This window comes from Pedosphaera parvula Ellin514, from assembly GCF_000172555.1.
GTDB lineage: Bacteria > Verrucomicrobiota > Verrucomicrobiia > Limisphaerales > Pedosphaeraceae > Pedosphaera.
Genome location: NZ_ABOX02000007.1, coordinates 1 through 115,343, shown reverse-complemented (window position 1 = coordinate 115,343; position 115,343 = coordinate 1). Strand labels below are relative to the sequence as shown.

The window sequence follows — 115,343 nt, the reverse complement described above, 5'->3', positions numbered from 1 at the left end:
TGGAACATCTGGTAAAGGCCACCTATTATGTTTCGGACAGCGAAGCGAGCGCAAAACTGAATGATATTCGTCCAGAATTTTATAATCCATTGCGTCCGCCGGCTGCGTCAAAGGCCATGGTCAAAGGGGTTGGTAGTACAGGCAATACCATCACAGTAGACATGATCGCCGTGGCGAAGTAGTGGCTACAGGTCGAAATCCCGGTAATTCTCCAGTCTCAAAGTCCGTAGCATTCCTCGAACTGCTTTGAGCATCTCGATCTGGCTTTCCAGATGCCCCATTTCTGCTTCGACATTAATATACGGAATATTTTTGTGCGCGAAGTAAACCGAAAGTGAGCCGTCATCCGGGACCTGGTCGTTGTCCTGTAAAACGACATTAAAGTCGCGTTCCTTCAAATAGGTGTGAAATCTTTTGTCTGTCACAAAAAAGAAATCAAATTTACTGTGGGAAGGATTTATATGTATTTCAGCAATGCCTGCACAGAGCCATCCTCCTGCAGCGAAGGATTCGATTGAAAAGGTTTTGTCGGAAACATTATGCAGTGCGATAATCACTGGTTCCTGGTCAAGGCGGAATCGGTTCAAGTATTGATTTGCAAACGCTGCAATCTCCTTATGCGCCTCCTCGGAGTAGCTGCCGTGCCTTTTTAACGTGGCAATAATGCCCGGATCAGAAAAAATACGATTCGGATCAAAGGTGTAATTCGTTTCGCCCAAGGTGAAAGTGATGAGTCGCTTGCCTGAATGGACCAGTTCGATAATTCGTCCACCATCATCAATCAGGCTCACCTTGCCTGCCTCCACCGCGGTGTTTTCATCATCGTGGACATTGAGCATCGTTGGTTGGTCGACGTGCTTGCGATGGACGATGGCGTGGATGGTTGTGTCCCCGATCTTAAAGTCTTCTTTCATTTGCATTAAACCAACTACTGATTTCATGACTTGTTGCCGATACCGATTCACCACACGGTTCCTGCGGGGTAATTAATAAAATTGGAGTGCAGAAATGAAGTTGGCTCAAGTGAGTTCGGATTGTGAACGTCTGAATTACTTTCCATCGATACCCTTCAAATAAGCAAAAATCAGTTCGGGCAAGTCGTCACTGTAACCGCCTTCCAAAATGCTGAAAAAGGGGATTCCCAGCTTGCGAAAAGATTCCCCCAACCAGAAGTAATCTTCCGCTTCAAGCGTCCCGTTCGCCAAAGGATCGCGCGCATAAGCATCAAAACCTGCTGATACGGCAATGATGTCGGGCTCGAACCTCTTTAGACCTTCGAGCGCTTCGGTTAAAATGCGGCGATATTCCATTCGAGGAGTGCCAGGAGCCACGGGGAAGTTGAAGCAATTGTTGCCAACGTTCTTGCTGCCAGTTCCCGGATAACAGGGGAACTGATGAATCGAAAAGAATGCAGCGCCAGGTGTATCCTTCAGAATGGCTTCCGTTCCATTTCCATGGTGAACGTCAAAGTCGTAAACCGCCACTCGTTTCGCGCCGGTGGCATGCGCTTCCAGCGTGGCAATGGCGATGGAATTCAAATAGCAGAACCCCATCGCCTGATTGCGGGTGGCATGATGACCAGGAGGGCGCATAAGACTAAAAGCTGGTTCACCGGCACGCGCCGATTTCAGCGCCTCCAAAGCACCACCGACCGAACGCCGGGCATGTGCGGCAATCTCCAGATAATAAGGCGTATCGGCATCAAAGTCATAAGGCTTATCCAAAGAAGCAAGTAATTCAGGTGAGTGCGCACGAAGAATGGGAGCATCTTTTGCTTCTGTTGGTTCAGCCCAGGACAGGGCCATTTCGGATTGTGAGCGAAGCCTGGCCAGTGTGCCACTTATGCGGCTGGGGCGTTCCGGATGACCGGGCCGTGAGTAACTGGTGCAACGTTCATCAGTGATAATTTTCATTATTTTATTGGAGTTGCCCGGCTGTAATGCTGAAGAGTCTGTTCACCATCCAATTTAATGGTCCAAAACGCTTTCATCCAGAATTTTCACCATTCCTGAACCGTATAATTCCACTTTTGTTTTGTTTGACCACTGATACAGTGGTCGGAATAAAAATTGAGTCATGAAAAAGCTTTTCCTCCTGGCATTCGGAACAATCCTCTCTTTAGCTCTTTGTCCAACTTCAAGCCTGGCTTGGGATTACGAAGGACATCGATTGGTGAATCAACTGGCACTCACCTCACTTCCAACCAATTTTCCATCGTTTCTGATGATTCCTGCCGCCAGGGAGAGAATTGCCTTTCTGGCGGGAGAACCGGACCGTTGGAGAAACACCACCGAAGTCGCACTGAAGCATTGTAATGGTCCTGATCATTATATTGACATGGAGGAACTGGATGAACCTTATGGGATCGACGTGCATTCCCTGACTCCGTTCCGCTATGATTTTACTGCGCAACTTGCTCTTGCCCGTGCCGCACACCCAGACAAGTTTCCGGCGATCGATGCGGCCAAGAATGCAGACCATTCCCGACAACTTGTAGGCTTTCTTCCATGGGCGATCATCGAGAATTTTAGCAAGTTAAAGTCGGAGTTTTCTTATCTGAAAACCTTCCAGGAATTCGGTGGCACTCCGGAAGAGATTGCCAACGCTCAAGAAAATATCATCTACACCATGGGAGTAATGGGGCATTACGTCGGTGATGGCTCACAGCCGCTGCATGCGACCAAGCACCATCATGGCTGGGTGGGTGAGAACCCGCATGGATACAGCACCGAATCCGGTATTCATTCCTTAATCGATGGCGGGTATATCCGAAAGGTGGGGGGGATCAAATTGAGCAATGTCCAGAGCTTTGTTCATCCGGCGCAACTGGTATCCATTTCCTATCCGAAAGAGAAAGCCGGCGATACTTTTGGAATCATTTTGGAATACATTTTGGAGCAGGAAAAGCTGGTGGAACCGCTTTACCAGATGGAAAAAGCCGGAAAGTTTTCTGGCGAAGGTGACGTTGGTTTGCAAGGGAAGGAGTTTATCACCGGTCAGTTGGTAAAGGGTGGGCAAATGCTCGGAAACCTCTGGTACACTGCCTGGCAACAAGCGCCCACTGATACCTTTCTCCGTTCGGAACTTACCAAACGTAAGTTGGCAAGTTCTGAAAAGGGCAAGTAAACGGGAATTGTTTAGGAATCGATCCTCGTATCAAGAACTTCGTATTGGATCGAAGTTCGATGGTGAAGGTCGGTTAAACTGTGGAATGGCCATGCCTGGAGCCGCAGACGCTTTGGTTTTAATTTTCATTTCCAGTTCGCCGGGAAGGCGGACCACTCTCTGGCTATGCGCGGGAAAAGAACGCCTACAGCTCCAATTGTTTCAAAACCCGAAAATAGATCCAATGACCGAAATCGTTGGGATGATTGATGTTGTTACCCAATAGATCCTCCGGTTTCTTGTTTGTAGCGATTGAAACCCAGCGATGGTAAACATTAGCGTAAGCGCAATTTTCTTCTCGTGCCACTTCCTGGGTGGCTTGCGCGTATTTATCCATTTGGTGTGAGCCAAAATGCCATTGTGGATTCGGTGGAAAAGCAGACAGAAGAATCACGTCCGCTTTCGTTGTAGAGCGGATCCGGTTGATCATCTTGCGAAGATTCTCCTTAAATTGGTCGAGAGGAACGCCGAATGGCTGAATGTTTTGATCGTTCATGCCGAAGCCGATCAGGACCAAATCTGGTTGCTCATTTATCACCTTGGTTTGTAACCGTTCGAGTCCATTCCGGGTGGTATCGCCACCTGTAGCGCCGTTAATGGCTTCGATTTTGGCTCTGGGGTATTTGTTTTGTAGAGCATCCGCCCAGCGTTGCCAGTAGATGAGATTGGTTTGAGACGCCTCGCCTCCAGCGGTAATGCTGTCCCCGAAAGCAACAATCTTTAATTTGTCACCGTTCTTTAGCTTTTTGACAGTTTCAGCCAAAAGGCCTTTCTGTGGTGTTTGAGTGGACCAATCTACCTTCTGTTTGTGTGCGTAGTCGATATAAACAATGAACGGTTTGTTGCCGTAACCCGGAAACTTGGAGTGGTCGAAGTCAACCTTTCCATAAAGGAGATTCGTTGAAAAATCGGGAATGCGCGAGCCAGCGGTTCGTTGAATGGTCGCAGCTTGATAATCGAGCAGGTAATCCTGTCCTTCCTGGTAGACGATTGTTCCAGGAGTTTTCTCCAGATAGGTGCTACGTACCGTGACGTGGGGAGAATGCGACGGCTGAAAAACGAGATTTGCAGGATGTTCGCCGGCGAGCACAGCCGACTCTCCGGTCTGGAAATGAGCGGTATCCTTTTCGGAATTGTCTGGATGTGTGCTGGAACAAGCCGGAAGCAAGCCCAGTCCAATTACTGCCATCACCAAAACAGAGGAGCGCAATTGCAGAGACCGCAGAAGGCGGTTTAGCAGTCTTGACGAGGAGCAGGGTGGTTGAGGCATGAGGTGATTTTATAGGTTGTGGATGCCTGAAATCAATTCGGTAAGTCGCCTGCCGTGATTTATTATATTGAAGAACCGGTCGGTTCCTTCCAAAACAGTTGTATGCGACTGAATCTGCAGTCATACGGGACCGGGTTCCCATTAATTATCTTGCACGGCCTGTTCGGTTCCCTGGACAACTGGCAGACAATATCCCGCAAGCTGGCGGAGCATTTTCAAATCTTCGCGATCGATCAGCGCAACCACGGAGGTTCACCTCACAGTGATGATTTTAATTACCAGGTCATGGCTGAGGATCTTTTCGAAGTCATGGAATCGAATGGTCTCACTAAAGCCCATTTACTTGGACATTCGATGGGTGGAAAGACCGCGATGCAATTTGCTCTGTCTTACCCTGGAAAAGTGGAAAAGCTAATCGTGGCGGATATTGCACCCAAGGCCTACCCGCCTTGGCACATACCTATTTTTGAGGCGTTACTATCCTTGGAGCTCACCCAGTACCGCAGTCGCAAACAAATTGACGATGCCCTGGCGGTCTCGATACCAGAAACTGCGCTCCGCCAGTTTCTTCTTAAGAACCTTGCTACGAACCCCGATGGTACCTATCGCTGGAAAATCGACCTTCAATCCATTTACAGGAACTACAGTCGTTTGAACGCGCCAGTGTCTGGAGTTGGAACTTTTACTGGACCAGTCCTTTTCATCAAAGGGGAGCAATCAGACTATATATTGGACAGTGATGCCAACTTGATAAGACACTGTTTCCCCAAAGCGCAGTTTCGTACCATCCCTAATGCGGCTCATTGGTTACACGCGGAAAAGCCAATAGAATTCATCAAAATCGTGGAAGAGTTCCTGCTGTAACGCTAACGCTCCCTGTTTATTTTCATCTTCTTGTGCGTTTCCGGGTTGAATAACTCATGATCTGGCGCTTTCCCTTCCGACTTGGCGACTCACTGCGATTTGGCCAATTCATGCTGAGCATCCTCTTCTAATCCTCATTTTGGATGAGGCACAGGAATTGCGTCCCAAAACATTAGGTAAGCTTAAAAGCTGACTTTCTTACGTCGTGCGGGCAGACATCATCCATCTAACGATTGTGAATATTGAAGCCATGATAAATAGAAATGCGCCAAATGCGCGGTTGGAGCCACTTGATATTATCAGGTGGAATTCACGCTATCTGCAAGTCCTTTGGAGAATTGGCCAGGCCCGAATCACATTTTTAGGTAGTATCGCAGCGCTCGTTTCCAAACTAAAAACTGTACATCGGAGGAGGGACAATTGAATAATATAATGAAATCCAGAGGTGCAAAACACTGCAGCCAACCTAAAGCATTTACGCTTATCGAACTCCTGGTCGTGATTGCTATCATAGTGATCCTGGCGGGACTGTTACTGCCTGCGCTGGCGAAGGCCAAGGAAAAAGCTTACAAAATCAATTGCATGAGCAATTTAAAGCAGTTTTCCTACGCCAACCAAATGTACACCGATGATAATGCAGGCCGATTGGCAGGTGCCGCTTTTCAAGGGGTTTACGGACAATATGATAGTGTCACGGCTTTAAAGGCTGGCTTGTTGTGCCCGTTGGCTACTTATTTGGGACAGCCTGTTCCATCCGCAACCGTGCGTACTGCATTGGTAGCGACATGTCCTGCTTCAGTTATTCAAAGTATAAGAACCACTACTCCCAATCCTCTTTTTTATGGTGTAAGTTATCGTCTGTCAGTCAAGATAATCAATTCCCCCACAGAAACTATCTCAAATCCGTTTGGATATCCATGGACCAGCGGTAATGTGAATAGCCAACCGGACGATCCGCCTCATAAGCTTCAAGAGATTGCCAACCCCGCAACCGAGTGGGCGATGGCGGATGTGGATGCTATGAATTCGGTTGGCGGTTTGTATGCACCGGCGCTTCCTCCGAAGGAGGTTCACGGAGCTGGCAGAAATAAGGTGTTCTTTGATTGGCACGTTGAATTCGTTAAAGAACAATAGGCTTCTTTGATTCTTTTTAGCACACGGCGCGCGTCATATTCGCAAGTTCAATTTCAGCCGACTGCTTGTCAGCCGGCTGTCTGCTATATTGAGAGTCGTGCCGTATGTATTTCATTGTGATCGCATCTAAGCTTGAGTTTTAGGGCTTTTCTTCTAATTTGCGTTCACTTTGCAAATGAAAGCTAGCATTGATGTCGGCAGGCGTTTCATCTTAACCAGCCTGTTCGTATTGGTTTCGATCCATGCCAGAGCGGAATTGACTCCGATTTTTTCCTCACTTGTGCCCGGTTTGGACTACGCCCACATCACTGAAACCAATCACCCATGGTCGATTCACGTTGCGCGACTCGAGCGTTCGCACAAGGAGCTGGACCTTGTTTCAACTTTGGCGCAGGGAAAGATTGTGGGCTTGAGCAGCGTGGCGAACCAGGTCAAGACGTTTCCCGCAGGGAGCGGCAAGCCGCTGGTGGCAGTGAACGGTGACTTTTTTGTCATTGCGAAAGGGCCTTACCAGGGTGATCCCTTGGGGTTGCAAATTCTTAATGGTGAATTGGTCAGTGCTCCCAATGGCGCCAGCTTCTGGAAGGATGCTGAAGGGAATCTTTTCCTGGATAATGTTCAATCGAAGTTTTCAATCTTGCTTCCAAAAGGTGAAAAGATTCCGTTCGGGTTAAATGAGCAACGGCAGACCAGCAAGGCGGTGCTTTTTACACCTGCTTTCGGTCCTTCGACCAGGACCACTAACGGGTGGGAATTTATCCTGGAGAAAGTTGAAGGAAAAGCATGGCTGCCGCTGCACGCAGATAGAAGCTATGAAGCCAGGGTTCAGGAGGTGAGGACGACGGGTGATTCTCCCTTGGCAGAAGACAAGATGATCATTTCAATCGATCCCAAGCTCGCAAGCCGTTTTGCTGGTATTCAGCCAGGGACGATTTTGCATTTTTCCACGGGTACCAGCAGAGACATTGCCAAGGCAGATACAGCGGTCGGGGGCAGACCATTGCTTCTTGTCCATGGAAAGGAACTCGAAACTTCAAAGCAAAAGGGTAATAATGCTGCCACAATCGTACGACATCCGCGTACGGCCTTGGGTTGGAATGCCCGGTATTTTTTCCTGGTGGTGGTGGATGGCCGTCAGAAGGAGTTATCGATGGGTATGAGTTCGCAGGAGTTGGCTCATTTTATGAGCACGCTCGGCTGTACCGAGGCCATGAATTTGGATGGCGGTGGCTCCACCACTTTCTGGCTGGACGGTAAAGTTGTGAACTCTCCGTCCGACAGGCACGAGCGTTCAGTGGCGAATGCATTGATCATTATGCAACACAGGTCTGATCCAGGCGCGCAAAATCCTCTCCAAAAAGCCGCGAATTAACCCGTTCGGGAGCCGGTATGTTTCTAAGAAAATCCTTAAAGTAACCTATTGTGTCTCACCGCCAGCCCTTTTTCCGCGATACGCGCTCAGGAAGTAAATCATTACTCCACCCACCGCTGTCGACAGACCGCCCCAAAAGAGCGTCCACTGCACACCATTGGATTGCGTGCAGGCATTAAGCCACCAGCCAGTTCCCAGATAGCCAATCAAGTTACCCACGCCACTTGTCATCAAGGACATGAGCGCTTGCGCGCGTGCACGCCATGCGACTTCCACCCGCTCGTCGAGGTAGATTTGTGCGGTAATGAAATACAGGGCGTAGCAAAGTCCATGCAGGAGGATGCCCGCTAACAGCCCCGCCCGGTTATTCAACGCACAGAGAGCGAAACGCACCACACCAAACCCCAGTGCCGTGAGGAAAATCCATTTCAATCGCCAGCGCAGCAAGACACGACCCAAGGCTAGCAAGGTAAGAATTTCCATGATCTGGCCCAAGGTCATCCAGGCGGAAAGACGGTGAAAGCCGAGTTGCTGCAGGTGTGGCGGCGTGAAGGCATAAAAGGCCGCCAAAGGAATGCTGTACAAAGCAGCTGTGATAAATACCACGCGATGATCGGGATTTCTGAGAAGCGTGAGCGCGTCCCAGCCCAGGCGCTGCTTCCAGCTCAACCGATGTGTGGGCATGGGTGGGTTCACGCTCGGCAAGAGGAGAGTGAACGCCGCCATCGTCAGCCAAACTGCTGCCCCGATGTATTGGGCGAGAGTGGAGGCATCGGCATGCAATGCGCTGATCAACCAGCAGCCGCACATCCAGCCAAAGGTAGCTCCCGCCCGGACTGGCCCATATTCGCTACGGGAGTTTCCCAGCCGGGAGAAAATAATGGCTGTGCTGATGCTGGCCGTAGGTGCGGAACAAAGCGCGTAGAGTTGAATCAACAGCAAGACTAATCCCCCTGGCCAACCGTTCTGAATGCTCCAGGCAACGATCAGCATGGCGGCGGCGCTGGCGACAGATAACCAACGCAAAACTTTCACAGGCGAGGCGTGGTGATCGGCCATGGCGCCAAAAATCAGAGGCGAAACGAAGGCGGCCACAGCAGAAGTTGCAAAGGCATAAGGGCGAATGTCTTGAAGTTGGTGTGCATAAAGCACCGCACTTAACGGCACGACCCAAATGCCCAAGGCCATGAATTGCAGGCCGAAGAGCGCCGCCAATTCAGTGTATTCCGACCGACGAATTGCTTTCTGCACGCGGATAGGACACACGAGGCGGAAAAAAACGCAAGTCTTCCTTAAAGCTCGAATTACGGCTTTGCCACCATGGTGTTCAGACTGGGTCTCTTTTCTTCGTGACTGCTCCCAAATCCATCGTGCAAAGGCAGTTAGCATCGAGGGATTCTGAGGGGCCGAAACGGTTTAACATTTTCTCGTGTAATGGAGGTTCCCTCTTGCGTCTGGATGTGGCTGGCGGATGCACCTTGGATAAAACCGTTTTGACTTGTGACAAGGAATGGAGTTCATACATTGTAAGGCTGAACATGAATGCTTGGTCTGTTGTTGCAAGAATCTGCTGTAGTTTGGCTCTTTCAATACGGACTTTTTGCTTTGGTAATTCGGCGCTGCCTGTTGTCGGTTCGAGCTGTCCGGCGGTGACAATCTTTGGCCGAATCGCGGCGGTGGTATTAGCGATGCAGCTTGGCGTTGCAGCGCAGGATTTTCAGGTGCGAAACTGGTACGTCGAGAATGGCTTGCCGGATAGCACAGTCACCTCACCGGCGCAAACTCCCGACGGCTATTTGTGGGTGGGAACGCGCAAAGGTCTGGCCCGGTTTGACGGCGAAAGTTTCAAGAGGATTGAGACGGGAGGCGGTAATCCACTGCATGATTCCAGCGTGTGGGGTTGCTGACGGATCGTCGAGGTGGTCTCTGGATTGCCAGTGAATCCGGGTTGATTTCCCGGTTGTTCGAGGGTGAGTTCCGCACACGATATCTGCCGGAAAGGGTGGCTTCGGGTGGAGGCACGCCAGTCGCCAAGCTGGCCACCAATCAAGCGTGGCAGAATCTTAGTTCGACCTTCGCGTTGGACAACACCGGGGCCGTATGGGCCAGGACCATTACAGGAGAAGTGTTTCGATTCCCCAACTTTGGCGCAGCGTCAGCGGTGCCGCTGGTGAACCTCCCTCCGACCGCCCAAGTTTTCGCTGCGGGAAAACCCAACGGCTGGATGCGCGCTCAGCTACAGGACAATGGCATGAAGCTGGAACTGCGCTGGCAGGGTTTTAATGATTGAAAGCGCATTGGGCTACGACGTGACCGTGGCTAATGCCTCTGGAGCCGAGCTGACGCCAGCTAACCGGATACTTACCCGCACTGGCGCAGATGTGACAATAACGGGCAGCGGTCCAATCGTTTTACGGTTTCATTACAAAGGCTCTGCGTTGCGCTGGATTTACGATGGAAGCAATTAACCCGCCTTTAGAGGGTGGGAGGATTTGACCATCTTCCCGCCTCGCCCAAAATCAAAGCGGCTGTAATCAATACCTATTGGATTTTTTCCACGTAAACATGGACCGAACACAAATTAACAGCATCTTCATGAAAAGAAACTTCAGCCACAGAATAGGAGCCTTTTTGCAATTTTAAGGAGTCGCCCTTTCTTGGTAACGCTGGAACGGAATATTCTCCTGGTGCTAGCTCAACTGATTTGGTTGGAAAGTGTACTAGAATCTTTATCATAACCAAATGGTGTCATCCTATCTTATGTTGGCAATCAAAAAGACCGGCCCCATTTCTGGAACTGGCCATTCAGGAAATCAACCCCGCTCAGGGCTAATCTCGCGCACAATTTTACCGAATGCCTTGCTTATGTTCGCCATCGCTTCCCACCAGTAGATGCCGGGCTTGATGTTGGGGTCTAACAATTTTCCCACTTACCCATTTCCATCCACCAGGAATGCACGTTGTGATCAGTGAGGAAATTGCAGGGAGTAGCAGGACAAGCAGAACTTTATCCCTAAACCAGTGGTCGGGGGCATTGGGTTGCTTACTCATTTGCGAAAGTGTGCCTGTTTGAACGGGGATGAACAATAGTGCGTTTATCCACTTTCTACATACAATTTGGTATATTTTACAGGTGGAAAAGTGACAAAACCTTTGATTCTATTGGTTGTAATGAAGGTGGTGCCGGTGGTCGGACTCGAACCGACACGACTGTTTAAGGTCCCAGGATTTTAAGTCCTGTGCGTCTGCCATTTCGCCACACCGGCAACCGTTAATTCATTGGGGTTTAGCAGATTTTTCAAACCCAACTTGGCTTTGCGACACTAATTGCGACAATGCTATGGTATGCAAGCCAATACAACCAATAGTAACATTTAAGCCGCTGCTCATGTTCGCAAGTCTCATTCGCGGTATAAGTATAAGAAGGTTTTGGATGGGCGCAAGCAGGCAATTCGTCGTCTCTGGGAACGCAATGGCATTTTATCGCCCGTCTCAACGTTGAGGATCAGGACGTAATCAAAAGAACTCGCTGGGTGCCTTGGTGAAGGTTGAGACGATGTCCCAAGCTCAGGAGGCACCAAAGACATTACAGATGGGCAGAACTCGAAATGATCTTCCTGTGCTGAAGCGCACACCTCAGTTTATCAACTACGCAGACTGTTACCTTGCCTAATTCGATAACGTGAAGGATGCGGCCAGAAATGATCCAGAAAGAGCGGGGTGTAATGAATCTTTCCGCCGAACATATCAGCTATCCCAACCAGGTGAACTGGAAGGGGGCGAAATTTCACTTTGCGCGAGAAGATATTCCGTTTCTCAACTTTCTGAATTTCTCAACTGAAACACATCGAGCAACCGCCCAGGACTTCCCACGACAAAACGCCCTTGGATTTTCGCCAAACTTGATTGGAACAGTGCTAAGTTGGAGCCTTCGAGCTTCGGCTCCTGGTTCTCGCCGTCTTTTGTCAACCAAGATGCTCCATGCCTCAGGTCGTTAGAACAATTTTCCCATAGCTTTTGCGGCTGGCCAGAAGCGTGTGGGCTTCACGGAGAGAAGCCAATGGCAGGGTGTGTCCAACTTGAATCCTTATTTTTCCTGCGCCAATCCAATTCATCAGTTCTTCCAACGATCTGCGGATTAACTCGCGTTGAGTCAGCAATGCACTCAGGTGAATACCGGAGACCGACTTGGAGCGGAACAATAATGATGCCGCGTCAATTTTTGGTGTTTCATTGCTGGAAATACTCATCACCACTAAACGGCCAAGCGGAGGCAGGAGTGCGAGACTGCGGCGAAAGATATCACCACCAATGGAGTCGAGGATAAGTGCCGGGCCGTTCCCGCCTGTCAGATCGCGGCATGCGGATTCGAAGTCTGAGTAATCGACCGCTAAGTCGGCACCGAGTTCGACTACACGTCTGCGTTTTTCAGGAGTGGAGGCAGTGGCGAGGATTTTGAGCCCTAATATCCGGGCGATCTGGACAGCTGCCGTACCCAAGCCACCCGCAGCAGCGTGGATTACAACAGTTTCTCCCGGTTTGGCATGAGCCACGGTAGTGAGCGCATGATAGGCTGTCAGATAGTGAACAGGAAACGCAGCCCCTTCGACGAAGGTCAACGTTTCCGGCAATGGAATGCAGCTATCAGCTTTGACCGTTGCGAACTCGGCGTGCGCTCCACCGCTGGTCAGAAAGGTGACTGCTGTTCCAATTGGTGGCCCATTTACGCCGCTGCCATGCATCTCCACGATGCCAGCCGCCTCTGATCCCGGAAAGAAGGGGGGCTTCGGTCCGCCAGGATAAATTCCTTCACGCTGCAAAATGTCGGAACCATTGAGACCACATGCTTTGATACGGATCAGCACCTCACCTATGCCCGGCTTGGGAGCGGGCACATCAATGATTTGAATTCGGTCCACTCCCCCAAAGCCGATTACCTGAGCCGTTTTCATGGTTGATCCTTCATGATGCGTTTGGCCACGTATTCAGAATCGCGTGCGGTCCCACGCAGATAGTGCGAGGCAAAAGTTCTTCCACGGGGAAGCCCCAAAAGGTAAAGGCGTCGCGTGCGGGTGCTTTCACAAGCGCGCGCAATGGGTTGTCCCAATGCATTGTAATCAACGAGGTCGCCCAAGTGGCTGGATGAGTAACTAAAGCCGGTGGCAAATACCACCAGGTCGGGTTCTAATTGAGTGGCATCTTTCATGATTACTCCGCTGCCCTCATAGCGTAGAACGGCTGCTACACGGCTGATCCGGCCGCGGTTGATGGCGCGCGGAATCTCACGGCCAAGCATTGGTTCCCGAACCGTAATGGATCGATTTCCAAGAAACCGGGTTGGAAAGTGTTCCGGCAGCCAGCCGAAGTAATGCACATCGATGCCAAAGACCCGGTGCGGCAGGGCAACCAGTGGGGAGCGCAAGGAAAGCCAGGTGCGATCTTCATCACGTCTTACTTCGAGCCAGTTGTTCAGCACCTCAGCCGCTGATGGACCCCCGCCAACGACGAGGAGACGACGGGAAGATTTGAGATGCGAGATGCGGGTTTCCAAACTGTGCAGCCAGCGAAAGGAACATTCTGCGGGATTAAAGTTTTCAGGGAGTTGTGGGGCACTGATGATTCCCGTGGCGTTAATAACATGGCTACCAAGGATGCTTTCGGTGATGCCGGCCGAGCTTCTGAGTTGCACCGAAAAACCTTCGGAACCATGCCGGATTGAAACGACCTCGGAATCTGTGCGAACTGAAAGATTGTTTTGCTGGACGTAGCATTGCAGTTCACTCAGCAGATCACTGAATCTTAGATAGGTTGGAGTTCCCTTTTCCAATTCCATACCAGGCAAGCGGGAAAGTCGGGCAGGGGAGAGAAGAGTCATCGCCGGATCTACCTGTCGGAGTCCAGTGAGGATGGCGGGACCGCGTTCCAGCAGTGTAAATGGGATATCCTTCCGGGCGAGACAAGCGGCAACTCCGAGCCCCGCCGGGCCGGCGCCAATGATGATGACATGCGACTGACGCTTAGTTTGCATCCTGGTGTGTCAGTGCCATGGGTGAGCGCATGAGTTCGGCCTGTAGCAAGTCGGCGAGTTTGTCGGCATCTTCAGCAGAAAGTGCGCTCAGCCGATACGTGATGGAGAATAGCAGCGAATTATTTGTGGATACCACTACGAGGGCGGTTCCCATATGCAGGCAGACCGGTGTGTAGATACGACGATTTGTGATTTGCAGGCGGCCATGGGACCATTCCGATACATTGGAGGAGCGATCGTTTTCATTTTCGTGCCATGTAAAGTGGCTGGTGGCCGCGCCGGTGGCGAGGGGTGTCATGACCAGGCGACGAAACAATGTCCAAGGCAAAAAGCGCAACGGACACATAAGCTGCGGCAACGCCAGATGCTGACGTTGACGAATCGCGCCGATGAACTGCCGCTTAAGCGCGTTGGCAAGCGTGCCCACGCATTGGGTCGCATCGCCAGACAGAATCAACGGGGAAACCAGATTTCCGAGAAGTTCACGGGAAGCCTTGTGGCGGCGCAAGCTCACTGGAAACTCCAAAGAAATGATTGGATTGGATCCTTTGTTGGAGGCTCGATTCCAACCATTGAGCGATCGCATCCAGGCTGCGGCGCAGAGCCAGAGTGGTTGGGTTCGGTTGATCGCAGCCAACTCTGACAGCATTTTGAGACCCTCTCCCTCCAACAACCGCTCGCAGGTGGCAGTCGGTCCGGGAGCGTAGCTGCGTACGGCAAGGCGAGCTGAGACATTAGCTTTTGCTTGCCTGGACATGCGTCGGAGGTGATCCCACGCTTCTGAAGAACAAAGCGGAGCGAGTAACTCGACCGCGCTCATCGGTTTTGCAGGTAGTACTGCCACTGGGGGAAGCAAGGACTGTCCCCCCACTGAACGAGACAAAAATCTCATCATTTCCAAATATACTGTCAACATTGCTTCACCATCCATCACGGCATGGTGGGCGCGCACCACCAGTCGATGTGTTTGGCTGTTAGCGAACCATAGAAGTTGAAAGGGCGGTTCACAAAATGGGTCCAACGGCAGATTGCGCCATTCTTTCAGCAGCGCCTCATCCGATGCCACATTCAACATTTCTTCCACATGACAAGCGCCATCCCAGACAAGTCCCAGACCTTGATGGCGAACTTTCTGTCCTAATTGTGGCCAGCGGCCAACCAGATGTAGAAGCATGCCTTCCAGGTCCGTTCGTCTTATCGCGCCCTCAAGTTCCAGTTCAAAGCCGAGTTGCATGAGGATTCCCGAGCCTTGCTGATAGGCCACAAAAAAGGCATCTGCAGGTGAAAGGGGATGTTGGATTGGTTTTGTGCCGGTCATGAGGCAGCTTTCCATTTCGCCAAGCGATTGTTGCGTGCCGTGATTGCTTCGTCCCAGGCTGAAGAAGTTTCAATCATCATCATGACCAATTCGCCCCGCAGAATCAGCTCGGAATTTTGTTCCGCCGTAACATCAAGCAGGACATTCGAGGCCTCATGGCGGAGGACTGCTACGGAAATTGAAAGTTGGGAAGGCAAGCTGGACGGACCGAGGAATTTTAGATTCCGAATCATTCCGGGAATGGCCCAACGATCAAAGCCATGATGAAGCTTGACCACCTCTTCTGCCAGCGGGCCGGCAATCTGCGAAGCCAACTCCACGAGAAATGAACCCGGCAGGATCGGCATGCCGGGAAAATGATCGGCCAACAACGGATGATCGGCAGGCACGGACGCCTTGCCGGAGGCTCTGCCTGCTTCAGCTTGGACGGAGATGGATTGAATCAACTCGAACATCTGACTTGTTCTTTGATTGTAATTTGATGTTCCACCAGTCGGACCATGGCCCCGACGGTGCAATATCGGGGAAAAGTTTTCACATGGATGCGCTCTGGAAAAATCTCCCGAGGCGAATCGTGCAAAAGACTCATCAAACGTTCCCGGCCCGTTGTTGTCAGCACTCCTTCATTGGCAAACTCATTTTCTGCGAGATCACCTTTTGCCAATCCATATAAGGTTTCTTCAGGAATCATGATTTTGAAATGTTCCTCCATCCGGAACATCAAATCGAGCATGTCCATGGAGGTGAAGGCAAAGTCATAAAAGAGCAGTTGGTCAGGTCGGACCGGTTCGTTATCTCTGAGGCCGAGTGTGGTGCGAACCGATGCCGAAACGACATCCAAAATGTTTTGGTCTTTCATATCCATTCAACTCGATACATTCGCAAGTATAAGCGCTGCATTCTGCCCGCCCATCCCAAAGGAAACCGACAAAACAGTTTGGGCTGCGGCACTGATGGGTTTGCCGATCACATGGTGAAGTTCGCAGCCTTCGCCCGGTTCAGTTAGATTAACCGTGGGAGGAATGATGCCCGTGGTGCAAGTCTTAAGTGCCACAATGGCCTCCAACGCACCGGCCGCGGCCATGGTATGACCGATGGCTCCCTTAACGCTGGAAACCGGGACACGGTTATTGCCAAAGAGACTTCGCAAGGCAGCAGCTTCGGCAAGATCGCCGGCAAAGGTTCCGGTGCCATGCGCATTGATGGCTCCGATGTCGGCAGGGCGAAGACAGGCATCCTCCAGGGCGCGTCGCATGCTGAGTTCAGCCCCGGCACCATTTTCAGGAGGGCGGTTCAAATCAAAGGCGTCCTGGCTGGTGCCGAATCCGGTGATTTCAGCCAGCAAAGTCGCGCCGCGTTTTCGGGCTGAAGCGAGAGTCTCCAGAACCAGCGCTCCTGCTCCATCTCCCAGAGCAAATCCTCGGCGCCGCTTGTCGAAAGGGCGACAGGCAGTAACCGGATCTTCTCCTGGTTGATCCACAGCGATTGCCTGCAGACCAGCGAAGCCAATCAAATAGAACGGGGTGAGCATGACGCTTGAGCCGCCAGCGACAATGGCGTCGCAGTGTCCGCGTCGTAAAATTTGGAATGCTTCACCAATGGCCTGGGTGCCCGACGCACATGCGGTAGCAATCATGCGTCGAGGTGCGCAGAACCTCCGGGCAAGAGCATTGAAACAAGCTCCTGCAGAACGAAGAGCGAGCCCCTCCGAGCCGATTTGAAAGGTATCCAGGCCGGTTGCCCATACGAATCCGACTGAATCAGATTGCAAACCGGCAACTGAGAGAGCCTCATCGATAACAAGGCCCGCGATGACTTCATCACGGTTAATCTGATCATGGGACGCTGCATCCACTTCACCGCCGGTTGTCATGGGCAGCCCGGCGACAACAAATCGAGGAAGACTTCGCACACCGCTGCGACTCGAGAGAAGCCCGTTCCACAACGCGTCGGTGCTCGTTCCCAATGCAGAGATAGCGCCTGTGCCGGTGATGAAAACGCGGTTCGCAATCATGATCGTGAGAACTCCATCTCGACAGTTATCAAGTCCATGCCGTTGCCGTGATTCGAAGGAACGGTGTAGGAGAGCCGGCCGGTTTTGTGGTTGCCAATAACAGCAACAAGAGAAATCAGGCCTGCCGCAGCATGGGGTTCCAGTGCGGCTGGTGTGTCCAGGCGAACCCGTTGCACCGCGACCAGCTTTACCAAACGTCCGAGTGGAACATAAGGTTTTGGACTTTTGGAGAAGAGCAGGGCAATACCCGAGCCGGTTGTGCCCTGGTCATCTGCCTGATCTCCGGCGATCAAAAATGCTTCGGTTTCGTTTCCATCCCTGAGGCGCTCGTGCAAGGCTTCCAGTCCGCACCAGGCCTGGCCTGCAGCACCGCCCAATCCAAGGCAGTGTTCATGATTGCGATGCATGATGGCGAAAGCGGATAGAGCCAGATTATCTACGGCATGGAGGGTGTGGGTTGGATTGACCCGGAGATGGCCGATATGCCCGTCCTGCCCGGCAGTTGCCGCGAGGCGCGTCCAGCGATGCAAATCCAGGGAGCCAGATTGGCATGGAGCCAACGAGAACAAGGCAGCGCTCGCTGGATTTTCAGCGGTCTTCGCGGTTTCATGAGCGGCAGTCAAAGCCAACTGGACTGGCAGATTATATCGACGAATCTGACGCCAAAGCTCCGGATCGCTTTCCTGCACTGGGGCGATGCTTTCAACTATTGTTGAGGCGACGAGATAGCACATCCTATTGCCTGGATATATTGAGAGGTTTCGAGAGCACGGTTTAGAACCCGAAGTAGACTGGATGAATGCCACGTTTTACTTTTGACCAGTAGTAAAGATTTGTAGCAAGATTGACCAAAAGATTATTTGGAGTCCGACGCATGATGATGCGCTTGAAGATGGAACGGAGGGAATAGAATTGTTCCAAGGCGCCCCACCAGCCTTCCTTGAGCTGGTCTGGTGTCAGCACGTCGGGTTTAAAGACCACGTAGGGCTCGCGAAGATGACTGAGTTCCTGATCAAAAACATTTCCCGTTCGATGAATCCGATCTCCCATCGGCGTGCCGGGATAAGGGGTGAGAATAAAAATTTGAGCAACCGGCACTTTAAGATTTTCCAGGTAATCGACCGTTTTCTTAAAAGTATCGGGCTTATCGTCTGGCAGTCCGAAAATGATAAGCGCATGAGGGCTGATGCCGGCATCCATGATGCGGCGGAATCCTTCGGCATATTTGTCGACGGCGTGAAAGGTCTTGTTTACGTCCTCGAGGTTCTTTACGGAAAATGTTTCCACGCCGAGCGCCATGAGGGTGCAGCCAGACGCCCGTGCTTTTTGCAGCAATCCGGGATGCCGGGCGACATTGATGGTGGTTTGCGTTCCCCAGCGGACTGGGCTTCCGGCCATGGCAGTGAAAAGTCGGTCAGCAAAGCGGATGTCTTCACATAGGTTATCGTCGCAGATGTTGATGTTGCGGCTACCGGTGGCGTCGATGTCACGGAGGATCTGCTCGACGGGACGTTTACGATGCGCCCCCTGATGCACGGCGGCAATGGAGCAGTAGTTACAGGTAAACGGGCAGCCGCGCGTGGCTTGAACCGGATAAACCACCAAACGATCTTTCTTGATCAAGTCATAGCGGGGGATTGGCAGGTTGCTGATATCGACCGATCGAGTGGATTGATAGCGTTTCTTCAGTTTTCCCTGTTCGATGTCATTCAAGATTTCCGGCCAGATTTCGTCGCCTTCTCCCAGGACAATGGCATCGAAAAACCCTTCCACTCGATCCGGCAGCATTGAAGGAAGATATCCACCGAGCACGGTCTTTTTTCCACGAGCGCGGAATTTTGCAGAGATATCCTTGCAGCGATCAAACTGCATGATCTGACCGGAAAGGGCCACCACATCCGCATCGCTTTCAAAATCTATGTCCTCGAGATATTCCTCCGTCAGTCGGACTTCATGACGGTCTGGGGTCAATGCGGCCAACAACGGCGGACCCAAATGAGGAAGGTAAGCACCCAGACGGTCGATCCAGCCCTTGGCTTGAACCACTGTGCCATCGTCGCGGTAATGAGCTGGATGGATGATATCAATTTTCATCCGATGTTGCTTTAAGTTCTCTGACCATCGTGGCTAGTTTGTTCAGTGTTGCTCCACCGGCAAGCGCATCCACGAAGGCTTTGCGGGTCACTTTGACCTCATAACGATCCTCGACGGCGATGATGAGTCCCAGAACGATAACGGAGGAGAAAGGAATCAATGTATCCAAAGGCTCATCTGCGCCGCAGGATTCAACAGCAGCAGCTTGGTTTGGATCCGGCGCCGAGCGGAGGATTAATTCCCTCAATTCGTTCGTTAAATCTGATGTGTTCAAGGATCAGCTTCCTTAACTTTTATCCGGCGTTGAGATGGAATTACCGTTGACGCGGATTGGCTCCGGCACAACCGGCGAGGCAAGCGGAAAGAAACGCTTGTCCTTGTGCCGGTAAAGATTGTTGTAAGAGCAACCGGGCATGATCCTGCCATCGGGCAGGACATAGCTGGTGCAACATTTCTTCAAACGCGTCACGTCGAGGTCCCACGCATCCATAAACGCATGGATGAAGATGGCCTTGCACCTCGCTTCAGCAATTCTTTCGATCTGATCGTGGGCGAGGGGATTGCGGGAATTGAAAGTTTCCTTCAGGAAGCTTTTCAATGAGTCGAGAATGATCTGCGATTCATCACCGACCTTGCTCGTGGACCAGAGATTGGTAATGGAATCGAACAGCATTTTTTCCAAAGCACTATCAGTGCGCAGGACGGTGCGGTTGGCCATGGCATCCAGGTATTGACGGATGTTGACGAATTCAGGGAGCGGCACGAACCGCCCATCATTCATGCGAAAAAGATAGGTGGCGGTGTAACAGCTTGGGTGCGAGCAGGGGACTGGATGAAAGTATTTGCGCTTGAACCAGCCGGTTTGTTCTTCAATGAGTTGATGTACTTCGGGCATGGTGAGCCGATGACCTGCGGGATTCTTGTGATAGAAATCACCACCATTACCCGTATGCGCCATCGGTTGGATGACTATGCTTGAAACCTGATTCATTGCCAGGCCGAACTCCAGCAAAGCACCGAGTTCATCACTATTGTCTCCCTTCGAAATCGTAGGCACTAATACGGTCAGAATATCCAGTTCCTTGATGACCTCGATGCATTTCATCTTCATGTCGAAAAGTTCAACGCCACGGATCTTTGGATATACGCCCGTCTTCAACGAATCAAATTGCAGCGAAGCGTACATGCCGCCAGCCTTGAAACGCTCCGCGAATTCACGATTGTTGGCGAGCTTGCGGCCATGAGTGGAGATCAATAGACGCTTGATCTTTCCGGCATGCGGTCCCCGTAGAACATAGTCGCAAAATTCGAAGAACTGTTTGTGCAAGGTGGGTTCTCCGCCGGAGAGCAGTAAGATAGGCAACTCACCTTCGGCGGCAACGATGGCGTCCACGGCAGCCTTAAATTCATCGAAGGTCATTGCATAGCGCTGTTGGTTGCGCACGATGCAAACCGGGCAGGTGAGGTCGCACACGTCATTGATCTCGATGATGGGCGAACAGGTATGCTGCTGGTGATCCTGGCAGAGCCCGCAATCGGAAGGACAACCATGTTCCACCTTTGTGGCGAATTGCAACGGCATGGTTCCTGGTTTTGTGTAAGTGAGTGAATTGATGTAGTAATCGGCGTCGCTGGAGGTTTCGACTTCGAAGAAACCATGTTGCGGACATCGCTTTTGCATGAGGATTTTATCACCACGCAAGACGATGTGAGCATCAATATTGCGTTTGCACTCCGGGCAGATCGAGCGCGTGTAAGAAAGGAATGAGGCGTCGCGATCTTGCTTCGTGAGAGGTGGCAGGGAGAAATTCATGTTTGTTTATGATCTGTTTTGGAAAGCATTACGCGAGCGTGCCTCCCTCAAGAAAGAGGACGTTGCCATTCATGTAAGTATTACGGTCCGAAAGCAGCCAGGCGACCAGTTCACCGCACTCGGTTGGTTGTCCGATGCGGGAGAGCGAACACGCATCCACGTAACGCTTCTGATGGTGCTCAGGGATCGTGGAGCGAAGTCCGCCTTCAAAGATTCCAGCTGCCACCGCATTCACCAACACGCCGTAAGGGCCTACCTCGTGTGCGAGACTACGGGTCAATCCTTCAAGGGCTCCTTTACTCGCGGCATAATGAACCGGACCTGGAATCGTCCTGGTGCCCGCGATTGAACTGATGTTGACGATGCGGCCGTTCTTTTGGCGGATCATTCTGCGGAGGGCGGCTTTGCACAGGCGAAATGTCGCAAAGAAATTTAACTCCATCAGGTCAGCGATATCTGTATCCTCGATGAGCACGAAGGGGATTGCTTCGCTGACAGCAGCATTATTCACAAGGCCATCGATCCCACCCCATTTGTCTTCGACTGCTTTAACGACACGTTCTGCAGCCGCACCTTCACGCAAATCCTCCTGCAAGCTCAGGCATTCGTTTCCTTGTTGAAGGATCAGCGACTCAGTCGCCGCCGCGTTTGTGGAATTACCATTCCATGTGAACGCCACCTGAGCCCCTTCGCGGGCAAGGACTTCACAAATACCTTTGCCAATTCCACCGGAACCGCCGGTGACCAAAATCCTTTTCCCGGTCAGTAAACCTTTAAATCTATTTTCAGATATTCCAATGGACATGACGTTTTTCTCCGCTCCCACGAATTTCCACCAAGCAAACCATGAGACCTGAAGCGCGACAAGCCTGTATCATTTCATTTGCAGCCGTCTCGGTGTCTTCGTCACCAACAACACAGATCGCAGCTCCCAGGAATCCCCAGCAGCGCGCGATTAGTTGGGGAATAAATCCCGGTGTAATTTCAAGGATGGCACTTGGAAGAAGTCTGCCTCCAATCTGTGCCGTTTTCAGTGGGAGAATGGGCCTTTCCAGTCTCACCAAAAGAAGGTCTGGGGGCTGCAGAGGGCGATGCTGCGCTGCTTTCTCAGCAATCTGTCGCAGGATTGGATTTATCAGAGGCGTTCTTGTGCTCAAGGTTGCCCAGTTCTTCCCATTCGGGTTGTTGGCTGTCGTGGTCAGAGCTGCGCCTCCAACTCGCGCTGCGGCACAAGCACCACTCAAAGCACGGCAGATAACCATGGTGTCGCGCGAGGCGGCGTGATTTGCGAGCGATCTTCCATCGCTGGCAGTCGGATGTTCCATGGAGAGTACCGGAAGCCTGGTTGAGGTTTTATGCATTAATGCTGCAAGGGCGATCGAGAGCAATCCCGAGGCACCGTTGGTATGCCCAAAATGCAAGAGGGGGGTGGTTAAAGGCACCTGCATATTCACGTGGCATTTAACCTCATTCAATTCAAAATTGTCGGTTAGTGCCGGACCACTTCCCTGGCCGATTATCAATTCTGGCGTGGGGGTAGAGACTGCTCCGAGAGTGCTGGATAAACCTTCCTCCTGGCCAAGTGCAGGACCAGAGAGCAGGGCCGTGTTACCCGAATATTTTGTAAGCTGCAAAGCCACCGCGGCTTCACCTGGAATGAAACCGGCATTGGTGGATTGCCAGGGTGTTGGTTGCGAGTGAAGTACGCGCAATGCTTCAAAATTTTCATGATTTGCCCGTGACAGAATATCTGTCGCAAGTACGAACACCTGCTCGTGGCCACTTTCAAGTAAACGGCTGGCTATGCACAGTGCTTGTAATCCCGAGGCGCAGGAGCCACTGATCATCGGCAAGCGCTGACCTTCCCATGGCGTATCCTGGAACAGACCGTTTGTTACAAAAGAATTATTCCAGATTGTGTCTTCAAGTTTATCGGCTGCACCATTGCTTGACGCCACAATGAGAGGAGTTCCAGATACCACCGAGTTCCCGTTGAGACAATCCCGCAGAGCGAGCCTGGCAAGTCTTTGCCAACGCGCTTTGCCCGAGAGCGAGGCATCGATGTCGCGAGCAGGACGGCAGAGTCGGCAAGTGGTCCATGGACCTGACTCCCAGGGCAAATTGCTGGCCTTGTTGAGCGAAGCCGATTGCAAAATATCCGCCACGCTGCCCTGTGCACTGGCCAGTCCAACGGAAGATATTCCAATGTTCATCATTTGTTGTTGGAATTCATCTCACATTATTTTGATGCGTCCACATTGGAGAGAGCCTCGATGTGTGCTCCAGGAAAGACGTTCTGCCAGCCCGATAGAGAACTGAGGATCACGGGTTTAATATCGCCCAGCCGCGCACCGGGCGCTGCCAGTCGCTCGACATAAAGCTCGTATCCGTTTTTGTTAATAATGAATGCACGAAGGGACAGAAGTTGCCCCAAGTCACGGCAGTAAGCATAATGAGGATTTTGGCGCAACAGATGCTCGAGTTTTTCTACCTGGTTGGTTTGGATTACACCTTCCACGTAAATCGTATATCGGCAGCCATGAGCGTCCTCCTCTGGAGCAAGCAGGACAAATCGTGGTAATGTGTGCTCATCAAAGCATTCATGAATAGCCTGTGCGACGAAAGCTTCTGAAAGTTTTTCTCCAAAGCGATCTGAGATATTTCCTGACCGACCGAGGAAACGTAGCGATGGAGTTTTTCCGACGAATCCAGAAACCTGCACGCGATCTCCCAGGCGATAGCGCCAAAGTCCTCCCGCCGTTGTCACGACAACCTCGTAAGTTTCCCCCTCCTTTAAAGTGTCCACGAGAAGGATTCGGCCATCTGCATCGATGAACTCAAAGAAATGAGAGTGGATTGCCAATGGTTGGTACGAGCCGAAAGGTAGCGTGACGAAAGCTTCCGAAGCAATCAAGCCTTTCGGCTGCAACAGCAAGCCTGGGAAACGTTTTCCGAGTTCCTTTGCGGCTAATTCAGATGCTCCGTTGGCCCAGCAACTGATTACACACAGCTTTGGCCAGATTTCCCTGGGGCATAGTGGATTCGTGCGGCGTAAGTCTCGCGCATGTTTGGGAAGGGGATGTGAAAAACAAGCGCGCCGCATTTCTGGTGGCAAAGCCTCGGCGTATTTACAGGTTCCTTGTTCCAGATCGGTGAGTAAAGTTTCCCACTGGCTCGGAAGACCATCCAGTAACAATGAAAGAAATGAAGGGTGCCAAATGGAAATAAGTCGCAACTCGGGGCAACGGAGCAAGGCGAGCAGCGTAATGTAGCGGAAGGCTTCAATTGAATCGGCATGCTGCACCCACGAGCCGACAGCCATCACGGCATCCACCAGTTTCTTCCTAATTCCGCCAAGATAGGCGGTATCGGCTTCAAAACCGATCGGAACAACAGAAGTTTCAGCCTGTTTGGGACGGATCGCAGGTGTTATGGACCAGTAAGCGGGGCCGCCGAGCAGTCCTGGAGCCTGGGATTGCAGGTCGATGAGCCAGGGGCCGATCGCCGCATTAAATTCGCGTTGTAATCCTTTCGTGAATGGAATGAGCTTCCGCGCACCCGTGGTTCCGCTGGTGGGTACAAGGTGAGTAACTGGTTCGTTCGTCAGTACGCATTGTTCGCCCTGGCGGATGCGGTCAATCCACGGAAGCAGCGCATCATAGTCCGTGAGCGGCACCTTCTCCGCAAAGTCGGTATAACTCTGTATATCCTGGAAACCATGAGCTTTGCCGAAAGCTGTGTGCATACTTCGGCGCAGATAAAAATTTAAACGTTTTTGCTGCACTGCTCCCGGATGGTAGAGCGCCTCGCGAAACCGCCAATATGACGGAATATTGGTAACGCTCCAGATTGAATTTGCTATTGTGGCTATGGGATGCACAAAAGTTTCGAATCAACCATGCGGTGCCCTGCTGCGGTTAGATTTGCTGAAGCAAGTTCAGTCAGGCACACCAATTCATCTCCACGCCCGTAGCCGGTATTGCGATGCGAGAAGAATACGACATGTGGATCTGTCATTCTGGCTTTGGGTATTTGATTCATTTCGCCCCGCAGTTGTTGCGGATGGGCAAACCGAACGATGCCCAGTTGAGAATCATATTGTGTGCCAAACCGTTCGCGGGCGAGGTGGTCAAGGAGGGCTTTTGGATTTCTCGGCGTCGGATAATCAAAACGTGGGTAAAATTCCCGCCAGAACACTGGAAGAAATCGGTAGGTGCGAAAGCCGGAAGTGAGGAGTAACCAGTAATAACGTCCTCGCGGAAACACTTTTCGAAGTTGATTTATTGATGCGATCCAGATGCGGGGCAGGGCCATGCTTCCCCAAGCTTCGGGGGCTACAATCGTATCCCCTGAATAAACCACACTGAGCGGTTCCTGCTCAAACGTGGTCTCATACACCAGCAAGGTCGAGAAACCGACGAGACGGGGACCGCGCATAAGCAAGATGACCCAGTTTTTTTCCGCGAGATCAAACGCGAATTGTTCAGGAGATACTCCTTCGAAATACGAAGCTAGCAAATCGTACATTCCCTGCGTTTGAACTCGTGTTAGAGCTGCTCGCGAGACAACTTCATGCGCTATTTCAGATTTCATGGCCTTCATAGCAATGCCACCTCCGGGCTGAGTCGGCCATCAATGGGAGAAGGCTCTGCCCTGTCAGTTCCGGGCCAGCGCACAGTGTAAAGGCGGCTCTTGTATTGATGATGAGGAAAGTTGGAAAGGACAGTTTGCAATCTTGGATCGCCCGCTGCGAAGCCGAGAGTCAAAAACTCGATTTGTTTGCTCGCAGCCTTTAGAAAAAGCTCCTTGATTAAAGCGACTAAAATGGCTGGTTGGTCTTCAGCAACCATCAGATGACAAACCGGGGCGTGCGCCAAAGTTAAACCGACTGAAGGCATCCCTGGACGACCAGCCATAAATGCCGCTGCGTTTATCCAAGGCCTGATGAAAGCAAGTCTCCGACTATAACCACGAACCACGGTCTGTTTAAACGAGCGCTGGTCCCAAACCGCTGCACAGGCAATCATTCGTTGATTTTCCCGGACAATGCAAAAGTCCTTCAACCCAAGTCCCAAATGTTTTAACGCGGCGATATTGTCGGGAGTCCAGCAGGGGGAAAGTTGATAATCGTGAGCCTGAGAGTTCAGGCCTGCGCAAAGTTCAGCTACATCCTGTTCTTGTCCCGGGCTGATCTGCCAGCCATTCCCTCCGGTGAAGAATTGCGATTTGGCGTTCGCTTTGCTTTGACCTTTTACACCGCGGGGAACTGGAATTAAGAGTGTTGCAAAGCCGCATAGAAACTTATAGACCGGCATGCCGGGCAGACCGCGCTCGAGAAATTGAATGGCCCGTTCATTTCCCTCCGCAATGCTGGTGAAGTAGCAGTCGGCTTGTTCGGATTTTTGAAGTTCAGAAAAGAAGCGGTAGCCGCGCCGTAACACATCAAAACGACCGGCAGATTTGGCGTTAAGGCGCAATCCCGTGAGATAACCAACACGTTGCGGTTTTCCATTTACAAAGCGGGAACGGATTGAGCAACTGCCCACGCACACCAGTCGATTTCCCTCGCGAGCGATAACGGTCGTTTTCTGCTCGCCAAGATACGGAATGTCTTCGAAAAAATCCGGTTCGCGTTCAAGCGAGAGTTGCACCTCGCCATTCATCGCGGTCTCACGCAATAATTGGCGGATTTCTGCGTCATCACTTTTAGCAGCCAGAAAAAATGTGACGCCTTGAGTGATTTTGGGCTTTACTGCGCCAGCAATAATTGTCCCTGCCATGATTCGTCTCCCAATGGATAATGGTCGCGCAGGCTGACATCGTTCCGATGCAGTCCGTTGATGAGATAAAAGTTTCGCCACATAAACCAGTTATCCCTGTTCACCTGGTCGCAGCTGCGTTTGAGAATGCTGGGCCATGAATAGAATTTGCGCCGGGCGGCAAGACAGTTTTTTTGCAATGCTTCCGGAGTCATGCCGATTGGGCGAAACGGTATTTTGTTATAGCTGTAATTGTCATCGAGCCACCATGCCTCATAAAGCAAACGATCTTCTGCCTGCAGGCGCTGATATAGCGGTGTGCCGGGAAATGGCGTGAGATGATTAAACGCGGCGATATAGAGTGCGTGTCTTTGGGCAAATTCAACTGTTTCTCCAAAACTCTCCGGAGTGTCACCGTCGTAACCGAAGACAAACGTGCCGTAAACCCGAACACGGTGACGGCGCAAATTCGCCAATGCCTGCTCAAAGCCACCTCGCATCGTGTTGAAACTCTTGTTCATTTTGCGCAGGTTCGCAGGGTTTAGGCTTTCGAAACCTATCAGTACACCCTGGCAACCGCTACGCACAAGCAACTCCAGAAACTCATCGTCATGCGCCGCATTGATACTCGACTGGCTGACCCAACGGATGTTCAGTGGGATAAGTGCGCGAAAGAACTCCTTGGCTTCGGCCAGGTTGGAAGTGATGTTATCGTCCACGAAAAAGAACAGCTTCTTTTCGTTCTTTAACGTCCTGATTTCCTCGAGGATTTCATCGATGGGACGGCGAGTTTGGTTGGAGTTAAATACGGTTTGTACGGCGCAAAATTCGCATTTGAAATGACAACCTCGTCCAGCTTCCACCAGTCCAATGGGTAAATACCGTTTTCCCCGGAATATGGCTCTGTTTGGCCGCAAACCGGATAGCGAAGGGCGGCCGGTTTGCTGATAGAGCTTTTGCAAACAGCCGTGTCGCGCATCATCAATGACCTGCGGCCATATCCGTTCTGCCTCCCCGCAGACAACAGACTCAGCGTAACGTGTCACCTCCTCCGGACAGAGACTGGCGTGAAATCCACCCATGACAACTGGCACCTTGCGCCTCCGATATTCCGTCGCGATTTGATACGCCCGTTTTGCTGTATACGTTTCCACGCTGAGAGCTACAAGGTCGGTGGGCTCATCGTAAGGAATCGACTCCATACGATCATCGTAGAAACGTATTTCAACATCCTTCGGCGTTAATCCAGCGAGCGTAGCCGCTGGCAATGGCTCCATTTGCCAGGTGCGAATGTAACTCTGTCCCGGACGTCTGCCGATGCATGGATGAACAATCGTTAAGCGCATTAGGGATGGCGGCTCATGGCCTATCGGGGGTGGCTATAAGGGAACCAGTCGGGGAAGCCACCTTGGTGATTGGCGCATCCGTCTGACCAATAATCCAGTCGCAGTTGTAAAAGCGACTAAGATTGTGCGCGTAGAAGCGATAGCCGAGGTTGGTGCCTAACTTTACCGGCCATGGAGCCGGTGAGTGGCGAATGCGTCGGACGATTGAGCGAGCGCTATAAGTATGCTTCCAGGCTGCTTCAGTTCCTTTTTGCAGCTCCTCTGCGCCCATACGCAATGGCCGAAAGACAACGTGCTGACCATCGTACAACTCCCAATTTTTGGTGACTATACGCCCTTCGGCCAACAACCTTTTGTAAAGACTGGTATTGGGAAATGGAGTGACTATGGCAAAGCGGGGAAGGTCAATGCGGGCTTGAACGGCAAATTCGGCGGTTTTCAGAAAAACATCCGGTTCATCATGATCCAGTCCAAAAACAAAGCATCCTTGCAGCGCTATGCCGTGCTGATGGAGCGATTCGACGAGGTTAAAGAATTTGTCAGGCGAGTTAAATCCTTTGCGGCTTTGACGCAGGTTGGCCGTGGAAATGGACTCGAGGCCCATCAATAATCCCTTGCAACCACTGCGGGCAGCCAATTCTAGAAGTTCCGGATCCTCTGCGAGCAATACGGTGGCTAAACCGTACCATTGTAAACGCAGGGGAATCAGTGCTGCGAACAACTCCAGCGCATAGCCGCGATCGGCGATGAGGTTTAGATCCACGAAAATGAGTTTGCGCGCGCCGTGCTGGCGAATGTCGGCGATGATATCCGCGACAGGCTTTTGGTATGGTTTACGCCCCCAGGCTGACGGGACAACGCAGAAGTCACAGCTGTGCACACAGCCGCGAGTCGCTTCAAAGACATTGTTGGTTAGGTAGCGCTGGCTGGGTAACAGGTCCCGACGCGGAAATGGGCGGTCAGCCAGATTAAGTTGCGGTGCCTGATCGTAGCGGGGAGCCAGACAACCCGCGGCAAAGTCGCGCAGCAACTGCGGCCAGGTATCTTCCGCGTAACCTATCACGATGGCATCGGCGTGAGGCTGAGCATCTTCGGGAATCAGGGTGACATGCGGTCCGCCCATGACCACGATTATGCTCCTTTGCCGAAAATGGTCGGCGAGTTCGTATGCGCGTTTCGCTGTGCCTGTAATCACTGTCAGGCCCACGAGATCGACGTCAAGGTCAAGCGGCAAATCAGAAATGCCTTCGTCGAAAAGTGTAACCTCCATGTTTAGCTCTGCGGGAATCAATGCCGCCAAGGTTGTCAGGGTGAGAGGCTGATAGCGAAGCGATTTTTTAAAAATGCCTCCACGATGCCGATAGAGTGGTCCCTTTGGTGAGACCAGGGCTATTCTGAGTTTTCGTTGGGCCTGCATGGCTTCTTGTTACGAAAGGAAGTTACAAGCTTTGCTTTCGACGCATCAAGAGGAATACGGCGGAAGGGCATTCGATTATTTTGATGGAGCACGAAATTATTTCGATGTTCAGATCATCGGCAGCATCGCTCATCCTGACTACGAGTCTGTTATGGAGAATTCACCATTTCAGGATTCGAGGTTAAAGAGCCTGCTGTTCCATTCCCCGGCTGTGGTGTGAACAAATCGAGTTTGTCACCCAAATGCTGTAGGATCGTCGAAATCAAATTGCGGGTGTTATGCTCTGGTTGCAGATAGTGGTCTGCTCCCCAAACGGGATAGATTACCCCCGGCCATGAAAGAGTATCTGCCAACAGCACCGTGCTGTCGTTTGGTCCAAGAGCTGAAATGGAATGGTGGCATCGTCGGGCATAGGCATGGCTCAGATGACGACGTAATGGGAAGCCAATGATGCTAATCATTCTCATTCCGACGGGCGGGATGAGCTGGAAATCCAAAGGGCTGCCCACTTGATGGCGAAGGTCGTGGATAAATTGAAAATCGCGCTTACGCCGCCAGTATAGGAAGCGGAAGACCAGCTTCCACATTGGGCGTGCGAGAAGCCAATCTGCTGCGGGAGAGCCATTCAACGTCCCGCAAACATTCACCCACGCGATAACCCTGCTAAAAGCTTCAGCTGCATTTGGACGGCGAAGAGCCGCCTTTACGTCCGCGCCGCCCTTGCTCAGCGAAATGAGAATGATTTTTTCGTCCGCCTGTTCACGGAGCCAACGTAATAAGATATCAGCATTTTCGTTAAGTGTTCCGACGCTTAAAAGAGGAATTCGTTTAAACTGCAAACCGAGGGTCTCAGCTCCCTCCATTAACCAGCGTCCATCGCCGCCCGTTTCGGGACGCTCGACGTAGAAAGCTCCGGGGACAACTGCGAGGGTTGCATGACCTTTTTTGGAAGCATTGATTGGCTCTTGGCGTAGAGCATTGATTTGCGCGACGAACTCTCGATGCTGAGGCGAATGTGCGATGTGCTTGTAAAGCAATGCAGTGGCGAAATCGATACCTTGGATCTCGGAAATTTGCCGCAGGTTCCTGGTCGTAATTTCGGCATGATCACTCTTTTGGAGCCATTGTTCGGCGTGAAGAAGAATGGTTTCTTCACTTTCCTCAGCCGCTTTTCCTGCCAAAAACATTGGTCGTTTGTTTGTTAAGTGGACTTTCGTTTGCGCCCCACCAGCCATCCCACCAACACGCCTATCACCAAGCAGATGCCGCCACTTAAATAAATTGACTTCCTCGCCATGTTCAGGACGGGATTGTCGAAAAGATTTGTTGAAGCATGCAGGCTTGCAACCAGCCAACGTCCGTTCTCCCTGATGAGTGTCGCCGTCCAGCGGCCTTTCAAGTCCATGGCCATGCCGCTGGTTAATTTGTAGTGCTCATCAGAGCTGCCGAAGCAAATTCCGGTGTTGGTGCCATAAAGCCGGGTCAGTTCGTCGACCTTCACGTTGCATTTGAAACTTTCGACAATTTTATTTGGACCCGTCATGACCCTCTCATAATACGCCCTTACGCCGGCATGCCCCCGGCTTACCTCGGCGTTTTGCCAGGTGATAACCACATTGGTATGTAAGTAGGTGAGGACGCCATCCAGATCCCCTTTGTTTATGGCTGCAAGCAAGCCATCACGGAGCAGGCGTAACTCAGCGTGCGCTGGATCTTCCCGACCGACAGAAAGGTTGGGCTGAGACCGGAGATTTGGGATTCCAAGGCAAGTGAGGGCTAATATCAGAAAAAAAAGAATTCTCTTCATAATGGTTTGCGTTCTCAGGTTAAGGGGATCTTGCTGCGGTGAACAAATGATTCATCAAGCGCCGGGATGTCTGCTTTTGCTGGCGTCAAGCTCTTCGATGGTGTGTGCCTATTTTGCGGCAATGATGCCAGCCATTGGAAGCACTGAAGCATATCCTCATCGCTTGAAATGAGATTTGCCGGGCGATATTGGGTGTGCATTACCTGTTTGGCTTCTCCGGTTAAATGGGCATGCGTAAAGAGTCTGCGCAAGCGAAGGCTCAATGGGTCGAGCAGGTTGCGGCTGAGAGGATTCCTGCCGCGCGAGGCGTAGGTAATTACTTCAATTTGCGATGTGCCATTCTCGAGGGGTTGGCCAATGGCAATGAAGCGACTGTGCGCACGTTCGAACAGGGCGGATACACAAATAAATGTTCCTCCCCAGTTCTCGATGGTGATGTCCACTGTGGCTCCAGCGAACTGACGTAGTAAGCGATCGAATATGCTTTGGCCGATTACTTCTGCGCGATAACGATTGCGACGGAGCAATGGACTGGGAGTATCCACGACGGGGCGCGACAATAATCTGCGCTCATGGACTGCTTCATAATGTTGGGTATCGAAACCCTGAGCCGCGGTCATATACCATGTGCAGTGTGCGACAAAACGAAATGGGTTGGCGGCGGTATAATCTGCTGGTTCGCAGTTTGCAAAAAAGGGCAGGGGGAATAAAGCTTCCGGGCCATTGAAGAAAAATATGTATCCGTGACGCCGGACTACAGGATAGGTTTTTTGTCGCGCGAAAGCTGGAATTTCAACCTGGCTGGGAATATGGCTGCAACGGCCATCCAACTCGTATCGCCAGTTGTGAAATGGACACTGGATCGTTTCACCGAGGACTTTCCCGCAACCGAGATCGGCTCCCAAATGAGAACAGTGTGCATCGATGACCGCCACCTTTCGGCTGTCGGTCTGGAAGGCAGTCAGCCGCCTGCCAAGGATGGACCTTGAAACTGGTCCACTGGCCAATTCGCGTTCATGGCAAAATAGATACCAGGATGCGGGATAAATGGGAAAGCAAGTGCTCAGCGGAGCTTTGTTTGCAACCGACTGTGGTTGATTCAATCCTTGCTCGATTGTGCTATTTACCATGACTAAAATCCTCTCCTTCGAAGAGGCATATGAACAACGCTCGTGGCTTCAAACCTTAGATACCATGGCGCGATTGACAAGGCTTATCTTCGGAGATTCAGTAAGCCCTTGCATTCGTCTGCTTGCCAATTAAACTTTCCGCATGCTCTCAGAGGAAATTCCATACGGCACCAGACATGAGCTTAAAGCTTTTTCCACACCGCCGGATATGCCGATTCCTGATCGTTTGAATCTGATCCTGATCCTGAGCATCTGGGCTGGCGCACTGGCATTGTTGTGGCTGGGTTCGTTGGTAAAGCCATGGTATGCTGTGATACTCGTGGGCATCGCTTTTTCCTACTTAATGCTGACCAACTACGCTCTTCTGCATGAAGCGAGCCACGAGAATCTTCAATTAAGTCCACGCCGCAACTATTGGCTGGGAGTCATGGCGGGGGTTTTGTTTCCCATGCCCTTTAGCGTGATGCGCAGCACGCATCAAGGGCATCACGTGCACAATCGCACCGATGTTGAAATGTTCGACCTTTATTATCCAGGTGAAAATAGATTGGTGCAGACTGTGCGCTGGTATGGGATTCTTTGTGGTCTGTTCTGGCCCCTCGTGCCTGTCGGAGCGGTTCTCTTTTCGATTTCGCCACGTGTGATCAGAGACAAATATTTGGCGAGATTTAAACCTGCAGGTTATCTCATGAATGGCATCCAGCACTCAGGTATTTGGTCTGTCCGCATGGAAATGCTTCTGATCATTCTTTTTTTCTTCACGCTGCATTGGTTGCTGAAATTGCATTGGCTCCATACCCTGGTGCTCTACGGTTGCTTTTCTGTTAATTGGTCCACCAGGCAATATGTTGGCCATGCCTTTAGCAAACGAGATATTATGGAGGGAGCGTGGAATTTGCGGCACACCCGACTGATGAGTTTGATATTATTGAACGGCGAATGGGATAAGAATCATCATCGGCGTCCGGACGTATCCTGGTATTATCTCCCGCGTCTATCCTCGCCGGCTGAGGTGAGGCCCGGTTACTTAAAGCAATACCTGCGCCAATGGTTGGGGCCGAGGCCTAATACCGAACCAGCTCCTGTTGTTTCATCTCCCGAACCCCTTCTGGCAGGTAAATGACTCATAGTTCCGAGCCTTTCTTCAAGTGGCCCGGGTGGCCTCATCTGCGCTTCGCTTGGTTGCTCTCTGGAATCACGTTGCTTTGGTTTGTAATCGTGTATGGTGGTTCAGACGCATTGACGGCACATCGTACTTTGCGGATTCGGGTGCATCTGGATGCCGAGTTGGCCATTCCTTTCGTCCCGGAGATGGTTGTGATCTACATGTCGATCTACCTGCTTTTCCTGGCAGTTCCCTTCATCCTACGGCGATGTGAAGAAATTCTGGCACTTGCCATGACACTTAATCTGGTTGTGCTCGTGGGTGGCATCGGATTCCTCCTGTTTCCAGCTGAACTGGCTTATGCCGTGCCTAAAAACATTGGATACCTTCCTGGAATGTTTCGATTAGCCGACGCCCTGAATCTTACCTATAATCTCATGCCTTCCTTGCATGTTGCGCTCAGCGTGGTATGCATTGGCGCATTTGCGCTGCGAATTGCAGGCATCGGTAAAGTCCTTTTATGGTCTTGGGCAATCGCCATTGCGGCTTCAACCCTTCTTACTCATCAACATCATCTGCTGGATGTTTTGACTGGTTTTGGACTAGGTGTGGCGGGGCTTAGGCTGGTCTACTTAAAGAGGGCGAACTTCTCCAAAGATCAAAACAGCACTACCTTCTTCACCATGTGAAATCTATAACCCGTCTGTGATAGGAGACCAGTCACAGCAACTTATGTTAGGGCTGCACCAGTTTGCGATTGCGCCGCCCACATTGAACTGAACGCGAGAATGAGCATCAAAAGCTTAACCGCCAAAGACCCTCGCCTGTTATGTCAACTCGAGCGGAATCGGCGGAGTTAAAGGTAAATGGCTGGCAGCGGCCTTCAGGAGTTATATCTCACAAGAATAACGGTTCGCGTGCATCGCGCCATTCCGCAGGAATGCTCGTCGCATCTGTGCTCAAATTGACTATTCCGCCGACAATCGCGCAGGTCGTATCGCGATCGCCGTACCCGGCAACTGTCGTCCAAAGAGCTTCCTGATAGTCATGCAAATACCGCGCTGCACACCAAAGGGTGAATGGAACGGTGTCTGACGAGATTACTTGAGAGCCATTGCCCAGCGTAACCGCGGCCATTTGAACTGAACATTCAACTGGAAGCCGCAATGCTTTGTACAAACCGCGGCGTGTCTCTCCATCAGGGGGTGTGATCAGCAACATACTCGATGAGTTCACGGTTGCCGATGTTTGGTTTGTCTCTGTGTGTAAAGGCCCATGCGGCAGCAACCGCAATGGCAATTGCTCCAGCCTGGCCTTCGGCATGAGCATGCGTGACCTCGGCTGAAAGCCGTGCGTGCTCGATGGCTTTGGAAATATCATCCGCAAAATAAGCTCCAATAGGCGCCGCCCGCATCGCCCCGCCGTTGCCCATCGAGCCCATTCCATCGAATACCTCTCGTGATGCAAGTTGCCATGAAACTCCGTTGCTGATCCGCTGGAGAATTGAATGCGCGGTGCCACCGTATCCACGGCGTGGGTCCTTCACATACTCGGAAACGAACATCCCAGCCAAGGCGTCCTGATTGATACCACCATATTGTTGAAGGTTTCGCACGATGGAGATTGCCATCACGGTATCATCGGTAAAGAACCATGGAGCAGGGGGAGCGTGGCGTCCTTCCAATCGACCTTCAACGAGTAACCGATCACAAAAAAAGCACTGTCCAAAAGCATCGCCGGCCGATAATCCCTCAAGGGAAAGTAATGCCCGATCCAATTGCTGTGGATGATCAGGGGGCAATACGCTTGTTTCATTTTCCATATTCATTTGATTTCTCCCTAGTAACGTAATCTCTCAATTCCAGCAGTTCAGTTGCGAATCCTCCTGACAGGATGGGAAATCTGCACCAGGTTTTCGGATCCAGATTTTCGTCATCCAAATGGAAACTGGGAGCATAACGCTCACGTTTCCACTGGTTACGGCTCCACAATCGAAAAAAACGATCCACCCAGATGAACATTTGATCTCCGGTATATTGAGGAAATTGGACTCTCATCAGCCGATAGATTTCCAAGGGTGATTGTTTGTCCCGAATACCGGCTCGCTCGATCGCATCCAGAACCGGGTAGGGCATCAAATCTGCCTCATCTGTCTGGCTGCTTTCTTGCGGGCGCAATTCCGCGGTTGGAGTCTGGCAATTGACGGCTGCCAGCGCCGGAATTGCCCCAAAACCAATTGGTCCCTCCCGCTCCAGCCACCTGAGCCATCCTTGCAGAAAAGCTTTGTCTATCCCGGCAATCGGGCTGAGCCCGCCGCTGGTGTCACCATCCATTGTGGCATAACCGACGGCAGCTTCCGAACGATTGCTCGTGGAAAGCAACAATGCATTCTGCACGTTCACCAGGAGCCAAACTCCTGGTGAACGCACGCGAGCCTGGACATTCTGTAAAGCAATGTCGTCCTCGGCCCAGTTAAGTTCCCGCCCAAGCGCCTTGCTTGCAATTGCGACGTAGGCCTCACGAAGGTGTTCGACGTCAAACTCCAGAAACTGTGCTCCCAGCGCTTTAGCAACCTTTTTCGCTGCCTCGCGAGTGGTCTCAGAACTGTTGGCGGTTGATTGATAGACACAAGTAAGCAGTCGCTTGATGAGTTCGCGCGGTGTCCTGCGATCAGCAATATTTGGAATATAATCCAACTTACGAACGAAGGTCTCCAATCCAAGTTCCCCAATGCCTAAATGAACCATGATTGCCACCAGACATGAAACCGTTGCGGAATCTACACCACCACTGAGCGACACGACAAAGCCCTGTGAACGGCTTTTCCGCAAATAGTCGAAAAGCGCCAGAGCCTCCGCCCGGGTAAACTCCTCCGCCTTCAATTGCAGGCTGTTCTCCCAAGTCGCCAAATTGATCTCAGTTGGTTGAGGATCCAACGGTGGATAAACAAAGGGAGCACGAATGCTTCCTCGTTCCGCTTCTTCGAGTTGAGGCTTCAAACTGGCCAGACGCGCCTGCGCCATTCTGGTGATGTCCACATCTATCAGAGCGGTCGTAATCTGGAAATCAGCGAAACTAAATCGGTTCCCCTCAGCCAAAAGTTTTCCTGCCGATGCAATCAAGGCTCCTCCATCATAGATGGCCCTGCCAGCCTCGTTCCCGAGCAGGTTGGCATATATATAAGTGACTCCAAAGGCTCTTGAGCCTTCGAGCACAAATCGCTTTCGGATTTCGATTTTTCCGAAAGCAAAATGACTTGCGCTCGGATTCAGAATCATGTCGACACCGTGCAAGGCGAGAGCTGCGCCCGGTCGATTGGCCGCCCAGGCATCTTCACATATTTCAAAACCGATTTTCAACCCGCCGCAATCGAAGTAAAGATCGCCAATCGGGAAGGTTTCGCCAGTTTCAGTCGTAAGCGTGTTGCGCACCCCTGATGGCCAGGGCTTAAACCAGCGTGGTTCATAGTGAATTCCGTCTCCGGCGAGAAATTTTTTGGCGACAAACCCGAGGATTTTCCCATTGGAAATCAAACAGGCACAATTGAAAAGGTTGTTTTGATGAAAGATTGGCAGACCCAGTGATACGATCATTCCCCGGGTGGAAACGAGAATTTCCTGGAGCATGCGCCAGGCCATCCGCTGAGTGTTCGCGGATTGGAAGGCATCTTCACAGCCGTAACCTGTGACGCACAATTCAGGCAGGCAGAGTACGCTGACGTGTTGCGCCCGCGCGGTGTCGATGGCTGCCAGAATGTTTTGCTTGTTATGGGGCCAGTCCAGGGGAGTCTGATTCAACACCGCTGCAGCTACCTTGATTAGTTTCATGCGATTGTGGAAAGTTTTCTGATACGCGATAAATCATTTATGCCTCTCCACGGGCTTTCAAAATCAATTGTGTCTTTAGTTCATGCAATCCTAATTCCAGGCCGGCCGGGTAGTCATGAGGATTCACGAAGCGTTTAATTCCGGGGTGGAGTGCATTCAATTGAGCTTTGGTTCTTTCCCTGCTGTCATGGATGCCGGGCAAATCTGTAATCAACCGGCCTTTCCTGAAAATCGGTTGCAGCAAGTCTTCCCCAGGCGTCCCGGCGGGGATGTGTTTGCGTCTGATGAAATCGGTTGGGTCCACGATCACCACTTCATCAGGCAACGGCGACTCGCAATCGTAAATAACATCTCCGATGAACCCATCTTCATTATGGAAACGTCGGACCTGGTGAATACCTGGTGTTGAAACCTTCGCCACCTGTTCCGACAGTTTAAGTTTATAATCCCATTCGCCCTCGGCATTTCGCAAAGCCGATAACTTATATACGCCACCAAGTGCCGGTTGGTCGTACGCCGTAACCAGCTTCGTGCCAACGCCCCAAATGTCCACCTTTGAGCCTTGCTCTTTCAAACTGGCTATGATGTGTTCATCCAGGTCATTGCTTGCCAAGATGCGGGCGTTCGGAAAGCCGGCGTCATCCAGCAACTTCCGAGCCTCGATGCTCAGGTAGGCGAGATCGCCTGAATCCAGGCGAATTCCAATCATCTCGTGTCCACGTTGGCGCATTTCCAGGCCAACCTTGATGGCATTTTTTATGCCTTCCAAGCTGTTGTAAGTATCGACCAGAAAGATGCAGTTATTCGGCATCGCTGCGGCGTAGGCCCTGAAGGCAGTAAGCTCATCGTCAAAAGCCATCACCCAGCTATGTGCGTGAGTGCCCTTTACGGGAATATCATAAATCCTGCCTGCCAAAACATTTGACGTCCCTTCACATCCGCCGACGTAGCAGGCGCGGCTGGCAATGAGCGCTCCGGTATTTCCCTGTGCGCGCCGCAAGCCGAACTCGATGACCGGATCACCTTTGGCTGCCAGACAGACCCGCGCTGCCTTGGTGGCGATAAGGGTCTGGAAGTTAATGATGTTGAGAAGCACCGTTTCCAGCAATTGACACTGGAGCAACGGCCCTCTCACCCTGAGCAGCGGTTCGTGTCCAAACACTACCGTGCCTTCCAGAATTGCATCCAGGTCACAGGCCAGCCTGAGGTTTCGCAGATAATCAAAGAAGGCGGTTTCAAACAGAGGTTTGTCATCGTTGCCTCGCATTTCTGCGAGATAGCTGAGGTCACCCTCGGAGAATTTGAAGGCTTTTATAAACTCAGCAGCCTGTGCCAGGCCACAAGCCACACTAAAACCGCCATGAAATGGGTTATTGCGAAAAGAGAGATGAAAAACCGCTTCACGTTCGGCGTTCCCCGTTTTCCAGTAGCTGTAAGCCATCGTGAGTTGGTAAAGATCGGTCAGCAGGACCAGGTTGTTGCCTGCGGCCGATAATGGAACATGTTCAAGTTTCATCTTAGTGTTATTATGACACTAAGAGGCTGTTTTGACAAGTGATTTCACCGGTGATCGGGAATTTGATTGTGCTTACGCGCCCAAAAGGTTGTTAGAAACCTGTTGTGCGAGTTATAAAATTAATTACCCTACAATCCATGAAACCACTGGTGCTTGCTTCAGGTTTGAGCTTGATCGCTGCTGTTTTTGTGCAGGCAGCTGATTGGCCTCAATGGCGCGGTCCGGATAGAAATGGTGTGGTCCCTGCGGGCTCCGTGATTCCGGCCTCCCTGCCAAGTGATCCAAAGGTGGTTTGGAAGATGGACATAGGTGGCGGATTTTCCTCTCCAATTGTTGCCAAAGGGAAGCTGCTTTATCTCGATGCACAAAACGACAAGGAGGTGGCGCACCTGGTTGATGCGAAATCCGGGAAGGAGTTATGGGCAGTTCCCTATGCGGATATGTTTGAAGATGAATGGGGGCCCGGCCCACGCAGCACACCAATCATTGATGATGAGCGCGCTTACGTCCAATCCTGCAACGGCGAATTTCGCTGCCTCAACCTGGCTGACGGAAAAGTGATCTGGGGCACCAGCTTTGAAAAGGATTTCAGTGTAAAATTCGTCGGCAGCAAGGCAGGCGAAGGGACCGCGAGCCGCCGCGGCAACAATGGGTCAGGCGTGATCGACGGCAACCGGGTTTTCGTTCCGGTTGGCAGCACTGCGGGTGCCTCTCTGGTTTGTTTTGATAAGATGAATGGAAAGGTTTTGTGGAAATCGCAAGCGGATGAAGCTGCATATTCATCATTGATGGTGGCCACACTGGCGGGGATTAAACAGGTGGTTTATTTGAGCGCCGAAGCTTTGATGGGATTGAATGTAAGTGATGGCAAACTTCTCTGGCGCGTCCCGCTTCACACGGGGGCAAAACGTCATGCCTGCACACCAGTTATTTTGGGCGATACGGTAACTGTTAATTCACAAACGATTGGCCTGGTTTGCTTCAAAATAGAAAAGGACGGAGACGGGCAAAAGCTCACGGAGCTTTGGGCAAACAAGAATTTAAAGATCAATATTGCCACGCCGGTTCGAGTCGATCATTACCTCTACTGTCAGGGGCAGGGGAAGGATTATGTTTGCGTGGATGCACTCAGTGGCAAGGAAATGTGGAAACAGGAAGGCTTTGGTGACAAATTCTCGGCCACGATCGGAATGGGAAAAAACCTGCTGATCCAGACGGATAAAGGTGAACTGGTAATGATTGCGGCTGATTCGACTCAATACAAGGAACTCGGTCGCGTGCAAGACTGCGGCAAAACCTGGAGTTCTCCGGCATATGCCGGGGGAAAGCTCTACGTCCGCGAGGGATTGAACCGCGCGTGGAAATTGACTTGCTTCGAGCTAATGCCTGAAGCAAAACCGTGATCAGCGCCAGACGGGAACGGGCAGGTCAGTCATCAGCAACAAACCGGCAGGTGCCTTCTGGATGCGGCCAGCAGTGTTGATCAAGGCGGCAACTGTGGCGTGGTCGCCAGCAACACCGCCGTTTACAACCACATCGAGAGGCGGTTCACCTTCGATCTGGATGGCATCGTGAGGGTTTTTGGCGTCCAAGTACATTTTTAAGTCGAGGGTAAGCGCCACTTTGCCATTTACTTTGGCTTCCGCACGTTGATGCAGGCCGCAGCACTGGCCTTTTTTTACCTCGAGAAATTGAGTCTTGATGTCGGCATCCGCCACCATCGCGTCACCGACTTCGGTTAAATCGGTATATTTCCAATTCATGCAATGGGCGATCAAGGCTAATGATTCCTTAAGGCCTGCGTGCCCAGCCTTGCCTTCCTTGAATCGTTGACGAAACTCTTCCGGCGTCCATCCGCTGCCGATCTTCCGTTGCAACGGCTCGCGACGGGTGGAGGCATTCACGACGCGTTGCACATGAATCTCGCGCACGTCGCGGCTTACCCCAGTCATGCAGACTGGAAGAACATCCATGACGAATCCGGGATTCACACCTGTGCCGATGATGCGGGAGTGATTATCCCTGGCGATTTTGTCCAGCCTGGCAGCCAGGTCCGCATTGAGCAATTGAGGATAGAGCAGTTCTTCGCAGGTAGAGACGACGCTGATGCCATGGCGTGCAAGCGGTTCCAATTGATCGTAGGCAGCTTTAAATTTCGAAACAGTGGTGTGGAACACCACGTCTGGCTTATTCCCGGCAATGAGTTCATCCAATGAACGATAAACCAGGCGGCCTTTAAGGTTTTCGATTTTTGTTATCTCACCCAAATCCTTGCCGACCTTGTTGGGATCGATATCGATCCCGCCGACAATTTCAATCCAGGATTTCGAAGCAGCGAGCTTCAAGGATTCGATACCGATGGGTCCCAAGCCATACTGCGCAACTTTAATCTTTTTGCTCATGACGGGCGAGATGTTTACGAGAACGAGGCTGGCAGGCAAGAAGATAAGAAAACTCAAACCACCCTTTGCAAAGTGCCACGGTTTCAGCTAAACACTTGTCCGTCAGACGAATATCAATCATGAACGGTTCCTCCCTCCAACTCGCTGCATGAACAGCATTTCGGCATGGGTTTTGTTGCTGTTTGCCGTTCCGGTGATCCTGGTGGGTGAGTTTCTGTTTCGCCGGGTTAAGTTTCTTTCGCACTTCAATATTCCCATCCCAGTGGTTGGAGGCATGCTGATTGCATTAATGGTGCTGGGCCTCAATGTTTCGGCTAATGCGTCAGGCCATGGGAAAATTCAATTTGCGACGAAAGTGGATGCGCGCTGGTGGACATGGCTGGTGACTCCGGAAACCGAGTGGAGAAAAGCCCCGATGATCGACGTGCAACTGCCCTTCCTGGTTGGGTTTTTTACCTGTATAGGATTGAACGCGAGCTGGCAGTTGGTGCGCCGTGGCGGGGTGCAGGTGATTGTGCTGCTGGTGCTGGCGACAGTGCTGGCCATCCTGCAAAATATTCTAGGAATTACCTTGGCTTATGGTCTGCACGTCCCGCCCTTGATGGGGGTGATTTGTGGCAGCCTGACGCTGACCGGAGGACCAGGCACGGCACTGGGTTTTGCGCCGACACTGGCGGAAGCCGGTGTGGCCGATGCCGCCGTGATCGCCATTGTAGCGGCTACATTCGGGATATTTGTTTCCAGTTTGATCGGAGGGCCCGTCGGCAGTCGTTTGATTCGCTCCAAGAACCTCCAAGTCCGGGCAAGTGGCGGCGAATTGACGATGACAACACCTCCAGTGCCTTCGAGCTTCATAGGCGACCTGCGGACACTTGCGGGCCTGGGCTGGATGTTTTTCGTACACCTGTTGCTTCTGTTCCTTGCCATCAAGACAGGGGCATGGCTGAGCTATTTTATGCGGCAGGCGCATCTGACTTTTCCCGTTTATATGGGAGCAATGATCGTTGGCATGGTCTTGCGTAACGTCATTGATTTCAGCGGATGGAGAATCATTGACCCGCGTGTTATCAGCCGGATGGATTCGGTTTTGCTCGCGTTGTTTATCGCCATGGCGATGATGAGTTTGAATCTTGCAAAGCTGGCTGGCACTGCGCTGCCTATGACTGTGATTCTTTTGGCACAAATTGTGCTAATGATTGTTTTTGCGCGTTACGTGACCTTTCCGATCATGGGCAGAGATTATGACGCTGCCATAATGACTGCAGGCCATATTGGTTTTGGCCTGGGAATCACTCCGAACGCGGTTGCGAACATGAAATCGCTCGTCGAATCGTTCGGTCCGTCACCACAGGCATTTCTGGTTGTGCCCATTGTTGGGGCATTTTTGATTGATTTTACCAATGCCTTAACCATCAATGGATTTATTAATTTGTTTAAGTAGGCCATCTAATGCTAATCGTTCAGTAACTCTGTCATGAAACTAACTCGACCATTAATCGTACTGACCTCCCAGATAATCCCTTTGGTTATTACGTTGCTGACCTGTCGTGTCAGCCTGGCTGCGGCAGCCGCGCACGGGACCAATGGAATGGTGGCAAGCGTGAATCCGATTGCGACGCAGGCAGGAGTGAATGTGCTCAAGAGCGGCGGCAATGCGATTGATGCAGCAGTGGCGGTCGCTTTGACCTTGGGGGTGGTGGACGGCGATAACTCGGGCATTGGTGGGGGATGCTTCATGTTGATTTACCGCACCAATGGGACCATCGTAGCCATTGATGGTCGCGAGATGGCGCCGGCTGCGGCGAGCCGCGACATGTTCATCCGGAACGGAAAAGCGGATACCGAGCTGAGTCAAATGGGTGCTCTAGCCAGCGGCGTACCTGGTGCGTTGGCAGCTTATGATTATGCGGAAACGAAATACGGTCGGAAGAAGCTGAAGGAATTATTGCTGCCAGCTGCCGACATTGCAGAAAGAGGGTTCAAACTGGATGAGCACTACGCCGCCAGACTTAGGGGATCAGCAAAATATTTGGGACGCTTCGAATCCAGTAAAGCGGTGTTTTTCAAACCAGATGGCCAGGTGCTTGGCGAAGGCGATCTGCTAAAACAACCTGACTTGGCCACCAGTTACCGAAGCATAGCCGGGCAGGGGGTGGACTGGTTTTATCATGGAGCTTTCGGAGAAGCCGTTGAAAATTGGATGCAACGCAACGGCGGCATCATGACCGCCAAAGATCTGGCTAATTATCGCATTGTGCTCAGAGATGCGATTCAATCACCTTATCATCAATTCAACGTCGTTTCCTTTCCGCCGCCGAGTTCGGGCGGTGTGCATGTTACCGAAATTCTAAATATCCTGGAACATTTTGATTTGAAATCCATGGATGAAGCCACTCGTCTGCACGTCATTGCCGAAGCGATGAAACTGGCCTTCGCTGATCGCGCTTTCTGGTTGGGTGATCCGGACTTTGTGAAAGTGCCGGTTGGGCTGGTTGATAAAAAGTATGCCGCTGATCTTGCCGGCAAAATCGATCTCAAGCGTGTCACGATGGTGGAGACGCACGGGACGCCAGACGATTGGCAAAACAATTTATTTAAAAAGCATACCACTCATTTTTCGGTGGCTGATGCTGAAGGAAACTGGGTTGCTTGCACAGCGACTGTGAATACGGGGTTTGGGTCAAAAGTGGTGATTCCTGGCACGGGAGTCATCATGAACAATGAGATGGATGATTTTTCCACGCAACCCGGAGCGACAAATTTCTTTGGCCTGGTCGGAGCGAAAGCAAATGCTGTGGCCCCAGGAAAACGGCCACTTTCCAGCATGAGCCCAACGATTGTATTAAAAAACGGAAAACCAATTGTGGCGTTGGGAGCCGCAGGTGGTCCTACCATCATTTCACAGGTGGCGTTGGAGTTGGTATGTATGCTCGATCTTGGCATGCCTCCCGAGGTGGCAATAGCCCAGCCGCGCATTCATCACCAATGGTATCCGGCCCAGCTTTCCGTCGAAAAAAGCCTGCCTCAGAAGGTGCAAAAAGCCCTCGAAGCGATGGGCCATCGTTTGGAGGTAAAGCAAACCATCGGAGTATCACAGATTGTCGCAAGGAACCAGGATGGCGACGGATTCGTGGGGGTGGCTGATCCCCGTGTATCCGGCAAGGCTCAAGGCTGGTAACTTGTCACCTTAACCGGTAGAGGCATGGGGTGCATCCATATATTTGCGGGAATCAGGGCCAGATTCCAAATGCGAACTGATATTTGGAAGATTTAGTGCGGCGTTCTCCTGTGCTGAAAAATTCCAATTGAGATTCCTATCCGGAGCCTGGGTAGCTTCCGTCCTTTTGTGTTCAGGAGATAGGTAGGCTGTCTTCCCATTGCTCATTTCCCTGTCTCTGGCGAGGTAGAGCCATTCTTTAAACCAAGGTGATTGATTCCATTTGTTTTCATGCGTTGCCAACATAAGCAGGGTCGTTGAATTTTGAAATTCGGCTGCAGCCCGTAATCAGGAATTGAACTTCAATAGCGTGCTCGAACAAGGGCTCGTCCTCTGATTTATTACTCTTTTGACTGGTTGTTGCAATGGGGAGATAACCTACCCGATGCTGGCATAATATTAGGAACCCGCATGGAGGTGTGGCCCGCGTTGAAGAAATTTGGTGAGGGAGTAATTTATATTGAATTTGGACATTTAGTTTGGATGCAAAATTATGGAAATATGAATGCAAATCTCGATAAAGTGAAAAAAATGGCCCGAGATTTACGCCAGGAGGAACCCCGCTCGCCAGACGCGGAACTAGGAGGGCATCAACTGGCGGCGCGTTGCCTGGATAAATGCCGTGCAACCCTTGTTGGATGGCAGGGTGATTTCAAGTATGGATGTCCGATGGATCGAGAATTCCTTGATGACACTGGTCTGGATGTTCAAGAATTCAAAGATTATGTGGCGACTGGCGCAACTGATAAAGAAGTAGATGCGTGGATCAGGGAACATGCAAATGCACGAGCATAAATTCAAATGAGATCAATATATCGAGGGAATATCATATGAAATCACTTTTGGAAGATGCGGCTTCCTTGTTCAGGGAGAACGAGATGAGCTTTGGAGATGTCAGACAAGACAAGGAAAAAGCCAACCTATATCGGGGATTGGCTCTGCTCGCTGAGGGACTATGCCGGTTGGAGGAAAGGTTTGAACGGCTGGAAGCTGAAAGAACTGAGGCGTCTATTTCAGCCTCCGATTAACCGTCTGATCTGTGTCGATCCAGTTGGTGTATGCCCGGTCGCCAAAGTAGTTATAGCCTTGAGACTCAAGGGTTGTTCCTGAGAGCAGGCTTTGGATAAATCCATTCCTTTCCACCTGAACGGTGTGGAAAATTTTCTTCCCGGGGTTTTCCTTAAGCAGGAATTTCACCCGTCCCTGCAACGCGGAGTAACTTTCGAATTCCGTATTAGTGCTCCTCGTAAAACGAAACTCGGGTGAGAGATCCTGAATCATTTGATGACTCCTTCCCCACGTTCCGCCCGCACTTGATACGAAATTTGTGCCATTCAAAAGTGCCACGGCGTCGTTGTAAGCCAGGACAGAAAGGTAATGGTGGTCAGAGGCTTTGAGCCATTTCGCGATTTTGTCGGGGTGCCCCTGTAAAGCATCATAGGCATAGTTCCCATCAAGGAATGCGATACGTTCCACGTCATTGGGAATCTCTTTCATGCCGTTCAAATATCCAAAAATGAAGCTTCCTCCACCGCTGTGTCCACTAAGAGTTATTCCGACATCGTTTCCGTGGAAGATTTCCTTTATTGAGTCAACGACATCCGGAATTCGCTTTGGAAGATCCGCATGCTTTTTGCGCCAGGCAGGCCAGCTTTTTTCAGACGCTTCCAAATAGACAACCACCAGGTTGGAATCCTTTAATGTCTCGCGGAGGAACCGCGTTTGTGCGCCGATGTGCTGGATGTCGTAATGCCAGTCATCCCCCTTTTCCATTTGCCTCCCAATGGTTTGTTCAGTTGAGTTTCCGTTAGGCAGCGCGAAAAAGATTAATTGTAGTTTCTTATGCGGATCGTATTCAGCCGGTGCGTTGATGTGGACTTTGATATCGGGATTTAGGACATAGGAAAGTGTTCGCTCTCCAAAGGAGCCAGGTTGGAAATCCGCCAAAGTCAGTTTTTTGCCAGCTGTTTCAATCAATGAATTGCCATTATTTGAGGGCGGCGCAGCGTATGCCGATTTGGGATAGCGCGGTATTGAAATTACTCCTTCATCACTTAGGAGTCCAGCCCACTCTGGATTTGCGAGCACTTGCGGCACCGTCCTGGGATCGCCGTTGACCTCCATCGAGAGTTGAACGAGGCGAATGCCGTGACTGTAATCAGCGTAGTTATCACCGTGGCCAGTAAAAAGAGGTTGGATGGGTTTTCCATCGGGTCGATGCCACCCGTAAATTGCAACCTTGCCTGGTGTTGCCTGGAGTTTGTTCGAAATAACCACGTCCTTCTTGTGACCACCAACCAGTGTCCCCAACGGAGACTCGGCAAGATGTTCCTTCCGCTGCTGCCAGACGGTCTGATTATGTTCTAAAAAGATTGGCATCGTGGCCATCACCGGACTGGGGGGAATGGGGGAAGGGGCAAGCTTCAGTGTGGCAGTCGAATATATATCATCCACCATTTTTCTTGTGGGCAGACTGCAGTGCAGCAGATCCGCCACTTTCTGCGCGGTAATTGGTGATAACGGGCATAGGAAGTAATCCTGATCCGAGCCTACCGCAAGGTAATCAGGAGTCACATAATAAGTGGAAGTGTTGGTTTTCCCATTGGATGGGGCTGTGACCTTGATTGGAATTAATTGGCGCAAAAACGCAGGCACGTTTCCCTGCGCAATTTGTTCGTAAATCTTCTCCTCGCGTTCAGTGCGATCCAGTTTGGAAATGGACTCGGCAAATTCGCTTCCTCCCATGGCGTCAGGAGAACGGGAAGGAAGTTCCAGCTTTTGAGCATGGACAGTTTGCCAAAGGAACAAAAGCAGCAGTGTTCGCCAGAGCTGTTTCATGCCTGATAAAATGCCTAAACCGGGGGCTTATCTTTTCGTGGGAACAAGGCTGCAGGTTCGCCAATGGTATGACCTGCAGCAAGACCGCCCCATGCGGCTGTGGAAATTCCTTCAGGTGCGCTGCTCAAACCGAGTTGGTTGTAAATTCGCTCGGAAGTTCCGGGTATGAAAGGAGCGAGTAAGATAGCCAAAATCCGGCAAGACTCGGCAAGGTTGTAAAGGACTTCGTCGAGGCGTTTGGATTGAGCGGGATCCTTTGCGAGTCTGAAGGGGGCGGTTTGATCCACGTATTGGTTGGCACGATTCACCAATTCCCAAATACTTAACAGGGCTGCTTGTAGTCCGTTTTGTTCGAGATGCGCACGGGTTTCCGCTATTACCTTGCCGGCTTCCGGTGCCAGTTCATCTGAACGCTCCGGAACAATGCCATTACGATAGCGCTTGAGCATGGACAGCGAGCGATTTACAAGGTTACCCAGTCCATTGGCCAATTCTGCCTGATAGCGAGCCTGAAAGCCTCCGTCGGTCCAGTTTCCATCAGGACCAATGGCCAGTTCGCGTACTACATAAAAGCGAAAGGCATCGATTCCCCACTCATTAACAACCGCAAGCGGGTCGACGACATTCCCGGTGGTTTTGCTAAGTTTCTGACCATCCTTCTGCCACCACCCATGAACGAGAAGCTGCCGGGGCAACGGCAGTCCCATTGCTTTGAGCATGATGGGCCAGTACACGGAATGAAATTTGAGAATGTCCTTGCCGATGACATGAGTGTCTGCCGGCCATAGGGGAAGGCCTTGGCCTGTTCTGCCGAGTGCAGAAAGTACAACCGGATCGCCGTGAGCCGCTGGAATGCTAATGTAGTTTACCAGCGCATCGAACCACACATAGGTCACAAAGTTTGTATCAAAAGGAACCGGAATCCCCCAATTTAACCGATTTATCGGACGGGTGATACACAAGTCTTCAAGGGTATTGTTCTTCAGAAAACCGAGGACTTCATTTCGTCGGTACTCCGGTTGGATGAAAGAGGGAGTCGACTCAATATAATCAATCAACCATTGTTGGTGATCCTTGAGTTTAAAATAATAGTTCTCCTCCTGTAGTTCAGTGACTTCACCATAAGAAGCGGGGAAGTTGCCGTCGGGCAGACGGTCCTTTTCCGTGAGAAAAGTTTCCTCCCTGGTGGAGTAGTAACCTTTATAGGCCGCCTTGTAAAAATGTCCCTCGTTATTGAGCTTGGAAAGGATTGCCTGGACCACCTCCTTATGACGCGGTTCGGTTGTGCGAACAAAATCATCGATGGTGAGTTCGAGTTTTTGCGCCATGGTTCTCCAGATTAAGGAGAGTTCGTCACAGTACTGCTGCGGACTCAGGCCCTTGAATTGTGCCGCTTGTTGCACCTTCTGCCCATGTTCGTCCAATCCAGTCAGGAAGAATACCTCTGTGCCGAGGCTCCTCCTTGACCGTGCGATGACATCGGCAATCACCATTTCATAGGCATGGCCCAAATGTGCTTCCCCATTGACGTAATAAATTGCAGTTGTGATGTAAAAACATTTACTCATCTACGGTAGTTTGGCGGAGAGACGGTCGGTTGGCAACTAGAAGACTGGATATCGAATTCGATCTCCGGCAGGCAAACAGACAGGTCGGAATGAAAGATAAGTTGAAAATTTCTCCACGATTCCAGTGAGGAGAGCAACTGTACAATGTTACGTATGTTACGTTGATTATGGAAAATGGAATTAAAATTACCTTCTCGTCAAACAAGCAGGAATCCGTAACATTAAGAGAGTGCAGTTAAGTTTGGATACCTTACGCCAGTTGTCATCGACTATTCACGCATTACTACGTCGACACTGGCAACGCGCCCTGCAGATACGCGAGAAGTTTCGCTTCAGTGAAGAAGCTTTTCATCTCGTTTTGGCTGGCGGCGTGGGTGTAATTGGAGGTTTTGTCAACCTTGTCTTCCATTATGGCATCGACATTTCGCAGCAGCTATTCCTGCATCGCAGCGGCGACATTGTGGCGGTAGCAGAGAAAGTGCCCCCCTTGGAAAGGCTTGTGATTTCAACCGTTGGCGCGTTATTGGCGGGTGTCGTGCTTTACTGGGGACTGCGGTTGGTCGGAAAACAGGGATCGAGCAACATCCTGGAAGTAGTAGTGGCGAGTGACGGCAGGCTGCCGTTTAGGACGACAATTGTTAAAGCCATTTCTTCGCTGCTGAGCATTGGCAGCGGTGCGTCCATCGGGCGAGAGGGCGCCATTACGAATCTGGCCGCCACCTTTGCATCGAAGTGGGGACAATTATGCCGCTGGCAACCTTATCGATTGCGTTTGTTGGTTGCGTGTGGCGCGGCTTCAGGAATTTCTGCTGCCTATAATGCACCGATTGCAGGTGCCGTTTTTGCCGCCCTGATTGTGCTGGGAAATTTCTCAATGAACTTGTTTGCGCCTCTCGTTTTCTCCTCCGTGGTGGCATCCATGGTTTCTCGCAGCTTTTTTGGATTGAAACCATGGTATGAGGTAACCCAGTTTGATTTCAAAAGTTTAACGCAACTACCGTGGTTTCTACTGCTCGGAATTGTAACGGGTGTCATGGGGGCAGTTTTTCTTAAGATGCTGGCATGGAGTGAGGAGATATTTAAAAGAGTTCCGGCGCCGGTATACGTCCGTCTTGCCCTGGGTGGGTTCTTTGCCGGCTGCCTGGCAATGGCATTCCCCCAAGTTTGGGGGAACGGCTATGGAATTACGAACCGGATTCTTCACGAACAGTTCCTGAATGAATCGTCACCGCTCATTTTTCTGATCGGATTGTTCCTTGCGAAACTCCTCGCAACACTTGCCACGGTGGGATCTGGCGCCGTGGGTGGAGTATTTACTCCAACGCTTTTCCTGGGCGCTGGGCTGGGTTATATTTTTGGCGCCGGTCTGCATGATGCGGGACAGGGGATGGTACTGCCGACTTCGGTATTCACTCTGGTGGGGATGGGTAGTATGTTGGCAGCTACAACTCGATCTCCATTGCTCGCGATGATCATGGTTTTCGAGGTTTCATTGAACTATTCTCTGATGCCTCCTCTTATGCTGGCGTGTGTCGTTTCCACATTGATGGCACGGAGGCTTTACCCCGACTCCATCTACACGGAGCCGCTTCGGAAAAAGGGATTGCTGGTGAATCGGGAGAATCTACGGTCGGGTTCGGCGACGGAGCAGACGGTAGGTGATCTGATGCGAGCTCCCGTGCCACCCTTGCGTGAGACGGCAACATTGCAAGAAATCGCTGATCGCTTTCTCACCAGTTCCAACAACTTTCTGCCAGTCGTGGATTCGAAGTATCAACTCATCGGTATAGTGGCTTTGCAGGATCTCAAAGAGTATCTCAATGCTGGAGCGGAGATGGGAGCGGTAATCGCATATGACGTCATGAGGCCTGCTCCCTCATGTGTCACTCCAGATCAACTTCTTTTGGACACGCTTCCCATAATGCTTTCGAGCGAGCAAAGAAACGTTCCGGTGGTAAATTCGTTGTCTGAAAACCGCCTGGTGGGAGCGATAGTCCGGGCTGAAGTTCTCGGCCTCCTTTCAGAAGCCATTGCCGCCAGAGGACAGAGCAAGGGCCCCTCAGAGTTAACCTGAACTTAGCAGCAGCAGCACAGGCACCGCTCCTATAAGTGCGGCCAGGGCCCAAATGAGCAGGACTGCGTTTCGGTGACTCAATCCTTTCCTCACCAGACGATGGGAGAGGTGATTGTTATCACCAATGTAGAAAGGCTGGCCATGACTCGAGCGGATCAGGACCACGCAAATCAGATCACCCAGTGGAACCGCCAGAACAAAAAGCGGCGTGAGTACCGCCCAGGGATGTGGATGTTTTGGGGTATAAAAGTGCGGCAGGATGGCCATTACAGCGAGGAGGAATCCCACAAGATGGCTTCCGGCATCGCCAAGAAAAGCGCTGGCTTTGGGGAAGTTGTACGGGAGAAATCCGAGCAATGCGCCCAGTGAGAGCAATGCCAGGAGGGCGACTAGATACTGACCTTCGATGGCAGAAATTATTCCGAAGTAGCCCGAGGCAATCGCACCCAGTCCCGTGCAAAGGCCATTCATGTTGTCCATGAAATTAAAGGCATTGATCATGGTAAGAATCCACAGAATGGTTATGCCATAGCTAAACACGGTGTTATGGATAAATAACGTTATCCGGACGTTCGCCAAGGCCACCAGCGAGGCAATAACCAGTTGTCCACCGAATTTAACGAGCGGTGGAAGCTCAAACTTGTCATCCAACCAACCGATCACTATCATTCCAATCGCCCCAACAAATATCACAATCAATTCCGTGATGCGGCGATTAAATCCGTAACTTAACAGACTGGTTACGTCTTCAAAACTGATTACACGCGCATGCAAAACCGCCAAGCCGAATAAAAGCGGAAAAAGAATTCCAGTCAGCACGGATAATCCACCAGCGAGGGGAATGGGGATACCATGAATTTTACGATGTCCGGGATCATCCACCAGACCGTTGCGGATGCAGATTCTGCGCCATACTGGAAGCGCTCCAATGGAAACCAGGAAGGCGCCCAGCAATGTCGCTAGATACACGTTAAAAGGAAATTTCACTTTTTCAGCTTTCGGCTGTCGGTCGTCAGTTGCAGGTAGAGAGCGTATAAATCACTGACCATGCGTTCAACGCCGAATCGCTCGCGCACAAAGTCCTGTCCTTGTTGCCCCAGCCTGCGTCTCAATGGTTCATCACTCACCAGCAGCAGTATCTGTCTGATTAAAGTTTCATGATCATTGGGACGAACTAAAAATCCGGTTTTACCGTTGAAGCAAACTTCCCTCGCCCCATCGCAATCGTGTGCGATTACCGGGCGCGCGGCTGCGAGAGCCTGAGGAAGAGCCCGGGGCAGACCTTCTCTCAAGGAGAGATGCACCAACAAATCCATTATTCCCACCAGCCCGGGAATTTCTGACGGAAGAACCAGTCCGGTAAAAATGAAACTGTTCTCCAGGTTTAACTCTTTTGCCCTGGCTTCGAATCGAGCGCGCCAGGGACCGTCTCCAACCAGAAGAAACTTAATCTCCGGAAACCTTGCGACCAGTACCGGAGCTATCGAAAAAAGATCGTCATGTCCCTTTAGTTCAAACAAGCGTCCAATTTTTCCGATGACAATACTCTCGGCAGCAATCCCCCAACGTGCGCGAATGGTTGCGTCATTTGTGGAGGATAAAAAGGGTTCCAGGGCAAAGCCGCTGAAAATTCTGGTGTATTGCTCCATTTTGCCAATGCCCGCCGCGAGATATTGATCACGCATTGCATCGGCCACAGTTACAAAATGTGTCGTAACCCTGCCCGCCCTGCGTTCCGCCTGGCGAAACATCCAATTCGAGGCAGGGCCTTGAAACGGTCCAAAGGAAGGACCGTGGATGGTATGAATAATGGTTGGAACCTTTGCCTGAGCGGCGGCAAGCCGTCCTAGAATTCCAGCCTTTCCGCTGTGAGTATGAACGATTGAAGGCTGTTTTTGGTGAAACCAGTTCGTTAACTTTCGGAAGGCGATCCAATCCTTCCAGGGATGAATTGGACGCACCAATTCGGGGATGGTGGTTAGAGCTTTTGGCTGGCTGGAAAAGCACATTTCGAGTGATCCTTCAGGTCCAGTGGAAGGTCCGGAAATCAAATCCACCAGTAAATCCGGTCGTTGCTGAAGCCCGAGCACCGAGGAAATGGTGTTCTCCTGGGCTCCACCCACTATCAATCTCGTGATGACGTGGGTAACACGCATCCTGGGCTTCACGCTTATGGGGATCCGGCTCCCAGCTCTTTTAAACGGGACTCGACCTGCTTTACCTCGTCTGTGTCTGGGGGGGCATTCGTAAGATAGCTCTTATAATAATTGATGGCGGCAGGCTTGTCTTTATTACGATAGGCAATCTCGGCTAAACCGTAATACGCCTGATAAACCTTAGGTGCCACACTGGTAATGCTTTCATAATCCTTTCTTGCGGCACTGAGATCGCCGCTGTGCAAATAAGCAATGGCACGATTTAGTTTGGCAGAATAGTTATTGGTCTGGAGGTTTAGTAACTGATTGAGTGGGGGAATTGCGCCGTCATAATCCTTTAACTGAATCAAGGAAATGCCTTTAAAGAAAAGAGCGTCTGGATCGTTGGGAGCCGCGTCGAGTGCTTTATTCACTGCTGCCAGTGCATTCGAATAATGCAGGGTGGAAATATACAATTGCGCCAGCCATAAGTTGCAATTGTTGTTTTCCGGAGTCAGGGTTCTAGCGCGATCAAATTGCTCGATGGCCTGGCGATAATTGCCGCCACGAGCCAATGTCACCCCGAGTTGGTAACAGAAATTTGGTTCATCAAACGGGCCGTCCTGTTTCAAGAGATCAGTCCAGTCATGATGTTTGCCGAATTTATCCTCAATCCTTCTGGGTGGCGCGATTACAGGTTTTTTGCCCGCCAGCAAATCCTTGTTAAACTGACCATTGACCTGCGATGGAACGTTATCGGGGTTAAGTTCTTCAGCCCGCTGGAAGTATTTCTCTGCATCATTTAACTTTCCTGCTCTTTCAAGAGTGACCCCCCAGCTGTTGAGAGCCGTCGAATAATAAGTACCTAAATATAAGGCTCGGTAATCCGGTTCCTTTGTCAGGTGCAGAGAAGTAAAAATATGTTGTATGAGAGGAAGATTTGGCTGGGGTGCAGAGGTGGTTATTGCACCCTTCAGGGAAGATAACTCTTTTCCGTCAATTTTCTCCCAAAAAGCCTGATTTTCCGCCAGATCCTGGGAATTCGGCGCAGGAGGCAGCATCGAAGCCTTTTTATCAAATCCTTTGAGTTGAAAAATCAGTCCATGCGGCTCTTTATAGAATTCCTCAAAATAATAGCCGAAGCTATAATTGAGGTAAAATACCTCGTATTCCTTGGATAGCTCTGTCATCAAATTTATCAAGCTTATTGAGTCCAAGGACTGCGATCCTCCTCGAAGCAACCGATATTGAGGATACTTTTTATTCAAATACTTGAAATAAGCTGGTTCTTGTAACACGCTGGACTCCACGAACAAATATTCCTTATCCCTTCCTTGCAGACCCAGGTGTGTTTGCAGCGCCTGAAGCCGCAGAGGATCATCGCTTAAAATCACTGCTCCTTTTTTCGGAAGACTTTGTTCGATAAGATTGTTATAGCTCACGAAATTCTGGCTAAGGTTCGCGGAAATTTTAGGCAGGTTACGACACACGAGAAGCAACGGCGTCAAAACCACGAGCAAACAGATACAAGCCGTCGCCAGGTGATTCGGCAGTTGCATGTTAGGACGATTCCGATGACGGGATTTGACGGGCGGCGGACGGAAAATTAACAGAAAATATCCGCTGAAGTAACCCACATTCAGAGCCCCTAAATAGTAAAATGAAAGAAAGGGCACGGTTCCATGGGCGCTTATGCGAGGGCTGAATGGAGGGTCCAAGGCCACCCAAACACAGGCTCCCAGGAATAAAGCGTGCACAATATGAAACGCTGCCTTTGCGAGGAAAATGCCGAAGGGACTCGTATCTCCAAAAAATGAGGACCAACGGATACCCATCACAACCAATGGAAGAAGAAACGGAAGTGCTAAAACCAACCAGGTTTCCTTGGGGAAATAGTGCCACAAGCCAGATAAATAATTCTTATCCGCGGAAAGCACTACTTTTAATAACTTGAAAAAAGTGACATTTTCAGGATGTGCCAGGGCAGCCTTGAGCGGCAGCAATAGGATGAGTAAAAAGCCGAGCAAACCACAACCCATTAATTTCAGCATGAAGCTAATCTGGAAAAATCTCACGCCTTTGATCCATATCAAGGCCAGGATAAAGGCTGGCAGATAACCGATCATGGCCCAACTATTCGCCATGCCCAGACCGCAAACGAGGGCAAATTTTATCAACCACGATTCCTTCTCCTCAATCCGGAATTCCAAAAGGCAGCGTATGCAGTAGGAAAACAATAGGAGGTCCACCATCTCACCGGTGAACTCAATGGCATGTTCCCAAAACGTCATTTGCAAACCGCACACCAACACGGCGAGCAGGGGTGGTATCCACGCAGTTTTGGTGGAGAGCAAGGCATGGGTGCTGGGTTCTCGCTCTCTTTGCTCCTGGGTTCGATCCCGGGGTAGCAAGGCAACGGAACGCGCGAGCAAAGCCAGAGTTAATGCTCCCAAGAAAGCGGCAAACAAGTTTAGCGCCAGTGGCAGAATCTTTACCGGCAGCCAGCGAAAGGGAAGCGTGAGCAGAAAAGTTACCGGCCCGGCAATAGTGCTGCGCCAATTCCAGCCTGCCAATTCGGATATATGACCAAGATTTCCAAGGGAATATGAGTGGTTCAGCGTGAAAATATAAACCACCATCATCAAGGCAGCCAAAATCCAGGGTAACAATGACCTTACGTAACTCGTGTTCGAACTTGATTCGCGTTCTGTCCTCATGCTAGTGGCAGGGATAATTTGTAATGCTTGTTGCTTGCTTTAAAGGTCTTCGTGAATTCCCGACTCTATCGGGAAAGAGTCGCGGACTTCAATCGCAAATCTGCCACGCACTCTACATGCGCGGTCTGAGGAAACATGTCGCAAGGAATCACTTTCACCAATTCAAAGACACCTTCCGCACATAAAACGTTCAAGTCTCGTGCCATCGTCGCCGGGTGGCAGGAGACATAAATCAACTGGTTCGGCCTGGTTTGCCTCAACAACTCCAAACTCTCCGGCAAACAACCCGTCCGCGGTGGATCGATCAAGACCGTCGTCGCCTCCGGCGAAAATCGCTGCATCAATCCCGGCAGCATCTCTTCCGCCCGCCCCGTCACGAACTCCCCATTCTTCAAGTTGCGTTTCTCTGCGTTTCTCCGCGCTGCCTTGATGGCCAGTTGATCCAACTCCACGCCCACAAAACCTTCGACCAAATCCCCCAGCTCAAGACTGAAGAAGCCAACCCCGCAGTATACATCTACCAGAAACCGTGAGCCGCTGTCTTTCAAAAACTGTCGTGCCACCCCGACTAATTCGGGGAGCAGAAAAAAGTTATTCTGGAAAAACGAATCCCGTGGCACCTCCCAACCCTCCGGTGCCACCCGCAAAACGACCTTGATGCCTCCCTTCGGTGGCGGATTCTTCCGCACATGCTGAATCTGCTCATTGACCGCGGGTTCTGAAATTTTGCACTCCTCGATATCCACCACCAGGCGATTATCCGCGCGTATGAATCCAATATTCAAACCCTGTTTGAACTTGTCCCACTGACTCCGGATCATAATGCGATTCCGGTAACCGTACGGCTGGGGGCAGGGGATGACTGGCCCCACGACCTTTGGATCAATGCCGCCTATCCGCTCGAACAAATCGCAAATCTGCTTGTGCTTCATCAGCAATTGCGCGGCATAATCCATGTGCTGATACTGACAACCGCCACAGTCCCCAAAATACTGGCATAAGGGTTTCACCCGCTCTGGCGACGTCTTCAACACCCGCACCAACTTGCCCCGGGCAAATCTTTTTTTGACCTCCGTGATCTCCACCTCCGCCTCCTCGCCCACCATCACGAACGGCACGAACACTACAAATTCATCCACCCGCGCCACACCCTCACCACCAAAGGCAATATCATGGAACGTCACGGTGCACCGCGAACCCACTTCAAGGTTTTGACTCACCACTTCACTCATAAAGCACCACTGAAATTTTTTCTTAATTGCCGTTAACTGCCGTTCATTGTCGCTCGCCGCCCCGTTCCCAACCTCAACCAATTCATACCCGTCCCGCTCTTTCCATATCTCCACAAAGCTCCAAACCCTTCGGAACCAGGGTCTGAAATAGACCATTCAGCCATCAACTCGTTCATAATCCCTCTCAAACGCTTTGCCATTATGCCAAATCCATTCTTGATGCACACCACCATTTTTAACATCGCCTAAAAATGTAACAAATCGCATGGACACAGACTCTCCAACTGTATAAGGGCGGAGCTCAGATTTGCTAATGCGGAACGTGCTACGCCTGAACGACTTGAAACTCGTGTTGGTCCCGCCCGTGCCTGAACTCATAAAATTTCTCTCCTTCCGCAACCCGTCTTGCCGAACATATCCAACCTCCATTTTCATTGACAGCGCAGCGTAAAATCTCAGCCAATATGGTTCACCACAACTTGTCAAACCCATCATTTCTCCAATTCAGTAACCCTTTCCCTGCTCGCGATAAAAAAGATCCAAATCCTTTGGTTTCTTATTCTGGCCTTCATGCTGCTTTTCACCTCGAATAGTAACCTCCCAGCTCAGGGCACTCCGGTTTATGTAAGCACGGCGAACAATTACGGCACCACACGGGATGTCGTGACATCCGGCGATTACGCTTACACGGCCAGTTATGATGGCCGGTTGCAGATTTACAATATATCCAATCGGCGTGCCCGTAATTCCGCCGTTAGCTTGGTCGAACAAAAAGCCTTCCGGCAGCCCAATCGCAAAAAAAGCCAGTTGGGCCGTTGAACGCGGTAAGCACATCACTGGACCGCTGACCAACCGCAGGCATCATTGAAGTAGCGAGTAACGAGCAAACAAAACGGTGGACTTAGTCGGCGACATCTGCATCTACGTTGCGCGCGGATGCCGGTGATTTGAAATGGCTATGGTGAGAGTGTTTTCGTTTCAATCGGAACGCACCCTCATCGAGCTTGGAACTGCTCTCATTTATTCGGTAGAAAAGGGTGCGTCCCAACTCAGTTCTCAATCTTGGAAAAGTTGATTAGAATGCCTCGGTTTACAAAAGACGTTGACACCTCTTTTGCTAATCGCTAAACAACCATCGAACCCAAATTTACTCCACGAATAGCCATGAAAACTATCCGTCTCCTCACCGCCACCATTGTTGCCCTCGTTGCCACTTCTCCCGGATTGAGTGCTCGAGCGGACATCACCACCGGTCTGGTAGGCTATTGGAGTCTCGCCGATGGACCTGGCGTTTCGACCGTCACCGACTTATCCGGCAACAACAATAATGGCGCTTTGCTGAATTACAGCGACGCCACGTTCAACAATATGTGGACTAATTCCACGGACCCAAACAACGGGTGGCCATTTGGGCTGATGTTTACGAACAGTCTCGCTGGTTTTGGCACCAACACGTACGTCAATGTCGCCGATTCTCCCAGCCTGAATACGCCAACTGCAAATAAAGCATGGACACTTTCGGCCTGGGTAAATTGCAGCGTCGTTGGCACGTCTGAACCTGCGAACGCGGGCATCATTTCCAAGGGCCTTCTGAATGCGGAGGCCTATGCCTTGTACATCAACTCAGCCGGAAAATTCGAAGGCTGTTTCCACAATGTATCCCTGGGGGCCATCGAGCGAGCGGCCTCTACCACGATCCCCGCCGCCGGCACTTGGTATCATGTCACCGTAACCGTCCTGGAACCCTTGGGCACGGCAAACGCTGAGGCAATTTTGTATGTCAACGGCGTGAGGCAAAGCGGCGCCAATGCCAATACTTACACGACGGTGTATGGCACTAATCTTCCGGTAACCATTGGAGCTCGTGCTGCCGCCAACGGAACTGTTACTCTTCCATTCCAAGGCACCATCGATGAGGTGCGCATCTATAACCGGGCATTGTCGGCAACTGACGTTGCTCAGCTTTATAACAACAAAGCCTTCGCCCTCGTCAATAATGGCATTGGATCGTGGAACGGACTCGGCGGCAGCGGTGGCAATGCAACACTGGACGCCACCTCCCACAATTTCTGCACCAATGTCTATACCGCGCCGGTGGGAACAGCCGCCACGCTGCTGGATCTTTTCAACGTGGAACAAGCTGCTTCGTTTCAGCCCGGTTGCGTTTTCGCCGACACCTATTACAGCAACGGAAGACCGGTTTCAGTGGCGACAACCAATCTCACCATCGCGACGGGCGGCATCGCCATCGGAACAGCGAACGGCGCTGGAACAATGACCTTTTTAAATGCCGGAAGCACCTACACCTTGAGCAGCAGCGACGGCGTTGGCCTTAAAGATGGACCCAATCCAACCTCCATGGTGCAATCGGGCACCGGCACGGCAATCCTGACCGGTATCAACACCTTCAGCGGCGGTCTCACAATCAACTCAGGCACAGTGCAAGTGGGTAATGGTGGCACTCTCACCGGACAAGAGTTGGGCACTGCCCCAATCGTGACCGACAACGGGGCGTTTGTTTTCAATGGCAACAACAGCCTGAACTTCACTAAAACCATTTCCGGCACCGGCTCGCTCACCATCAAAGGTTCCATCACCCTGACATTGAACCCCGCCAATACTTACTCAGGGGACACGACGATCATCAATAGTACGTTGAGCGCGGGTTCCCTCAACGACTCCGCCAGCTCGCTCGGCAGTGGGGCAGTGAACTTGAACGGCGCCACGCTGCTCTACACCTCCGCTTCCAACGAGACGACGGGTCGCCAATTTAACGGCACGGCCGGTACCACTAACACGATTGACGTGCCCGGCGGCATCAACCTGGAGCTCTCCGGCCGGGTCACCAGCGGCGCGGCCTGGCTCGTGAACAAGACGGGCGCTGGCACGCTGACTTTGAGCGGCAGCGGCGATAATTCGTCCCTGGGCATGAACGTCAACGCCGGCACGGTGATCTTGAACAAGAGTGGTGGGCACGCCATTGGCAACCCCCTGAACGTGGCCGCGGGCGCCACCGTCCAGTTGGGCACCACGCCGTACGACCCTAACATTTTCAACGGCGCCTCGGCCCCGGTGACGATTAGCAGTGGCGGCGTCTTCGACGTGAACGGCCAGCCAAGCACCACCTTCAACAGGCTGATTCTCTCCGGCAACGGCATCGGCGGCACGGGAGCGCTCATCAACAGCGCGGCGAGCACAAGCCCAACGCTCACCACTCCAATTACCTTGGCTGCGGACACAACCGTTGGTGGGGCGGGTAATATGATTTTGCCTGCCATTATCGGTGGCAATGCCTCGCTGGTCTATGCTGGCTCAGGTGTGCTGCTGGTTCAGGGGATTAATGCTTATAGTGGAGCAACCATAATCAACTCCGGCACTGTCGAGGCCGCCGCCGGTGCCATTCCCGGCAATGTCGTTATCGCTGGGACGGGCGTCCTGCAAATTGACACCGTCACCTCCATGTCTTCGGTTGCGAGTCTCACTCTTCCTGGTTCGCCATCTGCGAACACGGTGAACCTTAACTTTGCTGGCACTCAAACCATTGGTCTGCTGGTTATCGGTACGACTTCCCAGCCTCCTGGAACTTACGGCGCAGTCGGCTCCGGGGCGGCAAATACCAGTGCCATTTTTACTGGCCCCGGCATTCTCAACGTCTCAGGTCAGGCGAATTGGGATCCCACACACCTGACTGCGACACCTGGCAGTGGTGGTACTGGATCTTGGGACGATACCACCCACAATTGGTTTACTGGCGGCCCGGATACCTTTTGGCCAACTGATGCAATCGCAAATTTCGCTGGAACAGCTGGCATTGTTACGCTGGCTGCGAGCGTGAACGCGGATGAGCTTGCATTCGCCACCAGCGGCTACGTCATTACCAACATGGACGGTATATCCGTCCTGACCCTGGACGGCAACAATCCGACGATTTCAGTTCCCACCGGTAATACTACTGTCGCCTGCACCATCGCCGAGTCTGGTGCGAACCCGATAATTGTAACCGGCCCAGGCACGCTGAGCCTTAGCGGGATCAATACTTACGCGGGCGGCACGGTAATCAATGGGTCAACGTTGAAAGCGAATACGATAGCCGACGCGAACTGTTCCATCGGCCCGTCCGGCCCTGTGACCATGCTGGCTGGAAGCACCTTATCCTATACTGGTGGAGGCGTGACCGGCACGTCGCGCAATGTCACCGGCAGCGGCTCCGCCACCTGTTACATTGATGTGCCCGCCGGCAGCTTGACCCTGAGCGGTCAGGTGAGAAATGGCGGCGGCAATTCCGCTCAGATATTCACTAAAACGGGCGCTGGCACGCTGGTGTTGGATGGCTCTGTAGACAACCCTTCGCTCACGATGGCCATCAATCAAGGCGTTGTGATCATCAATAAAGCCAGTGCTTCCAATGTGCATGGGCTGGGCGGTGGCGCAAGCACCGTGGGCAGTGGCGCCAAACTTCAGTTGAGCGGCACCGGTGGCTTCGATCTTTTCAGCACCTGCGTTCTGACGGTCAACAGCGGCGGCGTTCTTGATTTGAACAGCCAGAACGACAACATGAGCACTCTCACACTCTCGGGCACCGGCATCGGTGGAAGCGGGGCTTTGATTAACAGCGCCGGCGCGACTACATCCACTCTCACCAATGGCGGCAGCGGTGTCGTCCTGACCGCACCAACGACGATTGGTGGTCAGGGTAACATCACGCTGGCGAGCAAGGTTAGCGGGAGTGGAGTTCTCACCTACGCCGGCACTGGCACCTTGACCCTGACCAACGCCAACACTTTCAGCGGTGGAACAACCATTAACCCTGGCGGCACTGTGGTACTCGTCAACTCGGCCAGTTCGGGCGGCACGGGGGCCATCACTGATAACGGCACCCTGAATGTGGGCATCGTTGGCAACAACGTCATTCTGGCGAACACCATTAGTGGACCGGGAATCGTTAACATCTCGGAAACCGCCAACAACAACCTTCAACTTGGCGGTTCAATGTCCGGCTTTACCGGCACGATCAATTGCCCCGTGAGCCCCGGTGGGACGGCCAAGGCCCAGATTCTCACAACGGGAGTCGGCTTAACCAGCGCCGCCACTGTAAACATCGCCGCTGGTGGCACGCTCTATGTCGCCAATCCAGGTGTCACTATCGCCTCTGCGGTGAATATTTACGGCCTTGGAAATTCTGAGCCCCACGGTGCGTTGCGAATGGAGAATGGCGCTCTGATCAGTGGGCCGGTGACTTTGTACGGCAACACCACGATGGGTAACGGACAATCCGGCGCTGCCAAGCTCGCCACCATCAGCGGCCCCATCTCGCAATCCGGCGGGGCCTACGGCATCACCTTCACCGCAGAACCCGGCACGATCGTCCTTTCCGGCACGAACACCTACACTGGTCCAACCACCATCAGCGGGGGAGTGCTCGTTATTGGTGGAGCCGGTCAATTGGGCAGCGGCAGCTATGCAGCTTCCATCCTTAACAATGCTAACTTCAGCTACGCCAGCTCGGCCTCGCAAATCTTGTCCGGTGTTATTTCCGGGACCGGCGCACTCACCCAAAGCGGCCCCGGCCTGCTCAATTTAAGCGGAACCAATACCTATACAGGAAACACCCTCATCACCAACAGCAGCATGCTCCTGATTAGTGGATCGGGCTGTTTGGGCGTTGGCACCGCCACGAATTATGCGGGGAATATTGGTAATTATGGTTCGTTCACTTACGCGAGTTCATCGGCGCAGACCTTATCCGGAGTTATTTCGGGCACCGGCATGCTGACCCAGAGCGGTTCCGGCACGCTCACATTAAGCGGGGCAAACACCTATACTGGCGCAACACTGATTACCAACAACGCCACCCTCGCGCTCGCCACCGGCGGCTCGATCAATACCACGCCTTCGATTAGCATTGCCGCCGGAGCAACCTTCGATGTATCCGCGTACTCTTCTTATGGTTTGCCCAGCGGCGTCACCCTGGGCGCCAGCGGCACCGGAACGGTTGTTGGATCCACCGCCGCAACCATAAAAGGCGCTGCTTCCAGCGGAGCGACGATTACTCTGACTTCTCCTCTGGCGTTAATCTTCAAGCCCCAAACCTTCAATGGTGATGCCAACCATCCGGCCCTGTTTGTTTCGCAAATATCACAAGGTCAGTTGATCCTGAGTGGAAGTTCCATCACGATCAACAACTCTGGCTCCTCAGCTTTGGGGGCAGGGGTCTATAGCCTGATCCAGGCTGCTCCCGGCGCGGTCATTAGCGTTGGTACGCCCAGTGTTACAGTTACTGGTGCCGGCCTGGCGCCTGGTGCCACAGCTTCCCTCTCTGTCAACGGCTCCAGTGTGAATCTGGTTGTTTCAAGCTCTGGTCCGAAGCCAAGCATCGGCAGTGTTACGATCTCCGGCGGGAGCCTGATATTCAGTGGCAGCAACGGTTCACAGGGAGGCACCTATACGGTCCTTGCCACCACTAACGTAGCGTTGCCTCTGTCCCAGTGGACGCGCGTTGCCACCAATAGCTTCAGCCCTACGGGTAATTTCAACAGCACTAATGTAATCGGAGCGAATCCTCAACGGTACTTCTCCATTGAAATTCCTTAAGCGGCACTGAAAATTGAAAATCCACTCAAAGAGTGACTCACCACTATCTTAGGTAGTGGCAACACTCCCGTGCGGTTAAATGTTACGAAATGCAAGCGCCATCGGAAGGGATGGGATTCGCTTGAATTATTAAATGGAATATTCGAGCACGTCCTCCACGATTTCCGACGAATGGCTTCTTTCAGCGATGGTTTCAGCGATGCGAAAAGCCTGGGTACGGAGCTCGGGCACCGCAGTGCTCTCCCACAAGGTTCCCTTTAAGAGCGCCCCCATGGCAAACAGGATTTCCGAGGTGTTACCCCCGCGGTCAATGACAGAAAAACTCGGGGCGACCTTGATGCCCATGTTCATCTCATCAGGCTGAACCAGTCCATGGAAGAAAAGGTTTTTAAATAATTTGGATTCCGATGGAACATAACTTTCCTGCGGCCCCGTGCAATTAATCACGGCTCCGACTTCGATCACTCGTTTGGCGTGTTTGCCTTCCACACGGATCTTCATTTTCTCCTTGGACTCCACGCACTCACACAATCTTCCCTTGATGACTTCCAGCTGCTTCTGCGTGATTGCCTCGCGCAATTGACGGTGAATCTCCGGGGCGATGCGATGTCGCATCACATTCCATTGAGTGCGGAAACGGCGGTTGAATTGCTTTTTCTCGAACACCGAAAAATTTTGCCAGATGCGTTGTGTAAAAGGCCGAAGCTTATCCACCAGGATGGCTGGGTTAAGATTCGAGTTCAAGGTCGTCCGATAATGTTGTTTAAAAATGGAAAAAATCTTCCGGAACTCGATCGTGGCATTTTCATCATCCAAAAGCTCCGGATAGTCAAAGCCTTTGAAATGAGAAAGCGGCAGCAGCCCATTGCGCGAGACGGCAAAAATCTTTCCCTTCCATCCAAGGTCGCGCAAAGTAAGAAACGTATCCACCATCGTCAGACCAGTACCAATCAGTAATACATCCTGGTCGCTGGACGGCAGCCTGGTCTCCCAGCCAATCCATGGATTCCCAATATATTTCAGGCTTCGGACATCCAAACCGCGCAGACGAAAATCAGCGGGTGCCTGGTTTCCCACAGCCAAAACCACCTTGTCTGCCGAAACAACCCGACCCCCGGTTAGGATGACTTTTGCACGTTGATCTTTGATTAAGATGTCCCTGGCTTCATCATGGACGGTCTCCAGCTTCATCTTTTTTTCTTCGGCGAATGTGCCGAAATACCACTGGAAAAGGCAGTGGAGATAGTCTCCATATACCTTGCGGGGCACAAACTTTTCCCTCAGCTTCGGAAGCGGCTCATCCAGATACTCGGAGCGCGTGCTGAGCCATTCGACAAAATGATTGGGTTGATCCGCCAGCGCCGACATGTTACGCGCCACGACGTTGAGGAGATGACTGGAGTTCCGTGTGCTATAGGCAATTCCTCGGCACGGCAGGCGGTTGTTACTAACGATGGTGATCTGTAGCGGTGTGGCGCTCAATCTGGCCAGATTGATTGCTGTGGTGGTGCCACTGAATCCGCCGCCGATGATGACTATGCTTTTCATTCCCTAAAGGGTTAAATTTTTCGAAAAGATAGCGGCCAGAATCCTTGGATTAAAGCATATTGTTAAATTCAACTTGGAAATCTTGCGAAGGCAACTCCACAATTCTTGTCTTCTGTGTAGCAATTTTCTGCTATAGTCGCGAAAAACTCCGGGAAGCCCCAGATTCGTGATGGCCTGTCCATCACCACCCAAGCCCTATTTAATCGGGATTGGTCCTGTCAATTAGCGGTTGAAAGGCTTTTCGCACTTGGCCGTAACCACGCAGTTGAACAGAAGCAAACGGAGAGAACTGAGAGAAAGGATACACCGTTATCTCTGTTTCCTCCTGTTCACTCTGGTGTCGTTGCCTTTAGTGTTTCACTTCCTCATAATGCCTCTTCAGCACATCATCCCCGAAATCATTCGCAAAATCACGCCACACTGTATGAATGTGATTCGCGTTGTTTTGCGTGTCATCATACTCCATCAAAAACGTCGGCCCCTGCACCCGATAATAATGCCCGGCACCCAGCTCCAGCCCACCAGCCCACGCGAAGTGCACCTGGTTCCAACCCGCCTTGTCGATCTTCTTCAAATCCTCGTCCGCCACCTCCGCGCGATGCCGTTGCGCATACTCCTTCACCAGCGTCGTCAAAATCTCCCGTTGCGCCTTCGTCATCTTGCCTGCCGCCAAACCCTCCGGCTTCAATGGATCCACCTTGCGCGAATTACCCGTGATGATCTCCTTCGGGGCCGTCTCTGAAAATATCGCCACCTTGCGTTGGTCTTCATTCAGACACTTCACCAACTCGCGACCCAAATCTTCCTCGCGCCCGAGCAATCGCAAACCCTTCCGCGGCCCATCCTTCACCTCCGCCGGATTCGATCCCATGAACGTCGGCGTTGCTGATAACACCTTGTCTCCACGCACCACAAAGTTTAGCGCCAGATGATGACCCTCAACCCGCCAACCCCATGCCTCTGCGTCCGCTGCTCCTGACTTCTTTGTCGGATTCACCGAGCCTGTTTCCGCCGAAACCACATGCACTGCTGGAATCCCAAAGATCGTAAAGAAGTACAAATCCGAATCCCGCGTCGGCCCTTTGCCTTTTTCAATGGCTGCCAAAATTTCGTCCAGGCTCATGATCGTCTCCGCCTTGGCATAACCCTTTTGGCTCAACCCGCTGCTCAACAACGCATGCGCCAGCTTCTGCTGCCCCGCTGTCATCTCCTTGAACGGTAAACCCTTTCTCGGCTTCGGAATGAAATGCCAATCGAACCGCTCCTCATCCTTGAATTCGTACGTCGCCTTCTGCCGTTGCTCCGGCGTCAACGCACTCAAAAAATTATTCGCCGCCGAAGCCATCTCCTCACCCGGCGATTCCGCATAAACCCGCCCCGACAGCATTGCCGCTGATGCCGTCACAACACCAAGACACAGCACAACCCAATTCGCTTTGCACCATCTGAGATTCATACCACCTACGACACCCCAATCCACGCTGCAACGCAACAACAAACTTCCGCGCTTTGGCAGACAGGATTAACCTCTATTTCCCCGCGAGGCTGGTTCATTTCAAAGGGACGACCTCCTCACGCAACTTCCATAATTTTCGCGGACTATCTTCTGTCACTTTATCTTCAATGGTGAATGGACGAGACTGCTTTGAAAAAGAGTGGCTACCCAAAGAAATAATGTCGGATTCTGCCTTTGGTGGTCATATACCAGTGGAATGGCATTGGACGACATGGGAATTTTGCAGGAGTACGTAAGCCAAAGATCTGAAAAGGCCTTTGAGGTGCTCGTCGCCCGTCATCTCAATCTCGTTTACTCCGCCGCCATGCGTCAGGTGCGCAATCCGCATTTGGCCGAGGAAATCACCCAGGCAACTTTTATCATACTGGCTCAAAAAGCCGGCACCATTCGACAAGGAACGATTCTTCCCGGTTGGCTCCTAAAGACGGTTCGTTACGCGGCAACCGCCGAGTTGAGAACCATCTGCCGGCGAATTCAGCGCGAAAATGAGGCTCACATGGAAACCATGATCCAGCGGGAACCCGCATCGAATCCTGAGTGGGAAGAGATGGCTTCATTTTTGGATGAGGCCATATCTCAACTTTGCCAGAAAGATCGCGACGCATTGGTGTTGCGATTTTTCGAGCAAAAGCCCCTCAGGGATGTGGGAATTGCCTTGGGAGTGGATACCGATACCGCACAAAAGCGAGTTTCTCGAGCCGTGGATAAATTGCGACGGCTTTTTGCCAAACGCGGCGTGGTGCTTTCGGCTGTGGCAATAACCGCAATGATTTCGGCCAATGCTGTTCACGCCGCGCCTGCCGGGCTTCTGACTTCAGTAACTGCAGCGGCCTTCAGCGGACCAGGTCTCGCCTCCTCGCTAATAACCTTGGTGAAAGGAACCTTAAAAGTTATGGCATGGACAAAAATAAAAATCGCGGCCAGCGTCGCCGTCGCTGCAGTTGTCGCCGTGCAATGGTATCAAATTGCCAGTCAGAATCGGCAAGTCGACATATTGAGGGAGCATCAGGCAGTTAAGGTCGTGCGCGCGCCTGAAGCCAAGCCCGGCTTCAATCAAATTGAAACTCACGAATTGGAGCAACTCCGAACCGAAAAGGTCAGGCTTAACAACGAATTAAGCCAACTGCGAAAACAATTGGCACTCCAGAAGCCATTGGAAGCACAGACGGCTCCGACTCAAGCTTTGCTAAATACATCTCCGTTTTCTGAGCAAGAAGTGCTTGCCCGACGATTGGCAGAGGGAGTCGCGCAAGGTGATCCGACCGCATTGGGAAAATTGACAGAGCTTTCCGCGACCCTGCATCAAGAGTTTAATGCCAAAGTCCCGACCTTAAAAACTGACCAGGAGCGTGGCGATTTTTCCCGACAACTATTCGCACCACTGCACTCCGCGTTCGATATTTTGGGAGAAGAAGCCGCCAAAGGTAACGAAAATGCCCTCAAAGCTTTCGGTCGAGCAATTCAGATCGATTATCTAAAAGGGAATGCCATAAGCTCGATCGGCGATCTGACGGGTCATGGGCACGAAGGGCTTGTGGATCTGCTGATCGATCCGAAAAGGTTCAATATCAATATACCTCTCAGCAGCACTTTATCAGCCTTAAAACCTGCAGCGGATAGTGGGAATGAAAAGGCGATTGAAGCGATTGCTGCCGTTGCCATGGATGGCAATGCCCAACCGCTCTGGTTTTTGGCTGCAAATGGGCTGGGAAACGCAGCCGAATCAGGAAACTCAACGGCGATTGATGCGTTGATTAACCTATCAACCACCACCAATCAGAGCGTACGAAATGCCGTGGTATCCGGTCTAAAACGCGCCGCTGCAAATCAGAATGCGAAAGCCGCACAGACTCTTCGTGAGATGGGGGCGCAATAAACCTACCAATCCGTAGGCTGATAATCTTTCAAAAACTGTCCCCAGACATGTGTGCCGGTGTTGAAGCCACTAATGATCGGATCCACAATACGCGCCGCGCCGTCCACGATATCCAGCGGCGGGTGAAAGCGGTGGTCGCGGGTCTTGCGGGCCGCAATGGCTGCCGGATCTTCGTCAGAAACCCAACCGGTATCCACGCTGTTCATATGAATCCCATCCGCGTGATAATCCGCTGCTGAGGTGCGGGTCATCATATTGAGCGCGGCCTTGGCCATGTTCGTATGCGGATGCCGGGTGGTTTTGAACTTGCGATAGAACTGTCCCTCCACCGCTGACACATTGACGATGTGCTTGTCCCGTTCCGGCGTTCGGAGCATCAGCGGTTTCAATCGGGCATTAAGCAAAAATGGAGCGACGCTATTGACCAATTGTGTTTCCAGCAATTCCACCGTCGGCACCTCTGAGAGAGTAAAGCGCCAGGAATTCCGCTCGCGCAAATCAACCTGTTGTAAATCCTGATCCAGCCGGCCTTCGGGGAATAAATCTTTTTGAGCTTTCAGTTCATCCGGCAGAAGTGGCAGTTGCGAGAGGGCAGCGGCATGAGTCAGTCCGGCCACTGCTGTAAGCGGTTGATCCGTCAACGCAGCCGTGCCATCGCCTTCGGGCAACAATCGATAACCACGCAATCCCTCGTAAGCACCCAACAGTCGCTGGGCATGAACCGGAAGATCCCGTAGCGCAGCCGTTTCCTGCTCCATCATGTGACGATAGAAATCGGGCGGGCGTCGCACCGTCTGGCAGGCATTGCTGATGATAAAATCCAACCGCTCGCGTGTCGCCAGCAGGTGGCAACAAAACGCTTCAATCGAAGGAGTGTGGCGCAAATCGAGGCCGAAGATTTCCAATCGATGTCCCCACTGGGCAAAATCCGGTTCCTGCGCATATCGGGCCGCTGAGTCACGGGGAAAACGGGTGGTGACGATCAGTTGCGCTCCCGCGCGCAACAATTTGATGCCTGCCTGGTAACCGATCTTAACCCGGCCACCGGTCAACAGCGCCACGCGTCCGCTCAAGTCAGCCAGCTCAGTGCGCTTGCGATAATTCACTTCCGCGCACGGTGGGCACAACTGGTCGTAGAAATGATGAATCTGGGAATAGTCGCGTTTGCAGATGTAACAGTTTTGCGGCTCCACAACCTCGCGGAAATCCGGATCTTTCACCTCGTTCTGTTCAACGCTCGCTGGCGGCAGCGGATTGGGCGTGGTGAAAACCGGCTTGCGCCGCAATTCGCGAATGCCGGTAACTGCCAGCACTTCCTGATCACGTTCCAATTTCTCGGCTTTCCGCTGGCGTTGCTGCGCCTTGTTGAGGCGACGCCGTTCGCTAACGTCCGGCGAATAGACCCGGCCAGCAGCTTGTAACAGCCGTGCCCTGTCCTCCCTGGACATTTGGGACAGGAGAGTACGATCAGCCGAAACGGCTTCCAGTAATTCGGTCGCGGCTCGCAGTTTTTCGCTCAAGCCTTCGTTCCGGGCCGTCGATTTGTTCTCTGAAGATGTTTTAATGACAGTGATGCAGCAGTTTAGGTTCTCACGCGGCCGAATACACATATCGACCGCTCATAAAGGCGGAAACCTAACTGGCCAATGATTAATGTCAAGACACTGGAACGGGAATCGGTGATGTGCAACAAGTCAAGAATTCAGCATGTCACTGGGGCACGCTGATTGTAATCGGTATCTCCATTTTGGGAAGCGAGGCCAAAGAGGTCTCGACCGTGACTTTCCCGTTAATGAATTCCTGGGGCAATTCATCAAATTTGAGAATCATCTCGAACTTTTTTCCGGCGCCCTTGGGCGTAATTTGCACACTCAAGCCCTTGATGTTACTGGAGGCGTTTTTAAGTTCGACTTCATGACCCAGCACGGAAGTCAATTCCACCTTTTTGGTGAGAGCTTCGTCCGGATATTTTGATTTATCTTTTCCAAAATCGGGCAAGACCCAGTAAAACCTCGGTGGAACGGCGGCCAGCTCTCCCAGGATTTCACCCGACATCGACATGGTTTGAAGTGCTTGATCCGGCTGACTGCTACTCCACATTTGGATCGCGGCCTTGAACAGTGCAGGCGGACCTGGCGGACGGTGAAGAGTAACCCGGATTCGATTCGAGTTCGCTTGTTGGTTGGTGGAAGGGGCTAATGTTGCGCTGATCCATTTCTCGGAACTGGTTACCCGGTCAATTTGCAAAGGCTTATTATCTGTGCGAGTGATCATGAAGCTTCCTTGGGCTTCATCTTTTCCTGCTGGTAACACCATCACCAGTGCTTTTGGGGTGAGTTGGTAAAGCGGGGTATAGTCTATTTGCATCGTAAGCTGAACAAGCGGTGTTTTAGGATCGTTGGAACGCACACTAATGTACCTTTGCCCATTAAGTGCATGATCCAACTTGATCGTATATGTGACTTCCCCGCTTTCGCCAGGCGCAAGCGTGTCCGGCCTTACTTTTGAATCGGTACAGTCACAACTTGGCACTGGAGGTTCCACTTTTAAGGTGCCACCCCCAACGTTTTTAAATTTGAACACGCCGGTTATAGTTTCCCCGCCGGATGTTTTTCCAAGATCGACGAAATTTGTTTCAAATTGAATTTCTGGAATTCCTTTGATCAGTGAAGCAAGGCTCGAAGACCTTAGGGAAGGAGCTTCGGATTCGGCAGCTTTGAGATTACCTATCGTGCCAAGAGTACCCGCTAATGCAGCCAGGCTAAATGCTGCCATTAAGAATGGTTTTTTCATAGGAGGTTGGACAGCGTTACTGGAGCCATATTAAGCAACCAGCCAGGTGTATGCCAGCAAAATCAATCTGCGTTGGTCTCTTTTGAACGCGATGCTTGGATGAGGAGTGGGGCTATGTGGGCAACCAAATTGTTCGAGTTAATCGCATCACGGCACGAATATATAAGTCTGACGACGAATTGCAGTGTGTCCCCGATCAATAATGAATTGATGGCATTGCAACTGCCGTGACCATCAGCTTCATTCGTTTGTTGCCGCTGGCGCCTGGCGAATCACCTGCATTTACCTATGAAAACATTTCCAAAATTCTGACTTTCGACCGGCATCACATGAACATGTAGCCGCTCTTCCGATTGACAGCAGTTCTGCATTAATCTACCGTGGCCGACAGAAATTCCAACTCGTTGCGTGCAACTTACAATTTTCAATTGGAAGCGTAAAAATCACCAATTTCGGTCAATAAATTTTCCCTGGTTCGACCTGCCTGCATTCGAAAAACAGAAGAATAGAATGACTGGCAGTGCAGTTGGTTTTGGTGTCAAAAAAAATTAATGCGAGTGGGATGAGTGCCCCTTGCTCTTGAAGCTGAAGTTCTTTGTTGGATGGCCTGTGTTTTGCAGAAGCTTGGGTCGTAATCGAGAGTGATTGGCATTTGTCTTTATAAAGTGTACTGGACGTAAAAAACGGTACGCGTACATCCTGTTTCGGGGCAGTTGTGGTCTCCGCTGGAAGAGGGGACTGCACACGGTCTATGCTGCCTCATTTCCATATCATGCTTTTAGAATCTGAAACAAATCAGTTCAGAATCTGGAATCTTCCACAATCGCGGGAGCATCGGGAGATTTCAGGTATAGCAAATCGATGCTTCCGCAAGCTAGTTGACAGAAAAGTACTAAGTAAACCATGAAAACCATGATGAAATCATCACTCGCCCTGGCTGCTGCCGTGGCCATGTCCGTCGGGTTGGAAAGCGCACAAGCGAACAACCTGCTCGGCATCGACGTCTCGAGCTATCAAGGCTCACCCAACTGGACAAGCGTTGCCGGTTGCGGACCAAAGTATGCCTTCGTCAAAGCCACCGAAGGCAATTATTACCAGGACTCCGTCTACAACTCCGACATGAGCAACGGCAAGGCCGCTGGTCTGCAAATGGGCGCTTATGATTTCTGCCGCCCCGACCAGATCAGTCCTGCCACCGAGGCCAATTATTTCTGGGCCTTTGCCGGATCCAAGATCACCACTGATGGCAAGTCCCTCTATCCGATGGCGGATTTTGAGGTCTTCGGCGGCCATGTCGGCACCACCACCTACACGGCCTGGTTTAACGACTGGTCCGCTGACGTCAAGGCCAAGAAAACGACCTTCATGCATCCCGTCATCTATTGCAGCGCCGGCACTGGCGCCTGTGATCTGAATACCGGCATCACCTTGTCGGCCTGGATCGCCAACTACAATGGCGGGAATCTGTATACCGGCCATCCCTGGACCTGCTGCACCGGCTGCAATGCCTGGGCTCCTGGCACAGGTAATAACTGGACCTACTGGCAGGTGAGCTCCACGGGCGCCATTTGCGGCATCTCCGGCAACGTGGACTTGGATGCCTATCCGCTGTCCCTCGCTGAGCTGATCTCCTATCAGGGATTGTAAGTTAAGGAGCCGGGCCTGAAAGCCCGGAATTAAATCTCCTTTTCAAATGAATTCACATCCGCGCAACTTTACCAAAAGTTGCGCGGATCTTTGCGATAAAATGACACCAGTGCCGAGTGATGGCCTGTCTTTTCCTGCTCGCCTTTTCTTTGAACTTCATTATATTACCTGGCTATGAACGGAACTCCCAACTCCTCCGGTTCGCGTAATTCCCCGTCAAAAACCCAACCAGCCCGCAGTGGCGTCCTGCCGGGTGCCATCCTTTTTGCAGTTGTCATCATCGGTGTTATTCTGGCTTTCAAATCATTCACCAGCGCCCGCAAACCCGAACCGGTGTCTCCGGTGGCCTCCGTGCCGGAAGTCAAAACCCATCCGGCCCTCAAAGCGACGCCCAGTTGGGCGAATTTCCCGGCGCCATCCCCGGTGGCAGTTCCTGCCCCGGCCATGGCGGTTCAGCCGGAACCCCGCAGTCCCGCTCAACTGGTGGATGAACTGACCGAACTGAGCGGCACCCGCGGCCCGATCACGAAGGAGCAGGCGGAGCGATTCAAAGAGATTTTGGCGGAGTTGGTGCAGCAAGGCGCATCGGCCGTGCCCGCCATCCAGGATTCCCTCAATAAGAATGCCAATGCCGACTACGCCGAGATGGCCGGCGGGGATCAACTGGGTTACTCCTCCCTGCGCGCGAGTCTGATCGATACGCTCAAGCAAATCGGCGGCCCTGAAGCCCAGGCCGCCACGCTGCAGACGCTCCAGACCACGGCCGTGCCTTCCGAGGTGCTGGAGTTGGCCAAAAATCTGGAGCAGCAGTCGCCCGGTCAGTTTCGCGACCAGATCCTGAATGCGGCGCAGGAAGCGTTGGACATGGCTTCAGCCAATCAGTTGGGCACCAATGTGGAGGTGGGCCCCATCTTTCGTGTGCTGCAAATGTATGGTGACCCCGGCACTCATGGCGCTGATGCCAATGGCGCCCATCCCTGATAATATCTGATGGGCGGCCAACTCGGGGTGGTGGCTCATTTCACGCTCAGGAGAATGAATGTATTTCTTTGTAAAAGGAGATAAAACGTTTGGCGATTCATTCTTTAGTGATAGTTTGGAATTTTTGAAATCGCATTTTGTGCCTGCCTTTTTTGAACTCTTGAGAATTTTACATCAATACCCGCCACAAGTTTTACTTCTGTTGGCATTGGGTTGCCGAAAATGTTCGGATTCCCATTTTCAACTCCCAGCACAACCTCGCACAGGCTCGCTTCCTTAAATTCTCTTCCTAATTTGGATGGTTTTATCTGGTGTTACATGAATATGTAGTTTCTAAATTATTGACCGAAATTGCCGGCTGCTTTAATTTCAAAATTAATTCTACCAAGCCGTAAGGCGCATCTGTAAAGACATTCTCCTTATGCCCCTTGCTTGGGAAAAAAAGTCGCAGATGCTATCCAGAAAACCCCGGTTGCAAGACGTTTCCGTGTCGTAAACCAGACTTAATATTTTGCGGGTTGTGCGGTGAGCCGTTCCGTAAATCCATTCGCCGTTCAAACGAAATCTAGTTGACCAGTAGTTTGCACCGTTTTTTATTTCAAAAAATATGGTGGCCTCTCTTTCAAGTGTGATTTTTGATGATTTGAACTCATCGGTTCAAACGTGCAATCTCGTATCAAAGGCAGGAGCAGGGAGATTTCACGACCTCAACCAAAAGCCTCCTGCAAAAAGAGAAAGTGGAAGATACCATGAAAGCCTCACTAAAAAGCATTGTGATGAAATCATCACTCGGACTGGCTGCCGCATTGGCACTGTCCGTCGGGTCACAAAGCGCGCAGGCGAACAACCTGCTCGGCATTGACGTCTCGCACTATCAAGGTTCCCCCAACTGGACAAGCGTTGCTGGTTGCGGACCAAAGTATGCCTTCGCCAAAGCCACCGAAGGCAATTATTATCAGGACGCCAGCTACAACTCCGACATGAGCAACGGCAAGGCTGCCGGTCTGCAAATGGGCGCCTATGACTTCTGCCGCCCTGACCAGCTCAGTCCTGCCACCGAGGCCAATTATTTCTGGGCCTTTGCCGGATCCAAGATCACTACCGATGGCAAGTCCCTCTATCCGATGGCGGATTTTGAGGTCTTCGGCGGCCATGTCGGCGCCACCACCTACACCGCCTGGTTCAACGCCTGGTCCTCTGACGTCAAGGCCAAGAAAACGACCTTCATGCATCCCGTCATCTATTGCAGCGCCGGCACTGGCGCCTGCGATCTGAATACGGGCATCTACCTCTCGGCTTGGATCGCGAACTACAATGGCGGGAATCTGTATACCGGCCATCCCTGGACCTGCTGCACCGGCTGCAATGCCTGGGCTCCTGGCACAGGTAATAACTGGACCTACTGGCAGGTGAGCTCCACGGGCGCCATTTGCGGCATCTCCGGCAACTGCGACTTGGATGCTTATCCCCTCTCTCTCTCTGAGCTGATCGCCTATCAAGGGCTGTAAGCTAAGACGGAAGGTAGGGAAATCTGGAGTTAATCTCCCTTCTACATGAATTCAAATCCGCGCAACTTTGCTAAGAGTTGCGCGGATCTTTGCGATAAATTGACACCAGTGCCGAGTGATGGCATGTCTTTTCCTGCTCGCCTTTTCTTTGAACTTCATTAAATTACCTGGCTATGAACGGAACTCCCAACTCCTCCGGTTCGCGTAATTCCCCGTCAAAAACCCAACCAGCGCGCAGTGGCGTCCTGCCGGGTGCCATCCTTTTTGCAGTTGTCATCATTGGTGTTATTCTGGCTTTCAAATCATTCACCAGCGCCCCCAAACCCGAACCGCTGGCTCCGGTGGCCTCCGTGCCGGAAGTCAAAACCCATCCGGCCCTCAAAGCGACGCCCAGTTGGGCGAATTTCCCGGCGCCATCCCCGGTGGCAGTTCCTGCCCCGGCCATGGCGGTTCAGCCGGAACCCCGCAGTCCCGCTCAACTGGTGGATGAACTGACCGAACTGAGCGGCACCCGCGGCCCGATCACGAAGGAGCAGGCGGAGCGATTCAAAGAGATTTTGGCGGAGTTGGTGCAGCAAGGCGCATCGGCCGTGCCCGCCATCCAGGATTCCCTCAATAAGAATGCCAATGCCGACTACGCCGAGATGGCCGGCGGGGATCAACTGGGTTACTCCTCCCTGCGCGCGAGTCTGATCGATACGCTCAAGCAAATCGGCGGCCCTGAAGCCCAGGCCGCCACGCTGCAGACGCTCCAGACCACGGCCGTGCCTTCCGAGGTGCTGGAGTTGGCCAAAAATCTGGAGCAGCAGTCGCCCGGTCAGTTTCGCGACCAGATCCTGAATGCGGCGCAGGAAGCGTTGGACATGGCTTCAGCCAATCAGTTGGGCACCAATGTGGAGGTGGGCCCCATCTTTCGTGTGCTGCAAATGTATGGTGACCCCGGCACCCATGGCGCTGATGCCAATGGCGCCCATCCCTGATAACATCTGATGGCCGGCCAACTCGGGGTGGTGGCTCGGTCAAACGAAGCTTCGCGCTGCTGTTGCCTTGCCCGACCGATGCAGGGGCGGGCGGTTTCTCCTGTTAAATAAAGTAACCTGTATGCGGCAGGAGTAACAAGTGATGGCTTGAAAAATCAGCAGCTACAACAGTGCAAGAAAGCCCGGTGTGGCATCCGCTACACCATCACCCCACGAATTCCCGTCCCAAACTTGGAGAGTTTTTATTTAATGCTACATGAACATGTAGGTTCTAAATTATTGACCGAAATTGTCAGCTACTTTAATTTTCAACTTAATTCTACCAAGCCGTAAGGCGCATCTATAAAGACGTTCTCCTTATGCCCTTTGCTTGGAAGCATAACACTCAAAAATGTCAGCCAGAAAACTTAGGTTGCGAGACGTTTCCGTGTCATAAACCAAACTTAATATTTTGCGGGTTGTGCGGCCAGCCCTCCCGCAAGTCCATCCGCTGTTCAAACGAAAACCAGTTGACCAGTAGTTTGCACCGTTTTTTATTTCAAAAAATATGGTGGCCTCTTTTTCAAGTGTGATTTTTGATGATTTGAACTCATCGGTTCAAACGTGCAATCCCGTATCAAAGGCAGGAGCAGGGAGATTTCACGACCTCAACAAAAAGCCTCCTGCAACAAAGAAAGCAGAACAAAGAATGAAAGCCTCACTAAAAACCACTGTGATGAAATCATCACTCGCGCTGGCCGCTGCAGTGGCCATGTCCGTCGGGTCACAAAGCGCGCAGGCGAACAACCTGCTCGGCATCGACGTCTCGAGCTATCAAGGCTCACCCAACTGGACAAGCGTTGCTGGTTGCGGACCAAAGTATGCCTTCGTCAAAGCCACCGAAGGCAATTATTATCAGGACTCCGTCTACAACTCCGACATGAGCAACGGCAAGGCCGCTGGTCTGCAAATGGGCGCTTATGATTTCTGCCGCCCTGACCAGATCAGTCCTGCCACCGAGGCTAATTATTTCTGGGCCTTTGCCGGATCCAAGATCACTACCGATGGCAAGTCCCTCTATCCGATGGCGGATTTTGAGGTCTTCGGCGGCCATGTCGGCGCCACCACCTACACCGCCTGGTTTAACGCCTGGTCCGCTGACGTCAAGGCCAAGAAAACGACCTTCATGCATCCCGTCATCTATTGCAGCGCCGGCACTGGCGCCTGTGATCTGAATACCGGCATCACCTTGTCGGCCTGGATCGCCAACTACAATGGCGGGAATCTGTATACCGGCCATCCCTGGACCTGCTGCACCAGCTGCAATGCCTGGGGTCCTGGCACTGGTAATAACTGGACCTACTGGCAGGTCAGCTCCACGGGCGCCATTTGCGGCATCTCCGGCAACGTGGACCTGGATGCCTATCCTCTGTCCCTCTCTGAGCTGATCGCCTATCAAGGGCTGTAAGCCAGGGAGCCGGGCCTGAAAGTCCGGAATTAAATCTCCTTTTCAAATGAATTCAAATCCGCGCAACTTTGCTAAGAGTTGCGCGGATCTTTGCAACAAGCGGTCAGTTCTCCTGTAAAAGGAGAAGGGGCACGAGAAAATGATAATTGACCCTTTGATGGGGATACTGAAATAATACCAACACGACCACTATGAAGTTGAAGTTATCAAAAGCGATAATCCTAGTCGCATTCATGGCATTTTCAACCATGGCTGAGGAGCTTGCTCCCGCCACAACGCCGATTGCGCCGCCAGACAAGGAAAAAGTCAGTTATGCTCTGGGGATGCAAATGGGCTTGGAGCTCAAGCCCGCTGGCGCGGATGTGGATACCGATGTGGCTGCCCGAGCCCTCAAGGATATATTACTGGGAAAGCCCAGCCAATTTAAAGACTCTGAGATTACTGACGCTCTCAATCAGGCGCGGGCAAATGGATTGGCCGTTGCCACGCAGACTGTAAAAGGCCGGGAGAAAATCAGCTATGCGTTGGGGGTGAGAAAGGGTGAACAACTCAAACGCGTTGGCGCAGATATAGACGTTGACGCCCTTGCCCAAGGCCTCAAGGATGTAATGACCGGAAAGCCGACTAAAATCCAGGAATCCGAAATCGAGTCGCTTTTCATGAAGGCAGAAGCCTACACAGCAGCTAAACAGTCAAAAAAGAACAGAGAGGCTGGCGAAGCATTTCTCGCCAAAAACGCCAAAGCTCCAGGGATCAAGGTGCTGCCAGATGGCTTGCAGTACCGGATTATTCAAACGGGTAACGGTAAAATTCCGACAACTAACGACCTCTTGCTCGTTAAACTTCGAGGAAAGTTAATTGACGGCATGATCTTTGACAGTAAAGAGCATTTTCCGACCCGAAGTAACGGTGGAATTCAGGGGGTGCAGGAGGCTTTGCAAAGGATGAAAGTAGGATCGAAGTGGGAAGTTTTTGTGCCTGCCAACCTTGGCTATGGCAACGAAGGAGAGGCGGCGTTAAGTATTGGCCCGGACTCGACCCTTATTTACGAACTGGAACTGGTTGCCATTGCGCAGCCGGGCGATCCCCGGATCGGTACTGGAACCGTGGGGCACGGACTGGAGGGGCTGGAAGGGCAAAATTCATCCTCTAATCCTGCCAAATGATAAAAGCCGAAAACCTCACTAAAGCGTTCGGCCTAAAACTCGCCGTAAACGACGTTTCTTTCAGTGTTGAGCGGGGAGAGGTGTTGGGTTTTCTGGGACCTAACGGTGCTGGCAAGTCGACCACCATGCGCATGATCACAGGTTTCATCGCGCCCTCCGGTGGCAAGGTCAGCGTTGGTGGCTATGACGTGACGACAGATCCGATTCCAGTCAAACGGCTGATCGGCTATCTTCCTGAAAGCGCCCCGGTCTATGTGGATATGACGGTCCGAAGTTTTCTGGGCTTCTGCGCAGAGCTGAGCGGATTGCGGGGGGATGATCGAAAAAAGGCGGTTAATCGTGTCGTTGAAATGTGCTTTCTTGAATCGGTGCTATATCAAAGTGTTGACACGCTTTCCAAAGGATATCGCCATCGCACTTGTTTTGCCCAGGCGATCATCCATGATCCCGACGTATTGGTGTTGGATGAACCGACCGATGGGTTGGATCCGAACCAGAAGCACGAAATCCGCGGTTTGATCCGGCGGATGGGTGAGCGAAAGGCGATTATTTTTTCCACTCATATCCTGGAGGAAGTGGAAGCTGTTTGTTCGCGCGCGATCATAATTGACCGGGGGCAGATCGTGGCCAACGGCACGCCACAGGAATTGAAACGAAAATCCGAGTTTGGCGGGGCGGTTCTGCTGGCCGTCCGCGGTGTTTCGGGCGCGCAATTGACGGAGCGGCTTTCCAGCATTCCCAACGCTCGCAAGGCGGTTATCGTCAAAGAGGAAAACGGCGAAGTCTGGGCGCGTGTCTATCCCAGCTCGGAAAACCGAAATGGCGAACTCGTCCGCAACGTGCTAACCGCGGCCAATGGCTGGCAGGTTGAGGAATTGCACACCGAAGAAGGCCGGTTGGATGAAGTTTTCCGCAACATTACAATGCCTGACACCGCGAAAGAAAAAGCCAAATGAACTCCGTCGCGAACATCAGAGCCATAACAAAACGCGAACTGGGCGGATATTTTTCTTCACCCGTCGCCTATGTCTTCATTGTCATCTTTTTGCTATTGACGGGTTTTTTCACCTTCACGGTCGGCAGGTTTTTCGAGAGCGGCCAGGCCAATCTGGATTCCTTTTTTACGTGGCACCCGTGGCTTTACCTATTCCTTGTTCCCTGCGTGGGAATGAGGCTTTGGGCAGAGGAGCGGCGTGTCGGTACGATCGAGCTCCTGCTAACGAAGCCAGTTACCATCTGGCAGGCCATCCTCGGGAAATTTCTGGCATCCTGGATTTTTCTGGGGCTTGCATTGGCACTGACCTTTCCGGTCATCATTACCGTTAATTACCTCGGATCACCCGATAATGGGGTGATTATTGCTGCGTACGTCGGCAGCTTCCTAATGGCTGGAACTTATCTGGCAATAAGTTGCATGACCTCGGCCATGACACGTAACCAGGTTGTGAGCTTTATCGTTTCGGTCGTCATTTGCCTGTTTCTTGTATTGTGTGGATTTCCGCCGGTGACAAATTTGCTCACCCGGATGGATAAGCCGTGGTTGGTGGATCTCGTTTCCTCTTTGAGTGTAATGACTCATTTTCAACCATTCACAACGGGAATGTTGGACTCGCGAAACGTGATTTTCTTTTTGCTGATCATCGGTTTCGCGCTGTTCACCAACGGGGTAATCATTCGCAGTCACCGGGCAGTTTCCATGGACAAAATTCGGAAGCAAAAAGGCTTCGAAGCTGCACTCTACTCCACTGCCGGTGTTGCGGCCATGTTTGTGGTCATGGTTGCGGCTTACATAATTACCAGCGCGGTCAAAGTTCGTGTTGATGTCACGGCGGATAAAGCTCACACGCTTTCATCGGGCACGAAGAACATTATCGGCAAGCTCAACTCGCACGTTACCCTCCGCTTTTATTGCACGCAGGCCGATAACGCCATGCCACCGGCCCTAAGGACTTATGCTCGACATATCGAGGATCTGTTGGGCGAGTATAAACAGCAGGCCAAGGATAAATTGGTTATTCAAAAGTTTGATCCCAAGCCGGATTCAGATGCTGAAGATTCGGCGCGACTTAACGGTGTCGAAGGCCGTGCGACGGGTCCGTTTGGCAGTGCCAAGATTTACCTGGGCATGGTGGCCAGCATGTTCGATGAGAAATTCGCGCTGCCATGGTTGCCGCCAGAGCGGGAACGATTGCTGGAATACGACATTTCCCGCGCCATCGGCCGGGTGGCGAATCGTAAACGGCCGGTGATTGGTATAATGACAGGGCTGCCAGTATATGGCGAGCAACCCAGCATGCTGATGCACCCGGGAGAAGCTCGCGCGGAGGAATGGGCCTTTGTCACGGAATTAAAAAAAGACTTTACCATCAAGGATGTCCCTCTAACTGCCTCGAATATCGATGATGACATCAACGTTCTTTTAGTGGCGCATCCAGTGGATATTTCCGACACGGCACAATATGCCATTGATCAGTTTGTGCTGCGTGGTGGGAAGTTACTCGCATTCCTGGATCCCCATGCCTACTTCGATCAAAAGCATGATCGAAATCAAAACTTTACCATGGCAGGTGACAATGCAGCCCAGTCTTCACTGGATAAACTGCTCAAGGCATGGGGCCTCGAAATGGATGTCAACAGGGTGGCAGCCGACACATCGTTCGCCAGCCGCAATTTGCAAAGTGGTGATACCATGCCAACACTGCTGTTGGTCACACGGTCGGGAATTAATGAAAATGACGTTGCCACCAGTCAGATTGATAATCTCGTTTTGCCATTTGCCGGTGCGTTTATGGGCAAACCTGCGGAGGGACTCAAGGAAACTGTCCTGGTCAAATGCTCTCCCAATTCAGAGTTGGTAGACAGCATGATCTCAACTGCTGCCAGTGAGCAAATCCTGAGGAATTTCAAACCTTCGAATGTGCAATACCCGCTTGCCATTCAGTTGACGGGAAAATTCAAAACTGCTTTTCCGGATGGGAAACCCAAAAGCAATGACGAAAAGGAAAAGTCTCCAAACGTCAGCCAGTTGAAAGAGTCGAAAGGCAGGGGTGATGTAATTCTGGTGGCGGATACTGACATGTTGAACGATAAGGTGTGCGTGAGAGTTCAGAATGCGATGGGACACCGCACTGTGCAGTCCATGAATGGCAACCTTAACTTTATCCAAAGTCTGGTGGAACAATTTGCAGGCGACGATGATTTAATCAGTTCACGGAGCCGCGCCAGCATGAGCCGTCCCTTTACGCGGGTCAAAGATATGCAAGCCAAGGCCGGTAAACAATGGGAGGAAAAGGTTCAAATCCTGGAAACCAAGCAGAGAGAAACCGAGCAGAGGATCAAAGATCTGCGAAATCACAAGGAAGGGAGTCAGGACCAAAGCATCATTCTATCACCTGCACAGGAGCAGGAGTTGGAGAAATATCAGCAATCCCTGGTGGAAGTGAGCAAGGATTTGAAGCTGGTGCGTAAGAAATTGAGCAAGGACACGGAAGCTTTGGAGTTTTGGACCAAAGTCATGAATATCGGGACAATGCCAATTGTGGTGGCGATTTCAGGGCTTGGCCTGGCCCTCATCAAACCCAAACGAAGAGGTGTTAAATGAATCGCAAGCAATTCATATTTGTCCTGATTGCGTTGGCCATCATTGGCAGCGCTGGCCTGATCTTACTGAATCAAAAGAGGGAATCCTGGACCGTTCGAGAGGCCAGGATGGGTGACAAAGTGCTGAAGGATTTCAAAATAAATGATGTCGCCGTCATTCACGTCAAAGGCAAGGGTGGCTCCGATTTTAATGTGGTTAATACAAACGGAATCTGGTGCGTACGGGAGCGCAATGATTACGTGGCGAATTACCAGCAAATTAAAGATTTGCTGATTAAAATAAGAGATATCAAGGTGGTGCAGGCCGAGACGTTTGTACATTCGGAGCTTCCTCAAGTGGAGTTGGACGAACCTGGCAAAGGAGCTGGCAGCGGCACACTGCTTGAATTTAAAGACAGACAGGGGAAGCTCATTGAAGCCCTGCTCGTGGGCAAAAGGCACTTGCGCCCTGAAGAAAAAGGAGTGCCTTTTGGGCTGCATGGCTTGTTCGATGGCTGTTATATCCTTTTGCCCAAGGATTCCGAGACCGTTCTGCTGATCTCAAATGAACTTTCCAGTGCCACGCCAGATCCCGAATCGTGGCTAAGCAGGGATTTCTTTAAAATAGAACGTATTCGTTTTATTTCCTCGGTATCTCAAAACATGGCCAATTCCTGGAGCGTCTCGCGCGAAACCCAGTCAGGTCCGTGGACCCTTGCCGATAACAAATCCGGTTCTGAAGAGGTATTGGATGCGAACACAATCTCGCAAACCGTCGAAATGATTGGTTTTCTCCGCTTCACGGATGTCATTCCCAATACGGTCGCCTCACAAATAAGTTTGAAAAATCCAGTCGTGCTGACAATCCAAACGTTCGACAACTTCTCCTACACGCTCAAAATAGGTGATCGAAATCCAAATGGAAATTATCACATGACCGTAAACGTTGCGGCGGATATTTCTGCGGAACGCACAGTTGGCAGGAATGAAACGGCTGAGGAAAAGAAAACATTGGACGAAGAATTTCGGGAGAAAACAAACAGGCTTCAAAACAAGCTCGCGAAGGAACTTTTGCTGGCGCGGTGGGTTTATGTGGTCGATTCACAGAACATTGATATGCTCATTCGTGATCGTACCCAGATTCTTGAGAAGAAAGCAACGGTTGGAAAACAAAGCAAGGCGGCCAACAATGTTCTGCTGGGTGTTGATCATTAACCAATGCAGGTGAAGAGGGAGGTTACCCCAACTATTCGTACAATCGCCTGCGAGGCGCTGAATCCGACGGTAATGGCCAATTTCCAATCGGGCAAAGCAGGTTATGAGTTAGCTTTTGGAGGGTTTAGGGCCGCAGCAAATATGAAAAGGAGATTAACTACCGATGGCTTTCATGCCGGCTCCCTGCCTTTGAGCAATTTTTCTTCGACGGTCTTGGCGACGGCTCCTCCTCGAGTATGGACGTGGAGCTTGTCGTAAATTCGGCGCAGGTAATTATTGACCGTGTGATAACTCAGCCCCATCTCCTCGGCAATTTCTTTTTTTATCAATCCTTTGACCATATATTGGAGGATGTCTTTTTCGCGCGCGGAGAGACCATAGTCATTATGAGGCGTACTGTTCTGCTGAGCGAAAGCCCCCAATACCAGGCGGGCAATCCGACCGTTCATCGGTGCCCCGCCGTTGAGGACTTCATGGATAGCAGCGGTGATCGCTTCCTCTGAGGCATCCTTAAGAAGATAACCGGATGCACCCGCACAGATTGCGCCATATACCTTGTGAGGGTCGTCGTGCACCGTCAACATGATGACATGTGTGCTGGGTGAAAGAGCCTTGATGGCGCTCATGCCGGTGATCCCATCCATGCCAGGCAAGCCCACATCACACAGCACCACCTGGGGCAGGGGTTCGGTGCGGATGGCGGCCAAGGCCTGTTCGCAAGTGGAATATGTGTGTACACAGTACAAGCCGGAAATCTGGTTGATCTGCCAGGCGACCATCCGGCGGTAGTCAGCGTTGTCTTCGATCAGCCAGACCGTCGTTTTCGTTGTGACCGTAGTGGTATTCATTTCAGGGAATGGGGACGGTGAAGGTTGCAATGGTCCCGTTGCCGGGTTTGCTTTCGATGTTCAAGGAGCCGTTGAGCCGAAAGGCACGCAAGCGGATATTCTTCAAGCCATTGCCGGTGTAGGTCGTGCGAGTGTCGAAGCCGACACCATTGTCGCGCACCCTGAGTTGCCAGAGGCTGTCCAGTCGGGATATTTCAATCTCGACGCGCGAGGCGCGGGAATGCTTCGCGATATTAGCGAGCATCTCCTTATAAAGCAGGAAGATGTCCTGCCGAAATTGCGGTGGCAAAGTTCGGGTCAGGTGTGCTTGCGCGCTCTGGAACCGGCATTCAATACCCGGGAGCATGGCATTGGCCGTTTCCTTCATGCGCAAGATGAGATCCTGCAGGGTATCGTTTTCCGGATTAATGAACCAGGCGATCTCGCGGATGGAGCTCGAGGTTTGGCCCGAAATACGACTAATGGCGGCTACATCATCGGCGGCTTCTGTTCCGGCTGATCCCCCTTTTTGAAGTTTGCGGGCCAACAGCGAAATAGTGCTTAGATTGCTTCCCACCTCATCGTGGAGATCAGCGGCGAGACGCAAGCGAAGGTTCTCTAATTGACGAAACCGCGCAAGACGCACCCGGTGGATCCCCAAGGCCCCCAGCATGACTGTAGCGACGATGGCCAGTTTGAACCACCAGGTTTGCCAGACATGTGGGAGCACCACGAACTCCACGAAACCGCCCGGTTCGCTCCACGTGCTCTCGCTATTACGGGCCAGCACGCGAAACCGGTATTTTCCAGGATAAACATTGCTGTAGTGGGCCGATCGCCGTGCCCCGGCTTCAACCCAATCGGTATCCACACCTTCGAGCTGGTACTTGAACCGGGTCCGCTCTGGCGTACGAAAAGCCAGGGCGGTATATTGGAACTCGAGTTCACCCCGCCCCGGCGGAATCCGGACAGGGGCCGCCACTGACAAGGTTTCAGCAGGTGGAAAGGCTTGTTTGTCGGTGAGGATTCGTTCCAGAGTCACGGGAGGCGGAACAGGATTTTCCTCCTTGAGTGAATTGGGATCGATGACCGAAAGGCCCTTGACGGTGGCGAACCAGAGGCGGCCGTCTTTGCTCTTCCAGGCTGAGGGCTTGGCCACCATGCTACAGACTTCGCTGGCCAGACCATCTGGATTGCCATAGGCAATGCAGTGGATGGCGTTGATGGACCCGTTATCCAGTCTATCGAGATCGTTGCGATGGACACGGAAGATGCCCCGGATGCAAGTCATCCAGAGCCAGCCATTCTCATCTTCCACGATTTCGTAAATGCTATCATTGAACAATCCCCGCTGGCTGGTATAGGCGGTGAACCGGCCATCGCGGAGCCGATCAAGGCCCCCGCCCGAGGTCCCGATCCACAAATTTCCATGATGATCCGCGTAGAGCGCTCCAGTGGTGGTATTGGAAAGCCCGTCAGCAGTGGTGAATCGCACTAAGGTATCCTGGCGCAAGCGCCAGAGGCCGTCGTTGGTTCCGATCCAAAGATCTCCTTGATCGTCTTCGCAAATCGCCCGGATTACTTCCTGCGGCATGCCATGTTCGGTGCCAAAGGGGCGGATGGTCTGACCCTCCATCCGGTAGAGTCCCCGGGTAGTGCCAAGCCAGTAAGCGCCGGAGCGATCCTGGTGAACCACGCGTACGGCGCCACCGGTCAATCCATCTGCGTCCGTGTAACGGTGGACCGATTGCTGATCAAATCTAAAGAGCCCGCCATCCCAATCGGAGCCTGCCCAGACTCGTTGGGCGGAATCCTCGCACAGCCCCAGTGCCAGGGATGAACCGTCGCAGGTGAGCGCAGTGAAAACACCGTCCTTAAGCCGGTTGACCCCGCCGCCCCACGTCGCCGCCCAGATTACCCCGTCTTTGCCTTCGAGAACGGAGGTGACATTGTTGCAGGAGAGACCGTTTTGCTGGGTGTAGCTGGTGAAAGGATGCGAGTTGAGGCGGATCAAACCATCCCGGGAACCGATCCACAAATTGCCCTCGCGATCTTCAAAAATCGCGTTGACCAGGTCAAACGCCTGGCCTTGCCCGTCTAATTGGCCGATGATTTTCGGGTCTACAAACTGTGAAAGCCCACCATAGCTGCCAACCCACAAGTTGCCGCGCCGGTCCCGTTGTATGTGAGTAATGATATTGTTTGCCGGGCTGTCAGTCATCACAAAGGTGGTGACCTGTCCTTTCTGAATGCGGCTCAAACCGTTGCCTGCGCCGACCCAAATCGTGCCGTCAGGATCGCAGAAGAGGGCGCGTGCATCGTTTATCCGCAACCCATCTGCCATCAAGAAACGGCGGATCACGACTCCGTCTTTCCAGCAATAGACGCCCGTGGGCGTGGCAAGCCACAGCTGGCCCTCTTGATCCTCAACCATGCCTCGGACCACATCGGACGCAAGGCCGCTGTTCGTGCCGAAGTTGACGAATTTACCATCCCGGTAGCGGCTCAACCCACCCAGCGTCGCAAACCACAACGAGCCATCGCGGGTTTCGAGTGTCGGGCCGAGGCAGCTGTCGTTCGCCAGCCCGTCGGCCTTCCCGTAGCGGGTGAACTTCCCGTCTTTCAAACGGAGCATGCCCCCGCGGCCGGTTGCAATCCAGAGGCTGCCGTCCTGGCCCTCCTGCAAGCCGAGGATGTTGGCGTTAAGCATTTCCGGCACGTTATTTTTATTGAACCCAACGAAACGAACCCCATCAAAGCGCGCCAACCCAAACTGGGTTCCCACCCAAAGGTAACCATCCCGGGTTTGCAACACTGCTTGCACGCAACTATGCGGCAACCCGTCATCCATGCGCCAAAGCCGGGAACCATATTGTGAGACTACCGTGGCCCCATTGGTCGCCTGTGCCAAAAGATAAATGAGGAGGAAACCAACGAAACGGCTCGTCTGGCCATACGAAAGAAGCGGGCAGGTTTTTGCTTCGCGGAACACCTGGCCGAGGATAATGGTTGCATCGCGGGATGTAAAGTGGCTCGTCGTTGCCAACTGAATCGCGATCTGCAAATGGGTGTCTTCTGGCTACCGCCATCTGCTGGGCCGGAAGCTTGCAAGGTTTTTCTTGGGGGCATGCCTGCTGGCGGCACGGAGCCGACTGCAGGTCGCAATTTGTTCTGTGGGCTATGGGCACAAACGTGCCTTTTGCATGTTTTTACTTGTTTCGCCTGTCCCAGGCGGTTAATCACTAATGATTACTCCATTTAACCGGAATTTTGATGTCGTTGTCTAAACCGAGAATTTTCAGTTTGTTGCTATCGTTTCTGGCAGTTGTAACCTTAGGTGCCGCTCCGGCGATTATTCCGCTGCCAGTGCAAACCCAGATTCGTCCGGGAATCTTTACACTCTGCCCCACGCAACAAGTTGCTGGTGCTTTCGGCCACGCAATAGTCAAGATCCTGGTGGACAGCTCCTCGTTCGAAAACGGTCAGTACCTGGCAGCGACCTTGCGCAAATCGACTGGCTACGAATTTGCGGTGGTTACTAATTCCAGTGCAGGTCCGGTTCGTGCCTCTATTTTATTGACCACTGTCAATGCGCTCCCCGCTCTCGGCCCTGAAGGATACGAACTGACCGTCGCCCCCGATGCGGTGGTCGTCCGGGCTCCGGCAGCAGCTGGAGTGTTTTATGGAGTGCAATCGCTTCTTCAATTGTTTCCGCCTGAGGTTCTCGCGCAGAGACCCGTTGCCGGTGTGCAGTGGACGGCACCGTGCGTGTACATTCAGGATCAACCACGGTTCGCGTGGCGGGGTGTGATGTTGGATGTCTCCCGGCACTTTGTGGATAAACAGGAGGTAGAACGCCTGCTGGATGGGCTGGCCTTGCACAAGATCAATACTTTTCACTGGCACCTGGTGGATGACCACGGTTGGCGAATCCAAATTCTTTCCTATCCGCTTCTGACGTCTACTGGCGCCTGGCGAAATGGCATCGATTACGGTCAGAACCCGTCCGCGAGCACGGCTTACAACTTGTCCGGGCAATATGGTGGCTATTATACGCAGGACGACATTCGCGAAGTAGTGGCTTATGCCCGGCAACGGCACATCACCGTCGTGCCGGAGATTGAGTTGCCGGCCCACTCCACCGCAGGCCTGAAATCTTATCCGCAGTTCGGCACAGGTAACTCCGGTTACAACATGGACAACATTGGCTACGGTATTTCCATGTACAGCTTGGCAGGGCCGGGATGCTGGACCTTCTTTACGAATGTGCTCTCGGAAGTCATGGGTCTTTTTCCTGGCCAATACATCCATTGCGGGGGGGATGAAGTGACTGCCACCGGTGATACGAAATGGACAACCTACTCTTACGATGCCAATCAAATGACGGCCCTAAGCATCACCAACGGCACCAGTAGCAGCAAGCTCCAGAGATATCAGCGCTGGTTCTCCACTAATATTTGCAGTTTTCTCCGGTCCAACGGGCGCACGATGGTCGGTTGGTCGGAATTTGAGGCGGCAGGCACCATTACCAACGCAGTGCTGATGGACTGGCTGGGCACATACACCTCGGCGACCGCCTCGAATGGCCAGTATGTCGTCGTGGCGCCCAACGGCATCAATTATTACGAAGAAAATGATTCCAACACCTTGATTAACGAACCATTTTTTCAAGTCGGCAACAACCCCTCCTACAAAACTGTCAGTGATGTCTATAATTTTGAACCTGTGCCTGCGAATTTGGATCCCTCTTTTGCGGGCTACATCCTGGGCGCACAGTGTAATTTGTGGACTGAATTCGTGCCCTCAACCCTGAACGTTCAATATAAGATGTTCCCTCGAGTCTGTGCTGAAGCGGAGATGGCCTGGACGTCTAAAACACAAAAGAATTTCACCGATTTCACCAACCGGTTAACGGTCGATGTCCAGCGGTTGGCTCAGATGGGTCTCAATTACAATCGTGAGACAAATACACTGATCGGTTCCTGGGGACCATCCGTTCCGACGAGTCCCACAACGGTGAATTATGACATTACCCCCTATGTTACCAAGGCGGGTGAGATTGACGTAAGTTTCGTTTACACTACGGGTTCCGACGGCATCAACGTTTACTCGGTGACCCTGTTCGAAAACGGCACGCAATTGGACATTAATACCTTCACGGGATTTACAGGATTGGTCAATTTCACGCAGACGGGAAACTCGCTGGGTGGGGTTGCTTATTATGTGTTGCACCTGCCCGCATTTCATCCTGGTTCCACCTACACCATTCAGGCTTCCATCGCCGAGAATGGCATCCACGCCAGCAGCAACGGAAAGGTCTTTCTGCCCAATTGGAACTGAATGAAAGCGCTGCTCGCCATTTTAACCGTTTTCCTGTCGCTCGCGTTTGTGCCGCTGTCGCACTCCCAACCGTTGACTGTCAGCACCCTCGCTGGCAACGCCGGACAGGGCAGTGCGGATGGCAACAACAGCAGCGCGCGATTCAATCTGCCAGGCGGTGTGGCCGTGGATAAGACCGGGAATTTGTACGTGGCCGATACGGCGAATCACACGATCCGAAAAATCAGCGGGGGTGTGGTTAGCACCTTCGCAGGTTTGGCTGGCGTCAGTGGCAGCGCTAATGGCAAGGGCAGCGCCGCCAGATTCAATCAACCGCAAGGGGTGGCTGTCGATACCAACGGCATCGTATATGTGGCCGATACCGGCAATCACATCATTCGAAAAATTGCGCTGGACGGGACAGTCAGCACCCTCGCGGGTGCAGCGGGAAATCCGGGCACTTTAAATGCCACCGGAACCAACGCACAATTTTACGAACCCGAGGCGGTGGCTGTGAACGGCAATGGCTCACTCATCTATGTGGCCGATACGTGGAACCATGAGATTCGGCAGGTCACATCCGCCGGAGTTGTGACCACGCTGGCTGGCACTCCTGGTGTTATTGGCACCGGTTCACTCTTCTACCAACCGCAAGGCATTGCGGTGGGCAGCGATGGAAACATCTATGTAGCTGATACCGGGAACGGAACCATTCGCGTGATACCCCCCGGCGGCAGCGTGACCACGTTAGCCGGTTCCCCGGGCAATTATGGGAGCACCAACGGCACAGGCAGTGCTGCACAGTTCTATCAGCCGATGGGTGTGGCGGTGGCTGCCAATGGCACAGTTTACGTGGCGGACAACCTCAACCACACCATTCGCGCCGTCACTTCCGGTGGCGTCGTCACCACGCTGGCGGGCCTTGCAGGCAATTACGGCAGCAAGGATGGCACGGGCAGCAATGCGCGATTTTATGCACCGCAGGGTGTCGCGGTGAGCGGCAGCACGGTTTTTGTGGTGGACACAGGCAATGGCACGATTCGCCAGATCAGTTCTGGCGGAGCGGTCACCACGCTGGCCGGCTCTGCCTCCATCGGAAACGCGGACGGGACCGGCGGCAGCGCAAAATTTTATTGGCCAAAAGGCACGGCGGTCGATGCCAGCGGAAATGTTTTTGTGAGCGATACGTTCAATCACACGATTCGCAAAATCACGGCCGCTGGGACTGTGAGCACTTTGGCTGGGACGGCGGGCAGTTCCGGCACCAACAATGGGGTGGGTGGTGGCGCGCAGTTCTACGCACCGCAGGGCATCGCGGTGGACACAGGTGGAAATGCCTACGTGGCCGACACCGCCAACAACGTTATTCGAAAGGTAACATCAGGCGGAACAGTCACCACCCTGGCAGGCACTGCGGGTGTCGAAGGGCAGGGGGACGGAACTGGGAGTAACGCTCAGTTTAGCGGACCGCAAGCCGTGGCATTGGACGGCGCCGCCAACGTTTATGTTTCTGATACCGGGAATCATACCATCCGAAAAATTAGTCCGGGCGGCGCCGTAACTACCTTTGCAGGATTTCCGGGCCATCCAGGGAACCTGGACAGCAACATGGACAACAATGGCACAAACACTGCCCGCTTTTATTCGCCCTCAGGTCTTGCTGTGGATAGTTCCGGCAACGTTTATGTGGCTGACACCGGCAACCACACCATCCGAAAAATTACCGCTGACGGTTCGGTGAGCACTTTGGCGGGGTTGCCGGGAGTGTGGGGCAACGCGGACGGAACAAATCGCGACGCCCGGTTTTTCCAACCTGAGGGCATCAGCATAGACAGTCAGGGAAATCTTTTTGTGATGGATTCCGGCAATCATACCATGCGAATGCTGATAGCTTCAGGCACCAACTGGATCGTGACCACCATAGCGGGCCAGCCTGACCTCGGTGGCGCCGCTGATGGAACGGGCAATGGCGCGCAATTTTATTATCCTGGCGGCCTCGGGCTGAACAACTCAGGATTTTTCGCTGTTGCGGACTCTGGCAATAATACCATCCGTGCCGGGGTGCCACCACCCGCCCATGTTGATCAAATCAGTGTTCTTGCCAATGGATCGGTGCAGCTGAGCATGAGTGGGAGGGCGAATACCTCTTACACCCTGCTGACCACCACCAATTGGACAGGTTGGGATGTTCTTGCTGTACTGCCGAGCGGGAGTGGAGTTTTCCAATATACCGATTCCTCAGCCATCGGCAACCGCACGCGCTTCTATCGGCTTCAGTTGGGGCCATGACGAATGCCGGTGCTGTAGGCACGTTTGTGCCCTTGCATTGAACAGTTTTTTTTGCTTACATGAACAAACAATATTCTCTTTGAGAGTCGAGGAATAACTGTGTAAACCGCTCATGCTATCCAGAGAAATAAATTAAACCATTCCCAATATAAGCAGCCCGCTCGTAATCCATTATGAAACCCCCCGCTCAACATCGATTAAAGTTCCTTCCTGCCATCCTCTGCCTCCTCGCCTTTAACCAAAGTGTTAAGGCGGTGAATCAATATTTTGATGTCAACGGTACCTCCGCAGGTTACGGCATCGCGAACGGCGGTACCTACTCTTGGGATGCTTCGAACTGGGCCACAAATTCAGGCGGGACTAGTGCCGTTGGACCCTGGGTGCCCGGAAGCTTTGCGAGATTCCCTGGCGGCGTTAGTGGTAACAATTATACGGTCACCGTCGCCAACTCTGAATCCATGGCTGGACTTTTCATGAGTGTCACGGGCGTGACCCTGAACATTAATGCCGTGGGAAGTGGCAATTTGAATGTCGCCGCTGGAGCTCAGGGATTTCTTGTGAATGGTCCGGTTATTATCAATGCTCCGATTGTCGGCACCGGCGGGGTTGGTCCGGAATACAACGCCTCAGGAGCCGCTGTCTCTCTTTTTGCCAGCAACTCGTATAGCGGAGGAACGTTTTTTGGGTTTACCGGCAGTGCTCCTCTTACGTGGTTCAACAATAATAACTCATTTGGTACCGGCCCCATGACACTGATGAATGCCACTAACACTTATTGGGCAATTCTTTCTGTGGGTGGCGCGCCGATTACGCTGGCCAATGCCTTTACAAATACAGTAGGTGGCGCTGGCATTAATTTTGCCAACGGCGCCAATGCCCCCGTGACCTGCACCGGTAATTGGGGTTTGGCTGGCAACTATACGTTTATTAGAAACAATGGCGATTCCACGGCTCCCCTCACTCTTTCGGGCGTCATCAGTGGCACTGCCGGTGTGAACTTCAGTGGCAACAACGGTGGCACGATTACCCTGAGTGGCACGAACACCTACACGGGCGGCACCACTGTCGCCTTCGCCACCCCAGCCGGCACCCTCGTGGTGCCCGCCAACGGTGCGCTCGCGGGCAACGTCACCGTTAGTTCAGGTGGGCTCAAACTCGACAAAGTTGGGGCTTTAAGCTCCTCCGCAAGTCTCAATCTTGTCAGCTCACTTGCCAGCGGTGCGGTTAATCTCAACTTCTCCGGCACACAAGTCGTCAGCTCCATCAATATCGATTCGATCTCCCAAGCCTCAGGTACTTGGGGTTCACCCAGTTCCGGAGCCCAAAACACGAGCTCCCTCTTCTCCGGCAATGGCATCCTCAATATCCAGGGAGCACCGGTGGTTGTCCAGCAACCGTCATCAATCACCAGATTTGATGGTCAAAGCGGAAGCTTCGCTGTGGTGGTTTCGGGCGCCGCACCGTTCACCTATCAATGGAAGTTCAATGGTAACGCCATTTCGGGCGCGACCGATTCAAGCTATCCGATTTCCAATCTGACAACAAATAATGCTGGCTCCTACTCTTGTGGTATCACCAACGCCTTCGGCGGGACTATCAGCCTTGGTGCTACGTTAGCGGTTCAGGCGACCAACAACTATTCGAGCGCCATTCTGGCTGACAGCCCGATATCTTATTGGCGCTTGGATGAGGCCAGCGGTACCGTTGCCCATGACGCAGTGAGCACCAACAGCGGCACTTACGTTAACGTGACACTCAGCCAACCCGGATATACGCAACTCGATCCCGATACCTGTATCGGCTTGCCGGCTTCCGCCGGACAGGGTTTTGTTCAGGTCACCAACTCCGCCCCATTCGCCTTCCCAGGTGTTACAACCTTCGCGCTGGAGGCCTGGGTGAACTTCACCAATGTGAACGGCGTCCAACGCATCTTTTCAACCTTCGCGGGAGTCGCTCCATCACGGGGCTATGCCTTTGGAATCAGCGGGGGCAATGTCTTGCGCTTTACCACATCCGGAGTACAGGATGCGGACCAAAGCCTGGCTACAGCGTTGGTGCCGGGCCTATGGTACCATCTGGTTGTTACGTGTGATTTGTTCAATTACCACTTCTATGTAAACGGCCATGAAGTCGGCACTCCCATTACTATCATTGGTGGCGGCAACACGGGCGTAAACCAACCGTTGCAGTTGGGATGCAACCCGGCAAGCTATATTGCTTCGTTTCCTACTGCGGCCGAGCAACTCAACGGCCGCATTGACGAGGCCGCAATTTACAACTTCCTGACCGCCGATCAGGTTTTGGCCCATTATAACGCCAAGCCCATTGGGCCGCCCGGGGTCGGACAGCCGGTGGCTACTCCATCCACGAATTATGAGAGCTTGTCGTCCGTGATTCAAGCGGTTGCCGATGGGCAGTCGCTACAGTACCAATGGTTTAAAGGAACCACGGCACTCTCTGGCCAGACCAGTAATACGCTCACAATCTCACCGTTGCATTTGAGCGACAGTGGAACCTACAAAGTGCAGGTAAGCAATCCTATGGGGACCACTAACAGCCCTGACGTGACGCTTACCGTGTTGCCGATCCCGACTAGTGCTACCGTACTCAATCTGACCAACGGTTTGGTATTACACCTGCCATTTGACGGTGACTATGCAGATATCTCAGGCCACAGCAACAACGGCACAAATGTGGGCGCGACCACCTTCGTTTCGCCGGGTGCCATCGGGGCGCATGGCTTGCACTACTCCACCGATGCAGACGTCGGAAGCACCAACTATGTGACTTTGGGCGTCCGGCCTGACCTGCAATTTGGGGCCAATTTGGACTTCACGGTTGCATTCTGGGTGCGTCAACCGGCTGGGTCCACCTACACCAATCTGCCTTTCTTCACCGACGCAGTGGGGTCGACCGCTCAGGGCGGCTTCGCCTTCGCTCCCTATGCAGGAACTGGCGGTGGTGGATGGATGTATACTATTGGCACGGTGACTTCGCCGAACCTGGCCACCACGTTCCCTGATGCCAATCTTATCAATGATGGAAATTGGCACCATCTTGTGCATGTCGCCAGCCGCACCGCGAATTGCACGACTTATCTGGATGGTATCCAGGTGGATTCACAGGCCATTACTATCTCTGGTAATATCAACACCACTAACGCGGCCACCATTGGTCAGGACCCGACCGGTGCCTATCCCGTAACGGCGCAGGCAGATCTTGACGATCTGGGTGTTTGGCAGCGTGCGTTGACGCCTTTGGAAGTCAGCGGCATCTATCTGGCTGGCGCGACCAATAGCGTAAGTTTCGCTCCACCCCCGCCGCCCCAGCCCGTGCCTGTGGCGCTTCATGTGCAGCAAAGTGCCGGACAGTTGCAGATCACCTGGACTGGGACCGGCGGCGTGCTCCAAGCTTCCGGGATTGTTTCCGGCACTTACACGAACGTCCCCAGCGCCAGCTCACCATACACCATCCCGGCTTCGGGACCGCAAATGTTCTACCGACTGAAGTACTAAAAGCCATCTCATAAACCGGGAACCTCCCATGGGTTCCCGGTTTAGCCGATTTGGCTCGGCGTTTCGCGGACAAGGCTCCAAGCATCACACTTGGAGCCTTGTTCTTTTGTATGTCCGATGACTGTCCGAACTGTGGAGAAAGTCCTCAAGCTTGGATGGCTGAAAGCCCAGTGCGCCCTAAGCTCCCACATCACCCGCGCGCATTGGATGGGTGCCGACGCCAATGTGAACCTGCGCACATGGCAGCACCTCATGGAGGAGATCGTTAAAACCAGGTTCGATGAAGTTACATTGCCAATTTACGGACTGAGGATATTAACCAAGAGGGATAAGATCGCGGATCATACGTGCAAAAAAACTGGCAGCCTTATGCAGTTTGATACCGCAACCATTTTGGAGACAGGCCGGGAACCAGATTACTTTTCCATGTTTATGGCCAATGCGCGAAAAGCGTCGTTCCAAGGAATTTCATTATTCTCCAGGCGATTGCGGGTGATGGGTTGCGTTGACTCAGTTGAGGATTTCGGGTGGCCCTTTCCAGATGAGCCGCAAGGAGTCCAACCGAGTACGGGCTTGCAGGATGGTTGTAGCTAATTGTTTCTGCTGTTCTTCCGCCATGATAATTTCCTGCGGACGGATGTGATCATTCACCTGCCTTAGTGTTTTTAAGCGCTGCACTTCATGGCCGAGCAGCTGATTCATCTCCTTAAGGGCTGCTTGCCGCAACGTCTCAGCACCAGTCTCGGCCAGGGTTGAAGCGTGATGTAACATGGCGGGAAGCGTGCCTCTGGCGAGTTGCTCATTATCAAGAAGCTTGTACGGTGAACCTTTTCGCAGTCTTTCTTCAAGGACTTTTCCAGGATGAGATTCGCTCACGTTTTCCAGTTTGTGATTTATCACCAGGCGAATAGGGGTGGCGGGAAGAAAACGATCCATATGCAATCGCGGCGCGGCAATCGCTTCGAGAATGAAGGCCAATTCAAGCAAAAGTGTTCGTTCCCCAGCTGTCGGCAGCACGGCAAAGGAGCAGTTTCCCGCTTCCGAGCCCAGCAGCAATTCCATGGCCCCGGTGACCATGGGATGATCCCAGGTCAAAAAGCCAATATCCTCCCGACCGAGCGCACGACGTCGGTCGCACGTGGCGATCAAGCCTTCCGCCGGCATGGCGGGAAATGAATCCGTGATAATACCCTGCGGATTTAACTGCCAGGTGTGCGGCGCGAGTTCTTCAATGTGCACTCCAAAATGGTCGAACATGGAGAGCAGGTAATCTTCCAGATCGGTTTGTCGGTCTTCCTTTTGAATTAGTTCAATGATTTGCCGGGCCACCGGGGCACGAAAAGAATTCATCTCCAGAAGCCGGTCGCGGCCCTGTTCGAGGACCTGGCGCAATTCCCGCCGTCCGTCAGCGGTTCTTTCCAATAGATCTGCCAACTCCTGATCCGCTTCAGATCGGTCAGCGACAGAAAATTCGAGGGCCAGATCGTGAACGGCCCGGCCGAACCTGAGCAGCAGCTCGTTGCCGCCCTCAAGATTTTTTTCAAAGGCATCCAGGCCCTCGTGATACCACCGGGCCAAAACCTCCTGCGGACTGTGAGCAAGGTAGGGGACATGGATATGAATATCCTTGGTCTGCCCGATTCGATCGAGTCGGCCAATGCGTTGTTCAAGCAGTTCGGGATTTAACGGCAGGTCAAACAACACGAGGTGATGAGCGAATTGAAAGTTGCGCCCTTCACTCCCGATTTCCGAACAGAGCAGGAGCCGCGCACCATCCGCCTCGGCGAACCAGGCGGCATTGCGATCACGTTGCACCAAGGTGAGACCCTCGTGAAAGATACCAGTTTTAATGCTAACGTGACGACGCAGTGCCGCATCAATCGCTTCCACCTTTTCAATAGTGCGACAGATCAGCAGCACCTTTTGTGGATCGAGCTTTTGCAGCAAGTCAACCAGCCACAATATTCTTGGGTCCTTCGTCAGATCGAGTGATGCTTTAAGGTTTGCTTCACCGGCATCGACAGCAAACTCTGTGGATACCCGGTCCAGCCATTCCTCTGCCTTGGGGCCAGGATCCAGTTTGGCCAGATGCGCTGAACGTTTGGGAAAACCGGTCATGCCGGCTCGGGTGTTGCGGAACAGCACCCGTCCTGGACCATGCATGTCCAACAGGTCTTTCAATAAAGCCTGGGAAGCTTCGGCGTTACCTTTGCCCACTTTCTCCAGATGTTCCTTCAACTCCGCATTGTGCGCGAACAAGTTGCCCAGGAACGTGATGTCCTTTCGTGTGGGTTTTTTCCCCGTGAGCAACTTCTCCGCGATGTCTGCCGTGGGCTTATAATCCCGTGACTCGGCCAGAAAGCTTGCAAGATCGTGATGGCGATCCGGGTCCAGTAATTGTAACCGGGCGAAGTGGCTTTCCATGCCGAGCTGTTCCGGCGTGGCGGTCAACAAGAGCAAACCTTCCGACTGGCGGCTTAGTTCTTCCACGATCTGGTATTCCCGGCTGGGATTTTCTTTGGACCATTTAAGGTGATGAGCTTCGTCCACGACCAGCACGTCCCAGCCGGCAGCCACAGCCTGAGCCGACCGGGTCGGCGAACTGGCCAGAAAGTTGATGCTGGTCAATACCAGTTGATCATCCAGAAACGGATTGGCACCCGGATCGCCCGCTTCGATGGCGGCGCAACGTTCTTCATCAAAGATGTTCAGCCACACGTTGAAACGCCGAAGCATTTCCACAAACCACTGATGCACGAGCGATTCCGGAACCAGAACCAGGATGCGGTTGGCCCGTTCACTTAATAGCAGGCGATGCAGAATGAGGCCTGCTTCAATGGTTTTTCCCAGCCCCACTTCATCTGATAACATCACCCGGGGGGCCTGTCGACTGGCCACTTCCTGGGCGATATAAAGCTGGTGAGGAATCAGATCGATGCGCCCCCCGACAAATCCGCGCACCGGAGATTTTCGCAAGCGGTGAAGCAACTCCAGGGTCAGGCGTCGTAGTTCAAAGGTTGCCGGCTCATCGAAACGACCAGCAAACAACCGATCCTCAGGGCCACGCAGGCTAAGGCTGGCACTCAGTTCTGCTTCGGGCACCGCCTGGTCCTGGCCGACGTATAGCAGCAATCCCTCCTTTTCAATGACCTCCTTGACGGTCAGCTCTTTGTCATCATTTGTTTTCACCGTGTCGCCGATCCGAAACCGTACACGTTTTAGCGGTGCATTATCGCTGGCGTAGGTCCTGGTTTCGCCCGTGGCTGAAAACAATACCTGCACCCGACCTTCTCCTGTGTGTACGACCGTGGCGAGCCCGAGCTCCGGCTCCGACTCACTCATCCACCGCTGACCTGAAATAAACAAACTCATGAAATTGTCGCGGCTGTATGCAAGTTTTATCCGGCAAATGCAACCTCCTAAACCACCAATGTTGCGCCGCCAAAATCAATATGCCACAAAACACCACTCTGGAATTCTGATGGCGCTGCCTTTTGGAAGCGATTTACTTCGACAGCTTTTTGGAAGAAACATTCGCGCACCTGATGAAGCAAGCCTTCGACTATGACTATCTTTGGATCCAAACCAGCGTGCCGCTGGGAAGGAAGTCGTAAAGTGGCATCAAATCGTTTGCTGCAAGATGAATACAGCCGTGGGAGGCGGGACGTCCCAGAGATGGCTCATCGCCAGTTCCGTGGATGTAAACGTAGCGGTCATGCGTATCTACATTTCCACCACGATTCAAGCCTGGTTCCAATCCCTCCAGCCACATGATACGGTGGGTAATCGACGCGAGCGGCAATCCCTGCCACGTAAAACCGATGACCTGCCGGCTTTTAAATACGGTTCCGACTGGCCAACCTCCACCGATCTTTTCGGCGATACGATGCAATCCCAAAGGAGTGCAATTGGAGCCTGCCACCGAGCCAATGCCAAACCGGGAGGTGGAGCAGCGATATTCCTTCGTGAGCCCATACGCCGGGAAGGAGCTTTCCGGGCAGGCTGCGGGGTTCCTCTCGAACAAGCGGGCGGATTGAGTGGTAATCTCCACCGTGAACAGATATCGCGTCGGCACGATTCCTTGTTTGCGACAGGCAAGAGAAACACCGCCCGGCAGTCGTGCGGAACTGATCATACCGTTAAGGGAAGCGGAGAGGACGCGGGAGTTTCAGAAAGCTTCTTGATGAGCACCTTGGAATTACGGCCGCTGGCGTCATATTTTTCTCTTCTCACCGGTGGCAAGGCGTCCGGTGTCCCTTCAATGAATCCAGCCTTGGATTGAAAGTAATTAAATGCCTGCGTCGATAAGGTGATTAGCTCGTTCAAGCCCATCTCCCTCGATCGCTTCTCGACATATTGAATCAGCTTTTTGCCGATGCCCTGATTTTCGTGTGAAGTGTTTACGTACAGGCAGGCCAGTTCGCCCACTTTTTGTTCCGGATACACATGTAGTGCCACGCATGCCACGGGATTCTTATCAATTTCAAAAATATAATAATCCTGCAATTGCTTCTCGATCATATTCCGGGTGCGCTTCAGCAATTCGGAACTTTGGACCGAACTCTTGGTCAACACCTGTATGCTGCGAATATCCTTCTTTTTGGCAGGCCTGATCTGTTGATACTCGTTGGCATAAATCAAGGTTCCGATGCCCTCGTTGGAGAAGACTTCGGCGAGCAATCCTTCATCCACCCGGCCATTGATGATATGCACACGCTGAACGCCAGCGGTGCAGGCGGCCACTGCATGCCGCGCTTTGGAGGCCAACTCAGCTGGAAAATCAGATTTGGCAACAGTCGCACTCAAATCCGCCACCAACATTTGCCGGATAAGCTGTCCTTGATAAAATAATCCTTCGGCAGTCGTAATATAAATCAGTTTGGTGGCTTTCAACGCATCGGCCACCGCGACAGCCACGCTGTCTGAATTCAGCCGATACGTTTTTCCATCACCATCAAATCCTAAAGGCGGAATTACCGGTACAATTCCCTGGGCCAGCAAGGTCTGCAGTAAGTCCACGTCCACCCGTTCGACTTTTCCAGTAAATAAGTGGTCAATGCCATTCAAGATGCCCAGCGGGTGGGCCACAATGGCATTCACATAGGCAGCGCGGAGATCGTTTGCTGAAAGGCCTTCCAAAATCTCATGCGTCAGACGATTCGCCGCGGTTAGTGCCAGCTTGAGGGTTTCCGCGTCAGTGATTCCTGAGCCATCGAGGTCGGACGCCTTTACGTGCTGCTCTTCAGCGAGTGCCTTGACCTGGGCGGCAGCACCATGGGCGAGAACCACGCGGATGTTCAGGGAGCGAAGCACTGCCACATCCAGCAGGATATTCGCAAAATTTTCGTCCGTAACAATGGCACCGTCCACGCTGATGATGAAGGTCTTTTCCCGGAAGCGTGGAATATATTGCAGGATACCCCGCAGATCAGTCGGTTTCACGTTGGTCTATAATCAGTTAAGTCGCACTGGCATGATAAGTAATCAGTTTCGCCACGGATTCAACTTAAAGTTATTCACATTTTTGCGATAGCACTTGTTTTAAGGAGGCCAGGCAACGGCTGTTCTCCTGCGCTGTGCCCACTGAGATGCGAATCCATTCCGGCAATTGATATCCGCCCATGGGCCGGACGATCACGCCGAGTTTCTGGAGATCATTGAAAACACGTTGACCTTCGCCGACCTTGACCAGCACAAAATTGGCCGACGACGGAACAAATTCCCACCCAAGTTGTCGGAAGGCATGCTCCAGGAACTGCAGTCCTTGCGCATTATTTTGGCGGGTTTTGCTCATATGTTCAGCATCGTCAAGCGCTGCCAACGCCCCCGCCTGGGCGATGGAATTAATGTTAAACGGTTGACGCACTTTCTCCAAGGCGGTGATCAATTCGGGTTGGGCAATGCCATAGCCGAGCCGCAAACCTGCCAATCCGAAAATTTTCGAAAAGGTCCGCATCAGCAGCAGATTTGGTTTTTGTCCTCGCCGAATCAGGGGAAGCAGGTCAACCGGCTCGGGAAGAAACTCGATATAAGCCTCATCCATCACCAGGAGAACATGATCGGGAACCTGATTGATCAAATTTACCACATCTTCACGGGATGCGAGCGTGCCGGTTGGATTGTTGGGGTTGGCAACGAACATCACCCTGGTGTTTGGTTTGATGGCTTTCAGCATCGCTGGCAAATCATGACCGTAATCTCTGGCAGGAACGGAAATAACATTCGCACCAAAAAGTTTGGCCATGATCGGATAGATCGCGAAGCAGTATTGGGAGACCACCACGTCCACTCCCGGCCCCATCATGGCATGCCCGACGAATTCGATAATTTCATTGGAGCCATTGCCTAAAATCACGTTACCGGTTTCAACCCCGAGCTTTTCAGCCAGCTTTTGTTTCAGATAAAAAGCGTTTCCGTCCGGATAAAGATGAAGGTTCGACAAAACCCTTTGCATTGCCGCCAGCGCAGCAGGGGAGGGGCCGAGCGGATTTTCATTGGAAGCGAGTTTAATGATATCCGAAGCAGGCAAGCCAACCTCGCGCGCCACTTCTTCGATCGGACGGCCAGGCTGGTAAACAGGCAGTGTTTGCAGTGCTGGATTTAAAGAGAGACGAGAAGTCATATTAGAGAAGCTCCAGGATTTTATTTACGTCCACGTTCTGGGCGATGAGGTCACGGATCAAAGTTATTTTCTGCGCATCCTCGGGGCGGGTTTTTACTGTCAGGTCATGTACTGCTGAGGCAACTTGATAGCTATCCGCTGTCGCCAACATGACAGGAATGGGCATGGAGCGAATGACCTTCAGCACGCTGGAGCTTGGCCGGAGATTTCCCGTCAGCACAATTCCAGCCATGCTTTGTTCGCCCTGGCCTTCGATGCTGGTACAGGCTGCCAGGATGATGTCTTCCCGGTCTCCGGGCGTGATGAGCAAAACGCCCTTCTTGAAAAAACTCATGGCATTGTGAGCTCCCATCGCGCCTACAGCCACATCTTCAACAATGTTATTTAACCGGTCAGTCTGGTTCAGCATCTCGGCTTTCAACTCTTCGCGAATCAAATCAACCGTGGGGCTTGAAAGCACACTTTGATGAGGAATTACACCCAGCAACTCCAGCCCCTTTCGTTTCAGTCCGCGCCGGGCGAATTCGGTGATATACTCAATTTTCGTTCCCACCACCTTGTTGAGGATGACACCGATGATCTCAACGCCTTCCTTTTCAAACAGAGCCTGATTCAAGGCAACCTCGTCAATTGGTTTCCCAATGCCGCCTTGGGTAACGATGATTACTTTCGCCCCGAGAATTTTGGCTACCTGGGCGTTTGATAAATCGAACACAGAACCGACACCAGCATGACCTGAGCCCTCGCAAAGGACAAATTCCTTTTCCCAGGCGACACGGTCGAAAGCTTTTTGGATTTTTTTGACCAAAGCTTCGTTGTTTGAGGATTGTAAATACTTGCGGGTAAAATCCGGTTCCACCGCAATCGGGCTCATGTCCCCCAATGGGCAGTTGAGGCGATAAACGCTGTCCATTAACACCGTGTCTTCGTCGATTTTCTGTTCTTCAATTTCAACGAAACGCTGGCCGACAGGTTTAATGTAGCCGATGCGTGGGTAATGTTGCTGGAGCGCGGCAATCAGCCCGAGGGAAGTCGTCGTCTTGCCGTCATTCTGACGGGTTGCTGCAATAAAAACACGAGGAGTGACTTTGTTCATTAAAAAATCTCCACCATTACCGGTGGTATAGAGTTCTGTGGCACCAAAGCTGGGAGGAAATTCACCCTATTCTCCGGGAAGCTTATCACCTGCGCCGGGATAAAGTTTGCTATATTCGATGGATTGCAATCCCACTATGGCAGCCACGCCCAAAATATCATGGGCATTGGATCCGCGGGACACATCCGCTGCCGGCCGATCCAGCCCCAGCAGGATTTGACCGTAAGCATTCGCGCGGGCGACATGTTGGATGAGCTTGCTGGCAATATTGCCTGAATTCAGATCGGGGAAGATTAATACCGTCGCCCGCCCGCCCACTTTGCTGTCTGGCAGCTTGCGAAGAGCAATTTCCGGCACTAACGCGGCATCCACCTGGAGTTCGCCATCAAAATCAGCTTCCAAATTAATTTGCTGCGCCTTTTTCACCGCCAGTGCTGTGGCTGCCTGGACCTTCATGATGGATGGGTGTTTGGCGCTGCCCTTGGTTGAGAAGGAGAGCAGGGCGCAACGTGGACGGGTTCCCATGATTTGACGCGCCAGCTGGGCGGTTGAAATGGCAATATCAGCGAGCTGTTCCACTGTTGGTTCAGGAATGACGCCGCAATCCGCCATGAACAAGGTTCCGTTTTCACCAAACCGAGTGTCTTCCACTTCCATCACCATGCAACTCGAAGCCGTGGAGGTTGTGGGGGCGACTTTAATGATTTGAAATAGTGGGCGGAGTACGCTGCCAGTGGTCTGGTTGGTACCAGAGATCATGCCATCAGCCTGATGCATTGCCACCATCATGGCACCGTAATAATTCGGCAGCAACATCGCTTCTCTGGCTTCATGGGAGCGCAGACCTTTCAGGCGGCGCAGGGATTCAAAACGGCGGACAAAGCTGTCCAGATCTTCGCTTTCGGCCGGATTAATGATGCGAACACCTTCCAGCGACACATTGAGGCTCTGGGCAGCCTCTTTAACCTTCGTGCGATCTCCCAGGAGGATGGGGACGCCGAGTCGAAGCGAGTAAAATTGGCGCGCGGCCTGGAGCACGCGAGGTTCCGTCCCTTCAGGGAAGACAACTCGCTTGGGATGTCGCTGCAACTTTTCGATGACACTGCCAATAAAACGCATGGAGGTTAAGTAGCCGAGAAAGGTGAATACTGCAATGTCAAATGGCTTGATTTCGGGAATCCATGTGAGGTTCCAAATTTCCAAATTCACCTGCAAGCGAAGTGAGGCATTGCCCTCTAATCGTCCCCTTCCTTCAAAATCTCGAACTTGGCCGCGCCCTCACTGATCAAATTCACAATCACGCCCCTTTTTGTATCGAGATTTTTGATGAGCTCGCGAAACTCCTTGGGATCGCTGACTCGATGCTGATTGATCGAAGTGATCACATCACCGACTCTGATGCCGTTGCGAGCGGCCAGGCCGGTTTTGTCGACTGAGGTCACGATCAATCCCTCGGTCGCGTTCACATTGTAATGTTCAGCCAAATCGCGCGTTACTGCCTGCACTTTCAATCCCAAAGTTCCGCTGGAGGAATCGATTTTGGGATAAGTTTCGTTTGATGCAACCAACACATTTTTGTCCTCATATTCGCCCGGCTTGACGATTACTTTGAGGCGCTGGATGTCCTTGGGACTGTCTCCCTGGCGCACGACATCCAGTTTTACATTTTGACCAATTGTCTTGCCGCGCACAGCGTCTTTGAGTTGTTGCGAGGTGACGACGGCTTTGCCATCCACAGCGGTGACAACATCCCCTGGCTTGAGCTCTGACTTGGCGGCGGGTCCGGACGGCAAAATCTCCGTGACGACAACGCCATCCTGAATGCCCGGGACAAATTCCCGATATTCAGGATACTCGCGAAAGGAACGAATACTCACTCCCAACCAGGCACGGGTAAATTTTCCGTCAGTAATCAACTTGTCGGCGACTTCCCGGGCTAGATTGCTCGGGACGGCGAAACCGATGCCGGTATGCAGACCACGAATCAAGGTATTAATACCGATCACTTCACCATCGATATTCACGAGCGGTCCGCCACTGTTGCCGGGATTGATGTTGGCATCGGTCTGGATGAAGCTTTGATCGGTCATGGTGGGACTCTCCGGATCGGGCATAACAATGTTGGAACGGTCCTTGGCGCTGACATGACCGAAGGTGACAGTGTAGTCCAGGGCAAAAGGAGCACCGATGGCAATGGCAAACTCACCCACGCGGGTCTTGCTCGAGTCGGCCAACCGAGCCACAGGCAGACTTTGGGTGTTGATCTTGATCACGGCCACATCGGACGGGGCGTCCACGCCCCGGACTTCGGCTTGAAATGTGCGACCATCCTTGAGCCGGACCTCGATCTTTTCGGCATCTTCCACCACGTGACGGTTCGTCAGGATGAAACCATCCTCGCGGATGATGACGCCCGAACCCTGACCAGTGGATTTTTCCTGCGGAGATTGCCGGAAAAATTTCCTAAACTCGGGTGGCACACGGTCCAACGGATCTTCCCCATCATTCTGTTCCTGACCGGGCGGCAGTTTGAAGGGTGACTCAGTAGTCTTCTGGGTCACGGTTATGACCACCACAGATGGTGAGACCTCTTCAGCCACCTGCACAAAAGCCTGGTTTAACTGCCGGGCCAAATCCAAATTGGGATTGGGTTTGGGGACAGAGACATTCTCCTTCGCCGGAGAGGAGAGTGCCAGGGTGGATACAAGGATGGCAAAAATGGATAATAAGGAATGGAGCTTCTGACGTGTCATAAAGGGAAAGTGGTTTGTGGCTTTCAAAATCCGATGGTTTTGATCACGGTGCCAATGCATTGTGGTATATAGGCTTGGCCTGACAAGAGATTTCTTCCATATGGTCCCGGAGCCTTTATTTTCATGGGTATAAATACCACAATTGAGGAAAGAAGCATAATTTGTGAACCCGGAGGAAATATATTGATCACTTGAATTCCTGTGCATTGACTTGCTATAAAGGCGTGGATACGATGGTAGGAGAAAGAATTTACTTAAATGCTCGAAGTAATTGAAAAGCTGCTCATCCTTCAAGACCGCGACCGCAACCTCCAACGGGTCAAGACCGAACTCGCTCACATTGAGCCGGAACGGCAGGCATTGAAGGCGAAGGCCACCGGGACGCAAGCCAACCTCGAGGCTGCCAAGAACAAAGGGAAGCAGATTGAAAGCGAGCGCAAAAGGCTGGAACTGGACGTGGAGGCGAAGAAGCAACAAATCGAAAAATATGCGCTTCAGCAGTTCCAAACCAAGAAAAACGAGGAATATCGTGCTCTCGCCCATGAGATTGAGAATTGCAAGAAGGCCATTGTCGGTCTGGACGACCAGCAAATCGTTTTGATGGAGCAGGCGGAAGTGGCGCAGAAGGAAATTGGAGTTGCCACACAAGCGGCAAACGAGGCCCGTAAAGTGGTTGAGGGGCAGATCACGGGTCTGGGGCAGCGCGAAGAGAATTTAAAGAAGGAGCTGGCCGAGTTGGAATCGAACCGCGAGGAATTGGCAGCGGCGGTCGATGAAAGCACTCGCTCACGCTACGAACGCCTGTTAAAGAGCAAGGGCTCGAATGTAGTGGTGGGGATTCAACACGGCGTATGCGGTGGTTGCCATATGAAGCTGCCAACGCAGATTTTGCTCTCGACCCGGGGACAGCAGGAAATCGTTACCTGCATCAATTGCGGACGCATCCTCTTCTACACACGAGACATGGATTTGGCCGTCGCAGATTAAGAACCAATTATTATCTGGAAATTTTCCCCTGCAAGCTGCTGCTTGTCAGGGGCTTTTCTTTGCCTTAAAGTGATTGTGATTTTGGAAGGGCGGAGGATCGCTTTCGGCGCAAGCTGGAGGAGGAAAGTCCGAACTCCGTAGGGCTCGATGCCGCGTAACCTTTGCTTTCGGGCATTGGATACACGCGGGAGGCGTGGTCGAAAGACCTGCCGATGGAAAGTGCCACAGAAACTTAAACCGCCGTCAGCTTCGGCTGACGGTAAGGGTGAAAAGGCGGGGTAAAAGCCCACCGCTCCAAGAGAAATCGAGGAGGCACGGAAAACCCCATCGGGTGCAAGGCCAAATAGGAAACCGAGGAGCTGCCCGCTCCGCGTTCCGCGCAAGCGGAGCAGGTTTCGGGTATTGGCTGCTCAGACAAATGATTCTCTCCGTTCGAAAGAACGCAGACAAAATTCGGCTTACAGCCCTTCCAAAATCATCTCACGACCTACTGGGCAGAGGCAGTCGTTTTCTCCAGTACCACGGGCAGGCTTGCCAATCCGCAACGATCGATTGCAGTTATGGAAACCACCTCGGTGTTCTCGGCCAGGTTCTTTTTGAGAGTATCACCAGGCAGAATTGTGGTGCTCCACTTATCTCCAGACCTGGTCTGTAATACCCAGACGGAGATCTTCTCTTTTCCGGAAGTCTCCCAGCAAAGTTCGCTCCCACCAAATAGTGTTAGCTCAGGCTTTCCTGGTCCCCTGTGTTCAAGCCAGGGCGAAGCAGGAACGATTGCTGGTTCAGCATACAATCCTTTTTCTAAAGTTGTTGCGAGTCCACCCCTGTCATTTAAGAGGCATTTGTAGCTCCAGTGAATGACGCCGGCTGTGCCTTTGGAAATTTCACGCGTAATTTTGATTTGGTTTGGAATTTCCTGAGGGGATCTCTCGGCAAATTTCCCGGAATCAATCCCCGGCCAGATGTTGCGATTCTTTGTGTTCTGTTCGGTCCACCACTTCAACAGGCTCGTGAAGCTGAGCTCCGAGGGCTCAATCGCCCAATATAGCTGCGGCGCGCAATAGTCCATCCATCCGTTCTGAAGCCACTTCTGGGGGTCGCAATACAGGACGTTATAAGCATCGAAGCCCCTCTTGATGCCGGTGGGAACACCCGGTTGCCAGATGCCGAATGGAGCAAATCCTACTTTGACCCATGGTTTCGTGGCTTTCACGGATTGATACAGGCGTTGAACCAATACATTCACGTTTTCACGGCGCCAATCGGCACGATTCATCTTGCCACCGCTGTCCTGATAGCGTTTCCAACTGTCCTCATCCGGAAAATCGAGCTGGTGTCTATCTTCATCTGTCTCCTTGTAGGGATAGAAATAGTCGTCCATGTGAACACCATCGACGTCGTACCGTTTTACCACGTCCATGACGACGTTGATCGAATAGTCTTGAACCTCCTTTTCGCCCGGATCGAGCCAAAGGTACTTGCCATATTTCTTGACGAGGTTGGGATGCGTTTGGCTGATGTGGGTCGCGGCGATCGGGGATTTGTCCGAAGGATGGGCTGCGCGATAAGGATTGAACCAGGCATGCAGTTCCAGCCCGCGTTTGTGCGCTTCCTCGATGGCAAATTGCAGCGGATCGTAAAATGGTTCCGGTGGCTTGCCCATCGCTCCGGTGAGATAATAAGACCATGGCTCGATGGTCGAGGCGTACATGGCATCGCAGGCCGGACGGACCTGGAAGACGATGGCGTTCAAATGAGTTTTTTGAGCATTCTCCATGATGGCGACCATCTCGGCCTTTTGCTGATCCACCGGCAAGTCCGGCCTGGAAGGCCAGTCGATATTCGCGACTGTGGCGACCCAACCGGCGCGAAATTCCCGTTGCACCGCGGGCGGTTTGATGCTGGAAGATTTATAACTTGTATCAGCCGCCGGCAAAACCGTGGCTGTCAACAACAGAAGGCAAAGAGCAGGTGCAACTAACCGTATTGAATTCATCAGGGGCGCATTAATGCCTTTCAGACGATTTGTTTCAAGCCTTTGTTTATGTAATCGGCATGTGATGATGTGGTTAGGTGGGCTTGGTCGTAAGCAATTTAGATGACTTGCGAACAGATTTCGCCCGGCCTATGATTACCGCAGCAACCATTATGAACCGGATACTCGTTTTGCTATGTGCCTTGATGTTGGGCGACAGCAATCTTTTTGCCGAGGATCATCCCACTTTGGCGGTCGGTGCCGCAGCTCCAGATTTCAAACTGCCGGCAGTCGATGGGAAGAACTATTCCCTCAAGGATTTTGAAAAATCGCCGATCCTGGTCGTTGTTTTCACCTGCAATCATTGCCCTACGGCGCAAGCTTATGAGGAGCGCCTCAAAAAAATAGCGGAGGATTACGGCAAGCGAGGTGTATCTCTGGTGGCGATAAATCCGAATGATCCCAATTCCGTCCGGTTAAATGAACTGGGCTATACGGACCTCAGTGACTCCTTCGACGAGATGAAGCTTCGTGCCGGGGACAAGCATTACAACTTCCCTTATCTTTACGATGGAGACACGGAGGAAGTATCAAAGAAGTACGGCCCCGCCGCCACGCCACACGCCTTCGTTTTTGATAAGGAACGCAAGCTGCGTTATGTCGGACGCATTGATGACAGTGAACGGCCTGAGTATGTGAAGAAGCGGGAATTGCGCGACGCCTTGGATGCCATGCTCGCAGGTCGTGAAATCGAAGTGAAACAAACCAAGGCATTCGGCTGTTCAACCAAGTGGGCAGGGAAGCAGGAATCGGTGAAAGAGTATATGCAGCAGCTTTCCACTGAGCCGGTCAGTGTTGAGTTGGTGGATGCCGAGGGCTTGAAAGCTCTTCGCAAAAATGATTCCGACAAAATACGACTGGTCAATTTTTGGGCGACCTGGTGCGGACCCTGCCTGGGCGAATTTCCCGAGTTGATTGAAATTAACCGGATGTATCGGCATCGGAATTTTGAACTCGTCACGGTGGCCGCAAATTTCCCGGACGAGAAGCAACAGGTGCTTGAGATTTTACAAAAGGAACAGGCTTCCACAAAAAACCTTCTTTTTGGCAGCACCGATAAATACCAAATGACGGAAGCTTTTGACCAGGAGTGGAACGCCGCACTTCCTTACACGATCCTGATTGGTTCCAAAGGGGAAATCCTCTACCAGAAAAAAGGCGGCCCTTTCAATCCGTTGGAACTCAAAAAGGCGATCGTCAAAGCGCTCACGGAGGATCGATTCAAGTAAGCGCCTTCGATGACTTTCGCCAAAGTGCGAATAACTTTTGTTTGAAAGGTTCAGAACTCCCGGTAAACTAATGGCTTAAGGGTCATTTTACCCTGAAATAGTCATTTTAAGGTGCATATAAGTAACTTTGGTCCATACCAGCTTTCCTCCATTAGTTGTGCTCTTAACTCGAGGTCGCCACTGTATATGGTGGTTTTCGCTTTACTAAATCTCCCCTGTTGTGCTTCTTTTACCTAAGCCATGTATTTAAAGAATTTAACGGTGTTTGGCTTCAAATCCTTTGCCAACAAGACCAGCCTGAACTTTCAGCCAGGCGTGACGGCGATTGTTGGTCCGAATGGTTGCGGCAAATCCAATGTTTCGGATGCCATCCGCTGGGTACTGGGTGAACAATCAGCCAAGGCGCTGCGTGGCGGGGAAATGGCCGACGTTATTTTCAACGGCACTGATGGCCGCAAGCCGCTGGGCATGGCTGAAGTTTCCCTGACCATCGGAGGCGTGGATGATGAGCATCTCAAGGCCGCCGGCGTCGAAGTCTCTTATAATGAAGTCACTGTTACACGCCGGGTTTTTCGTGATGGTGGCAGTGAATATTTCATCAACAAGACCTCCTGCCGCCTCAAGGATGTGCAGCAGTTGTTCATGGGCACCGGCGTGGGCCGCACCAGCTACAGCATCATGGCGCAGGGGAACATCACCCAGATTCTTTCCAGCAAGCCGGAAGATCGCCGAATGATTTTTGAGGAAGCTGCCGGCATCACCAAGTTCAAGGCGCAAAAAAAGGAATCGCTACGCAAGCTCGAATATACTGAACAGAACCTGCTGCGGATTGCCGACCTGATTCGCGAAGTCAAACGGCAGATTGGTTCCTTGCAACGCCAGGCTGGCAAGGCTCGCCGTTACAAGCAACTCATGCAGGAGTTGCAGCATCTCGATACTCAGTTGGCCCGTCACCAGTTTGATGTTTTGCAGACCGAGATCAGCGAACGCCAGGCGCTTACCGAGAAGTTGCGGAATGACATCGAAATTGCCTCCGCCGAAGTGCTGCGTAAAGAGGATGAGATTGTGCAATTGCGCCAGCAGCTTTCAACGCTGGAACATCAGATCAGCGAGATGCAACAACGCGGGTTGGAACTGAGAAGCTCCATCGACCGCCAGGAAAGCCGCATTCAGTATAACGAAGAACGTTTGCGGGAACTCGCGGCTCAGAATGCCAGTGCATTGGCGGAAATTACCGAAGCCGAAGAGCGGCATCTGGTGGCCGAACAGGAATTGGATGTGCTGACGGACAGGCTGAGTGCCTCCACCGCAACTTTGGAACAGCACCGGGCTTCGCTGCAATCCAAGCAGGACGCCTTGCGCGAAGTTGAAGAGGAGTTGCGTCAACGCCAGGAAGCTTTACGCCAGGCACAGTCGCAGGCGTTTTCGCAAGCCCAACAGCTCACGCGCGTGCGCAATGAGATTAATGCCCTGGACCTGCAAAAGCAGGGCAATGTCGTGCGGCTTGAAAAACTTTCCGCTGAAAAAATTCAGCTCGAAGAGGAGAGAGTGCAGTTGGAATCGCGCCTGAGCGAATTTGCGGCCAACGTTGAGATGGAGAAACTCAATGTGCAAACGCAGCGCGGCACCGTTGAAGAAAGGCAGGCGCGCCTCAAGCAAATCCAGCAGGAGTTGACGCAACTTACCCAGGAGCTGGATGCCTATTTGCAGAAACAAGCGGAAAAACGTTCCCGTCTGAACGTCCTGCAGCAGCTTCAATCAGAGCACGAAGGGTTCAGTGCGGGAGCATTGGCGGCGTTGAAGAAAGCGGACCAGGTGCTGGGCTCGCTGGCTGATAAAATTCGCGTCCCTGATCAATACATCACTGCTGTTGAAACGGCGCTGGGTCATTACCTGCAGGTTGTAATCACGGAAAGTCCCGAAGCGGCTCAACAAATTTTGACCGACCTTAGCAATAACAAACAAGGGCGTGCCAGCATTGCTTCACTGGCTTTGGGTCTTAATGCCCCAGTGGCCGCCACTCCGCCTTCAGCGCACATGGCTGCGCTGAGTGTCATTGAAGCCGATGCCTCGGTTCAGCACTTTTTGCATAGCGTGCTGGGCCAGACCTTGATCGTGCCTGATCTCCAGACGGCCACCGCTGCCTGGCAGGAGAACCAAGGCGCTTTTGATTTTGTCACCTTGTCCGGCGAACTGCTGAACCGGCATGGAGTTTACACCGGTGGCTCGGCGCAGAGTTCGGGCAAAGCCCCCAGTTCCATCCTCGGACGTAAGAACCAGATTGCCGAGTTGGAGACTCATATCAGCCAGGCCCAGGAGCAGGTGAATGAACTGAGCCGCCGCAAGGGGGCGTTATTGAGCGAACAAACTTCCCTGCAAGCCGGCTTGCAGCAGGCCCAGACTGAATTGCGCCAGCAGGAAGTCGCGATTGCCACCCGCCAGGGCGAGTACAATGCGTTGCAGATTTCACAAAGGGTTTTGCACCAAAAGATCGATACCGTCATTTACGAAATTGAAAGCCTCGCTTCGCAGGAAGAGGAGGGCTCTCAAAAGCGCGCAGCCCTGGCCACCCAGATCAGCGAGCTCGAATCGCGCGAACGCTCATTGCAGGAAGAGGTTGCTCAACTGACTGCCTCACTGGAGGAACTTCGCCAGCAACGCGACGGGGCGACTACGGGGTTGACGGAAACAAAAGTGGCGCTCGCGTCCGAGGAACAGATTTGTTCCTCCTTCCGCCAGCAGCAGCAATCGCTCACGCAACGCATTCGCGAACTGGCCCGCCTGGTAGAACAACGTCGCTCCGAAGTTTCTTCGTTTTTGAATCGCAAGACCCAGGCGGAAAGTGAAATTCAAGAATCGCGTCGTCAGATTGAATCGCTACAAATCGATCGATCACAACTCAACGCGCAGGTGGCCGACCTGGTTGGCCAGAAGGAAACGCTTGAGCTCGACATCATCTCGCGTGATGACGATCTGAAGGAGCAGCGCCGCCGGTTGTCGGGCGCTCAGCAACAGCGCGGCAGCATCGAGGTGGAGTTGGCGCAGAAGAACATGTCAGTTCAGAATCTGCGTGAGCGCATCCAACAGAAATATCATCTAAACCTGGATGAAATTCGCAGCGAATGCATTACCATCACAATCGCTGAAGAAGGACCGGCAAAAGTGGAAACCTTGACGCCGGAGGAAATGGCGGCGAGCGGCGCTGCAACCGATTGGAATGCCATTGCCGAGCAGGTGGCCGGGCTGCAAAAGCGTCTGGATGAAATGGGCCCGGTGAACCTCGTGGCGATTGAAGAATACGAGGAAACCGAACAAAGGTTCAATTTCCTGAATACTCAGCACGATGATTTGGTAAAGGCCAAGGCCGAGTTGATGGAGATCATCAACCGTATCAATGGGCAGACGCGGGAGATGTTTACGCAGACTTTCGAAAAGATTCGGGACAACTTCCGCGCGATGTTCACTGAAGTGTTCGGGGGTGGAAAGGCTGACCTGATTCTCACCGGGGAAGGGGATGCGTTGGAAAGCGGCATTGATATTGTGGCGCGTCCTCCCGGCAAGCAGTTGCAGCAAATTTCTCTCCTCTCCGGTGGCGAGCAGACGATGACGGCAGTGTCGTTATTGTTCTCCATTTATCAAGTGAAGCCGAGTCCGTTCTGCGTGCTGGACGAATTGGATGCGCCTCTGGACGAATCCAACATCAATCGTTTTATTCGGGTATTGCAACGCTTCCTGTCGCATTCACAGTTTATCATCATCACGCACAACAAGCGCACCATCGGCATGGCGGATGTGCTTTATGGTGTGACCATGGAAGAGCATGGCATCAGCAAGATTGTGAGCGTGAAATTCCACAAGGCGGATGAGGTCGTGGTGGATCACAAGCCGATGCCTTTGGTGCCTCCGGCAACAGGTGGCACCTCGGTCGACAAGGTCGAGGATTCGTCCCATAAACGCGAGGAAACTATCGATATTGCCATGGCAGAGTAGATCGAAAAGCGGCGCTTCGGTGCCGCCTTTTTTGGGTGAACATTCACCGGATTAGCCCCGGGCGGCTCTTTAAATGCCCGGTGCCCAGGAGTAACTGTTTTGTGGGAAAAAGAGTTATGAGTAAGTCTTGCAATTCCCCGTGGACGGACGCAGAATTGCTATCCCAGAAGGATAGCGCTCGGGACTAATTTAAAATTTGATTTGGGCGACAGAACGTTTCTTCAGCGGGATTCCCCATCCCCACCTCCTTGGCGTCTGTTGCCCAAATCTTCTTTAGGCCGGTGTTCTGGACTCACCCAAGGCGAGAAGCTTTCATTGGTAAATTTCTTTACGCAACCTTGAATGGTGAATTATGCCTTGGAAGTATTTTGTATTTGGAACAAGTTTTGATCTTCGATGCATTTGAGAAATATATTCGGTTTCGGTCTGCTGACTTTGACCGCCTGCCTGGGTTTTTTTAGCAATTGTCGCGCAGAAAATTTGGCGATAGGACACTTCGGAAGCACAAACTACGGAGATTGGAAGATGACGGGAACGGCATTTAATTTGGGCCCCGCATCCGATGGCCTTTTGGCCAGGTTGGAGATTGAAAATGCTCGCGACAATCGAGTGGCCAGCAGTGAGATTGAAGGTGACGGGCCAACGGGAACACTCACTTCTCCAAAGTTCAGG

86 protein-coding genes, 1 tRNA gene and 1 other RNA gene (1 of these 88 running past the window's edge) are annotated in these 115,343 nt (G+C 52.2%); 37 read left to right on the top strand and 51 right to left on the bottom strand.

Going from position 1 to position 115,343, the window contains the following annotated elements; all coding sequences use genetic code 11:
* Nucleotides 1-182: the end of a RidA family protein gene (locus tag CFLAV_RS32015; protein ID WP_007414071.1), read on the top strand. It extends 1,045 nt beyond the left edge of the window; the window shows 182 of its 1,227 coding nt (coding positions 1,046-1,227); its start codon lies off the left edge, out of view; the stop codon is at nt 180-182.
* A gap of 3 nt (nt 183-185) precedes the next feature.
* Here the strand turns inward: CFLAV_RS32015 and CFLAV_RS07545 are convergent, their stop codons facing one another.
* Nucleotides 186-941 carry a hypothetical protein gene (locus tag CFLAV_RS07545; RefSeq protein ID WP_150107315.1) on the bottom strand — a complete coding sequence of 252 codons (756 nt, stop codon included), beginning with the start codon at nt 939-941 and terminating at the stop codon, nt 186-188.
* A 108-nt stretch (nt 942-1,049) separates the two neighbouring features.
* Nucleotides 1,050-1,913 (bottom strand): histone deacetylase family protein, encoded by an 864-nt coding sequence (locus tag CFLAV_RS07540; protein ID WP_007414069.1) that lies wholly within the window; start codon nt 1,911-1,913, stop codon nt 1,050-1,052.
* Nucleotides 1,914-2,076: 163 nt separating this feature from the next.
* On the opposite strand from CFLAV_RS07540, the gene CFLAV_RS07535 reads away from it, so the two are divergent.
* Nucleotides 2,077-3,126, top strand: a complete 1,050-nt coding sequence (locus tag CFLAV_RS07535; RefSeq protein WP_007414068.1) for a phospholipase C/P1 nuclease family protein — start codon at nt 2,077-2,079, stop codon at nt 3,124-3,126.
* A gap of 184 nt (nt 3,127-3,310) precedes the next feature.
* Here CFLAV_RS07535 and CFLAV_RS33980 read toward each other — a convergent pair whose 3' ends face one another.
* Nucleotides 3,311-4,354 carry an SGNH/GDSL hydrolase family protein gene (locus CFLAV_RS33980; RefSeq protein WP_007414067.1) on the bottom strand — a complete coding sequence of 348 codons (1,044 nt, stop codon included), beginning with the start codon at nt 4,352-4,354 and terminating at the stop codon, nt 3,311-3,313.
* A gap of 135 nt (nt 4,355-4,489) precedes the next feature.
* On the opposite strand from CFLAV_RS33980, the gene CFLAV_RS07525 reads away from it, so the two are divergent.
* From CFLAV_RS07525 to CFLAV_RS07515, 3 genes are all read left to right on the top strand, one after another.
* Entirely contained in the window at nt 4,490-5,299 is an 810-nt protein-coding gene (locus tag CFLAV_RS07525; RefSeq protein WP_202796863.1) for an alpha/beta fold hydrolase, read from the top strand.
* A gap of 432 nt (nt 5,300-5,731) precedes the next feature.
* Nucleotides 5,732-6,433: a type II secretion system protein gene (locus CFLAV_RS07520; RefSeq protein WP_007414065.1), complete on the top strand. Its 702-nt coding sequence runs from the start codon at nt 5,732-5,734 to the stop codon at nt 6,431-6,433.
* A gap of 175 nt (nt 6,434-6,608) precedes the next feature.
* The gene (locus CFLAV_RS07515; protein ID WP_007414064.1) at nt 6,609-7,805 is read left to right on the top strand and encodes a phosphodiester glycosidase family protein; all 1,197 of its coding nucleotides are present in this window, start codon (nt 6,609-6,611) and stop codon (nt 7,803-7,805) included.
* 45 nt (nt 7,806-7,850) lie between these two features.
* Here CFLAV_RS07515 and CFLAV_RS07510 read toward each other — a convergent pair whose 3' ends face one another.
* Complete coding sequence (locus tag CFLAV_RS07510) at nt 7,851-9,056, bottom strand: MFS transporter (protein WP_040547439.1); 1,206 nt, start codon at nt 9,054-9,056, stop codon at nt 7,851-7,853.
* 326 nt (nt 9,057-9,382) lie between these two features.
* Between CFLAV_RS07510 and CFLAV_RS33975 the strand changes: the two genes are divergently transcribed.
* From CFLAV_RS33975 to CFLAV_RS07495, 3 genes are read left to right on the top strand one after another with little or no spacing between them, the layout of a single operon-like run.
* A complete protein-coding gene (locus tag CFLAV_RS33975; protein ID WP_083808803.1) occupies nt 9,383-9,712 on the top strand; it encodes a hypothetical protein in 330 nt (109 codons plus the stop codon).
* Nucleotides 9,700-10,095: a hypothetical protein gene (locus CFLAV_RS07500; RefSeq protein ID WP_007414060.1), complete on the top strand. Its 396-nt coding sequence runs from the start codon at nt 9,700-9,702 to the stop codon at nt 10,093-10,095. Before CFLAV_RS33975 ends, CFLAV_RS07500 begins: the two co-directional genes overlap by 13 nt.
* Nucleotides 10,088-10,273: a hypothetical protein gene (locus CFLAV_RS07495; RefSeq protein ID WP_007414059.1), complete on the top strand. Its 186-nt coding sequence runs from the start codon at nt 10,088-10,090 to the stop codon at nt 10,271-10,273. The genes CFLAV_RS07500 and CFLAV_RS07495 overlap by 8 nt, the downstream gene beginning before the upstream one ends.
* Before the next feature lie 710 nt (nt 10,274-10,983).
* Here CFLAV_RS07495 and CFLAV_RS07490 read toward each other — a convergent pair.
* From CFLAV_RS07490 to CFLAV_RS07385, 21 genes are all read right to left on the bottom strand, one after another.
* Nucleotides 10,984-11,071 (bottom strand) — tRNA-Leu (locus CFLAV_RS07490).
* 720 nt (nt 11,072-11,791) lie between these two features.
* Entirely contained in the window at nt 11,792-12,757 is a 966-nt protein-coding gene (locus CFLAV_RS07480; RefSeq protein WP_007414057.1) for a quinone oxidoreductase family protein, read from the bottom strand.
* The gene (locus tag CFLAV_RS07475; RefSeq protein WP_007414056.1) at nt 12,754-13,833 is read right to left on the bottom strand and encodes an NAD(P)-binding domain-containing protein; all 1,080 of its coding nucleotides are present in this window, start codon (nt 13,831-13,833) and stop codon (nt 12,754-12,756) included. Before CFLAV_RS07475 ends, CFLAV_RS07480 begins: the two co-directional genes overlap by 4 nt.
* On the bottom strand, nt 13,823-15,166 hold the full coding sequence (locus CFLAV_RS07470; protein WP_237712375.1) for a non-ribosomal peptide synthetase: 1,344 nt from the start codon (nt 15,164-15,166) through the stop codon (nt 13,823-13,825). The genes CFLAV_RS07475 and CFLAV_RS07470 overlap by 11 nt, the downstream gene beginning before the upstream one ends.
* Nucleotides 15,148-15,606, bottom strand: a complete 459-nt coding sequence (locus tag CFLAV_RS07465) for an ApeI family dehydratase (protein WP_007414054.1) — start codon at nt 15,604-15,606, stop codon at nt 15,148-15,150. The genes CFLAV_RS07470 and CFLAV_RS07465 overlap by 19 nt, the downstream gene beginning before the upstream one ends.
* Complete coding sequence (locus tag CFLAV_RS07460; RefSeq protein ID WP_160164515.1) at nt 15,594-16,010, bottom strand: acyl carrier protein; 417 nt, start codon at nt 16,008-16,010, stop codon at nt 15,594-15,596. The genes CFLAV_RS07465 and CFLAV_RS07460 overlap by 13 nt, the downstream gene beginning before the upstream one ends.
* A gap of 6 nt (nt 16,011-16,016) precedes the next feature.
* A complete protein-coding gene (locus tag CFLAV_RS07455) occupies nt 16,017-17,165 on the bottom strand; it encodes a beta-ketoacyl-[acyl-carrier-protein] synthase family protein (protein WP_007414052.1) in 1,149 nt (382 codons plus the stop codon).
* On the bottom strand, nt 17,162-17,899 hold the full coding sequence (locus CFLAV_RS07450) for a hypothetical protein (RefSeq protein ID WP_007414051.1): 738 nt from the start codon (nt 17,897-17,899) through the stop codon (nt 17,162-17,164). Before CFLAV_RS07450 ends, CFLAV_RS07455 begins: the two co-directional genes overlap by 4 nt.
* Before the next feature lie 40 nt (nt 17,900-17,939).
* On the bottom strand, nt 17,940-19,259 hold the full coding sequence (locus CFLAV_RS07445) for a B12-binding domain-containing radical SAM protein (protein ID WP_007414050.1): 1,320 nt from the start codon (nt 19,257-19,259) through the stop codon (nt 17,940-17,942).
* Entirely contained in the window at nt 19,249-19,533 is a 285-nt protein-coding gene (locus CFLAV_RS07440; RefSeq protein WP_007414049.1) for a hypothetical protein, read from the bottom strand. Before CFLAV_RS07440 ends, CFLAV_RS07445 begins: the two co-directional genes overlap by 11 nt.
* 12 nt (nt 19,534-19,545) lie before the next feature.
* Nucleotides 19,546-21,072, bottom strand: coding sequence for a radical SAM protein (locus tag CFLAV_RS07435; RefSeq protein ID WP_007414048.1), 1,527 nt, complete (start codon nt 21,070-21,072; stop codon nt 19,546-19,548).
* Between the two features lie 28 nt (nt 21,073-21,100).
* Nucleotides 21,101-21,877, bottom strand: a complete 777-nt coding sequence (locus tag CFLAV_RS07430; RefSeq protein ID WP_007414047.1) for an SDR family NAD(P)-dependent oxidoreductase — start codon at nt 21,875-21,877, stop codon at nt 21,101-21,103.
* Nucleotides 21,858-23,288: a hypothetical protein gene (locus tag CFLAV_RS07425; RefSeq protein WP_007414046.1), complete on the bottom strand. Its 1,431-nt coding sequence runs from the start codon at nt 23,286-23,288 to the stop codon at nt 21,858-21,860. The genes CFLAV_RS07430 and CFLAV_RS07425 overlap by 20 nt, the downstream gene beginning before the upstream one ends.
* Before the next feature lie 23 nt (nt 23,289-23,311).
* The gene (locus CFLAV_RS07420) at nt 23,312-24,952 is read right to left on the bottom strand and encodes a GH3 auxin-responsive promoter family protein (protein ID WP_050785653.1); all 1,641 of its coding nucleotides are present in this window, start codon (nt 24,950-24,952) and stop codon (nt 23,312-23,314) included.
* Complete coding sequence (locus CFLAV_RS07415; RefSeq protein ID WP_040547494.1) at nt 24,940-25,665, bottom strand: hypothetical protein; 726 nt, start codon at nt 25,663-25,665, stop codon at nt 24,940-24,942. Before CFLAV_RS07415 ends, CFLAV_RS07420 begins: the two co-directional genes overlap by 13 nt.
* A gap of 5 nt (nt 25,666-25,670) precedes the next feature.
* Nucleotides 25,671-26,852: a hypothetical protein gene (locus tag CFLAV_RS07410; protein ID WP_007414043.1), complete on the bottom strand. Its 1,182-nt coding sequence runs from the start codon at nt 26,850-26,852 to the stop codon at nt 25,671-25,673.
* The gene (locus CFLAV_RS07405; protein WP_007414042.1) at nt 26,822-28,177 is read right to left on the bottom strand and encodes a B12-binding domain-containing radical SAM protein; all 1,356 of its coding nucleotides are present in this window, start codon (nt 28,175-28,177) and stop codon (nt 26,822-26,824) included. The genes CFLAV_RS07410 and CFLAV_RS07405 overlap by 31 nt, the downstream gene beginning before the upstream one ends.
* A 13-nt stretch (nt 28,178-28,190) precedes the next feature.
* Complete coding sequence (locus tag CFLAV_RS07400; RefSeq protein ID WP_007414041.1) at nt 28,191-29,594, bottom strand: B12-binding domain-containing radical SAM protein; 1,404 nt, start codon at nt 29,592-29,594, stop codon at nt 28,191-28,193.
* Nucleotides 29,595-29,743: 149 nt separating this feature from the next.
* Complete coding sequence (locus CFLAV_RS07395) at nt 29,744-30,781, bottom strand: hypothetical protein (protein ID WP_007414040.1); 1,038 nt, start codon at nt 30,779-30,781, stop codon at nt 29,744-29,746.
* 14 nt (nt 30,782-30,795) lie between these two features.
* Nucleotides 30,796-31,401 (bottom strand): YybH family protein, encoded by a 606-nt coding sequence (locus tag CFLAV_RS07390; protein ID WP_007414039.1) that lies wholly within the window; start codon nt 31,399-31,401, stop codon nt 30,796-30,798.
* 14 nt (nt 31,402-31,415) lie between these two features.
* Nucleotides 31,416-32,531, bottom strand: coding sequence for a Rieske 2Fe-2S domain-containing protein (locus CFLAV_RS07385; protein ID WP_007414038.1), 1,116 nt, complete (start codon nt 32,529-32,531; stop codon nt 31,416-31,418).
* 142 nt (nt 32,532-32,673) lie between these two features.
* Between CFLAV_RS07385 and CFLAV_RS07380 the strand changes: the two genes are divergently transcribed.
* On the top strand, nt 32,674-33,654 hold the full coding sequence (locus CFLAV_RS07380; RefSeq protein WP_007414037.1) for a fatty acid desaturase: 981 nt from the start codon (nt 32,674-32,676) through the stop codon (nt 33,652-33,654).
* Complete coding sequence (locus CFLAV_RS07375; RefSeq protein ID WP_007414036.1) at nt 33,651-34,325, top strand: phosphatase PAP2 family protein; 675 nt, start codon at nt 33,651-33,653, stop codon at nt 34,323-34,325. The genes CFLAV_RS07380 and CFLAV_RS07375 overlap by 4 nt, the downstream gene beginning before the upstream one ends.
* A gap of 208 nt (nt 34,326-34,533) precedes the next feature.
* Here the strand turns inward: CFLAV_RS07375 and CFLAV_RS36850 are convergent, their stop codons facing one another.
* From CFLAV_RS36850 to CFLAV_RS07360, 4 genes are all read right to left on the bottom strand, one after another.
* Complete coding sequence (locus CFLAV_RS36850; RefSeq protein WP_007414035.1) at nt 34,534-34,773, bottom strand: ADP-ribosylglycohydrolase family protein; 240 nt, start codon at nt 34,771-34,773, stop codon at nt 34,534-34,536.
* A 61-nt stretch (nt 34,774-34,834) separates the two neighbouring features.
* Nucleotides 34,835-35,458, bottom strand: coding sequence for an ADP-ribosylglycohydrolase family protein (locus CFLAV_RS36435; RefSeq protein WP_272941468.1), 624 nt, complete (start codon nt 35,456-35,458; stop codon nt 34,835-34,837).
* A complete protein-coding gene (gene nadE, locus CFLAV_RS07365; RefSeq protein ID WP_007414032.1) occupies nt 35,448-37,463 on the bottom strand; it encodes an NAD(+) synthase in 2,016 nt (671 codons plus the stop codon). The genes CFLAV_RS36435 and nadE overlap by 11 nt, the downstream gene beginning before the upstream one ends.
* Nucleotides 37,464-37,500: 37 nt before the next feature.
* Nucleotides 37,501-38,979, bottom strand: coding sequence for a nicotinate phosphoribosyltransferase (locus CFLAV_RS07360; protein ID WP_007414031.1), 1,479 nt, complete (start codon nt 38,977-38,979; stop codon nt 37,501-37,503).
* Between the two features lie 137 nt (nt 38,980-39,116).
* Here CFLAV_RS07360 and CFLAV_RS07355 point away from each other — a divergent pair, with 137 nt between their 5' ends.
* A complete protein-coding gene (locus CFLAV_RS07355; protein WP_007414030.1) occupies nt 39,117-40,382 on the top strand; it encodes a PQQ-binding-like beta-propeller repeat protein in 1,266 nt (421 codons plus the stop codon).
* Here the strand turns inward: CFLAV_RS07355 and CFLAV_RS07350 are convergent, their stop codons facing one another.
* Both CFLAV_RS07350 and CFLAV_RS36430 read right to left on the bottom strand, forming a co-directional pair.
* Nucleotides 40,383-41,381 (bottom strand): NAD(P)H-dependent amine dehydrogenase family protein, encoded by a 999-nt coding sequence (locus CFLAV_RS07350; RefSeq protein WP_007414029.1) that lies wholly within the window; start codon nt 41,379-41,381, stop codon nt 40,383-40,385.
* Nucleotides 41,365-41,502 (bottom strand): hypothetical protein, encoded by a 138-nt coding sequence (locus tag CFLAV_RS36430; protein ID WP_237712374.1) that lies wholly within the window; start codon nt 41,500-41,502, stop codon nt 41,365-41,367. Before CFLAV_RS36430 ends, CFLAV_RS07350 begins: the two co-directional genes overlap by 17 nt.
* Before the next feature lie 27 nt (nt 41,503-41,529).
* Between CFLAV_RS36430 and CFLAV_RS07345 the strand changes: the two genes are divergently transcribed.
* From CFLAV_RS07345 to CFLAV_RS07325, 4 genes are all read left to right on the top strand, one after another.
* Entirely contained in the window at nt 41,530-42,822 is a 1,293-nt protein-coding gene (locus tag CFLAV_RS07345) for a sodium/glutamate symporter (RefSeq protein WP_007414028.1), read from the top strand.
* A 33-nt stretch (nt 42,823-42,855) separates the two neighbouring features.
* On the top strand, nt 42,856-44,559 hold the full coding sequence (gene ggt, locus CFLAV_RS07340; RefSeq protein ID WP_007414027.1) for a gamma-glutamyltransferase: 1,704 nt from the start codon (nt 42,856-42,858) through the stop codon (nt 44,557-44,559).
* A 450-nt stretch (nt 44,560-45,009) separates the two neighbouring features.
* Nucleotides 45,010-45,393, top strand: coding sequence for a DUF5069 domain-containing protein (locus CFLAV_RS07330; protein WP_007414025.1), 384 nt, complete (start codon nt 45,010-45,012; stop codon nt 45,391-45,393).
* A 35-nt stretch (nt 45,394-45,428) separates the two neighbouring features.
* Entirely contained in the window at nt 45,429-45,626 is a 198-nt protein-coding gene (locus CFLAV_RS07325; RefSeq protein ID WP_007414024.1) for a hypothetical protein, read from the top strand.
* On the opposite strand, the gene CFLAV_RS07320 is transcribed toward CFLAV_RS07325, so the two are convergent.
* Nucleotides 45,607-47,436 carry a hypothetical protein gene (locus CFLAV_RS07320; RefSeq protein ID WP_007414023.1) on the bottom strand — a complete coding sequence of 610 codons (1,830 nt, stop codon included), beginning with the start codon at nt 47,434-47,436 and terminating at the stop codon, nt 45,607-45,609. The genes CFLAV_RS07325 and CFLAV_RS07320 overlap by 20 nt on opposite strands.
* 14 nt (nt 47,437-47,450) lie before the next feature.
* Nucleotides 47,451-49,004: a methionine--tRNA ligase gene (gene metG, locus CFLAV_RS07315; protein WP_007414022.1), complete on the bottom strand. Its 1,554-nt coding sequence runs from the start codon at nt 49,002-49,004 to the stop codon at nt 47,451-47,453.
* Between the two features lie 229 nt (nt 49,005-49,233).
* Here metG and CFLAV_RS07310 point away from each other — a divergent pair, with 229 nt between their 5' ends.
* A complete protein-coding gene (locus CFLAV_RS07310; RefSeq protein WP_007414021.1) occupies nt 49,234-51,078 on the top strand; it encodes a ClcB-like voltage-gated chloride channel protein in 1,845 nt (614 codons plus the stop codon).
* Here the strand turns inward: CFLAV_RS07310 and CFLAV_RS07305 are convergent.
* The 4 genes from CFLAV_RS07305 to CFLAV_RS07290 all read right to left on the bottom strand — a co-directional run bounded on the left by CFLAV_RS07305 (nt 51,070) and on the right by CFLAV_RS07290 (nt 57,162).
* Nucleotides 51,070-52,065, bottom strand: a complete 996-nt coding sequence (locus tag CFLAV_RS07305; protein ID WP_007414020.1) for an MraY family glycosyltransferase — start codon at nt 52,063-52,065, stop codon at nt 51,070-51,072. The genes CFLAV_RS07310 and CFLAV_RS07305 overlap by 9 nt on opposite strands.
* On the bottom strand, nt 52,062-53,234 hold the full coding sequence (locus CFLAV_RS07300) for a glycosyltransferase family 4 protein (protein ID WP_007414019.1): 1,173 nt from the start codon (nt 53,232-53,234) through the stop codon (nt 52,062-52,064). The genes CFLAV_RS07305 and CFLAV_RS07300 overlap by 4 nt, the downstream gene beginning before the upstream one ends.
* 14 nt (nt 53,235-53,248) lie before the next feature.
* Complete coding sequence (locus CFLAV_RS07295) at nt 53,249-55,930, bottom strand: tetratricopeptide repeat protein (RefSeq protein WP_007414018.1); 2,682 nt, start codon at nt 55,928-55,930, stop codon at nt 53,249-53,251.
* A gap of 65 nt (nt 55,931-55,995) precedes the next feature.
* Entirely contained in the window at nt 55,996-57,162 is a 1,167-nt protein-coding gene (locus tag CFLAV_RS07290; RefSeq protein ID WP_150107313.1) for a class I SAM-dependent RNA methyltransferase, read from the bottom strand.
* A gap of 570 nt (nt 57,163-57,732) precedes the next feature.
* On the opposite strand from CFLAV_RS07290, the gene CFLAV_RS33965 reads away from it, so the two are divergent.
* Both CFLAV_RS33965 and CFLAV_RS07275 read left to right on the top strand, forming a co-directional pair.
* The gene (locus CFLAV_RS33965) at nt 57,733-57,981 is read left to right on the top strand and encodes a hypothetical protein (protein WP_007414015.1); all 249 of its coding nucleotides are present in this window, start codon (nt 57,733-57,735) and stop codon (nt 57,979-57,981) included.
* Nucleotides 57,982-58,326: 345 nt separating this feature from the next.
* Nucleotides 58,327-63,753: a beta strand repeat-containing protein gene (locus CFLAV_RS07275; RefSeq protein ID WP_007414014.1), complete on the top strand. Its 5,427-nt coding sequence runs from the start codon at nt 58,327-58,329 to the stop codon at nt 63,751-63,753.
* A gap of 129 nt (nt 63,754-63,882) precedes the next feature.
* Here the strand turns inward: CFLAV_RS07275 and CFLAV_RS07270 are convergent, their stop codons facing one another.
* Together CFLAV_RS07270 and CFLAV_RS07265 are read right to left on the bottom strand one after the other, a co-directional pair.
* A complete protein-coding gene (locus tag CFLAV_RS07270; protein ID WP_007414013.1) occupies nt 63,883-65,301 on the bottom strand; it encodes an FAD/NAD(P)-binding protein in 1,419 nt (472 codons plus the stop codon).
* 349 nt (nt 65,302-65,650) lie between these two features.
* Complete coding sequence (locus CFLAV_RS07265; RefSeq protein WP_007414012.1) at nt 65,651-66,757, bottom strand: DUF3500 domain-containing protein; 1,107 nt, start codon at nt 66,755-66,757, stop codon at nt 65,651-65,653.
* A 199-nt stretch (nt 66,758-66,956) separates the two neighbouring features.
* Here CFLAV_RS07265 and CFLAV_RS07260 point away from each other — a divergent pair, with 199 nt between their 5' ends.
* Nucleotides 66,957-68,693 carry an RNA polymerase sigma factor gene (locus CFLAV_RS07260; protein ID WP_083808797.1) on the top strand — a complete coding sequence of 579 codons (1,737 nt, stop codon included), beginning with the start codon at nt 66,957-66,959 and terminating at the stop codon, nt 68,691-68,693.
* A 2-nt stretch (nt 68,694-68,695) separates the two neighbouring features.
* On the opposite strand, the gene CFLAV_RS07255 is transcribed toward CFLAV_RS07260, so the two are convergent.
* On the bottom strand, nt 68,696-70,303 hold the full coding sequence (locus tag CFLAV_RS07255) for an SDR family oxidoreductase (RefSeq protein ID WP_007414010.1): 1,608 nt from the start codon (nt 70,301-70,303) through the stop codon (nt 68,696-68,698).
* Between the two features lie 100 nt (nt 70,304-70,403).
* Complete coding sequence (locus tag CFLAV_RS07250) at nt 70,404-71,486, bottom strand: DUF1573 domain-containing protein (RefSeq protein WP_007414009.1); 1,083 nt, start codon at nt 71,484-71,486, stop codon at nt 70,404-70,406.
* A 903-nt stretch (nt 71,487-72,389) separates the two neighbouring features.
* Between CFLAV_RS07250 and CFLAV_RS07245 the strand changes: the two genes are divergently transcribed.
* From CFLAV_RS07245 to CFLAV_RS07200, 9 genes are all read left to right on the top strand, one after another.
* The gene (locus tag CFLAV_RS07245; RefSeq protein ID WP_007414007.1) at nt 72,390-73,133 is read left to right on the top strand and encodes a glycoside hydrolase family 25 protein; all 744 of its coding nucleotides are present in this window, start codon (nt 72,390-72,392) and stop codon (nt 73,131-73,133) included.
* Between the two features lie 174 nt (nt 73,134-73,307).
* Entirely contained in the window at nt 73,308-74,114 is an 807-nt protein-coding gene (locus CFLAV_RS07240) for a hypothetical protein (protein WP_007414006.1), read from the top strand.
* Nucleotides 74,115-74,863: 749 nt separating this feature from the next.
* On the top strand, nt 74,864-75,622 hold the full coding sequence (locus tag CFLAV_RS07230) for a glycoside hydrolase family 25 protein (RefSeq protein ID WP_007414004.1): 759 nt from the start codon (nt 74,864-74,866) through the stop codon (nt 75,620-75,622).
* A 173-nt stretch (nt 75,623-75,795) separates the two neighbouring features.
* Nucleotides 75,796-76,602 (top strand): hypothetical protein, encoded by an 807-nt coding sequence (locus CFLAV_RS07225; protein WP_007414003.1) that lies wholly within the window; start codon nt 75,796-75,798, stop codon nt 76,600-76,602.
* Between the two features lie 688 nt (nt 76,603-77,290).
* Nucleotides 77,291-78,049 (top strand): glycoside hydrolase family 25 protein, encoded by a 759-nt coding sequence (locus CFLAV_RS07220; protein WP_007414002.1) that lies wholly within the window; start codon nt 77,291-77,293, stop codon nt 78,047-78,049.
* Nucleotides 78,050-78,240: 191 nt separating this feature from the next.
* On the top strand, nt 78,241-79,215 hold the full coding sequence (locus tag CFLAV_RS32005) for an FKBP-type peptidyl-prolyl cis-trans isomerase N-terminal domain-containing protein (protein WP_007414001.1): 975 nt from the start codon (nt 78,241-78,243) through the stop codon (nt 79,213-79,215).
* Nucleotides 79,212-80,171 (top strand): ABC transporter ATP-binding protein, encoded by a 960-nt coding sequence (locus CFLAV_RS07210; RefSeq protein ID WP_007414000.1) that lies wholly within the window; start codon nt 79,212-79,214, stop codon nt 80,169-80,171. The genes CFLAV_RS32005 and CFLAV_RS07210 overlap by 4 nt, the downstream gene beginning before the upstream one ends.
* Entirely contained in the window at nt 80,168-82,816 is a 2,649-nt protein-coding gene (locus tag CFLAV_RS33960; RefSeq protein ID WP_007413999.1) for a Gldg family protein, read from the top strand. The genes CFLAV_RS07210 and CFLAV_RS33960 overlap by 4 nt, the downstream gene beginning before the upstream one ends.
* Nucleotides 82,813-84,009: a DUF4340 domain-containing protein gene (locus tag CFLAV_RS07200; RefSeq protein ID WP_007413998.1), complete on the top strand. Its 1,197-nt coding sequence runs from the start codon at nt 82,813-82,815 to the stop codon at nt 84,007-84,009. The genes CFLAV_RS33960 and CFLAV_RS07200 overlap by 4 nt, the downstream gene beginning before the upstream one ends.
* A gap of 170 nt (nt 84,010-84,179) precedes the next feature.
* Here CFLAV_RS07200 and CFLAV_RS07195 read toward each other — a convergent pair whose 3' ends face one another.
* Both CFLAV_RS07195 and CFLAV_RS07190 read right to left on the bottom strand, forming a co-directional pair.
* Entirely contained in the window at nt 84,180-84,857 is a 678-nt protein-coding gene (locus CFLAV_RS07195) for a response regulator transcription factor (RefSeq protein WP_007413996.1), read from the bottom strand.
* A gap of 1 nt (nt 84,858) precedes the next feature.
* Nucleotides 84,859-87,900, bottom strand: coding sequence for a sensor histidine kinase (locus tag CFLAV_RS07190; protein WP_007413995.1), 3,042 nt, complete (start codon nt 87,898-87,900; stop codon nt 84,859-84,861).
* A 209-nt stretch (nt 87,901-88,109) separates the two neighbouring features.
* On the opposite strand from CFLAV_RS07190, the gene CFLAV_RS07185 reads away from it, so the two are divergent.
* From CFLAV_RS07185 to CFLAV_RS07175, 3 genes are all read left to right on the top strand, one after another.
* Nucleotides 88,110-90,176 carry a beta-N-acetylhexosaminidase gene (locus CFLAV_RS07185; protein WP_007413994.1) on the top strand — a complete coding sequence of 689 codons (2,067 nt, stop codon included), beginning with the start codon at nt 88,110-88,112 and terminating at the stop codon, nt 90,174-90,176.
* Nucleotides 90,177-92,444 carry an NHL repeat-containing protein gene (locus CFLAV_RS07180; RefSeq protein WP_007413993.1) on the top strand — a complete coding sequence of 756 codons (2,268 nt, stop codon included), beginning with the start codon at nt 90,177-90,179 and terminating at the stop codon, nt 92,442-92,444.
* A 173-nt stretch (nt 92,445-92,617) separates the two neighbouring features.
* A complete protein-coding gene (locus CFLAV_RS07175; RefSeq protein WP_007413992.1) occupies nt 92,618-95,959 on the top strand; it encodes a LamG-like jellyroll fold domain-containing protein in 3,342 nt (1,113 codons plus the stop codon).
* 510 nt (nt 95,960-96,469) lie between these two features.
* On the opposite strand, the gene rapA is transcribed toward CFLAV_RS07175, so the two are convergent.
* Entirely contained in the window at nt 96,470-99,331 is a 2,862-nt protein-coding gene (rapA, locus tag CFLAV_RS07170) for an RNA polymerase-associated protein RapA (RefSeq protein WP_040547422.1), read from the bottom strand.
* Here rapA and CFLAV_RS07165 point away from each other — a divergent pair.
* On the top strand, nt 99,330-99,527 hold the full coding sequence (locus CFLAV_RS07165) for a hypothetical protein (RefSeq protein ID WP_040547420.1): 198 nt from the start codon (nt 99,330-99,332) through the stop codon (nt 99,525-99,527). The genes rapA and CFLAV_RS07165 overlap by 2 nt on opposite strands.
* Here CFLAV_RS07165 and CFLAV_RS07160 read toward each other — a convergent pair whose 3' ends face one another.
* The 6 genes from CFLAV_RS07160 to CFLAV_RS07135 all read right to left on the bottom strand — a co-directional run bounded on the left by CFLAV_RS07160 (nt 99,528) and on the right by CFLAV_RS07135 (nt 106,430).
* Nucleotides 99,528-100,094, bottom strand: coding sequence for a L,D-transpeptidase (locus CFLAV_RS07160; protein WP_007413989.1), 567 nt, complete (start codon nt 100,092-100,094; stop codon nt 99,528-99,530).
* Entirely contained in the window at nt 100,091-101,401 is a 1,311-nt protein-coding gene (gene argA, locus CFLAV_RS07155) for an amino-acid N-acetyltransferase (RefSeq protein ID WP_007413988.1), read from the bottom strand. The genes CFLAV_RS07160 and argA overlap by 4 nt, the downstream gene beginning before the upstream one ends.
* A 70-nt stretch (nt 101,402-101,471) precedes the next feature.
* Nucleotides 101,472-102,581 carry a histidinol-phosphate transaminase gene (gene hisC, locus CFLAV_RS07150; protein ID WP_007413987.1) on the bottom strand — a complete coding sequence of 370 codons (1,110 nt, stop codon included), beginning with the start codon at nt 102,579-102,581 and terminating at the stop codon, nt 101,472-101,474.
* 1 nt (nt 102,582) lies between these two features.
* Entirely contained in the window at nt 102,583-103,677 is a 1,095-nt protein-coding gene (locus CFLAV_RS07145; RefSeq protein ID WP_007413986.1) for a phosphotransacetylase family protein, read from the bottom strand.
* 66 nt (nt 103,678-103,743) lie between these two features.
* Nucleotides 103,744-104,886, bottom strand: coding sequence for a phosphate acyltransferase (locus CFLAV_RS07140; RefSeq protein WP_007413985.1), 1,143 nt, complete (start codon nt 104,884-104,886; stop codon nt 103,744-103,746).
* Nucleotides 104,887-104,912: 26 nt separating this feature from the next.
* Nucleotides 104,913-106,430 (bottom strand): trypsin-like peptidase domain-containing protein, encoded by a 1,518-nt coding sequence (locus CFLAV_RS07135; RefSeq protein ID WP_050785649.1) that lies wholly within the window; start codon nt 106,428-106,430, stop codon nt 104,913-104,915.
* Nucleotides 106,431-106,688: 258 nt separating this feature from the next.
* Here CFLAV_RS07135 and CFLAV_RS07130 point away from each other — a divergent pair, with 258 nt between their 5' ends.
* On the top strand, nt 106,689-107,417 hold the full coding sequence (locus CFLAV_RS07130; protein ID WP_007413983.1) for a zinc ribbon domain-containing protein: 729 nt from the start codon (nt 106,689-106,691) through the stop codon (nt 107,415-107,417).
* Nucleotides 107,418-107,498: 81 nt separating this feature from the next.
* Nucleotides 107,499-107,894: RNase P RNA component class A (gene rnpB / locus CFLAV_RS32035), an RNA gene on the top strand.
* Nucleotides 107,895-107,904: 10 nt separating this feature from the next.
* On the opposite strand, the gene CFLAV_RS07120 is transcribed toward rnpB, so the two are convergent.
* Nucleotides 107,905-109,413 carry a glycoside hydrolase family 10-like protein gene (locus tag CFLAV_RS07120; protein WP_007413982.1) on the bottom strand — a complete coding sequence of 503 codons (1,509 nt, stop codon included), beginning with the start codon at nt 109,411-109,413 and terminating at the stop codon, nt 107,905-107,907.
* 152 nt (nt 109,414-109,565) lie between these two features.
* On the opposite strand from CFLAV_RS07120, the gene CFLAV_RS07115 reads away from it, so the two are divergent.
* The 3 genes from CFLAV_RS07115 to CFLAV_RS35445 all read left to right on the top strand — a co-directional run.
* On the top strand, nt 109,566-110,681 hold the full coding sequence (locus CFLAV_RS07115) for a redoxin family protein (RefSeq protein WP_040547462.1): 1,116 nt from the start codon (nt 109,566-109,568) through the stop codon (nt 110,679-110,681).
* Between the two features lie 240 nt (nt 110,682-110,921).
* Entirely contained in the window at nt 110,922-114,671 is a 3,750-nt protein-coding gene (smc, locus tag CFLAV_RS07110; RefSeq protein WP_007413980.1) for a chromosome segregation protein SMC, read from the top strand.
* A 396-nt stretch (nt 114,672-115,067) separates the two neighbouring features.
* Nucleotides 115,068-115,343 (top strand): hypothetical protein (locus CFLAV_RS35445; RefSeq protein ID WP_007413979.1); only part of this gene is annotated, 276 nt, incomplete at its 3' end.

Bases quoted from the DNA above. Each gene is read 5' to 3' on its own strand.
- CFLAV_RS07545 (WP_150107315.1), bottom strand. From the start codon at position 941: ATGAAATCAGTAGTTGGTTTAATGCAAATGAAAGAAGACTTTAAGATC.
- CFLAV_RS07540 (WP_007414069.1), bottom strand. From the start codon at position 1,913: ATGAAAATTATCACTGATGAACGTTGCACCAGTTACTCACGGCCCGGT.
- CFLAV_RS07535 (WP_007414068.1), top strand. From the start codon at position 2,077: ATGAAAAAGCTTTTCCTCCTGGCATTCGGAACAATCCTCTCTTTAGCT.
- CFLAV_RS33980 (WP_007414067.1), bottom strand. From the start codon at position 4,354: ATGGCAGTAATTGGACTGGGCTTGCTTCCGGCTTGTTCCAGCACACAT.
- CFLAV_RS07520 (WP_007414065.1), top strand. From the start codon at position 5,732: ATGAAATCCAGAGGTGCAAAACACTGCAGCCAACCTAAAGCATTTACG.
- CFLAV_RS07515 (WP_007414064.1), top strand. From the start codon at position 6,609: ATGAAAGCTAGCATTGATGTCGGCAGGCGTTTCATCTTAACCAGCCTG.
- CFLAV_RS07495 (WP_007414059.1), top strand. From the start codon at position 10,088: ATGATTGAAAGCGCATTGGGCTACGACGTGACCGTGGCTAATGCCTCT.
- CFLAV_RS07480 (WP_007414057.1), bottom strand. From the start codon at position 12,757: ATGAAAACGGCTCAGGTAATCGGCTTTGGGGGAGTGGACCGAATTCAA.
- CFLAV_RS07475 (WP_007414056.1), bottom strand. From the start codon at position 13,833: ATGCAAACTAAGCGTCAGTCGCATGTCATCATCATTGGCGCCGGCCCG.
- CFLAV_RS07470 (WP_237712375.1), bottom strand. From the start codon at position 15,166: ATGGAAAGCTGCCTCATGACCGGCACAAAACCAATCCAACATCCCCTT.
- CFLAV_RS07465 (WP_007414054.1), bottom strand. From the start codon at position 15,606: ATGTTCGAGTTGATTCAATCCATCTCCGTCCAAGCTGAAGCAGGCAGA.
- CFLAV_RS07460 (WP_160164515.1), bottom strand. From the start codon at position 16,010: ATGAAAGACCAAAACATTTTGGATGTCGTTTCGGCATCGGTTCGCACC.
- CFLAV_RS07455 (WP_007414052.1), bottom strand. From the start codon at position 17,165: ATGATTGCGAACCGCGTTTTCATCACCGGCACAGGCGCTATCTCTGCA.
- CFLAV_RS07450 (WP_007414051.1), bottom strand. From the start codon at position 17,899: ATGTGCTATCTCGTCGCCTCAACAATAGTTGAAAGCATCGCCCCAGTG.
- CFLAV_RS07445 (WP_007414050.1), bottom strand. From the start codon at position 19,259: ATGAAAATTGATATCATCCATCCAGCTCATTACCGCGACGATGGCACA.
- CFLAV_RS07435 (WP_007414048.1), bottom strand. From the start codon at position 21,072: ATGAATTTCTCCCTGCCACCTCTCACGAAGCAAGATCGCGACGCCTCA.
- CFLAV_RS07430 (WP_007414047.1), bottom strand. From the start codon at position 21,877: ATGTCCATTGGAATATCTGAAAATAGATTTAAAGGTTTACTGACCGGG.
- CFLAV_RS07425 (WP_007414046.1), bottom strand. From the start codon at position 23,288: ATGATGAACATTGGAATATCTTCCGTTGGACTGGCCAGTGCACAGGGC.
- CFLAV_RS07415 (WP_040547494.1), bottom strand. From the start codon at position 25,665: ATGAAATCTGAAATAGCGCATGAAGTTGTCTCGCGAGCAGCTCTAACA.
- CFLAV_RS07410 (WP_007414043.1), bottom strand. From the start codon at position 26,852: ATGGCAGGGACAATTATTGCTGGCGCAGTAAAGCCCAAAATCACTCAA.
- CFLAV_RS07405 (WP_007414042.1), bottom strand. From the start codon at position 28,177: ATGCGCTTAACGATTGTTCATCCATGCATCGGCAGACGTCCGGGACAG.
- CFLAV_RS07400 (WP_007414041.1), bottom strand. From the start codon at position 29,594: ATGCAGGCCCAACGAAAACTCAGAATAGCCCTGGTCTCACCAAAGGGA.
- CFLAV_RS07395 (WP_007414040.1), bottom strand. From the start codon at position 30,781: ATGTTTTTGGCAGGAAAAGCGGCTGAGGAAAGTGAAGAAACCATTCTT.
- CFLAV_RS07390 (WP_007414039.1), bottom strand. From the start codon at position 31,401: ATGAAGAGAATTCTTTTTTTTCTGATATTAGCCCTCACTTGCCTTGGA.
- CFLAV_RS07385 (WP_007414038.1), bottom strand. From the start codon at position 32,531: ATGGTAAATAGCACAATCGAGCAAGGATTGAATCAACCACAGTCGGTT.
- CFLAV_RS07380 (WP_007414037.1), top strand. From the start codon at position 32,674: ATGCTCTCAGAGGAAATTCCATACGGCACCAGACATGAGCTTAAAGCT.
- CFLAV_RS07375 (WP_007414036.1), top strand. From the start codon at position 33,651: ATGACTCATAGTTCCGAGCCTTTCTTCAAGTGGCCCGGGTGGCCTCAT.
- CFLAV_RS36850 (WP_007414035.1), bottom strand. From the start codon at position 34,773: ATGGCCGCGGTTACGCTGGGCAATGGCTCTCAAGTAATCTCGTCAGAC.
- CFLAV_RS36435 (WP_272941468.1), bottom strand. From the start codon at position 35,458: ATGGAAAATGAAACAAGCGTATTGCCCCCTGATCATCCACAGCAATTG.
- nadE (WP_007414032.1), bottom strand. From the start codon at position 37,463: ATGAAACTAATCAAGGTAGCTGCAGCGGTGTTGAATCAGACTCCCCTG.
- CFLAV_RS07360 (WP_007414031.1), bottom strand. From the start codon at position 38,979: ATGAAACTTGAACATGTTCCATTATCGGCCGCAGGCAACAACCTGGTC.
- CFLAV_RS07355 (WP_007414030.1), top strand. From the start codon at position 39,117: ATGAAACCACTGGTGCTTGCTTCAGGTTTGAGCTTGATCGCTGCTGTT.
- CFLAV_RS07350 (WP_007414029.1), bottom strand. From the start codon at position 41,381: ATGAGCAAAAAGATTAAAGTTGCGCAGTATGGCTTGGGACCCATCGGT.
- CFLAV_RS36430 (WP_237712374.1), bottom strand. From the start codon at position 41,502: ATGATTGATATTCGTCTGACGGACAAGTGTTTAGCTGAAACCGTGGCA.
- CFLAV_RS07345 (WP_007414028.1), top strand. From the start codon at position 41,530: ATGAACAGCATTTCGGCATGGGTTTTGTTGCTGTTTGCCGTTCCGGTG.
- ggt (WP_007414027.1), top strand. From the start codon at position 42,856: ATGAAACTAACTCGACCATTAATCGTACTGACCTCCCAGATAATCCCT.
- CFLAV_RS07330 (WP_007414025.1), top strand. From the start codon at position 45,010: ATGGAGGTGTGGCCCGCGTTGAAGAAATTTGGTGAGGGAGTAATTTAT.
- CFLAV_RS07325 (WP_007414024.1), top strand. From the start codon at position 45,429: ATGAAATCACTTTTGGAAGATGCGGCTTCCTTGTTCAGGGAGAACGAG.
- CFLAV_RS07320 (WP_007414023.1), bottom strand. From the start codon at position 47,436: ATGAAACAGCTCTGGCGAACACTGCTGCTTTTGTTCCTTTGGCAAACT.
- metG (WP_007414022.1), bottom strand. From the start codon at position 49,004: ATGAGTAAATGTTTTTACATCACAACTGCAATTTATTACGTCAATGGG.
- CFLAV_RS07300 (WP_007414019.1), bottom strand. From the start codon at position 53,234: ATGCGTGTTACCCACGTCATCACGAGATTGATAGTGGGTGGAGCCCAG.
- CFLAV_RS07295 (WP_007414018.1), bottom strand. From the start codon at position 55,930: ATGAGGACAGAACGCGAATCAAGTTCGAACACGAGTTACGTAAGGTCA.
- CFLAV_RS07290 (WP_150107313.1), bottom strand. From the start codon at position 57,162: ATGAGTGAAGTGGTGAGTCAAAACCTTGAAGTGGGTTCGCGGTGCACC.
- CFLAV_RS33965 (WP_007414015.1), top strand. From the start codon at position 57,733: ATGCTGCTTTTCACCTCGAATAGTAACCTCCCAGCTCAGGGCACTCCG.
- CFLAV_RS07275 (WP_007414014.1), top strand. From the start codon at position 58,327: ATGAAAACTATCCGTCTCCTCACCGCCACCATTGTTGCCCTCGTTGCC.
- CFLAV_RS07270 (WP_007414013.1), bottom strand. From the start codon at position 65,301: ATGAAAAGCATAGTCATCATCGGCGGCGGATTCAGTGGCACCACCACA.
- CFLAV_RS07265 (WP_007414012.1), bottom strand. From the start codon at position 66,757: ATGAATCTCAGATGGTGCAAAGCGAATTGGGTTGTGCTGTGTCTTGGT.
- CFLAV_RS07255 (WP_007414010.1), bottom strand. From the start codon at position 70,303: ATGTGTATTCGGCCGCGTGAGAACCTAAACTGCTGCATCACTGTCATT.
- CFLAV_RS07250 (WP_007414009.1), bottom strand. From the start codon at position 71,486: ATGAAAAAACCATTCTTAATGGCAGCATTTAGCCTGGCTGCATTAGCG.
- CFLAV_RS07245 (WP_007414007.1), top strand. From the start codon at position 72,390: ATGAAAACCATGATGAAATCATCACTCGCCCTGGCTGCTGCCGTGGCC.
- CFLAV_RS07240 (WP_007414006.1), top strand. From the start codon at position 73,308: ATGAACGGAACTCCCAACTCCTCCGGTTCGCGTAATTCCCCGTCAAAA.
- CFLAV_RS07230 (WP_007414004.1), top strand. From the start codon at position 74,864: ATGAAAGCCTCACTAAAAAGCATTGTGATGAAATCATCACTCGGACTG.
- CFLAV_RS07225 (WP_007414003.1), top strand. From the start codon at position 75,796: ATGAACGGAACTCCCAACTCCTCCGGTTCGCGTAATTCCCCGTCAAAA.
- CFLAV_RS07220 (WP_007414002.1), top strand. From the start codon at position 77,291: ATGAAAGCCTCACTAAAAACCACTGTGATGAAATCATCACTCGCGCTG.
- CFLAV_RS32005 (WP_007414001.1), top strand. From the start codon at position 78,241: ATGAAGTTGAAGTTATCAAAAGCGATAATCCTAGTCGCATTCATGGCA.
- CFLAV_RS07210 (WP_007414000.1), top strand. From the start codon at position 79,212: ATGATAAAAGCCGAAAACCTCACTAAAGCGTTCGGCCTAAAACTCGCC.
- CFLAV_RS33960 (WP_007413999.1), top strand. From the start codon at position 80,168: ATGAACTCCGTCGCGAACATCAGAGCCATAACAAAACGCGAACTGGGC.
- CFLAV_RS07200 (WP_007413998.1), top strand. From the start codon at position 82,813: ATGAATCGCAAGCAATTCATATTTGTCCTGATTGCGTTGGCCATCATT.
- CFLAV_RS07195 (WP_007413996.1), bottom strand. From the start codon at position 84,857: ATGAATACCACTACGGTCACAACGAAAACGACGGTCTGGCTGATCGAA.
- CFLAV_RS07185 (WP_007413994.1), top strand. From the start codon at position 88,110: ATGTCGTTGTCTAAACCGAGAATTTTCAGTTTGTTGCTATCGTTTCTG.
- CFLAV_RS07180 (WP_007413993.1), top strand. From the start codon at position 90,177: ATGAAAGCGCTGCTCGCCATTTTAACCGTTTTCCTGTCGCTCGCGTTT.
- CFLAV_RS07175 (WP_007413992.1), top strand. From the start codon at position 92,618: ATGAAACCCCCCGCTCAACATCGATTAAAGTTCCTTCCTGCCATCCTC.
- CFLAV_RS07165 (WP_040547420.1), top strand. From the start codon at position 99,330: ATGAAATTGTCGCGGCTGTATGCAAGTTTTATCCGGCAAATGCAACCT.
- rapA (WP_040547422.1), bottom strand. From the start codon at position 99,331: ATGAGTTTGTTTATTTCAGGTCAGCGGTGGATGAGTGAGTCGGAGCCG.
- CFLAV_RS07160 (WP_007413989.1), bottom strand. From the start codon at position 100,094: ATGATCAGTTCCGCACGACTGCCGGGCGGTGTTTCTCTTGCCTGTCGC.
- hisC (WP_007413987.1), bottom strand. From the start codon at position 102,581: ATGACTTCTCGTCTCTCTTTAAATCCAGCACTGCAAACACTGCCTGTT.
- CFLAV_RS07145 (WP_007413986.1), bottom strand. From the start codon at position 103,677: ATGAACAAAGTCACTCCTCGTGTTTTTATTGCAGCAACCCGTCAGAAT.
- CFLAV_RS07135 (WP_050785649.1), bottom strand. From the start codon at position 106,430: ATGACACGTCAGAAGCTCCATTCCTTATTATCCATTTTTGCCATCCTT.
- CFLAV_RS07130 (WP_007413983.1), top strand. From the start codon at position 106,689: ATGCTCGAAGTAATTGAAAAGCTGCTCATCCTTCAAGACCGCGACCGC.
- CFLAV_RS07120 (WP_007413982.1), bottom strand. From the start codon at position 109,413: ATGAATTCAATACGGTTAGTTGCACCTGCTCTTTGCCTTCTGTTGTTG.
- CFLAV_RS07115 (WP_040547462.1), top strand. From the start codon at position 109,566: ATGAACCGGATACTCGTTTTGCTATGTGCCTTGATGTTGGGCGACAGC.
- smc (WP_007413980.1), top strand. From the start codon at position 110,922: ATGTATTTAAAGAATTTAACGGTGTTTGGCTTCAAATCCTTTGCCAAC.